Source organism: Paracoccus sp. MC1854, from assembly GCF_014164635.1.
Taxonomy (GTDB): domain Bacteria; phylum Pseudomonadota; class Alphaproteobacteria; order Rhodobacterales; family Rhodobacteraceae; genus Paracoccus.
This window is the reverse complement of the sequence record NZ_JACJFU010000004.1, coordinates 1-112,620: the sequence shown is the minus strand read 5'-3', so window position 1 is coordinate 112,620 and position 112,620 is coordinate 1. Positions and strand designations below refer to the sequence as shown.

Genomic DNA, 112,620 nt, shown 5'->3' with positions numbered 1-112,620 from the left:
CAGAACCGCCCCGGCATGGACCTGCGGCGTCGTGGGATTCTGGCAGATCAGGCGGTGCGTTGCCAGTTCCTCGACCTTCTGCGGCAGGCCCATGCGTTCGGCATATTCGGGCGAGGCGTAAAGCCGCATGCGGATGTTCAGCAGCCGCCGCCGGATCAGGTCGGCCTGGCTGGGTTCCTTCATCCGAATCGCCACGTCAGCCTCGCGCATCGGCAGGTCCAGCACCCGTTCTTCCAGCAGCAGGTCGATCTTGAGATCGGGATAGCGCTCGTAGAGCTTGGCCAGTCGCGGCACCAGCCATAGCGTGCCGAAGCCGGTGGTGGTCGTCACCTTCAGCTCGCCGAAGACATGTTCCTCGCTGTCGCGGATGCGGGCGGCGGTGGTGTCGAGCTTGCGGTTCATGGCCTTGGTGGCGTCGAACAGCATCTCGCCCTGTTCGGTCAGGATCAGCCCGCGGGCATGGCGGTGGAACAGGGTTGTGCCAAGCCCCTCCTCAAGCGCGCGGATCTGCCGACTGACCGCCGACTGGGACAGGTGCAGAACGTCGCCCGCATGGGTCAGGCTGCCCGCTTCTGCAACGGCATGGAAGATGCGCAGCTTGTCCCAGTCCAACGGGTTCATACCTTGGTGCATCCCTGCCATGCGTTCTGCGCAACTGATAGACGCAAGGCGGGGAAGAACAAAGGTCTTTATCGGTCAACGTAACTGACCTATATTGGCGTCCAGCCGTCCAGCTTTGAGAGGAAGCACGATGAGCATCCAGGACATCACCCTTGCCGACCGCTTCGACCTGACCAAGCGCCATGTGCTGCTGAACGGCACGCAGGCACTGGTGCGGCTGATGCTGATGCAGGCGGCGCGCGACAAGGCTGCCGGACTGAACACGGCGGGTCTGGTGACGGGCTATCGCGGCTCTCCGCTGGGCGGGGTGGACCTGCAGATGATGCGGTCGAGGAAGCTGCTGGAGCCTGCGGACATCCTGTTCCAGCCCGGGCTGAACGAGGATCTGGCCGCGACCGCGATCTGGGGCAGTCAGCAGGCGGAACTGCGTGGCGAGGGCAAATACGACGGCGTCTTCGCGCTGTGGTATGGCAAGGGTCCGGGCGTGGACCGTTCCGGCGACGTGATGCGGCATGGCAACATGGCGGGCTCGTCGAAACATGGCGGCGTCGTCATGGCGATGGGGGACGACCACACCGGCGAATCATCGACCGTGCTGCACCAGTCCGACTGGGCGATGGTGGACGCCTATATCCCCGTCCTGTCGCCCGCGGGCGTGCAGGAGATCCTGGACTTCGGCCTTTACGGCTGGGCGCTGAGCCGCTTCGCGGGCGTCTGGACCGGCCTCAAGACCATGAAGGACACGGTCGAGGCGACAAGCGTCGTGGATGGCGACCCCTTCCGCATGAGCTTCGTGACCCCCGACGACTTCGCCATGCCCGAAGGTGGGCTGAACATCCGCTTGGGCGACACGCCGGTGGCGCAGGAAGCGCGGATGATCGACTACAAGCGTTTCGCAGCCGAGGCCTTCGCCCGCGCGAACCGCATCGACCGCCGCGTCTGGGGCAAGCCCGGCGCGAAGATCGGCATCTGCGCCGCCGGAAAGAACTGGCTCGACGTGGTCCATGCCCTGTCGCTGCTGGGGCTGGATCAGGCCGAGGCGGAACGGCTGGGCATCACCACCTACAAGATCGGGCAGACCTGGCCCTTGGACATGACCAGCTTCCACGAATGGGCCGAGGGGCTGGACCTCATCATCGTGGTCGAGGAAAAGCGCAAGCTGATCGAGGTGCAGGTCAAGGAGGCGATCTTCGACGACCGCCGCGGCCGCCGCGTCTATGGCTGGCACAAGGGCGACACCTGGGAACACGGGCGCAGGCTGGAGCTGTTCCCGACCCGCTATGCCCTGGACCCGGTGCTGATCGCGCAGCGGCTGGGCGACATCCTGATCGAGGAAGGCCGTCGCACCGACCGGCTGGAAGCCATGCTGTCGAAGCTGGCCGAGACGCGCCGCAACGACAACGCCCCCGAGGTCGCCACGCGGACGCCGTGGTTCTGCTCGGGTTGCCCGCACAACAGTTCGACCAAGGTGCCCGAGGGCAGCCGCGCCTATGCGGGGATCGGCTGCCACTACATGGTGCAATGGATGGACCGGGAAACCACCGGCTTCACCCAGATGGGCGGCGAGGGCGCGCACTGGATTGGCGAGGCGCCGTTTTCCCAGCGCCCCCATGTGTTCCAGAACCTCGGCGACGGAACCTACAACCATTCCGGCAGCCTTGCGATCCGCGCCGCGAAGGCGGCGGGCACCAACATCACCTACAAGATCCTGTTCAACGACGCCGTCGCCATGACCGGCGGCCAGCCGAACGAGGGCGAACTGACCGCCCCCCAGATCGTGCGCGAGTTGCAGGCGATCGACGTGCCCGTGGTGCTGGTCTACGACGAGAAAGAGGAAATCGACCGCGACCTGTTCCCCAAGGGACTGCGTTTCGAGGAACGCGCGAACCTGATGGAGGTGCAGCGGGAACTGTCGCAGCAGCCCGGCGTCACGGCCATGGTCTATGTCCAGACCTGCGCCGCCGAAAAGCGCCGCCGCCGCAAGAAGGGCAAGTTCGCCGATCCCGACCGCCGCGTCTGGATCAACCCCGAGGTCTGCGAGGCCTGCGGCGACTGCTCGGTGCAGTCGAACTGCGTCTCGGTCGTGCCCTTCGACACCAAGCTGGGCCGCAAGCGCGCCATCGACCAGTCGTCCTGCAACAAGGATTACAGCTGCGTCAAAGGCTTCTGCCCCAGCTTCGTCAGCGTTTCGGGCGGCAAGCTGAGGAAGCCCGCAGCCGAGGCGCTGCATCTGCCGGACCTGCCCGCGCCTGCGCTGCCGGCGATCAATGGCACCCACAACCTTGTCATCACCGGCGTGGGCGGCACCGGCGTCGTGACCATCGGCGCGGTGCTGGCGCAGGCCGCGCAGCTTGACGGCAAGGGCGCGGGGATGATGGAGATGGCGGGCCTCGCCCAGAAGGGCGGCGCGGTCCACATCCACCTGCGGCTGGCGAACGATCCCGCCGACATCAGCGCCATCCGCGTCGCGGTGGGCGAGGCCGACGCCATCATCGGCGGCGACCTTGTGGTCACGGCGGGGGCCAAGACCATCGGCCTGATGACCGGCACCCGCACCGGCGCCGTGGTCAACGAGCACGAGATCATCACCGGCGAGTTCACCCGCGTCCGCGACTTCCGCGTGCCCGCCGACCGGCTGAAGATGTCGCTGCAGGCGCGTCTGGGTGAGAAGGTATTCTTCCTCGACGCCTCGAAGCTGGCCGAGCGGTACCTGGGCGATTCGATCTATTCGAACATGCTCATCACCGGGGCGGCCTGGCAGCAGGGGCTGATCCCGCTGTCCGAGGAAGCGATCCTGCGCGCCATCGACCTGAACGGCGCCAAGGCCGAGGAAAACAAGCGCGCCTTCCACATCGGCCGCTGGGCGATCCTTCACCCGGAACAGGCCGCGCCTGCGCCCGTCAACGTGGAACGCTTCGATCCCGTCGCCTATCGGGCGAACCGGCTGGTCGGCTATCAGGGACCGAAGCTCAAGCGCCGCTTCCTCAAGCTGGTGGACATGGCACCTCCCGAACTGCGCGAAACGGTGGCTGAAAGCTTCTATCGCCTGCTGGCGGTCAAGGACGAATACGAGGTCGCCCGCCTGCACCTGACCACCACCGAGGGCGTGGCCCGGACCTTCGAGGGCGACACCAAGCTGACCTTCCACATGGCGCCGCCGTTCATGGGCGGCAAGGACCCGGAAGGGCGGCCAAAGAAGCGCGAGTTCGGGGCGTGGATTCTGCTGGTGTTCCGCACGCTGTCCTCGCTGCGCGGCTTGCGCGGCACGCCGCTGGACGTCTTCGGCTGGCAGGCTGAACGCCGCCATGAACGCGCGCTCGCCCGTCAGTATGAGCAGGACATGGCCGAGGTGCTGCCCAAGGTGACGCCCGCGACGATCGAGATCGCCCGTGAACTCGCCGCCCTGCCACAGCAGATCCGCGGCTATGGCTTCATCAAGGACGCGGCGGCCGAAAAGGCGCAGGTGCGGCGGGACGAGTTGCTGGCGGCCTTCCGCGCCGGGGGCTGGCCGTCGCTGCCCGAGATGCGGATCGCGGCCGAGTGAAGTGAAGGCCGGGCCTTGCGGCTCGGCCTGCCTCCGGCGGGGATATTTGACCGAAGAAGAAAACCGGGGGCTTCGCGGCCTCCGGTTTCCTGATTTCAGACGGCGGCCTGCCTTCCGCGCGAGAGGGCGGCGACGCCGGTGCGGGCCACCTCGGCCAGTCCCAGCGGGCGCATCAGTTCGGCAAAGGCATCGAGCTTCTCAGACGTGCCGGTAATCTCGAAAACGAAGCTTTCCAATGTCGAATCAACCACTTTCGCGCGGAAGATGTCGCTTATTCTCAGCGCCTCGACCCGCTTCTCGCCGCCGCCGATCACCTTGAACAGGCCCAGCTCGCGCTCGACCGAAGGCCCCTCGACGGTCAGGTCGTGGACCTCATGCACGGGCACGATGCGGCCAAGCTGCGCCTTGATCTGCTCGATCACCTCTGGCGTGCCCCGCGTGACCAGCGTGATGCGGGACCGGTGGCCGGTATGATCCACCTCGGCCACGGTCAGGCTGTCGATGTTGTAGCCGCGCCCCGAGAACAGACCGATCACGCGGGCAAGCGCCCCCGCCTCGTTGTCCACGATGATTGCGAGCGTGTGCCGTTCCTCGCCTGCCGCATGGTAGTCGCGCAGGTCATAGGCGGAATGGCTGGATGCGCCGCGTTCAAGTTTCAGTGCCGACATGATCGCCCCCTTACACCAGAACCGCGCCGTCGGACTGGATGGCGGTGCCGATGTCTTCGGCCGCCTCCTGGTCGCCCAGCAGCATCTCGTTATGCGGCTTGCCCGAGGGGATCATCGGGAAGCAGTTCTCGTGCTTTTCCACCAGCACGTCCAGGATGAAAGGCCCGTCATAGTCGATCATCTCGCGGATCGCGTCGTCCAGATCCGCCGGATCGCTGACCTGCCGGCCCTTGCAGCCGAAGGCCTCGGCCAGCTTCACGAAATCGGGCAGGCTCTCGCTCCAGGACTGGCTGTAGCGCTCGCCATGCAGAAGCTGCTGCCACTGGCGCACCATGCCAAGGCGCTCGTTGTTCAGGATGAACTGCTTGACGGGCGCGCGGAACTGGATGGCCGTCCCCATTTCCTGCATGTTCATCAGCCAGCTTGCATCGCCCGCGACGTTGATGACCAGCGCATCGGGATGCGCCACCTGCACGCCGATGGACGCGGGCAGGCCATAGCCCATGGTCCCCAGCCCTCCGCTTGTCATCCAGCGGTTCGGCCCCTCGAAGTTCAGGTATTGCGCCGCCCACATCTGGTGCTGGCCGACCTCGGTGGTGATGTAGCGGTCGTGGTCCCTGGTCAGCGCATCAAGCCGCTGCATCGCGTATTGCGGCTTGATGAGGCTGTCGGAGTTGCGATAGCTCAGGCAGTCCTTGGCCCGCCATTGCTCGATCTGCGCCCACCACTGCTGCACGGCGGGGTTGGTCTTGCGGCCGCGCGACTTCCAGATCTTCAGCAGGTCTTCCAGCACATGGCCCACGTCGCCGATGATGGGCAGGTCCACGCGGATGACCTTGTTGATGCTGCTGGGGTCGATATCGACATGAACCTTGACCGAGCCGGGCGAGAAATCCGCGATCCGCCCGGTGATCCGGTCGTCGAAGCGGGCGCCGAGGTTGATCATCAGGTCACAGCCGTGCATGGCCATGTTGGCCTCGTAAAGGCCGTGCATCCCCAGCATTCCCAGCCAGCTTTTCCCGCTGGCCGGATAGGCCCCCAGGCCCATCAGCGTCGAGGTGACGGGGAAACCCGTCGCATCCACCAGTTCCGTCAGCAACTGGCTCGCTGCAGGACCCGAGTTGATGACGCCGCCGCCGGTGTAGAAGATCGGCCGCTCGGCGCGCTCGATCAGTTCGGCCAGCCGGGTGATCGCCCCGATGTCGCCCTTGCGGGGCGGCTGATAGCGCGCGGGCTCGATCTGCTTCGGGCCGACATAGGTGCCGGTCGCGAACTGCACGTCCTTGGGGATGTCGATCAGCACCGGCCCCGGCCGACCCGAGGTCGCCACGTGGAAGGCGCGGTGCAGCGTCCCGGCTAGGCTGTCGGTGTCCTTCACCAGCCAGTTGTGCTTGGTGCAGGGACGGGTGATGCCGACCGTATCGGCCTCCTGGAACCCATCGGTGCCGATCATGAAGGTCGGAACCTGCCCCGACAGCACCACAAGCGGGATCGAATCCATCAGCGCGTCGGTCAGCCCCGTCACCGCGTTGGTCGCGCCGGGACCCGAGGTCACCAGCACCACGCCGGGCTTGCCGGTGGAGCGCGCATAGCCCTCGGCCATGTGGACGGCGCCCTGTTCATGGCGGACGAGGATGTGCTTGATGTCGTTCTGCTGGAAAATCTCGTCATAGATCGGAAGGACCGCGCCGCCGGGATAGCCGAATACGGTATCGACGCCCTGATCCCTCAGCGCCTCGACCACCATTCTTGCACCCGTCATGCTTCGGGACATTTCCGACCCCCTTGTTCGCGGAAAACCTGCGGCAGGGCAGACTGCTCTGCTGCGCCGCCGCAAGCTAGATGGCACCGCAGCAAGCGTCAATGGCCGCAAAGAAAAATGTCTGCCGATCATGGGAAAACGAAATAATCTTTCGTTGCCTTTGGATGTCATTCCTGCGGCAGGTGAATCCGGGCGACCTGTTCCACGATGGGGTCGATCGACAGCGGATGCGTCTCGCCCTCGTGATCCTCGGGGCGGCCGATGTCCTGCCAGACGCCGCCCTTGTGGATCTCCAGCGCGCTGAACCCGGCCTTGTAAGCCATCTTGCGGCTGCCCGGCACCCAGTAGCCCAGGTAGACGTAGGGTAGCCCGGCCTCGCGCGCCATCGCGACATGATCGAGGATCATGAACGAGCCGAGACTGTCGGCCACGCGCATCGGGTCGTAGAAGCTGTAGACGAGGCTGAGGCCGTCATCGAGGATGTCGGTCAGGCAGACCGCCGACAAGGGGGCCTCGGCCGGACTGCTTCCGGCGTCGCGATATTCGAAGACGCGGGTGCGGACCGGCGTTTCCTCGATCATCGCGGCGAACTCGAAAATGTCCATGTCGGCCATGCCGCCGTCCGCATGGCGGTGGTCGAGATAGCGGCGGAACAGCTCGAACTGTTCTTCGGTCGCCCAGGCGCTTGTGCCGAGGCGCGCAAGCCCCTTGTTGCGCTTCAGCACCCGGCCTTGGCTGCGGCTGGGCTGGAAGTCGCGGACCCGGATGCGCGCCGACATGCAGGCCACGCAGCTTTCGCAACTGGGCCGGTAGACGACATTCTGCGATCGCCGGAAGCCTTGGCGCGACAGGGCGTTGTTCAACTCGCGCGCGCGGTCGCCTGTGAGCGCCGTGAACAGCTTCCGCTCGGCCCGACCGTGCAGGTAGGGGCAGGGCTGCGGGGCCGTGACATAGAACTGCGGCGCACTGGAAGGGGTGTGCCGCATCACCCGCCCCGCCGGTTCTGGGCCGGGTCATTCGCAAGGCCGGGATGGCGGACGGGGAAGGAAAGCATGCGCGGCAGCCGGATCTTCGCGAAGGACCTGGAATGGAAGGACGGTAGCAACAGAAACCGGGCGCGCCAAGCGCAACCCGTCACGATCATACGCCACGACATATGGGTTTGCGCGCGGATTTCCAGTCGCCTTCGCAGGATGAGGGCAAGCGCGGCTGCACGGCGGTCGGATCGCCGGTCCTGCACAACTGCCAGCGCCGCTTGCCGCATTGACGATGGCCCCCGCCGCTCTAGGGTCGGGGCATGAGTTTCGCCCGGCGCATCACCCGCCTTCCGCTTCCGACCGACCACGCGCGCGGCAAGGCTACCGCCGCGCATCTGTCCACGAACGACCCCAAGCTCACCGGCCTTCTCTGCGGTGCGGCCGGATCCAGCCCCTATCTGGCGGGGCTGATCGAGCGTGAGGCGCCTTGGCTTTCCGAGGCACTGGCCCGCGACCCGGCCCCTGACGCGCTGGTGGTGGCCGAAACCGCGGGCTTCGATGCGCTGCCTCCGGCCCAGCTTGACCCGGCGCTGCGGCAGGCCAAGCGGCGGGTCGCGCTTTATGCGGCACTGGCCGATCTGGGCGGGGTATGGACGCTGGACGAGGTGACCGGCGCGCTGACCGATCTTGCCGACGCCGCGACCGACCTTGCCCTGCGCGCCCATGTCGCCGACGAGACGCGACGGGGCAAGCTGCCCCCCCCGCTGGCCGATGCCGCGCCCGAGGTGGCGGGGATCTTCGCGCTGGCGATGGGCAAGATGGGCGCGCGCGAGCTGAACTATTCCTCGGACATCGACCTGATCGTCCTTTACGACGATGCCGCCTATGCGGCCAATGACCAGCACGAGGTCCGCGCGGCGCTGATCCGCGCCACCCGCAAGGCCGCCGCCACCCTGTCCGACCTGACCGCGCATGGTTATGTCTTCCGCACCGACCTGCGGCTGCGGCCCGACGCATCGGTGACGCCGGTCTGCATCTCGGCCACCGCCGCCCTGACCTATTACGAGGCTGAGGGCCGCAGTTGGGAACGCGCCGCCTTTATCAAGGCCCGGCCCTGCGCGGGCGATCTGGCCGCCGGGCAGCGGTTCCTGGATGCGCTGCGTCCCTTTGTCTGGCGGCGGCATCTCGATTTCGCCACCGTCGAGGACACGCACGAGATGCGCCGCCGCATCCGCGACCACAAGGGCCTGCACGGTGGCATTCGCGCCGCCGGGCACGATCTCAAACTTGGCCGCGGCGGCATCCGCGAGATCGAGTTCTTCGCCCAGACCCGCCAACTGATCGCGGGCGGGCGCGACCCCGACCTGCGCGCGCGCCGCACGGTCGATGCTTTGGTGGCGCTGGCTGAAAAGGAATGGATTCCGCCCGAGGTCGCCGCCGAGCTTGCCGCGCATTACCGCGAGCACCGCGAGATCGAGCATCGCATCCAGATGGTCAATGACGCCCAGACCCATGCGGTGCCCGCGATGCCTGAAGGGGTCGCGCCGGTCGTTCACCTGTGCGGCGCATCCAACACGGATGCCTGGTGCGCTCGGCTGGAACAGCGCCTGCAGCGCGTCGAGGAACTTGCGGGCGACTTCTTCCAGCCGGGCGGGACCGGCGACGCCCGGCCCGACCTCGGCTACGATCAGGCGGCGCTGGTCGATGGCTGGCAAAGCTATCCCGCCCTGCGATCCGCCCGCGCCCGGCAGGTCTTCGCCCGGATCGAGCCGCGCGTGCTGACGAGCCTTTTCCGCGCCGGGCGGCCCGACGAGGCGCTGGGCCGCTTTGACAGCTTCTTGCGGGGGCTTCCCGCCGGGGTGCAGCTTTTCTCGATGTTCGAATCGAATCCCTCGCTGATCGATCTTCTGGGCGACATCTGCGCGACCTCGCCGGGGCTCGCGGCTCATCTCGCCCGCCACCCCGAGGTGCTGGACGCGGTGATCGCGGGCAGCTTCTTCGCGCCGTGGCCCGGCGCGGGGTCGCTGCGGTCGATGCTGTCCGAGACGCTCGACCGCACGATGGCCGCGCCCGAGGGCGGATACGAGCGCGCCCTGGATGCGGCGCGGCGCTGGGCGCATGAATGGCAGTTCCGCATCGGCGTCCATCATCTGCGCGGGCTGATCGAGGCCGAGGAGGCAGGCCAGCATTACGCCGACATCGCCGATGCCGCGCTGGCGGCGCTGTCGCCGCTGGTCGCGGCCGAGTTCGCGCGCAGGCACGGGCCGCCCCCGGGCCACGGGGCGGCGGTGCTGGGTATGGGCTCGCTGGGGGCGCGGCAGCTCAATGCCGCCTCGGACCTCGACCTGATCGTGATCTACGACGCGGCGGACGCCGAAGGTTCCAAGGGGCCGAAGCCCTTGGCGACACGGCCCTATTATGCCCGGCTGACCCAAGCGCTTCTGACGGCCGTGACCGCGCCCACCGCAGCCGGGCGGCTTTATGAGGTGGACATGCGCCTGCGTCCCTCGGGGCGGCAGGGACCGGTCGCGACAGGGCTTGATTCGTTCCGCGGCTATCAGATGCACGAGGCCTGGACATGGGAGCATCTGGCCCTGACGCGGGCGAGGGTGGTTGCCGTGACCTCCGGCGCCCTTGCGGGGCAGGGGGCGGACGAGCCGGGCGCCTCGGACACGCGCCCGCTCGCAGTCCGGCTGGAGGCCCTGCGGCTTGAGATCCTTGCGGCGCGGGGCAGCGATCCGCGGGTGCTGCCGGATCTTCTTGCCATGCGGCAGCGCATCTTCGCCGCCAAGGCCCCGGATGGGCGGTGGGAAGCCAAGATCGGCCGCGGCCGGCTGCAGGACATCGAACTGTTCGCGCAGTCCCTGGCTCTGCGTGCCGCCTCGGCCTCCCGCGGCGCGGCCATGCAGTTGCGGGCGGGCCGCAAGGCGGGGCTGATCGGCGCCGAGGATGCCGACGCGCTGGCGCAGGCGCACCGCTTCCTGTGGCGGCTGCATTGCGCGGGCCGCCTGCTGACCGAGCGCCCGCTGGACATGGAGGCCCTTGGCCGGGGCGGGCAGGATTTCCTGCTGCGCGAAACGGGTTGCCGGACGCTTGACGAGCTTTCCACGCGGCTGGACGCTCATGTGGATGCGGCGGGACGGATCATCGACGCCCTGTCCGGCGCCGAGGGCGAGGGCTGACGGCCGGAAACCGGCCCTTGGCCGATCCTGTCCGTCCGGCCTCACCCGATCACGCCGGTGATGCGGATCGAGGCGGCAGCAGAAGATGCCGGGCCGGGCTGGTCCGTGACCGCGCCAAGGATCGGCACCAGTGACCCGTCCGGCGCCACCTCCGCCGTGCCATCCAAGTCATCGGCCGCATGGTCGAAGACCCCGTGCGTGGTCTTGTCCCAGTAGAACGGCTTGGCGACGATCTCATAGGCCGCCTTCCATGCCGCGAGGCAAGCCAGCGGAAAATAGAAATACAACGTCGGTGCCCAGGGCATCAGCCCCGGATGGGTCCGGCGCACGGCCCAGATCGCCACGACCGCGTTCAGCGCCTCGGACAGAAGAAAACTTGCGATCACGACAGTGCCCAACCAACCCTCGACCAAGGGTCCAAGCGGGTGGCCATAGCCAAGCGTCAGCAGCCAGAAGCTCCACAGCACGGGCGCCAGAAGGAACTGCTGGACGGTGGCGAACATCTGCAGGTGAAAGCCGATGGCGGGCCAGAACCCGATCTCGCGCACCAGCCGCCCCGGGGATCGCATATGCACGCCCCAGGTCATCGCAAAGCCCTTGAGCCAGCGCGAGCGCTGCTTGACCCAAGGGACAGGCCGGCAGTTCGCCTCTTCATGCGTGGTCGTGGCGACCATCTCTGTCCGATAGCCGAGCCGCGCCAGGCGGACGCCGAGATCCGCGTCCTCGGTGACGTTCCAGCCGTCCCAGCCGCCCGCATGATCCAGCGCCGCGCGGCGGATAAAGAAGGTCGTTCCGCCCAGCGGCACCACCAGCCCCATCTGCGCGATCCCCGGCAGCACGCCCCGGAACCAGGCCGAATATTCCAGCGTGAAGCAGCGCGCGAGCCAGTTGGTGCGCGGGTTGTAGAAATCCAGCGCCCCCTGCACGCAGGCGACGGCGGGCGGGGCGAAATGCAGCTGGCGGGCGACCTTCTGCAACTGGTCCGGCTCGGGCCGGTCCTCGGCATCCCAGACGCCGATGATCTCGCCCCGGCAGAAGTTCAGGGCATAGTTCAGCGCCCGCGGCTTGGTGCGGATCGGCCCGTCGGGAACGGTCACGACGCGCATCCAGAACGGCAGTTTCACCCCCGACAGCGCGTTGCGGGTGACGGAGTCGGTTTCCTCGACCACCAGCAGGATGTCGGTCAGTTCGCGCGGGTAGGTCAGCCGGGCGAGGCGGCCGATGAGGCGGTCAGCGATGTTCTCCTCGCGGAACATCGGCACCATGACCGAGATCACCGGCCACTTCCACTCGATCCCGGCCCCATCCACCGGATCGGCCTCGCGCAGACCGCGCAGGGTCGCGCGGAAGGCCAGCGCCTTCAGCGCCGTCGTCGCCACAAGGGTGGCAATGGCGACCAGGCTGACCAGCGCCAGCACCATCACCGGCGCAAGCCACAGCCCCAGCGTCAGCGCGCCCATCAGCACCAGCAGGATGCGCCCCAGCCGGGCCTCGTTGCGGGTGCGGCAGCTCAGTTCCGGCGGAACGCAGGTCTCGGCCTGCCGGATCAGCGCGGTGCGGCGGGCGGCCAGCAGCGCCTCGGTGCAGTCCTGCCCGGTTCCCAGCAGCATCCGCACCGGGCCGAGCCGCGATTCCAGCCGCCCGCGGATGCTTTCGAACCTCTCGGGCCATGCGGCGGCGACGAAGGTGACGCCGCCTGTCCGCCGCCATGGCACCACGCCCTGCGCCAGGCACCAGTCGGCACCCGCCCGGTCAATCAGGCGCGCGTCGGGCGGCAGGGCGGCAAGGTCGATGGCCGAGGTCCGCCACTGCTTCGACAAGGCAAGCGTCAGCGCCTGCGGCGTGACCCAGCCGCGTGCCAGAAGAATCTCGCTGAGCCGCGCGGCTTCCGGGCGCTGCAGCATCACGGCCTGCAGCAGATTGCCCGGATCGACGGCGCCATCGTCCAGCAGGATCTGCCCCAGCGTCCGATCGGCAGGCTTGCCGGTCCCAGCGCTCGGCCGGTCGTCGGGGCGGGCGGCGCGTGGCCAGAGCGGCCCCTGCGCGCGCTCCGCCGGATCGGCGGGTCCGGGCTGCTGGCGGCGAATCGGCGTAACGGACACAGGCACCTCGGGGCGGCAGGATCGCCTCCCTGATCACCCGGAATGCTTAAGTTGCCGTTAACAAGGCCTCAGCCCTGCCGCCGCTCGCGCATGGCTTCGGCGAAACGTTCAAACAGATGGGCGCTGTCCTGCGGTCCGGGGCTCGCCTCGGGATGATACTGGACCGAGAAGACCGGGCGGCCGTCCAGCTTCAGCCCGCAGTTGGACCCGTCGAACAGGCTGACATGCGTCTCGATCACGCCCTCGGGCAGGGTCTGGGCGTCCACCGCGAAGCCGTGGTTCATCGAGGTGATCTCGACCTTGCCGCTTTCCTTGTCGCGCACGGGATGGTTCGCGCCATGGTGGCCGTGGCTCATCTTGACGGTCTTCGCCCCCAGCGCCAGCGCCAGCATCTGGTGGCCGAGGCAGATGCCGAAGATCGGCAGGTCGCGTTCCAGCAGCTTCTGGATCATCGGCACCGCATATTCCCCGGTCGCCGCCGGGTCGCCGGGGCCGTTCGACAGGAACACGCCCTCGGGGTCATGGGCCAGCACCTCCTCGGCGGTGGCGGTGGCGGGCAGGACGGTCACGTCTGCCCCGGATTCGGCCAGCGAGCGCAGGAGGTTCCGCTTGGCGCCGTAATCCAGCGCCACGACGCGCAGCGGCTTTCCGGGGCGCCCGGTCCCGAAGCTGCCGGGCCAGCGCCACATCCCCTCGTCCCAGCGATAGCTCTGGGCGGTGCTGACCTCGCGCGCGAGGTCCATGCCGACGAGGCCCGACCATCCGCGGGCGCGGGCGACCATCGCCTCAATGTCGAAGCGCCCCTCGGGGTCATGGGCCAGCACCACATGCGGCGCTCCCTGCTGACGGATCGCGCGGGTCAGGCGGCGGGTGTCCACCCCGCCGATCCCGATGCGGCCGCGCCGTTCCATCCATTGGGCCAGATCCGAGGCCGCGCGCCAGTTCGAGGGCTCGGTCGGGTCCCATTTGACCACGATGCCGGCGGCGACCGGATCGGCGGATTCGTCATCTTCCGGCGTCACGCCGGTGTTGCCGATATGGGGGAAGGTGAAGGTCACGACCTGAGCTGCATAGCTGGGGTCGGTCATGATCTCCTGATAGCCGGTCATGGCGGTGTTGAAGACCAGCTCGGCCACCACCTCGCCCGTCGCACCGAAGCCTCGGCCATAGAAGATCGTCCCGTCTGCCAAGGCCAGGCACGCGGTCGGTTTCTGTTCCATCTCGAACCCCCGGAAAATCGGGCGAGAGCTAGGGGAAGCGGCCGCTGGGGTCAAGGCTGCTTGACCGGCGGGTGGCACGGGGGCAAGCGTGACGGGAATCAAGGAGAGGCATGACATGGACCTGCGCGAGCGTATTCAGACCGCGACGAAAGAGGCGATGAAGGCCCGCGACCAGTTGCGGCTGTCCACCCTGCGGCTGATCGGGGCGGCGATCAAGGACCGCGAGATCGCCCAGCGGGGCGAGGACGGCAAGGGCGCACTGACCGAGGATGACGTGGTCGCGCTGCTGTCGCGGATGGTCAAGCAGCGGCAGGAATCGGCCCGGGCCTACGAGGAGGGCGGCCGGCTGGAACTGGCCGAGCGCGAACAGGCCGAGATCGGCATCATCCAGGAATTCCTGCCGCGCCAGTTGTCGGCCGATGAGGTCGAGGCGGGGATCGCCTCGGTCATCGCGGACCTGGGCGCGACCGGCGTGCGGGACATGGGCCGCGTCATGGGTGCCCTGCGGGAACGCCATGCCGGGCAGATGGACTTTGGCGCGGCCGGCGCGTTGGTCAAGGCGCGGCTGATGGGGTGATGAGGCCGGCGGCGCTGCCCCCATCGTCGTATACGACAATCCCGGGGATATTTGAGCGAAGAAAAACTAGGGGGAAGCAGGTATCCAACCTCCGCCGGACGGCAGGGTGCGTGCCCAGCAGGCAACCTGCAGGCTGTCGGACCAGTGAGACGGTGCCTTGGCGCGCAGGCTACGTTGCCGGTTGAACTGACAGGCGCTCCTCGACCAGTGCAACGGCCCGCGCGACGGCTTGGTCAATGCTCAGTTCGGTCGTGTCCAGCATAACCGCGTCCGGTGCAGCGCGCAGGGGGGCGGTGTCGCGGGCCGCGTCGCGGGCGTCGCGTTCGCGCAGTTGCATCAGCATCTCGGCCGGATCGACGCCAAGCTCTGCCGCGCGGCGCGCGGCGCGGGTCTCGTCCGCGGCCACGACATACAGCTTCACCTGAGCGCCGGGGCAGATCACCGTGCCGATGTCGCGCCCGTCCAGCACCGCGCCGGGCTCCTGCGCGGCAAAGCGGCGCTGGAAATCGACAAGGGCGGCGCGGACCTCGGGGATCGCGGCGACGCGAGAGGCGGCCTGTCCCGCCTCGGCGCTGCGCAACCCGGGGCGAAGCAGGTCCTCGGGGGTCAGGCCCTTGGCGGCGTGGACGGGTTCGCCCCCCAGCGCACCCACGGCGCGATAAAGCAGGCCGGTGTCCAGATGCAGGAAGCCGAATCGTTCCGCCAGCGCCCGCGCGATGGTGCCCTTGCCGGAAGCGGCCGGCCCGTCGATGGCGATAGTGAATGGCATGGCGTCTCTCCTTCGGGGTCGGGGCCTCTTGCCACAGGCGGGCGCGTCAGGAAAGCGGGGGCCGGCAGCTCGGGCCGTGCCTTTCCGTCGCTGGAAGCGGCGCGTTCCCTTGGGACAGGCCCGCAAGGAAAAAGCTTTGGGGGCAGGGCAGGGGATGCGGCGGGCGCGATCAGACGATCGCCGCCTCGGCAAAGGGCTGGCCGTCCAGCACCCGCTGCACACCCAGGGGCGAGAGGTCCAGCGTCACCCAATCGCCATGTACGATCTGCTCGGCAATGCCCCGGCCCACGGCGGGGGCCTGCTGCAGCCCGTGGCCCGAGAAGCCGTTTGCGTGGTAGAGATTGGGCACCTGCGGGTTGCGGCCGATAATCGCGTTCTGGTCCAGCGTGTTGAAGGCATAATGCCCGGCCCATTCACGGATCACCCGGGCGGCGCCGAAGCCCTCGGCGCGGGCGTAAAGGGCGGGCCAGACGTGATCCTCCCACAGTTCCGACTGGGGCACGAAGTCGTCCTCGTCGCAGGGGCCGTCGGTCGCGGGAACCGTGGCCGCCAGCCACTGGCCATGCTCGGGGCGCATCCAGATGCCCGAGGGGTCGATGACCAGCGGCGCATCCGGGTGTCGGGCGGCGGGCGCATCGACCACGAAGATCGTGCGCTTGCGCGGCTCGACCGGCAGGTCGAGGCCCATCGACCGCATCAGTCCCGCAGCCCGCGGCCCCGCGCAGTTCACGAAGACATCGGCCTGCCGCCGCCCGCCCTTTTCCAGTTCCGCCGCAAGGATGCGGTCGCCATTACGCTGGAACCGCAGCACGCGGTCGGTCAGCCAGGCCGCGCCAGCCGCCCGCGCGGCGTTCTTCATTCCCGACAGCAGGCCCATGTTGTCGAAGAAGCCCTCGTCCCGCGGCCCGAAAGCGCCCGCCACGATGTCGTCAAGCTGCATCCATGGAAAGCGTGCCGCCAGCCCCATCCGGTCCAGCACCTCGGTCGAGGCCCCAAGCCCGCGCTGCATGGCGGCAAGATTTTCAAGCTGGACCGCGCCCGTCTCGGTGCCGGTCAGGAACAGGTAGCCGTTCTCGCGCAGCCCGAGGTCGGGGATCTCGCCCGCAGGCCCGGTCCAGCGCGCGAAGTCGCGGATGAACTCGATCCCGAAGCGGCTGATCGCGACATTCACCTCGTTGGTGAACTGCGAACGGATGCCTGCCGCCGACAGCGCAGTGGAACTGGTGGCGTAGCTGGGGTCGGGTTCCACCACGGTCACGCGGATGCCGGGGTCCAGCCGGGTCAGCCAGAAAGCGACCGAGGCGCCCATCACCGCGCCGCCCGCAATCAGAACTTCGGTCACGATCCTGCCCCTGCCTTGCAACTCCGCCGCAGGTTTTGCCCAAGGCCACGCCCCGCGCAAGGTGCTTCACGATGGCGCAAGGCGCTGGACCTCGGGCCGGGGATGCGCGATACGGAAACCCGGATTGCGCCCAAGCGGAGTTGCCCCATGTGGATCGTCGATCGCCTGCTGACCTGGTGGAACGGCCAGACGCTGGGCACCCAGGTCTGGACCTCGCGTTTCGGCACGAAGGTGGGCGAGGACGAGCAGGGCAATATCTATTACCAGACGCCCGGCGGCAAGCGGCGCTGGGTCATCTACAACGGCGAGGCCGAGGCGAGCCGGGTTCCGCCCGAGTGGCGCGGCTGGCTGACCTTTACCTATGACGACCCGCCGAACCGCGTCCCGCTGCCCCGGAAGCCCTGGGAAAAGCCCCATGTGCCGAACCGCACCGGCACCGACGCCGCCTATCACCCGGATGGCTCGCTTTACCGGGCCGAGCCTGTGCCCCGGCGCGACTACGACGCCTGGCAGCCCGAGTAGCCGGTGACGGGTTCCGCCGAAAAGGCCGAGCTGCTGGTCGGCGCGGCCGTCCTTGCGGTCGCGGCGGGATTCCTTGCCTGGTCCATGGGCGGCTGGGATCAGCGCGGGCAGGGCACCTATCCGCTGGTCGCGGCCTTCCCGAACGTGGACGGCGTCGAGCGCGGGACCGAGATCCGCCTGGCTGGCGTCCGCGTGGGCCGCGTGGCCGACGTGCGGCTGAATCCCCAGACCTATTACGCCGAGGCCGAGCTGCGGGTGCCCCAAAGCATCGAACTGCCCGTGGACAGCGCCGCGCTGATCCAGTCGGACGGGCTGCTGGGCGGTGCCTATATCGAACTGCGGCCCGGGGGGGCGGTCGAGACGCTTGCCCCCGGCGACGAGATCGAGGACGTGCAGGGCGCGGTCAGCCTGCTGGGGCTGATGATGAAATTCGTGGACGCGCAGGCGAGCGATGCAGGGTCCGGCCCCGTGTCAGAGGCTCTGCCGTGATTCGCGCCGCACTGGCGCTGGCGCTGCTTGCCGCCGCTCCGGCCTTCGCCCAGAGCCGCAGCAATACCGACATCGCCCCCGGAACCCGCGCCGAAACCGTGGCCCCGCTGATCGAGGGCCAGATCGACCGCGGCGAAGGGGCGCTGCTGCGGGCGCTCGACAAGGTGTCGGGGCAAAGCACCGACCTGCCGCTGGCCGTGGGCGATTCCGTCACCTTCGGGCGGCTGGAGGTGCGGCTGGGTGAATGCCGCTATCCCGCGGCCGATCCCGAATCGGATGCCTTTGCGCAACTGACCATCACCGATCGGCGCAGCCGCAGGGCGCTGTTCACCGGCTGGATGATCGCCTCGTCCCCCGCCATGTCGGCGCTGGATGACGCGCGGTATGATGTCTGGGTTGTGTCCTGCAACGACGGCACCGGGCTGACGCGGCCCGACCTCACCTATGAGCCCGACACCGCCGGGCCAGAGGGCGGCGAGGGCATGGGTCCCGATGGCGACTTCGCCCCGGTCGAGGAGGAAGGCGAGGCCGGCGGTTGACGCAGGCTCGCCACCAGCGATTCGACCGGCCGCAGCGGGCGGGCACGGAAATCGGCGGGCTTTTCCAGCGCTGTGGCAAGCCTTGCCTGATACTGCAGGCGGCTGATCTCGACACCCCCCATGCTGGCGAGATGCGGCGTCAGATACTGGGTATCGAACAGGGTGAAGCCGCAGCGCCTCAGATGATCGGAGATCCAGACCAGCGCCATCTTCGACCCGTCCCTTCGGGTCGAGAACATGCTTTCCCCGAAGAACGCGCCCGCCAGCGTCACCCCGAAGATGCCGCCGGCAAGCTGGCCGTCCTGCATCACCGCTAGCGCATGGGCATGGCCGATCGCATGCAGGTCGCGGTATAGCCGGCGCAGGGGATCGTTGATCCAGGTTTCCGGCCTGTCGGCGCAGGCCGCCACGATGGCGTCGAAATCGGGGCGGGCGTCGGCGGTCCAGCCCCCGCGGGCAAGGCTGCGGATCAGCGAGCGCGAGGCATGGACCCGTCCCACCGGCAGGATGCCGCGGCGCGGGGGGTCGAACCAGTAAAGCTGCGGGTCGGTCGCCGAGCAGGCCATCGGGAAGACGCCGTTGGCATATCCCTTCAGCAGCATCCGGGCGGTCAGCATCGGGCCGGACTGCCCTTGATGCAGCGTCCGGCGCCTGCCGGCCCGGTCATGCGGCCCGCGTCCCGTCCGCTTGCAGGACCCTCCCGGACAGTCCTGCGGCAGCCTGTCAATCCTGCGTGCTGATCCACCAGACCGTCCCGTTCCCGTCGGCGATGCCGCCGCGCAGGTCGCCGTCGCCGGATCGTCCGGGTTCCGCCACCACTGTGCCGCCCGCATCCCGTGCGCGCTGGAAAGCCGCAATCGCGTCGGGCACATAGACATGGACATTCGAATCGGGCGCATCGGCGACCTCGCCCATCATCACCACGCTGTCGTCGATCCGCGCCTCGGCGTGCATGATCCCGCCGCCCTCGCGCTGGATGACCCGCAGCCGTTCGGCCCCGAAGACGGCCTGCAGGAAGGCGAGCGCCTGTTCCGCGTCCCGCACATGCAGATAAGGGCTGACGCTGCTGTATCCGTCCGGCTTCCACGACATGGCGCGGTCCTTCTGCTGGAAGACCGGCAAAGGTTAGACCGGAACCTGCGGAGTGCACAATCAGGACCGCGCGCCCAGCCGTTCTGCGACAGTCAGCCGTAGGTCCGCGCCAGCCAGCGTTCCAGCCAGTGGATCGAATAGTCGCCGCGCTGGATGTCCGGTTCCTGCAGCAGCTCGTGGAACAGCGGAACGGTCGTGTCCACACCGTCCACGATCAGCTCGTTCAGCGCCCGGTTCAGCCGGGCCAGCGCCTCGGGCCGGTCGCGGCCATAGACGATCAGCTTGGCGATCAGGCTGTCGTAATAGGGCGGGATCGTGTAGCCGTCGTAGATCGCGGAATCCATCCGCACGCCCAAGCCGCCCGGCGCGTGATACTGGGTGATCCGGCCGGGGCAGGGGCTGAAGTTCGGCAGGCGCTCGGCGTTGATCCGGGCCTCGATGGCATGACCGCGGATCACCAGATCCTCCTGCCGGAAGCTCATCGGCTCGCCCGCGGCGACCCGGATCTGTTCGCGCACCAGATCGACGCCGAAGATCGCCTCGGTCACGGGATGTTCCACCTGCAGGCGGGTGTTCATCTCGATGAAATAGAACTCGTCGTCCTCGAACAGGAACTCGATGGTGCCCGCGCCCGCATATTGCAGCCGCGACATGGCGTCGGCGCAGATGGTGCCGATGCGGTCGCGCTGCTCGGCGGTGATGGCGGGGCCGGGCGCTTCCTCGAGGACCTTCTGGTGGCGGCGCTGCAGGGAACAGTCGCGCTCGCCCAGGTGGACGGCATTGCCGCGGCCGTCGCCGAAAACCTGGATCTCGATATGGCGGGGGCGCTGCAGGTATTTCTCGACATAGACCTCGTCATTGCCGAAGGCGGCCTTGGCCTCGGACCGCGCTGTGCGGAAGGCGACTTCCAGCGCGGTTTCGTCCAGCGCGACCTTCATGCCGCGCCCGCCGCCCCCGGCGGTGGCCTTGATGATGACCGGATAGCCCATCTCGGACGCCACCCGTTGCGCGGTCTCGAAATCGGGCACGCCGCCGTCGGACCCCGGCACGACCGGGATGCCCAGCGCCTTGGCGGTTTCCTTTGCGGTGATCTTGTCACCCATCAGGCGGATATGTTCCGCCCGAGGGCCGATGAAGGTGAGGCCGTGGTCCTCGACCATCTGCACGAACTGGGCGTTTTCCGACAGGAAGCCGTAGCCCGGATGGATCGCCTGCGCGCCGGTGATCTCGCAGGCGGACACGATGGCGGGCATCGACAGGTAGGACAGGGACGAGGGCGGCGGACCGATGCAGATCGATTCGTCGGCCATGCGGACATGCATGGCGTCGCTGTCGGCGGTGGAATGGACCGCGACCGAGGCGATGCCCATTTCCTGGCAGGCCCGGATGACCCGCAGCGCGATCTCGCCCCGGTTGGCGATCAGGATCTTGTCGAACATCGCCTTACTCGACGATCATCAGGGGGGTGCCGAACTCGACGGGGGTGCCGTCCTCGACCAGCACCCGGCGCACCGTCCCGGCGCGGGGGGCGGGAATGTGGTTCATCGTCTTCATCGCCTCGACGATCATCAGCGTGTCGCCCTCGGCCACCGTCTGACCGATGGATACGAAGGGCGCGGCGTCCGGCTCGGCCGACAGATAGGCGGTGCCGACCATGGGCGAGGTCACGGCGCCCGGATGGCTGGCCGGATCGCCCGCACCCGCAGGCGCGGCGGCGGCGGGCTGGGCGGGGGGGGCGACGGGCGCGGGTAGCGCTTGCATCGGCGCAGCCGCGGCCTGGACGAGGACCTGCTTGCCATGCTTGGACAGCGACACGGTCAGGCGGTCGTTCTCGCCATATTCGCGCTTGACCGAGATCTCGGTCAGCTCGTTGCGGTTCAGAAGCTCAGCCAGCGCCTGGATAAAGGCGGTGTCGCCCGCGTGATGCCGGGTCTGGTCGTTCTCGCTCATCTAAATCTCTGCCTTTGGGCCGTTCTGGGGTCGCGGCGTTTTCGCCGCGCGTTATAAACCTTCGCGCGGCGCAAGGGAAACCGTTTCGGCCGAAGGCGCCGAGGGACCACCCGCCAGGGGCGTGTCGTCATCGCTGTCGGGCCGTCCGGACAGGTCCTTCCAGCGCCTGTGAATCCAGAGCCACTGGTCCATATGCGCGCGCACCCGCCGTTCCAGGTCGTCGTTCAGCACCTGCATCATGGTTTCCGGGTCAGTGGGCGGCACCGGCTCGCCCACCTCGACGCGGAAGCTCAGCCCGTCGGGCTGGCGGATGGCTGCGACGGGGACCAGCAGCGCCCCATAGCGCAGCGCGAGTTCCGCCGGGGTCAGGACAGTCTGGCTGGGCAGGCCGAAGAACCGCAGCGTCGCGCCGTGGCGGTCATACTGGTCAAAGCCGAGGCACAGCATCCCGCCCCCCCGCAGGAACCGCAGCATCCCCACCAGCCCGGTGCGTCCCCGGGGGAACAGCGGCTGAGAGATCGCCTCGATCGCAGGGACGTAGTGACGGTTGAAGGCCCGGTTGTTCATCGGGCGATAAAGCGCGCCGATGCTCCAGCCGCGCGCCGCCAGCGCCACCCGCATGGCGTCGTAGTTGCCGAAATGCGCGCAGGCGAGGACAGCGGGCCGCCCTGCCGCCGCCGCCTGTTCCAGCGCGGGCAGGCCGGGGCCGGCCAGGCGGTCCTTTGCGCCGACGCGGGCGGTGAACTCGGTGCCCGAGTAGGTTTCGATCAGGGCGCGGCCGGCATTATCTGGGACGGCGCGGGTCAGGCGGCGCACCTCGGCCGGGGTCAGGTCGGGACGGGCGAGCGCGAGGTTGTCGCGGATGCGCCGGCGCCAGCCCGCGAGCGGGGCGACCAGATAGGCGAAGGCCCAGCCCATTGCCGGCACCCGGCGGCGATAGGGCATCAGCCGGAAGACGCCGACGAGCAGCCGGAAGGCGCCGCTTGTCAGCCGGTCCGACAGGGGAATGGGCGGTTCCTCAGGCGTCTGTGTCATGGCTTTGATCCGTGGGTGGCCTGCGCCTCTCGCGCCCAGACGTAAAGTCCCGCCGCCACGATGATGCAGGCCCCGGTGACGGTCCAGCCATCCGGCACCGCGCCGAAGAACAGCCAGCCCCAGAGCGCGGCCCAGATCAGCCCGGTATAGCCGAACGGGGCGATGGCGCCGGCCTCGGCCATGGCGAAGGCCCGGATCAGCAGCGCCTGGGCCAGCGTGCCGAACAGGCCCAGCGCCACAAAAGCCCAGATGTCGCCAGGGGCGATGGGCTGCCAGACGAAGGGGGCGACCAGCGAGGCGCCGATCGTTGCCACCCCGGTGGACCACAGGATCGAGGTCGCGATGCCGTCGCCGCGCACCATCCGCGTCATGATCGCGCCCGCCGCGTAGCTGACCGCCCCCAGCAGCGGCAGCAGGGCGGCGGGCTGAAAGACGCCCGCGCCGGGGCGGATCACGATCATCGCGCCCGCCAGCGCGACGGTGATGCCGGCGATGCGGCGCGGGCCGATGCTTTCCCCGAGGAACAGCGCCGCGCCCAGCGTGATGAGGACCGGATTGATGTCCATGATCGCCGTCGCCTCGGCCAGCCCGATGAACTGCAGCGCGGTGAAGAACAGCCCGATAGAGGCAAGCTGCGTCAGCCCCCGTCCTACCTGCAGCAGGGGCGAGGCCGAGCGGACGACCCGCCGCAGCCGGGGCGCCAGCACCAGCAGGATGATGCCGAGGTTCAGCGCCATGCGGCACCAGACGATCTGGCCGGGGTGGTAGCCGGCTTGCGTCAGGTGCTTGCCGGTCGCGTCCATAAGCGTGAACAGGAAGACCGAGCCGAGCAGTGCGAGGATGCCCAGCGATTGCTGCGACGCTTTCGGTCGCGCCGCCGGAAGCGGTTCGGGCTGCAGGGTTGCCATCAGGGGGAATCCCTGCGCCCGGTTGATCTGCCGGACGCTCCGCGGGGGATATTTGGGGCCGAAAGACAACCCGGAGCGCAGGGGGCCGCGCGGCCGGGCTGCGATGCATGTCTCACAGCAGCGCCTTGACCTTTGCCACCGCGGCCTCGGGGGTGATGCCGAACTCCTTGTAGAGCCTATCGGCGGGAGCGGAGGCGCCGAAGCCGGTCATGCCGATGAAGTCCTGACGCTTCCAGTCGCCGCGCTCGCCCATGAGCAGCCAGTCCCAAGGCTGGCGGACGGCGGCCTCGATGGCGACGCGGACGGGGCCTTCGGGCAAGACTTCCGCGCGGTAGCCCTCGGGCTGGTCGCGGAACAGCTCCATGCAGGGGACCGAGACGACGCGGGTGGGGGTGCCATCGGCTTCCAGCGCCTCGGCGGCCTTGAGGGCGATTTCCACCTCGGAGCCGGAGGCCATCAGGACCGCCTTGGGCTGGGTGGAGGCTTCGCGAAGGATGTAGGCGCCCTTGGCGGTCAGGTTCTCGGGCGTATGTTCCATGCGAACGGTCGGCAGGTTCTGCCGCGACAAGGCGAGGACCGAAGGCGTCAAGTCGGTGGTCAGCGCCAGTTCCCAGGCCTCGGCGGTTTCCACCAGATCGGCAGGGCGGAAGGTCCAGGTGTTGGGCGTGGCGCGCAGCATGGCCAGGTGCTCGACCGGCTGGTGGGTCGGGCCATCCTCGCCAAGGCCGATGGAATCATGGGTCATTACATAGACGACCGGCACGCCCATCAGCGCCGACAGCCGCATCGCGCCGCGCATGTAGTCGGTGAACACGAGGAAGGTGCCGCCATAGGGGCGGAAGCCGCCGTGCAGGGCGAGGCCGTTCATCGCGGCGGCCATGCCGTGTTCGCGGATGCCCCAGTGGACATAACGGCCTGCGCGGTTCTGGGCGTCGAAGATGCCGAGGTCGCGGGTCTTGGTGTTGTTGGACCCCGTCAGGTCCGCCGAGCCGCCGATGGTTTCGGGCAGGATCGGATTGACGACCTCCAGCACCATCTCTGACGCCTTGCGGGTCGCGACCTTGGGTTGCTCGGCGCTGGCTTTCTCCTTCAGGGCGGTGATGGCGGGAGCGAGCGCCTCGTTCGGCTCTCCGGCCACGCGCGAGGCGAAGGCGTTGCGCTGGGCGTCGGGCAGGGCGTCCACCCGGGCGTTCCAAGCCTTGCGGTCGGCGGCACCGCGCGCGCCGATCTCGCGCCAGCGGGCGACCAACTCGTCGGGCAGCTCGAAGGGCTCGTGTTCCCAAGCGTAAGCCAGGCGGGTGGCCGCGATCTCCTCGGCCCCCAGCGGCGAGCCGTGGACGCCCGAGGTGCCGCCCTTCTTGGCCGAGCCATAGCCGATGGTGGTGTTGCAGGCGACCAGCACCGGGCGGCCGTCGTCCTCTTTCGCGGCGGTCAGCACGCGGTCGATGTCGGCCGGGTCATGGCCGTCGCAGGACAGCGTCCGCCAGCCCGCCGCCTCGAAGCGCTTGAGCTGGTCGGTCGAATCCGACAGCGACACCGCGCCGTCGATGGTGATCTTGTTGTCGTCCCACAGGACGATCAGGCGACCGAGGCGCAGGTGCCCGGCAAGGGTGATCGCCTCCTGGCTGATGCCTTCCATCAGGCAGCCGTCGCCGGCGATGACCCAGGTGCGGTGGTCGCACAGTTCCTCGCCGAACTCGGCGCGCATCTTGGCCTCGGCCATCGCGAAGCCGACCGAGGTCGCAAGGCCCTGGCCCAAGGGGCCAGTGGTGGTCTCCACGCCCTCGGCATGGCCATACTCCGGGTGGCCCGCCGTCGCCGCGCCCCATTGGCGGAAGTTGCGGATCTGGTCGAGCGTCATCTGCTCGAACCCCGTCAGGTGCAGCAGCGAATAGATCAGCATGGAGCCGTGGCCCGCCGACAGGATGAAGCGGTCGCGGTCGAACCAGTGAGGCGCCGAGGCGTCGAACTTGAGGTGCTTGCCCCACAGCACGGTCGCCACGTCGGCCATGCCCATGGGCATTCCCGGATGGCCCGAGTTCGCGGCCTCGACCGCGTCCATCGACAGCACGCGGATCGCGCTGGCGAGGTTCCAGTGGTCGGGATCGGCAAGGCGGCGCGCGGTAAGAGGCATGGGGCGGCTCCGGGGTTCAGGGGTTGGCAGGGTGATAGGCATCGACCGGACGGGTTGCAAGCTGCGGGCGGCGGCTGACGTGGCGGTCCCGGACGGGGGCAATGCCCGGCAGGTCCCGGCATGGCTATCCGAATGCACCTTATCGATCCCTTCCAACGGCGGGATGATCAGGAGAGCGGTTTTCAAACGGGCTTGCCGCTGCCCATTCGGAAGCGCCGAGCAATTTCATGGCGAAAGACTGAAGGACGTGGTGGTTGCCGCAAGTTCAGGCGGCCGATGCAGTTGTTCTTCCCGCCCGCAGCCAATCTGATGCGGCGCAAGCGAGGACTGCGGCGCAAGCGGAGACGCCCCTTGGCATCATTCACCTATGAAAATGATGAATGGCGGCGGGCGAGCGGATGGTGGTTCAGCACCAGTTCGCGCATCCGCTCGTCGAGGACATGGGTGTAGATTTCCGTCGTGCCGAGGTCGGCGTGGCCCAGCAGGGTCTGGATCGCCCGCAGGTCGGCCCCGCCTTCCAGCAGATGCGTGGCGAAAGCGTGGCGCAGGACATGGGGCGTGACCTTGCCCGGCGGCAGGCCAGCCGCCGCCGCCAGATTCGCAAGCATCCCGTGGAAGGCCTGCCGGGTCATGTGGCCGGCGGCTCCGGCGGCGGGGAAAAGCCAGCGTGCGCCCTTGCCCGCGACCAGCCTTCCCAAGGCGCTGCCGGCGGGGGCTGCGTCGCGCAGGACCAGCCAGCGGGCAACGGCCGCGCGGGCGGGGCCGGTCAGTGGGACCATGCGCTCGCGCCCGCCCTTGCCGCGGATCAGCAGCAGTTCCGGGTCGCCCCGCAGGGCGGCCACGGGCAGCGAGACCAGTTCGCTGACCCGCATCCCGGTCGCATAGATCAGCTCCATCGCGGCGGTGTTGCGGGCGCGGTCCTCGGGCGAGGCCCCATGCGTCGGGACGATGTCGAGCAGCCTGCCGACCTCGGCCTGGCTCAGCACCTTGGGCAGCCGCTGGCCGCGGCCGGGGCCGGAGAGGCGGATGGCGGGGTCATCCTCGCGCCAGTTCTCGTCCAGGGCGAAGCGGGTGAACTGGCGGATCGCAGAGAGCCTGCGGGCACGGGTTGCGCGGGACAGGCCCTCGGCGTCGCAAGCCGACAGATAAGCCTCGATGTCCTCGCGCGTCATGGTGGTCAGGCTTATCCCCTGCCGCGCGGCCCATGCGGCGAGGTCGGCAAGGTCGCGCCCATAAGCCAGCAGCGTATTGTGCGCCGCCCCCGCCTCGGCCGCCTGCGCGTCGAGAAAGGCGCCGATGCGCCGCAGGTCCTCGACCGCGCCCTTGTCCTGCCGCGCGGGCGGACGGCCGGGGCGGCGCGGGCCGCTCATCGGCGGGGGCCGCCCATGTGCTCGGTCAGCAGCAGCTCGACGGCGGCAAGGCGGGCGTCGGCGGGCTGGCCCAGTTCGACCATTCGGCGCAGGCCGGTTGCGGCGCGGGCAACGTCGCCGTCCAGGCCCGCTTCGACATCCGCCATCGCGGCCAGCAGCGCGAGGCCACGGCCCTCGGGCGGGGCTTCGGGCAGGGGCCTGGCTGCCAGCGCCTCGGCATAGGCGGCACCGGTGCTGCCGGTCGGAAAGGCGACGGCCGCGCCGGGGTCGCCCTCGGCCAGCGCCAGCAGCGGCCGATCGTGGGCGGGCACATCGCCCGGCTGCGTGCCCGGCACGCCGGTCAGCAGCCGCAGATGCGCCGCAGTCTCGGTCGCCCCGGAATCCAGCGTCAGCCCGGAAAGCGCGGGGCCGACCAGCCGCGCGAAGGGGACGATCAGCCCTGCCTGCAGGAACAGCGCGGCCGCCTCCGGCAGTTCTGCCGAAACCTTTGCCGCATCGCCCGCCTCCAGCGCCGCGTCGATTCGCTGGAACGCGGCGGCGCGGTCCCAGACCCCGCCCGAGGCCGCCGGCCGCTGGTCCAGATAGGCCGCCGCCAGCGGCGCGGGGTCGATGGCGCCGGCGCGGGCCAGCCGCTCGGCCGCGTCCAGACGCGCCTTCCAGCCGCCATTGCCGTTCAGGTCTGCCCAGGCAAAGGCCAGCGGCAGGTCGGCCGTGGCGAGCGGCTGGCCGATCGCCTCGAACAGCCGGAACTCCAGCGGCGTGACCTGCGCGGGATCGGGCAGCGGCTCGGACAGATCGGCCGAGCCGTCGTCAAGGAAACGTTCCAGCAGCGCCACGGTCTGCGACGGCATCATTCCGCCCGCCCTCGCGCCGTGCAGCGTCAAGGCGGCGGCGTTCCAGTCGCCTGTCCGGGCAAGGCAGTAGATGCGCGCGCTCAGGTCCGGGGCAAGGCCGGGACGCAGATCCATCGTTGCGCAGACCTCGTCCGCCGTGTCGCGCAGCAGCGCGATGTCGAAGCGGCGGGCAAAGCGCGGGCCGTCCGACCAGCCGGCCGATTGCAACAGCGCATCGGCGTCGTCCAGCCGCCCGGCCGCGATCAGCCGGTCCACGCGGGCAAGAAACAGCCGCCCTTCATCCCCTGCGGCGGCGCCCGAGGGGGGCTGAAGCTGCGCGGTCAGCATCCGCTGGAACAATGCGCGGCTGGCGGCAAGGCGCGGCTGGGCGGCGGCGATCGCCTGCGCCACGTCCCCTGCGGGCGCGGCGCCCCACAGGTCGCGGGGCAGGCGCGCGGCCTCGGCGGGGATGGCGCCCTTGGTGTCGGGGTTGCCGTCCGAAAGCCGCATCACCCCCACCGGGGGTGGCGCGGCCGAGGTCGCAAGCTCTCGCGGCGGCTTCAGGGTCGCCGGGCGCCCGGGCGGCGGGTCCGAGCGGCGGCGCTGCGCCTCGAATGGGGCAGGCTCGCCCGGACGCCAGCCGGTCGCGGGCGGGCGAGGGGGGGCGGTGCCGCCCAGCCAGTCGCTGGCCGCCGCGGGGACGCCGGTTCCCTGCGCGAATGCCGGGCCGGCGGCGGCCAGCGCGCCGAGCAGGACGAGATCAGTCCAGCGCATCGGGATCGCCTTGCTCCTGGGGTGCGGCGGCGGGCGCCGCAGCCGGCGCCGCTGCCGGAGCGGTGGCGGGGGGAAGGTTCAGGTCAAGCTCGACCGGGACGCGGATCGGCCTGGGGTCGGCGGTCATGTCGCCGAAATAGGCATAGCCCACCAGTGCGATCACGCCTGCCACGGCAAGGAAGATGATGACGCGCAGCAGCCGCATGGACAGGTCCTTTCCTTCACGGCCCGCCCACTTGCGACTGGCACGCCTTCGCGCCATCCGATAACCCGTTGCCGCGCCGGTTGAAAGCCGCGACCCTTGCACGGGACCGAGAGCGGATAGCTAAAATCCCGTGGTCTTTCACCCCGCGCCTTGTATTTGAGCGAGTCGACCATGCCGGAGCCGAAAGGAACGAAAGCGGTGAAACGCAGCATCGTGCTGATCGGCATGATGGGGGCCGGCAAGTCGGCGGTCGGGGCCGAGCTTGGCCGCCGCCTCGGCGTGCCCGTCCTTGACACCGACACCGAGATCGAGCGCGCCGCCGCCGCCGCCATCCCCGAGATCTTCGCCCGCGACGGCGAGGCCTTTTTCCGCGCCCGCGAATCCGAGGTGCTGGCCCGCGTGCTGCGCGGCCCGCCCGGCATCGTCTCGACGGGCGGCGGGGCTTTTCTGCGCCCCGAGAACCGCGAGATCATCTCGGCGGCAGGGGTATCGGTCTGGCTGGACCCAAAACTTTCGACGCTGTGGCGCAGGGTCAGGCAGAAGCCGACCCGTCCGCTGCTGCAGACCGAAGACCCGCGCGGCACGCTGGAACGCCTGCTGGCCGAGCGCGCACCGGTCTATGCGCTGGCCGACATCACCGTGGCGGTGCAGGACCGCGACACGGTCGAGGCCACCGCGACGCGGGTGCTCGGTGCCATCCGCGCCGCCTGTCCCGACATCCTGGAGCCCGCATGATCCGCACCGTCCCCGTCGCCCTGGGCGAGCGTTCCTATGACGTCCGCATCGGTCCCGGCCTGATCGCCCGCGCAGGCGAGGAAATCGCCCCGCTGCTGTCGCGCCCCCGCGTCGCCATCCTGACGGATGAGCGGGTGGCCGCCCTGCACCTGCCCGCGCTGTCTGCCGCCCTGGACCGTGCGGGGATCAGATCCTCGGCCCTGGCGCTGCCTGCGGGCGAGGCCACGAAAAGCTGGGATCACCTCGGCCGCGCGGTCGAATGGCTGCTGGCCGAGCGGATCGAGCGGCGCGACATCGTGATCGCGCTGGGCGGGGGCGTGATCGGCGATCTCGCGGGCTTCGCCGCGGCGATCCTGCGCCGGGGCGTGCGCTTCGTGCAGCTTCCGACGACGCTGCTGGCGCAGGTGGACAGTTCCGTGGGCGGCAAGACGGGGATCAACTCGCCCCAGGGCAAGAACCTGATCGGGGCGTTTCACCAGCCGAGCCTCGTGCTGGCGGATACGGATGTGCTGGCGACCTTGCCCGCCCGCGACTTCCGCGCGGGCTATGGCGAGGTGGTGAAATACGGGCTGCTGGGGGATGCGGATTTCTTCGGCTGGCTGGAGGAGCACGGGCCGCGTCTGCGCCGGGACCAGGAGGCGCTGATCCATGCGGTGGCCCATTCCGTCGCCATGAAGGCCGCCATCGTGGCGCGGGATGAAACCGAGCAGGGCGACCGCGCGCTGCTGAACCTGGGCCACACCTTCGGCCATGCGCTGGAATCCGCGACCGGCTATTCCAACCGGCTGCTGCATGGCGAGGGCGTGGCGATCGGCTGCGCGCTGGCCTTTGACCTGTCGGCGCGGCTGGGCCTCTGCCCGCAGGAGGACCCGTCACGGGTCGGCGCGCATCTGGCGGCGATGGGAATGCCGGCGCAGCTGTCGGACATTCCGGGCGATCTGCCGGATGACGCGGGGTTGATCGCGCTGATGGGGCAGGACAAGAAGGTTGTGGACGGACGGCTGCGGCTGATCCTCGCGCGTGGGATCGGGCGGGCCTTTGTTGCCTCGGACATTGATCCGGCGGCGATCGCCGCAACCCTCGGCCAAGCCAGATGATCGGCTTTACCCCCCGTTAAACCTCGGGATAGTAAGAGCGGATTCGACACCCCTGAAGGAGCCGCACATGGCAGGCAGCGTCAACAAGGTCATCCTGATCGGCAACCTGGGTCAGGACCCGGAAATCCGCACCTTCCAGAACGGCGGCAAGATCGCCAACCTGCGGATCGCCACCTCGGAAAACTGGAAGGACCGCACCTCGGGCGAGCGGCGCGAGCGCACCGAATGGCACACGGTCGTGATCCACTCGGAACCGCTGGTCCGCGTGGCCGAGCAATATCTGAAGAAGGGGATGAAGATTTACATCGAGGGCCAACTGGAAACCCGCAAGTGGCAGGACCAGTCCGGCACCGACCGTTATTCGACCGAGGTGGCGTTGCGCCCCTTCCGCAGCGAGCTGACGATGCTGGACAGCCGTGGCGGTGGCGGTGGCGGTGGCGGTGGCGGTGGCGGCGGACAGGGCGGCGGCGGCTTCGGAGGAGGCTCGCGCGGCGGCTATGACGAGGGCTATGCCGACTCTGACCGGGGTCCCTCTGGAGGCGGTTCGGGCAGTGGCCAGGGCCGGGGCACGCCGGACTTCGACGACGAGATCCCTTTCTGACCAAGTTGTTAAAAGGTAATCTCCGAGAGATCGGCGGGTTTTTGCCGATCTTTCGCAAGGTCTCCCGCCATGCTGCACGCGGCGACTGGCACGAAAGCCGGTTTCGGGTATCGTGCCGGTAAAACGATAAGCGGCGAGGGAGCTTCCTGATGAACGCAGTGATCGCGAACGTGACGCGGTGGGCCAAGGTCACCGCGCTGGCCTTTGCCGGCCTTGCGGTGGCCGCCCCGGCGCAGGCGGATGGCCTGCGGCTGGGCGGTGCGTCCTCCAAGTCGAGGGCGGTGCAGTTCCAGAAGCAGACGCAACTGATGGATTCGCGTCTGGCGGCGCAGTACCAGCGGTCCCAGCGGCTGCGGCCCGACGCCGGCAAGGAACGGACGGTGACGGTCATCAGCCTCGACGGCAGCGCCGGGTCGATCCCGCGCTATACCGGCAACCAGCGCAGCCAGTACCTGCCCCATGCCCGCGCCGCCGCCCGCAAGCACGGCATCCCCGAGGACCTGTTCCTGCGGCTTGTCCAGCAGGAATCGGGCTGGAACGCAGGCGCGCGCTCGCACAAGGGTGCGACGGGCCTCGCGCAACTGATGCCGGCGACGGCGGCCAAGCTGGGGGTGAACCCGAACGACCCGGTGCAGAACCTGGACGGCGGGGCGCGCTACCTGCGGATGATGTACAACACCTTCGGCGACTGGCGGCTGGCACTGGCGGCCTATAACGCCGGTCCGGGCGCGGTCACCAAGCACAAGGGCATCCCGCCGTATCGCGAGACCCGCAACTACGTCCGCATCATCGCCGGCGGCTGAGCCGCCGACGCCATTGCGATTGCAGGGCCGCCCGAGGGCGGCCTTTCCCTTTTCAGCGTCCCGTCCGGATCGTGTCGATCCCGGCCTTCAGCCGGACGATGCTGGCCTGCCAGCCCCAGTTCGCCAGCGCATGAGGGCGGGGGTCATAGTCGACGTGACGCTCGATCAGGCGGGCCATCGCGGCGGCGAATTCCGCCCCCGGTGCGGCGGCAAGGCCGGTTTCGGGCGTGATGTATTGCAGCCCGCAGACAAGGTCCGCATTCGCCAGCACCGGCAACCCGGCAAGCTGGTATTCGGTCAGGATCGCGGGGGCGCCGTCGTGCTGGCCACAGACCACGCCGATGCGGGCGCGGTTGATCTGGCGGTTCACTTCGTCATGGGGCAAGGGACCCACAATTTCCACGTCCAGCCCCCGGCGGGCGGCATCCGCGCGCAGTTCCTCGGTCATGTGGCCGTAGCCCACCACCAGCAGGGCCGAGGTGCCGGGGCGGCGTTCCAGCGCGTCGAACAGGATGTCGTGCCGCTTGTAGGGCTGGGTGCAGGCCACATAGACCACGTCGCGGTCCTTGGGCGCACCGGTCGGGTGGAAGGTGTCGCCCGAAGCGAACTCGGGGCCGATGGGCAGCATCAGGCAGCGCGCGCCGGGGATGCGGGCGCGGATCTCGTCCGACTGCCACTCGGCCCCGGTCAGGAACAGGTCGAAGCGGCGGGCGATGTCGTCGGGCAACCGCAGGGCGGGCGCGTCGATGGAGTTGTAGATCGTGACCGCGCCCGCGCAGGCCTCCATCAGCGCCGCATCGACGCCGAGGCCCCAGACGCACAGGATATCGGGCGCACCATGCGCCGCGACATGGGCCAGCGCCTCGGCCGAACCGTAAGGGGAAGGGCCGTCCGCCCGGAACACCCGGCGGGTCAGGCCGGGCCGCGCGGGATCGGGAGTGCCGCAGGGGCGGTTGCAGTCGGCATCGGATTCGCCGTTGCGGCCCGCAAAGCTCCATATCTCGGCTGCGTCAACGAGGCCCGAGGCCACGGCGGCCAGCGGCAGGCGTTCGAGATAGCCGCCGGTCACCCGGACCTCGGCGCGGTCGGCAAGGGGCGGCAGCGCGCCCGATGCCGGCTCGCGTGCGGCCCGAGGCTCGGGCGGCACCCGTGAACAGAAGTCAGAGATGGCGACGATCCGGGACGTGCGGACCGCTACACCTTTCGCCTGTGTCGGATGAAGCGGAGAGCGGACTTGCGTTTCGGAGATATCAAGGGCGGCGGGATCAGGCACGATGGGGTCCGGGAAAGCGGGGATGCGTCATCCCGCCCCGCTAGCATGCCGAAAAATGTTATGACAGATACAGGAAGCCGGCTCTTTGACGACGCTCAGCCTTGCGCTAGGGCCTCGGCCACCTGTGGTGCGTAATAGGTCAGGATGCCGTCGCATCCGGCGCGACGGAAGCACAGCAGGCTTTCCATCACCACCTCGCGTTTCAGCCAGCCGGCGCGGATCGCGCCCTCCATCATCGCGTATTCGCCGCTGACCTGATAGGCGAAGGTCGGCGCGCCGAACTGGTCCTTCACCTCGCGGCAGATGTCGAGATAGGGCATCCCCGGCTTGACCATGACCATGTCCGCGCCTTCGGCCAGATCGCGGGCGACGCAGCGCAGGGCCTCGTCCCGGTTCGCGGGGTTGATTTGGTAGGTCTTCTTGTCGCCCACCAGCCGCCCCGAGGCGCCGACCGCGTCCCGGAACGGCCCGTAGAAACCCGAGGCAAATTTGGCCGCATAGGACAGGATCGCCACGTCCTTGTGGCCCGCGCTTTCCAGCGCCCGCCGCAGCGCCCCGATCCGCCCGTCCATCATGTCGGACGGCCCGAGGATGTCCGCCCCGGCCTCGGCCTGCGCCAGCGCCATGCGGACCAGCGCCTCGATCGTCTCGTCGTTCAGGATGACTCCGTTCCGCACAAAGCCGTCGTGCCCGTTGATGTTATAGGGGTCCAGCGCGATGTCGGTCATCACCGCAAGGTCCGGCGCGACCTGTTTGATCGCGCGGATGGCGCGGTTGCCGATGTTCTCGGGGTCCCACGCCCTTTCGCAGCCTTCCGTTTTCAGGTCGGGGTCGGAATGGGGGAAGATGCAGATCGCGGGGATGCCGAGTTCCATCGCCTTTTCCGCCGCCCGCTTGGCTCCGTCCAGCGTCAGCCGGTCCACGCCGGGCATCGAGGGGACCTCGCCCTCGCCGCCCGCAACCTCGGTCACGAAGATCGGCCAGATCAGGTTCTGGGCCGAGACCTGCCGTTCCGCCGTCAGCGCCCGCAGGGCGGGGGTGCGGCGCAGCCGACGCAGGCGCGTGGCGGGGAAGGGCGCGATGATGGGGGTGGCGGGCATGGGGCGGCTCCTTGCAGGACAGTGGCCTGCTTGCCACGACCCCGCGGCCCCTTGCAACCGGCCCCGCTTGCCCCCGGGCGGCCGGCGTGGCTAGGGTGATCGCCGGTTCGCAGGTGGAGACAGCGATGGGAGGGACGGCAGGGCTGATCGAGGCGCTGGATACGCGGTCCTTTTCGTCGCTGTGGTATTGGCTGATGCTGACCGTCACCTGGACCTGGGTCAGCCGCGGCGCCCTGGGCATCCCGCCCGAACTGGTCCGCAGCCTGCAGAAGCGCGGAGGCGCGAGTGATGAAGCCGCTGCGCTGCGGCTGCTGGACTGGGTGTCGCTGGTCACGCCGCGCTGGCAGTTGATGCAGGATGATGGCGCGGTGCTGCTGGGCGTGACCTCCTTTGTGCTGTCGATGCTGGCGGGGCTGGGGTTTGTTTACGGGCTGGAACTGGCGCAGGCGCTGCTGCTGCTGATCGGCCCCCTGATGCTGCTGGGCTGGATGCGGCTGCGGCTCGCCGCCCGTCTGCGGGCGACCCTGGCCGAGGCCGAAGGCGGACGGCTGCCGGTCGGGGAAGCGGCCAGCCAGATCGCCGCGCGGATCGCCGGGCATCTGCGGGCGACGCTGGCAATGTCGGCGCTAGCGGTGGCGGTCGCGGCGGTCTGGGGGACGATCTGGCTGGCCGCGCATCCGAACGGGCTGTAAGCGCCGCTTGACTTCGGCCCCTCGCGGTTTACCTCAGCCTTCATGCCCGAAACCCTGATCCTTTCCGGCGCGCCCGAAGGCTTCGACGCCGCGCTGATCGCGCGCGAGGCCGAGCGCGGCGCGCCCGTCATCCACATCGCCCGCGACGACCGCCGCATGGCAGCGATGCGCGCCTCGCTGGCCTTCTTCGCGCCGCACCTTGCGGTGCTGGAGATGCCTGCCTGGGACACGACGCCCTATGACCGCGTGTCGCCCTCGGGCGAGATCATGGCGCAGCGGCTGCAGGTGCTGGCGATGCTGGCGAGCGGGGCGATCAAGCCGCCCTTCGTGCTGCTGACGACGGTCAACGCCGCCGTCCAGCGCCTGCCCGCGGCGGATACCGTCCGCGCGGCCTCCTTCATGGCCAAGGTGGGCGAGCGGCTGGACGAGGCGCAGTTGCGCGGCTTCCTGTCCCGCATGGGTTTCTCGCAGTCGCCCACCGTGACCGAGCCGGGCGACTATGCGGTCCGGGGCGGAATCATCGACATCTATACTCCCGGTCCCGGAGGCCCGGTGCGGCTGGACCTGTTCGGCGACGTGCTGGACGGCATCCGCCGCTTCGACCCCGACACGCAGCGCAGCCTCGGCGCGCTGGACCGGGTCGAGATCGCGCCCATGTCCGAAGTGATCCTGGACGACGACGCCATCGCCCGCTTCCGCCAGAACTATCGCGCGGCCTATGGCGGCGGCGCCAACGACCCGCTGTATGAGGCGGTCAGCGCGGGCCAGAAGGTCGCCGGGATGGAACACTGGCTGCCGTGGTTCCATGATCGGCTCGACAGCCTTTTCGACTATCTGCCCGGCGCGTCGGTGGTTCTGGACGACCATATCGAACAGCACCGCGCCGCCCGCTGGGAAACCATCACCGAGCAGTTCGACGCCCGGCGCGAGGCGATGGGCAAGCGCGGCGCTGACAGCGTCTATCGCCCGGTCGAGCCTGCCGCGATGTTCGCGGACGAAGCGGAATGGCAGCGTTGGCTGTCCCGCCACCGCACCATCTCGCTGTCCGTTCTGGCGCGTCCTCCGGGGCCGGGCGTGCTGGACGCGGGCGGCCGCGTGGGCCGCAACTTCGCGCCTGAGCGGCAGGCCGAGAAGACCGACCTGTTCGCCGCATTGGCCGCCCATGTCCGCGAGTTGCAGAAGACCCGTCGCGTCGTCGTCGCCAGCTTTTCTGAGGGCGCGCGGGAACGCCTGACCGGGTTGCTGTCCGACGAGGGACTGACCGGCCTTCCCATCGACGACATCCGCGCCCTGCCGGATACCAAGGGCGCGCTGGGCCTTGCCGTCTGGCCGCTGGAGGAAGGCTTCGTCACCGAGGGCCAAGCGACCGGACCGCTGGCGGTTATTTCCGAACAGGACGTGCTGGGTGACCGCCTGATCCGGGGCGCCAAGAAGAAACGGCGGGCGCAGAACTTCCTCAAGGACACGACCTCGCTTTCACCAGGCGATCTGGTGGTCCATGTCGAACACGGCATCGGCCGCTACCGGGGGCTGGAAACGATCACCGCGCTGGGCGTGCCGCATGACTGCGTGGCGCTGGAATACGCAGGCGGCGACCGTCTTTTCTTGCCCGTCGAGAACATCGAGCTGCTGACCCGCTATGGGCATGAGGAGGGCCTGCTCGACAAGCTGGGCGGCGGGGCATGGCAGGCCCGCAAGGCGCGGCTGAAGGAACGCATCCGTCAGATCGCCGACCGCCTGATGCGCGTGGCGGCGGAACGGCTGCTGCGCAACGCCCCCGTGCTGGAACCCGAGCACCACGAGTGGGAAGCCTTCGCCGCCCGCTTCCCTTATACCGAAACCGATGACCAGGCCGCCGCCATCGTGGACGTGGCCGAGGACCTGTCGGCCGGCCGCCCGATGGACCGGCTTGTCGTGGGCGACGTGGGCTTCGGCAAGACCGAGGTCGCCATGCGCGCGGCCTTCATCGCCGCAAGCCAGGGGATGCAGGTCGCGGTCGTGGCTCCCACAACGCTGCTCGCCCGCCAGCACTACCGCAGCTTTGCCGAGCGGTTCCGGGGCACCGCCATCAACGTGCGGCCCCTGTCGCGCTTCGTCAGCGCCAAGGACGCGGCGGCGACCCGCGCGGGGCTGACCGACGGCTCGGTCGATATCGTCGTCGGCACCCATGCGGTGCTGGCGAAACAGGTGAAGTTCAAGAACCTCGGCCTGCTGATCATCGACGAGGAGCAGCATTTCGGTGTGGCCCACAAGGAACGGCTCAAGGAGTTGCGCTCGGACATCCACGTCCTGACCCTGACCGCGACGCCGATCCCGCGCACGCTGCAACTGTCGCTGACCGGAGTGCGCGACCTCTCGATCATCGGCACCCCTCCGGTGGACCGGCTCGCCATCCGCACCTATGTCAGCGAGTTCGACAGCGTCACCATCCGCGAGGCCCTGCTGCGCGAGAAATACCGCGGCGGGCAAAGCTTCTTCGTCGTCCCGCGCCTGTCGGACCTGCCCGAGGTCGAGGACTGGCTGAAGGAACACGTCCCCGAGGTCAGCACCATCGTCGCCCACGGCCAGCTTGCGGCGGGCGATTTGGACCAGCGGATGAACGCCTTCTACGACGGCAGCCACGACGTTCTGCTGGCGACCTCGATCGTGGAATCGGGCCTCGACATCCCGACCGCCAACACGATGATCGTCTGGCGCGCGGACATGTTCGGCCTCGCGCAGCTTTACCAGATCCGGGGCCGCGTGGGCCGGTCCAAGACGCGGGCCTATTGCTACCTGACCACCAAGCCGCGCGTGCCGCTGACCCCGCAGGCGATCCGGCGGCTCAAGTTCCTCGGTTCCATCGACTCGCTGGGGGCGGGGTTCAACCTCGCTAGCCAGGACCTGGACCTGCGCGGCGCGGGGAACCTGCTGGGAGAGGAGCAGTCCGGCCACATCAAGGAGGTCGGCTTCGAGCTTTACCAGCAGATGTTGGAGGAAACGATCGCCAAGCTGAAATCCGGCGAGCTTGAGGGCACCCCTGACGACGAATGGGCGCCGCAGCTGAACCTGGGCGTGCCGGTGACGATCCCGGAAAGCTTCATCCCCGACCTTGACGTGCGGCTGGACCTGTATCGTCGCCTCGCGCAGCTGACCACCAAGGTGGAGTTGGAGGGCTTCGCCGCCGAGCTGATCGACCGCTTCGGACCCTTGCCGCGCGAGGTGAACACGCTGCTGCTGGTCATCCGCATCAAGGCAATGGCGAAGCGTGCGAACATCTCCTCGCTAGTGGCGGGGCCAAAAGGCGCGACGATCCAGTTCCATCAGGACAAGTTTCCAAACCCCGCCGGGTTGGTCGAGTTCCTGAACGAACAGAAGGGCGCGGCGCGGATCAGCGACAACAAGCTGGTCGTCAGCCGCTTCTGGCCCGCCGAGGCCGACCGCATCAAGGGCGCCTTCGCCGTCGCCAAGGAGCTTGCGGCCAAGATCAAGGCGGGCGGGAAGGGGGACACGGCACCTGCACGTCAGGCCGAGAAACCGACGGCAAAGGCCGCGTCTTCTCTGCCCGGGGCGAAGGCCGAAACTCGTCCAGCGTCCACGACCGCCACGCAGAGCCGCAGCGTCGCATCGGACAAGCCCGGATCAAAGCCGGGCGAGGCGGGCCGCACCCGCTGGTCGCAGGTCTCGCGTTCCGTGAAGCCGAAGAAGCCGGAGGGACGCTGGAGCTAGGCCGGAACGGAGCCTCATATGCCACACGGAGTGGCCTAGACCACCGACTGGACGCAGACTAACAGCACAAACCTGACAATTACACGTGTATAGGGGGAGTTCAGCCGCCACGTCCTTTGAAAGCACAGGAAGCCGGTGCAGATCCGATCCTCACCAACCGTATCATGCAGCGAGTATGGCGGATCTCACTGCCGTTAAACGGAATAAAACGCGGTGCCCCGAACTGGCCTGTCAGCGGAATAACCGGCCCGCGCAGGCTTCGGTCATGCCGAAGGCCATGCCCGCGCCGGTATCCGCCACCGTTCCGCACCACTGCCCTTGGGGCGAGAACAGCGAGCGCGTGTGCCCTCCGCCCGGCCGATAAGCCACCCGCCGACCGCGGGAATCGAACAGGTTCAGCGTCCCGCCGTTGGTGGTGTAATAGCCCACCGGCTCATCCCCAACCCAGATCGCCCGCCCGCCTTCCGGTCCGTTCGCCGGGTTGTCCGGCGCATTCGCCCGGATGCCCGACCCGTTCCCTGGCGCGCCGCCGCTGTTGCCCGGAGCAGTCGGCAAGTTCTGCCTGCGCGAGGACTGGTTGGCAGGCGCCCCCGGCCCAAGATCAAAGGGCATCTGCGACGGCTGCACGATGAACAGCGGTGCATCTGCAAGGGCGGAAGAAGCCGCGAGCAGCAGGGCGGCAATGAGGCCCGATCTTGACGGATTATTCATGGGGCCAGTCTAGAGGTGGTTCCGTGCCGCTCAAGCCCAGACAGGGGGATGACCTTGATGATATGATTTCAGACGCAGGCCGCCTGCCGGCCAAGACCCGAGGCGTCTGGTGCAAGGGCGTCTTTCTGCTGGGAACAAGTGAGATCCCCTGAATGGCTGCCTTGCTCTCTCCTGCTCGGGCGGATCAGGCAAATGGCAGCGATGTCCGGGACGGATGGCTCACACCATCCGTTCCTGCTCCTTCGCGGCGCGCACGAAGTCCGCAAACAGGGGCGCCGGAGCGAAGGGTTTGGATTTCAGCTCGGGATGCGCCTGAACGCCAACGAACCAGGGGTGGCCCTCGATCTCGACCACCTCGGGCAGGCGGCCGTCCGGGGACATGCCCGAGAAGACCATCCCACAGGATTCAAGCTGGTCGCGATAGGCCACGTCGACCTCATAGCGGTGGCGGTGGCGGTCTTCGATCTCGGTCGCGCCGTCATAAACCTCGGAGACGCGGCTGCCGGGCTTCAGCACCGCCGTATAGGCGCCCAACCGCATGGTGCCGCCCTTGTCGTCGCTAGGCTTGCGCTGGACCTTGTAATTGCCCTGCACCCATTCCTTGAGGTGATAGACGACCGGGGTGAAACGGTTCTGGCCCGCCTCGTGGTCGAACTCCTCGGACCCTGCATCCTCGATCCCCGCAAGATTGCGGGCAGCCTCGACCACCGCCATCTGCATCCCCAGGCAGATGCCCAAGTAGGGGACGTGCTTTTCCCGCGCGTATTTCGCGGCCGCGATCATGCCTTCCGTGCCCCGCTCGCCGAAGCCGCCGGGGACGATGATGCCGTGGAAGCCGTCCAGCAGGTGGATGCCGTCCTCTGCCTCGAGATCCTCGGCGGCGATCCATTCGGGGCGAACGCGGACGCGATTGGCCATGCCGCCATGGGTCAGCGCCTCGGAGATGGATTTGTACGCATCCTCAAGCTGCGTGTATTTGCCGACGATGGCGATGCGGACCTCTCCTTCCGCATTGGTCAGGCGGTCCATCACGTCCTCCCACTTGCGCAGGTCGGGCTTGGGGGCGGGGCTGATCTGGAAGGCGTCCAGCACGGCCCGGTCCAGACCCGCGCGGTGATAGGCCATCGGCGCCTCGTAGATCGACTTGAGGTCATAGGCGGGGATCACCGCGTCGGGCCGCACGTTGCAGAACAGCGCGATCTTGGCGCGCTCACGGTCGGGGATCAGTTGCTCGGACCGGCAGACCAGCACGTCGGGGGCAAGGCCGATCGCGCGCAGTTCGCGGACGCTGTGCTGGGTGGGCTTGGTCTTCAGCTCGCCGCTGGCGGCCAGATAAGGCAGCAGCGTCAGGTGCATCAGGATGCACTGCCCGCGCGGGCGGTCCTGCGAAAACTGGCGGATCGCCTCGAAGAAGGGCAGGCCCTCGATGTCGCCGACGGTGCCGCCGATCTCGCACAGCATGAAATCGACCTCGTCCTCGCCCACGGCGAGGAAGTCCTTGATCTCGTTGGTGACGTGCGGGATCACTTGTATGGTCTTGCCGAGGTATTCGCCCCGGCGTTCCTTTTCCAGCACGTTGGAATAGATGCGCCCCGCGCTGACGGTATCGGTGCGGCGGGCCGAGACGCCGGTGAAGCGTTCGTAATGGCCAAGGTCGAGGTCGGTTTCCGCGCCGTCGTCGGTGACGAAGACCTCGCCATGTTCAAAGGGCGACATCGTGCCCGGATCGACGTTCAGATAGGGGTCCAGCTTCCGCAGCCGCACCGTATAGCCCCGCGCCTGCAGCAGCGCGCCCAGCGCCGCCGAGGCCAGCCCCTTGCCCAGCGAGGACACGACGCCGCCGGTGATGAAGATGTAACGCGCCATGAGAAAGCCCCCGTGAATTCGGCAATGCGGCAACGATCCGCCACCGCCATCACGGGAGCCGGGCTATAACCGATTCTCCGCGATGCCGCAACGGACCGCGATGTCTGAAAGGGGCGCAAATTCCGCACGCCCCGGGTTCCGGTTGATCAGTTGGCGGGCGCAGGAGCGATCGGCACGGTCTGCGTGGTGACGTTGCCGGCAGACCCGGCCGGAGCGGCGGCTTCCGCTGCCGCAGGCGCATCTGCCGGGACCGAAGCCGCGGGTTCTGGCGGTGTCACCGGACCCTCGGCCGGCGCCGTCACGGGCGCAGACGCGGCACCCGGCGGCAGCACCGGCTGTCCCGCTGCCGGGGGCGGCGTATAGGCCGGAAGGTTCGGCAGCCCGGTCGCCGGCGCAGGGGTCCCCATCGGCGCGATGCGGTCCACGACCGAGGCGCCGACCGAGTTCCGCGCTGCGATCACCGTCAGCGCGATCGAGGTGACAAGAAAGGCCGCCGCGATGATCCAGGTCGCCTTGGTCAGCGCATTCGCCGCCTGTCGGCCGGTCATGACTCCGCCGCCACCGCCGCCCATGCCAAGGCCGCCGCCTTCGGACCGCTGCAGCAGCACCACGCCGATCAGCAGCAGGGCGAGGACGAGATGCACGGTCAGGACGACGTTTTCCACGGGGCGGCAGCCTTATGTTTCGGAACGCGCCTATCTAGGCACGGGGTCTCGGGAAGGCAAGCGGCGCCTCTGCCTGCGGGTGCATTCCAGCCGACCGTTCACGTCACGGAACGCAAGGGGCTTCTTTCTGGCCCAAATACCCATACGGCCCTTCGACTCCGTGCTGCCGCCCCCATTCAGCGCAGCGCCGCCAAAGCTTCGCCCAGATCCAGCGCCCCGTCGTAAAGCGCCCGCCCCGAGATTGCCCCGGCGATCACGCCGGTATCCCGCAGCTCGATCAGGTCCGACAGCCGCGACACTCCGCCCGAAGCGATCACCGGAATCGACACCGCGCGGGCCAACGCCGCCGTCGCCGCGACATTCGGCCCTTCCATCGCGCCATCGCGGTCGATGTCGGTATAGATGATCGCGGCCACGCCCGCGTCCTCGAAGCGGCGGGCGAGATCGGTTGCCATGACCTCGGTGTCCTCGGCCCAGCCGCGTGTCGCAACCCGGCCCTTGCGAGCGTCGATGCCCACGGCGACCCGTTCGGGGAAAAGCCGCGCGGCTTCGGTCACAAGAACGGGGTTCTCGACAGCCACGGTGCCCAGGATCACCCGGCGCACGCCGCGGTCCAGCCAGCCCTCGATCGTTGCCATGTCGCGGATGCCGCCGCCCAACTGGACGGGGACGTTCACAGCCGCAAGGATCGCCTCGACCGCCGTGCCATTCACCGGCTGGCCCGCGAAGGCGCCGTTCAGGTCCACCAGATGCAGCCATTCAGCGCCTGCGTCCTGGAAGGCGCGGGCCTGTGCCGCCGGGTCGGTGCCGAAGACGGTCGCGGCCTCCATGTCGCCGCGCAGAAGCCGCACGCAGGCGCCGTCCTTCAGGTCGATGGCAGGGTAAAGGATCATGGCTCGTGCTCCGTCTGGCAACCGGCCCCCCCATGCCACACGGGGGGCAAACGTGAAAGTGCGCCCTGACTTCACGTCACGCTTGCCGGAAGCGCCGCGCACCAGGCCAATCGCAGCCAGGGAGACAAGGGAGGAACCCATGAGAACCATCACGCTCGCCGCCGCCTTCACCATGGCCGCCACGGCCGCGCTGGCGGCCGATCCGATCGAGGGAGTCTGGCAGACGCAACCCGACGAAGGCTCGGTCGCGCTGGTCCAGATCGTGCCTTGCGGCGGGGCCTATTGCGGGACCATCGTCAAGACCTACAAGGGGCAGCAGGAATACCAGTCCCCGAACATCGGCAAGCAGATCGTGATCGGCATGGCGCCTTCGGGCCGGGACGCCTATGCGGGGAAGGTGCTGCGGCCCGCAGACAACAAGACCTACAACGGCAAGGCGCAGGTCAGCGGCGGCTCGATGAAGCTGTCGGGCTGCGTCGCGGGCGGGCTGATCTGCAGGTCGCAGACCTGGACCAGGTTGAAATAGTCAGGCCGCCGCGCCCTTTGCCGGACGCGGCCGACCTTCAGCGCCGTGCCAGCCCCGAGCGGAACAGCGCCGCCGCGAGTCCCGGATCGACGCTGCGCCGGCCGCCAGCCGGATCGTGGCCCAGAAGACCGTTCGGGCAGAGCCGGTCGTCGTCCCAGCCGAAATGGTTGGCGACGGGGTAAAGGCAGATGCCCTCGACCGGAACTCCCCGCGCCCGCGCCCGCAGGGTTTCCGCCGCGACATAGTCGAACCACGGGCCGCGCCGGTCTCCTTCGGTCCCTGTTTCCGCGATCAGCATCGGGCGGCCGTAGCGGGCCGCGACCTCGAACAGCAGGTCGGACAGGGGCCGGTAGATGACGTCGTCCACGTCCACGGTCTTGCCGCCGTGAATCCACTGGTTGTTCCAGTAGTAGTTCACCCCGACGATATCGAGGAAGGAGGGATCGCCCCCGATCTGCGGCCACATCCAGCCGCCCAGCAACTCGAAGGCCTGGAACTGCGCGTCGTGATAGCCCTGCGCTTCCCAGCGGGGCTGTCCACTCCAATCGACATGGTGGATGGCGATCATCGGCTCGGCATGGACGAATCGGGCGCGGGGGTCCACGTCGCGCAGCTCGATCATGGCGGCGATGGCGGCCCGGGCGAGCTGGCATTTCAGCTCGTAGCCGCGCCCGGCGCCATAGGGGTTCAGGTAGCGTACGTCCCCCCCAGCCCAGGCGTGGAAGCTGATCTCGTTTACCGGGCACCAGAAGGGCACGTCGTCGGTCAGGCCGCGGAGGTGTTCCGCCACCGCGCGGGCATAGCGGGCGAAGCGGTCGACGAACTCGGGGCGCCAGATGTCGATATCCTCGGGCCAGCCGTAATGCAGCAGGTCCCAGACGATCTGGGTGCCGGTATCCCGCGCCGCCTCGACCATGGGCGTGAAGCTGGAGAAATCATACTGTCCGCCCCGGTCGATCAGGTGCCAGCGGGCGCCGTCGCGGCAGGCGCGAATGCCAAGCGCCGCAAGCTGCAGATAATCCTGCGCCGCATGGCTGTCGTGGCCGACCTGTGCCAGCAGGTCGCGGTGCGGGCCCCAGCCGTGACGATGAGTCGAGCTTTCCCAGCCCCCCAGCACGAAGCTGCTGAACAACGAGGGCGGGGGCGGCGGTCGCTGTTCGGCCAGAACCTCGTCGATCAGCGCCTGCCAGCGGGGCACCACGACCTCGACCGCATGGTTCGCCTCGACATGGGTGCGCAGGCTGTCGCCCAGCCTGCGGCGCAGGCCGGGATCATGCGCCAGCCGCAGGATGGCATCCGCGACGGCGCCGGGGTCTTCATGCGGAACGAACAGACCCGAAACGCCGTCCCTGACCTGTTCCAGCGCGCCGTTGTCGGGGGTTGCGATCACCGGCAGCCGCGCCGCGCCCGCCTCGGAAATGACATGGGGCATCCCCTCGCCGCGCGACAGCCAGCAGAAGACGTCCATCGCCGCCAGCAGGTCCGGCACGTCGCCGCGGTCGCCGGTGAAGATCAGGCGGCGTTCCAGCCCCAGCGACCGGGCGCGGTGGCGCAACTCGTCGGCATATTCGGGCATGAAGGCGTCGGGTCCGCCCACCACGATGAAGCGGGCTTGCGGCTCGCTGCGGGCGACGATGGCGGCGGCCTCGATGAAGTCCTCGACCCGCTTCTTGCGGTCGAGCCGGCCAACCCAGCCGACCAGCAGTTCGTCGGGTCCAACGCCAAGGGCGGCGCGGACGGGTTCGCGAGCCTCGGGGCGGAACTCGGACAGCTCCACCATCGAGGGGATCTCGACGGCATGATGCGGACGGTCGGGCATCCGGGACGCGGCAGCCTCGCGGATGCTGTCGCAGACGCCGATATAGCGGGCGGTGAAGTGCTTGGGGCCTGACAGCGCCTCGCGGACAAGCCCGCCATGCTCGATCAGGGGTGGGCGCAGCTTCAGCCGTTCCAGCGCCGGATAGATGTCGGCTACGTCCTGGCAGGACACCACGATGTCGAAGTCCGACAACTTGCGGCGCAGGTAATCGACCGTCTCGTCGAAGCCCATGTCATAGGCGGTGGTATCGACGTGGATGCCCAGGCCGCGCAGCTGGTCGTGGCTGTGGTCCGGCATCCCCGGCTTGCGGAAGCAGGGAATGACGTCGATGCGGTAGCGGTCGCGCGGCAGGTGCCGGGCGAGCAGGCGGACTTCGGTTTCCTCGCCGCCGATGACCAGCCAGGCGAAGACGAAGAGGATGCGGATCTTGCCCGCATCCGGGTGGGGATGCGGGAAATGGTCGGGCGGGATCTCGCCCCAGGCCTGATCGAAGCCCGCGTCGAAGGCGGCTTGCGCGAAATCGTCCATCATGTCGCGTCGAACACGATCTGCAGGAACTCGGGCCGGTCGTTGACCAGATGGCGCAGGAAGCCGGGCGCGTCGTCATACGGGACCACATGGGTGATCATGTGCCGCCGGATGGCCTCGCCCTCGCGCTGCAGCAGGCGGATGGTTTCCGCCGCCAGCCGCCGCTGGTCCCAGGCCTGGGCCACGGGACGCGGCATCCGGTTGATCTGGGCGCAGCGGATGGACAGGCCGTTGTGGTGGAACTCTTCGCCCAGCCGCAGGCTGTCCATGCCGCCCTGGTAGAAGGCGAGGTCGATCACCGTTCCCTGCGGGCGCAGCGCCTGCAGGCAGCGGTTGAGGCTGTCGGGACGGGCGCGGGTCTGGAAGACATATTCCGCCCCGCGCCCCCCGATCTTGTGGTGCCACAGGGTCTTGGCGTGGCGGACGGCGTCATCCTCGCCCATCGCCTCGAAGCCCATGGCCCGTGCGATGTCCTGCCGGAAGGGCGAGGGGTCCACGACCACGATGTCCGACGCCCCGCCCATCCGGGCGAACATCGCGCAGAACAGGCCCACGGTGCCGCCGCCCCAGACCAGCACCGGGCGGCCTTCCACCCCCGCGCCGAGGAAGGGAACGGCGGCGCCGAACTGTTCGGCGTCGGCGTGCAGGATGCCGTTGGCGGCGATCGGACCCATCTGGGCCACGAAGATGCCCAGCATGGGGTCCAGCCCATGCGGCAGCTTCAGCAGCAGGTCATGCGCCGCATCGGCCGTGTGGCCCGACTTGTGGCCGAAGGTCGTGCCGACCACGTCGCCCGCCCGGAAGCCCGGCACGCGGGCGTCCGACACCCGCGCCGCTTCCATGTAGCCCAGGAAGTTGACCGGGAAGCGGGCCGAGGGCTCGCCGGGGATGAACAGCCCCTGCCAGTCGTCCCAGCGGCTGTGCAGATAGGGGTTCGTCCCCTTCATGAAGGTCAGTTCGGTCCCGGCGGACAAGCCGGTATAAAGCAGGTCCAGCCGGATGCGGCCGTCCGGGGCGGGGCCTTCGTCGTAGTGGAAGAAGAACGGCTCGCCCGGCCGCTCGATCCCGAGGCTGCGGACGGTGCGGTGTTCATGCGGCATCGTTGGGGCCTTACGCAAGCGATGGACGAAAGATGGGCTGCGGGTCGGCCCGCAGCACCTCCATCTTAACAAGGGCATTGGCCTGGGCCGAACGGGTGATCGCAAGGGCCACGCGGTGCGTCTCCAATGCCTCGGCATAGGGGCAGCGGATGCGGTTCTCGCGGCCCATGACGGCCTCGACGAAATCGCGGTCCTCGCGCCAGACGGGGTCGCCCTGGGCGTGGCGCACGGGGCGGCCCTGGCCCACGTCCACCATCAGGTCATGGTCGGTGATTTCCAGCGCCATGGCGTCGGAAAAGACGTGCAGCCCGACGCGGTGGTTCCAGCGCAGAAGGCAGGTCGAGCCGAGGTTCGCCACCGCGCCCGAGGCAAAGCGCAGCGTCGCCGCCGTCGCGGTCGGCACGGTCAGGCCGGGGAAATCGCCGCGCTCGCGGTGGGTGGAAAGGCCGAAGACCTCGGTCACGTCACCGGCCAGGAAGCGGGCGGCGTCGATGATGTGGGTCGCCTGCTCGACCACCTGCCCGCCGGATCGGTCCTCGCGCCACCACCATTCGGGGGGCGGGGTCTGGTCGATCCAGAAGCCCTGCATCAGATGGGCGGGGTTATGGGCCAGATGCGCCCGCGCCTCGTCCATCGTGTCGAGATAGCGCCAGTGATAGCCCACGGCGGTGATGAGGCCCGCGGCAGCGACCTCCTCGGCGATCTCCTCGGCCAGCTCGATGTCCAGCGAGATCGGCTTTTCCACGAAGAAGGGCAGGCCGCGGGCGATGCAGGCGCGTTCGGCGGGGCCATGGGCGAAGGGGGGGATGCAGATATAGACGGCGTCCAAGTCGGCGTCGGCCAGCATGGAATCGAAATCGGGATAGGCGGTCGCGCCCATGCGCCGGGCGGCATCCTCGGCCCGACCTTGGTCGGGATCGGTCACGGCCACCACGGCCACGTCGGGCATGGTTTCCAGCACGCCGAAATGGCGGTGGGCGATGCCGCCCGCGCCGATGAAGCCCAGTCTCACTCTGTCCATTCTGTCCCCGGTCCGATGCCGCAATGCGGCGCGATATATTCTTGCAGTGTCCGCGGCCATCCGCGCCGCCGTGAACCGCTGCGCAAAGCGCGCGGCCTGTCGGCTTGCAGTTATGGCGCGCCTTTCGAGATTGTCGAGTGCATCTTCAAGAGCTTGCGCGAGGTCCCGCGACCGCCCGAAGGGGACCAGCCACGGGTGGTCCGGCCCCAGCGCCTCGACGCTGCCGCCGATACGGGTGGCAACCGCCGGAAGCCCAAGCGCCATCGCCTCGAGCAGGACCAGCGGCAGCCCCTCGAAGGCGGACGGCAGGGCCAAGACGTCGGCGCGAGACATCAGTTCGGGCACGTCGTCGCGGCGGCCGAGGAAATCCACCGAAGCGGTCAGGTCGAGCCGCCTGACCAGCAGTTCCAGCCTTTCCTGCAGCGGCCCGCCGCCGACCAGTTGCAGGCGCGCGGGCGTGCCGCGGCAGTGCAGGCGGGCCAGCGCCACGATCAGCGTCCGGTGCAGCTTCTGCGGGGTGAAGCGGCCGACGCAGAGGATGGTCGGCGCGGCATTTCCATCCGCGCGGGGCAGGGCGGCGGGCTTGATCCCGTTGGCGATGGCGGCCACGGGCAGGCGCGGACCGGGCATCCGCCTTGCCGCACGCCGCCAGCCCTCGCCCGCCTCGCGCGAGACGGCGATGACCGCATCGACATGGGCCGAGGCTGCGGCGTATTCGCGGATCTGCCCCGGTTCGGTGAGCAGCCATGGCAGATGCTCGGTGCGGATCACGGCTGCACCCGTATCGCGTGCGATACGGGTCAGTTCGTGGCCTTCCCAGCCGATGCCGGCGTGGACATGGACGAGGTCGGCACATGCCTGCGCGATGGCGCGGTGCCAGTCGCCCATGACAATCCGTGCGGGCAGGCCGCTTGCCTGCGCCCGGTCCACTAGCCGGCGGCCGGCGTCATGGTCGGGAAAGGCCAGCACGGCCTGAACGCCCTCGGCCGCCAGGGCGGCGGCCAAGATCAACATGTGTTCGCCCACCCCCGAGGGTTCGGGGCTGTCGGTAACGAGCAGGGCTCGCATGATGTTATTCTGCCCCCAGCGCCGCCGCCGCTGCAGGCAGAAGCTCGGCGGCAAGCCGGCGATGCGTCGCCAAAGCCTGCCCGACCACCTGGTCCATGTTGTAATAGCGGTAGCTGCCCAGCCGCCCGGCGAAGATCACGCCGCGCTCGGCACGGGCAAGGTCGTCGTAGCGGCGGAACAGTTCCTGATTTTCAGGACGCGGGATCGGATAGTAAGGCTCGCCCTCGGCCGAAGGGTATTCATAGGTGATCGAGGTCATCGGATGCACCTGGCCGGTCAGGTGCTTGTATTCGGTGATCCGCGTCCAGGGCACGTCCTCGGCCGGATAGTTCACCACCGCCACCGGCTGCAGCTTGCGCTGGGGCAGGGTCTCGTGCCGGAAGGCCAGGCTGCGATAGGGCAGGTGCCCGAAGCGATGCCCGAAATAGGCGTCGATCGGGCCGGTATAGACCGTCAGCGCCCCCCGGTCCGCGGGTTTAAGGTCGTGGAAGTCCGTCCCCAGCGCGATGTCGATCAGGGGATGGTCCAGCATCCGCTCGAACATCCGGGTGAAGCCCTCGCGCGGCATCGCCAGGAACTTGTCGGTGAAGTAGCGGTCGTCGGTGTTCGTCCGCGTCGGCACCCGCGAGGTCACGGACTTGTCCAGCTGGCTTGGGTCCAGCCCCCATTGCTTGCGGGTGTAGCCTTGGAAGAACGTCTCGTAAAGCTCGCGCCCGACCGCGTTCACCACCACGTCGCGCGAGGTCCTGATGTCGGCCACCGGCTCGGCCCGCGAGGCGAGGAAGGCGGCTGCCTCCTCGTCCGAGGACAGCGACAGCCCGTAAAGCTGGTTCAGCGTAGTGCGGTTGATCGGCATCGGCACCTGCCTGTCGCCCACCTGCGCCAGCACCCGATGCTCATAGGGCCGCCAGTCGGTGAAGCGGGACAGGAAACCCACCACCTCGTCGCTGTTGGTGTGGAAGATATGCGGGCCGTAGCGGTGGACGAGGATGCCCGCCGCGTCGCGGTGGTCATAGGCGTTGCCCGCGATATGCTCGCGCTTGTCCACGACCAGCACGCGCTGGCCGGAATCCTCGGCCAGCTTCCGCGCCAGCACCGAACCGGCAAAGCCGCCGCCGCAGATGGTCACGTCATAGCCGCGGGCGCCGCGGCGGATGCCGGGGGCGGGAAAGCGGTCCAGCGGCGCCGGCTCAACCCGGCGCCGTGCGGCGGCGGCCACCTGGGCGGCCATGGCTGCAAAGGTGGCGTCCCAGCTCATCGAGGACAGCATCCGGTCGGCCTCGTCCCGCCAGGCGCCGGGCTGGCGGGCCTGCTGCAGCGCGGCCTCGCAGGCGGCGATGAACTGGTCATGCGTATGGGCGACATGGACGGCGGCGATGTCGCCATACTGCCGCTGCACGTCGCGCACCGCGGTCGAAACAACCGGCCGCCCGCCCGCCAGATACTCGGGCGTCTTGGTGGGCGAGATGAAGCGCGTGGCCTCGTTGATCGCGAAGGGCATCAGCGCCACGTCCCAGCCGGCCAGATAGTCCGGCAGATGGGCATAGTCCTTCTGTCCCAGCCAGTGGATGTTCGGGGCGCGGGGCAGGTCATGCTCGCCCAGCTTGGCGAGCGGGCCGACCATGACGATCTGCCAGTCGGGGCGGGCCTGGGCGACGGCGGCGATCAGGTCCAGGTCCAGCCGTTCGTCGATCACGCCGTAATAGCCCAAGCGCGGATGCGGGATGCCGGCCATGTCATGCGGCTCTGGCCCAGCCGGGCGGCGGGCGGTGGCGAAATGGGCGGTATCCACCGAGGACGGGAAGGCGTGGATGTTGTCGTGGCGGTGGCGTTTGGCCTCCCAGATCGACCAGCCGCCGGTGAAGACGGCATCGGCGGCCCCCATCAGCTCGTCCTCGCGCTGGCGCAGTTCGGGCGGGGCGAAGCGGAAGGCGGACAACTCGTCCATGCAGTCATAGACGACGGCCGCGGCATCGACGTGCCGGGCGATCGGCCACATCATCGGAGTGTAGAACCACAACACCGGCCGCCTGATGCCTGTCAGCGCCAGCATCTGGTCGAGCAGCCGGGGCAGGGCGGCTTCCTGCTCCTCGCGGCTCCAGTGGTCGGGGACGCGGGGGCGGATCGCCTGCACGGTGGTGCCGGGGAAGGCGTGGAATTCCAGATAGGGCAGGTGATGGGTGGTCGGAATCGCCTCCTCCCAGAACAGCACGCGCTGCTTTCTGGCGAACCGGCCCATCAGGTGCTGCGGCCGTTGCAGGACGAAATCCCAACGCAGGTGCGAAAAGCAGATCAGCGGTGCGGAACTGCCATGCTCGTCACAGAAAGCCGCAGACAACAGGGGCGAAACGTCGTGCATTTTTTCTTATCCTTTCCTGCGCGGCGAACATGCCCCGCGCGGCGGCCGTGCGTCCGGAATTGCCGGCCCGCCCGACGGTGACATGGCAGAGTTTTTCACGGGATGATCCGAGATCCGGCCGCCGACCTGCGTCCGGAACAGCTTGGAAGGCCGCGTTTCAAGGCCTCTCACCGGCAAAACATGCCTCAGCATCGCAACTCGGCAAACGCCTTTCCCGGCACATGCGTCATCGTTGCGGCAAGAGCCATGTGGCGTCCGATCCACTTGCAGATACTCATTGCGTTGAAGTAGGCCATAAAAGGATCACGAAGGCATCATCCAAACGTGATAACATTGGTTGACGCCAGTGGTTCCCGCCTCGCGACGATGGCCTGCAACCTGCCGATCAACATCCACAAGCGAGAAGACCCCATGCTGTTGAACCGCTCTTATCCGGACCTGTTCTCCACCGAGGAAGCGCGGCTCATGGAAAGCCTTGCATCAGACCCTGTCACTGTCCGGGGCCGGACGCGGCTGATCAAGGCCGGCATCCCGCTGAGGCGCAGCCTTTATCTCACGCGCGGCATGGTCGGCCGCTACTGCACGGACCGGCAGGGCGGCCGGCAGTTCCTCGGCATCCACATCCCCGGCGATTTCTTCGACATCGATGCCTATGTGCTGCCTTGGCTGCACCATGACGTGGTGACGCTGAACGAGGTCGAGGTCACCGCGACGGGGCATGACAGGCTCGACGCCCTGCGCGAGACCGAGCCGGATCTTTACCACAAGTTGTGGCGGGTGTCCCTGATCGACTCATCGATCCACCGCTACTGGATCTTCCGCTTGGGCCGGCTGGCCGGCAAGGCGCGGGTGGCGAATTTCCTGATCGAGATGTTCGTGCGGCTCTATGCACGCGGGTTGTGCGGCATCGACCGCTACGATCTTCCCTTGTCCCAGAACGAGCTGGCCGAGATTGCCGGCATGACCTCGGTCCATGTCAACCGGCTGCTGGGTGAGCTGAGGCTGGACGGGCTATGCACGGTATCCGACGGGATCGTGAGCCTCGGCAACCTGCCGGCACTGGCCCGCGCGGGGCATTATTCGCCCGATTACCTTTATCTTGCCCCATCTGTCGCCGCAGAGATCCAGCAGTTGCTCGGCCTGCGCGTGGCAATGGACAAGGCCGCCTTGGGCTGAGCGCACGCGTTTTCCGGCAAGGGCACGACGGATGCGGTGCTTGCCCGCAGCCCTGCACGTCCTAGCCGGAATGTGCGCGGGCAAGATCGATCGGCCTTTGCCCGTGTTCCATGCCTCGATAGACCGCAGACCAAGACCTGCAATGCTTCATGGCTGCCTGCTGGTGATGCCCGATCTGCGGTCAGGGTGAGAAAGGCGCGCATCAGGCTGGCTTGGGGACCGAGGCAATGTCGCGCAGCAGATACGCTCGCCACCCGGCTTTCCAACGACCTCGGCTTCATGTCGGGAAACAAGGCGTTCTGTTTGGGTGCATAGCCTTGCCGAGCCGTGCGGGTTCGCTGAGACGAAACGCGGTTGCATCGGGGAATGACGCAAGGCAACCGTCAGCAGGTCAGCAGATGGATGGTGGGCTTTCCGCAAGACAGTGGGTGAACACCGCTGCACGGGAAGGGGACCCTGTTATAGACGCCCTGCTTTCAGGCCCACGCTTACGGCAAGCCTGAGGCCCCGTCGGTCCAGCAGCCGGCTCAGTAAATGGACGGAGGGGCGTGCGGCAACACACGCGGCAGCAGCCCTTTGCCACTGAACGACCAGCCTGCTGCACGGCAAGGGCCAACTGTTACAGAGGTCGCGCCTATCGACGGACGCTCACGGCAAGCATGAAGCCCTGCTCAATCAACTCGGCCAACCTTACGGGAAGGCTGGCCGGGCAGTATTGCAGAACAGCCGTTCCGTCAGCCCACCGCAGCGGGCTTTTCCTTCGAGTCCGCATGAATATGCAGCGGGCGGGCCGCGGGGTTGTCCACCGCCTCCTCGTTCACGACTACCTCGGTCACGCTGTCGAGACCCGGCAGTTCGAACATGCTGTCGAGCAGGATGTCCTCCATGATGGACCGCAAACCCCGGGCGCCGGTCTTGCGCTTGATCGCGCGGCGGGCAATCGCCTTCAGCGCGTCCTCGGTGAAGGTCAGCTTCACGTCCTCAAGATCGAACAGCCGCTGATACTGCTTGACCAGCGCGTTCTTGGGCTGGGTCAGGATGGTGATCAGCGCCTCTTCGTCCAGGTCGGTCAGGGTGGCGATCACCGGCAGGCGGCCGACGAACTCGGGGATCAGGCCGAACTTCAGCAGATCCTCGGGTTCAAGCGACTTGAACACCTCGCCCACGCCGCGGTCGTCGTTGTCCTTGACGGATGCGCCAAAGCCCATCGCCGTGCCCTTGTTGCGCTGGGCGATGATCCGTTCCAGCCCCGCAAAGGCGCCGCCGCAGATGAACAGGATGTTGGTCGTGTCCACCTGCAGAAACTCCTGCTGCGGATGCTTGCGGCCCCCCTGCGGCGGGACGCTGGCCACGGTGCCTTCCATGATCTTCAGCAGCGCCTGCTGGACGCCCTCGCCCGACACGTCGCGGGTGATCGAGGGGTTGTCGGACTTGCGGGTGATCTTGTCGACCTCGTCGATGTAGACGATGCCGCGCTGGGCGCGTTCCACGTTGTATTCCGACGCCTGCAGCAGCTTGAGGATGATGTTCTCGACATCCTCGCCCACGTAACCGGCCTCGGTCAGCGTGGTCGCATCCGCCATCGTGAACGGCACATCCAGAATCCGCGCCAGCGTCTGCGCCAGCAGCGTCTTGCCGCAGCCGGTCGGGCCAATCAGCAGGATGTTCGATTTCGCCAGCTCGATATCAGACTTGGAACTGTGGTTCAGCCGCTTGTAGTGGTTGTGAACCGCGACCGACAGCACCCGCTTGGCGTGTTCCTGGCCGATCACATAGTCGTCCAGGACCGCCATGATCTCGCGCGGGGGCGGCACACCGTCGCCGGTCTTCAGCCCCGAGCTTTTCGTTTCCTCGCGGATGATGTCCATGCACAACTCGACGCATTCGTCGCAGATGAACACGGTCGGACCCGCAATAAGCTTGCGAACCTCATGCTGGCTCTTGCCGCAGAAGCTGCAGTAGAGCGTGTTCTTGCTGTCGCCGCCGGGCTGGTTTGCCATGGTCGTCATCCTTGCCTGTCAGGGACCGCGCGGGCGGATCAGGCCATCCGCGCGGTTCGGCGTGCGCCCAAGGGCGCCTTATGGTTGTCCGCCCAATCTATGCAGGGCAGTCGTCCGTCACAATCCCGCTTTTCCCTGGCGGGCGCGCGGACGCTCAAGTTTCGGGAACGGCCTTGCCTCGCGCATCCAGGATGTCGTCGATCAGACCCCAGTCCTTCGCCTCGTCGGGGGACATGAAGCGGTCGCGTTCCAGCGCCTGCTCGACCTCCTCCAGCGTGCGGCCGGTGTGCTTGACATAGATCTCGTTCAGGCGCCGCTTGAGCTTCTCGGTTTCCTGCGCGTGGATCAGGATGTCCGAGGCCGTGCCCTGGAACCCGCCCGAGGGCTGGTGGACCATGATCCGGCTGTTGGGCAACGAATAGCGCGACCCCTTTTCCCCCGCCGCCAGCAGCAGCGAGCCCATGGACGCTGCTTGCCCGATCACCAGCGTCGAGATCCGCGGGCGGATATACTGCATCGTGTCGTAGATCGACAGCCCCGAGGTCACGATGCCGCCGGGGCTGTTGATGTACATGCTGATGTCCTTGGACGGGTTCTCCGCCTCAAGAAACAGAAGCTGCGCGCAGACCAGCGTGGACATCCCGTCATGCACCGGCCCGGACAGAAAGATGATCCGTTCCTTGAGCAGCCGCGAGAAGATATCATAGGCCCGTTCGCCACGGCTGGTCTGTTCGACGACCATGGGGACGAGCGTGTTCATGTAGTATTCTGCCGGATCCTGCATCTCGCCCCGTCGCTTGCTGATTTCGATTCGCCGCCGACCGTCCTGTTCCGGTCTTTCATAGGGGCGAAAACTTGACAGAGTCTTAGTTACAGGCGAGGTCCACCGCAAGGGATGGGTCGAATGCGCGGGAAATGCCGATGCTGTTGATGGTGGGACTGGGCAACCCCGGCGCGAAATATGCCGGCAACCGGCACAACATCGGCTTCATGGCGGTGGATCGGATCGCCGTCGACCACGGCTTCTCGCCGTGGAAATCGCGCTTCCAGGGCCTCGTGGCGGAAGGCCGGCTGGGCGAGCAGCGCGTTACTGCGCTGAAGCCGCAGAGCTTCATGAACCTGTCGGGCCAGTCGGTGGGCGAGGCGATGCGCTATCTGAAACTCACCCCCGCCGAGGTGCTGGTGCTGCACGACGAACTCGACCTCGCGCCCGGCACCTGCCGGCTGAAGACCGGGGGCGGGCACGCCGGCCACAACGGGCTGCGTTCGATCCACCAGCATATCGGAGAGGACTACCGCCGCCTCAGGGTCGGCATCGGCCACCCCGGCCACAAGGACAAGGTCAGCGGATACGTCCTTTCCGACTTCGCCAAGGCCGAGGAGGCGATGCTGGACGACCTCCTGCGCGGTATCTCGGACGGGGCCGAGGCCCTTGCGCGAGGCGACGGCGCGGCTTTCGGCACGGCGCTGGCCGCTCGGGTCGCACTCGCCCCCCAGAAGCCGTCTCGCTCTGTCGAAAAGCCCGCCGAGGCAGGAACGAAGCCGGACCTTCAGCCCCTCGGCATGGCTGACCGCCTGCGCGCGCTCGGCAACCGTTTTCACTAGCTCATTCTTCTTTGTATTAATATCTTGAAATCGTCGTATAGGACGAGGGGGCGAAGCCCTGGTCCGGCGCCGAAGAAGGAAGCCCCGATGGAACCCTCGGTCAACGTCCTGGGCCAGAAGCTCCAGCCCTGTTCGGCGCGGCCGCTGACCGGGTTCTACCGCAACGGCTGCTGCGACACCGGCCCCGAGGATCGCGGCAGCCACACGGTCTGCGTGGTTGCGACGGCCGAATTCCTGGCCTTCTCGAAATACCTCGGCAACGACCTGTCCACGCCTCGCCCCGAATACGGCTTCGCGGGCCTGAAGGCAGGCGACCGCTGGTGCGTCTGCGCGGGCCGCTTCCTGCAGGCGGCGCAGGAGTTCGCGGCCCCCAAGGTCGTGCTGTCGGCCACCCATGTCCGGGCCACCGACATCGTGCCGCTGGAACTGCTGCGGGCCCATGCGGTTGACGCGGCGAAGTAAGGAAGGTCGAACATGGCAAGGCTTCTTGCGCTGGCGCTGACCGTCCCGCTTGCCGTTCCCGTTGCCGCACAGGAAATCCGGCCCGACGATCAGGCGCGGATGGACCAGCTTGATACGGCCACCGGTCGGGCGCTGCGGCAGGTGCTTGCCATCGGCAGCGACGAGGATGTTGTCCTTGCCACCAACGCCCTGCGCGGCCCGGCGATGCCCGCCGATCCTGCCTTGGCCGAAACGCTGACCGGCGACTGGCGCTGCAGCATGACCAAGATGGGCGGCAACATGGCCGTGGTGGCCTACCCCCCGTTCCGCTGCCGGATCGAGGCGCGGGACGGTGTGCTGCATTTCGACAAGTTGACCGGCTCGCAGCGGACCAGCGGGACGATCCGGCCGATCGACGGCCGCTGGATCTATCTCGGTTCCACCTTCGTGCAGGGCGAGCAACCCCGCCGCTATGACGATTTCCCGGCCGAGATCGACACTCAGTCCAGCGAGACGCTGCCTGACGTGGGCGTGCTGGAAGTCACGGGCGAGGGGCAGGCGCGGCTGATCCTGCCGCTGCCCTACCGCGAATCGATCCTGAACGTGCTGGTGATGACGCGCTGAGGCTTACGCCTCGACCTGCACGCCCAGGTGGCGGGCGACGGTGAAGATGTCCTTGTCGCCCCTGCCACTGAGGTTCAGCACGATCAGGTGATCCTGCGGCAGATCGGGCGCGATCTTGGCGATATGGGCCAGCGCATGGCAGGGTTCCAGCGCCGGGATGATGCCTTCGGTTTCGCAACAAAGGGTGAAGGCGGCCAGCGCCTCGCTGTCCGTCACGCTGACATATTCGGCGCGGCCCACGTCGCGCAGCCAGGCGTGTTCCGGCCCGATGCCGGGATAATCCAGCCCTGCGCTGATGGAATGGCCTTCGAGGATCTGTCCTTCCTCGTCCTGCAAAAGATAGGTCCGGTTGCCGTGCAGCACGCCCGGCCGCCCGCCGGTCAGGGACGCGCAATGCTGCATCGTCTCGTCCACGCCCTTGCCCCCGGCCTCGACCCCGATGATCCGCACGGAACGGTCGTCGAGGAAGGGATGGAACAGCCCCATCGCATTGGACCCGCCACCGATCGCGGCAATCACCGTGTCGGGCAGCCGGCCCTCGCGTTCGAGGATCTGGGCCTTGGTTTCCTCGCCGATGATGCGCTGGAAGTCGCGCACCATGGCCGGGTAGGGATGCGGCCCCGCCACGGTGCCGATGCAGTAGAAGGTGTCGCGGACGTTCGTGACCCAGTCGCGCAGGGCGTCGTTCATTGCGTCCTTCAGCGTGCCGCGGCCGGACTGGACGGCCACCACCTCGGCCCCCAGCAGCTTCATGCGGAACACGTTGGGCTGCTGGCGGCGCACGTCCTCAGCGCCCATGTAGACCACGCATTTCAGCCCGAAGCGGGCGCAGACGGTGGCCGTCGCCACCCCATGCTGGCCCGCGCCGGTTTCGGCGATGATCCGCGTCTTGCCCATGCGGCGCGCCAGCAGAATCTGCCCCAGCACGTTGTTGATCTTGTGGCTGCCGGTGTGGTTCAGTTCCTCGCGCTTCATGTAGATCGTCGCGCCGCCCAGACGTTCCGTCAGCCGCTCGGCTTTATAAAGCGGCGAGGGCCTGCCGACGTAATGCGTCCACAACTCGTCCATCTCGGCCTTGAAGGCGGGGTCGGTCTTGGCCCGTTCGTATTCCGCCTGAAGGTCCAGGATCAGCGGCATCAGCGTCTCGCTGACAAAACGGCCGCCGAAGATGCCGAAGCGGCCCTGTTCGTCCGGGCCGGTCATGAAGCTGTTGATGAGGTCTTCGGGCATGATGCGTCCCCTTCGGTCAGGGGAATGTTCTAGGCTCGTTCGGCTCGGGCGTAAAGCCAGACGAACCCTCGGCCGCATTCACGAAGGCGCGGATGCGGGCGCGATCCTTGATCCCCGGCGCCGATTCGACCCCTGAGGACACGTCCACCATCGGCGCGCCGGTCAGCCGCACAGCCTCGGACACGTTCGCGGGCGTCAGCCCCCCGGCCAGCATCCAGGGCTTGAGCATGCGCCGCCCCGCCAGCAGTCGCCAGTCAAAGGCCAGCCCGTTGCCCCCGGGCAGCGCCGCATCCGGCGAGGCCTTGGCATCCACCAGCAGCAGGTCGGCGGCCAGCCCATAATCCCACAGCGCGTCCAGATCGGCCGCCGCCGCGATGCCCACGGCCTTCATCACCGGAAGTCCGCTGCGCGCCTTGACCTCGGCAACCCGTGCAGGAGTTTCGCTGCCATGCAACTGGATGATGTCCAGTGGCACGCGGTCCAGCACGGCCTCCAGCGCGGCATCGTCGGGGTTCACGAACAGGCCGACACGGGCGACGCCCGGCGGCGCGGCAAGCGCGAGCGTCCTTGCCGTCTCGATCGACACATGGCGGGAAGACTTCGGAAAGAACACAAGTCCTGCATAGCGCGCGCCGGCCTCTGCCACGGCGGAAAGGTCCGCCGGGCGGGTGATTCCGCATATCTTGACGACCGCCATCAGCGGCGGGCGGGCAGGGCGGGCGCGTAGGTGGTGCGCGTGGTGACGACAGCCGGGACGGGGCCTGCCTTGGATTTTGATGCGTCGAGGATCGCCAGCACCTCGTCACGCGGGGCGTGATGGGTCTTGCGGACCTGGCCGACCTCGCGTTCCAGCACCTGAAGCTCATGCGCGCGCTGGGCCGATTCCCGACGCAGGACCGATTCGCGCATCCATTCCCAGATCAGCCCCAGGATCATGCCGATCAGAAGCGACATGATGATCACCAGGAACAGCGGCATCTGCGCCGACCAGTCGCCGGCAATGAAGCCGTCCACCCGATCGGGAAACAGGCTGACCGTCACCAGTTGCCGGTTGGCCAGCGCCACGCCGATCAGGATCACAGCCAGCAGCACGACAAACAGCATCCGCAGATAGCGCATGGGAAAGACCTTCACCTTCCGGCCCGAATGGCCGGGCATCGCGGCGCAGTTTCGTTCAACCCGGCGGCGGGTGCAACAGCCACGCGCGCCTCGTCCTCACTCGTCCTGCTGATCCAGCCCGTTCAGCCGGTCGCGCAGCAGCTTGCCGGTCTTGAAGAAGGGCACATGCTTTTCCACCACCTGCACGGTTTCGCCCGTGCGCGGGTTGCGGCCCTGACGCGCCTGCCGCTGCTTGACCGAAAAGGCCCCGAAGCCGCGAAGCTCGACCCGCTCTCCGCGGGCCATGGCGTCGATGATCTCGTCGAAGACGGTGCTGACGATCCGTTCGACATCGCGCTGGAAAAGATGGGGATTTTCCTCGGCGATCTTCTGAATCAATTCGGAACGGATCATGGGCGCCCTGTTCTCGTTATAGGTCGGCCGCGCGGGACACGAATAAGGTTTCAAACGCGACCGGACTGAAAAGGTTGCAAGTTTTCTGCCCCGCCGCAATCCCCACAATGAAAAAGGCCGCCCCCGCGGGGGGACGGCCGATCTTGTCCTGAAGCGTGCCTCAGCCGCGGTTCTTCAGCGCCGCGCCAAGGATGTCGCCCAGCGACGCGCCCGAATCGGACGAGCCATACTGGTCGATCGCTTCCTTTTCCTCGGCGATCTCGCGAGCCTTGATCGACAGGCCCAGACGGCGGGTCTTGGTGTCGATGTTGGTCACGCGCACATCGACCTTGTCGCCGACCGAGAAACGCTCGGGGCGCTGGTCCTGACGGTCGCGGGCAAGGTCCGAGCGGCGGATGAACGACTTGACGCCGTTATACTCCACCTCGATCCCGCCATCCTCGATCGCGGTGACTTCGGCGGTGACGACATCGCCCCGCTTCACGCCATCAACGGCCTCGGACATGGTGTCGTTTTCCATGGCCTTGATCGACAGGCTTATGCGTTCCTTGTCGATATCGACTTCCTGAACGACCGCCTGGACGGTGTCGCCCTTGCGATAGTTCTGGATCGCATCCTCTCCGCGCTGGTCCCAGCTGATGTCGGACAGGTGGACCATGCCGTCGATGTCGCCTTCCAGGCCGACGAACAGACCGAACTCGGTGATGTTCTTGACCTCGCCCTCGATGGGCGTGCCGGCCGGGTGGGTTTCGGCAAAGACTTCCCACGGGTTGCGCATGGTCTGCTTGAGGCCAAGCGAGACGCGGCGCTTCTGCTCGTCGATCTCCAGCACCATGACGTCAACCTCTTGCGAGGTGGAGACGATCTTGCCGGGATGGACGTTCTTCTTGGTCCAGCTCATTTCCGAAACGTGGACCAGACCCTCGACACCGGCTTCCAGTTCCACGAAGGCGCCGTAGTCGGTGATGTTGGTCACGCGGCCCTTGTGGACGGACCCGAGCGGGAACTTGTCGCTCACCGTGTCCCACGGATCGGACTGGAGCTGCTTCATCCCGAGGCTGATGCGGTGGGTTTCCTTGTTGATCTTGACGACCTGGACCTTGACGGTCTCTCCGATCGACAGGATTTCCGAGGGGTGGTTCACGCGGCGCCAAGCCATGTCGGTGACGTGCAGCAGGCCGTCCACGCCGCCCAGATCGACGAAGGCGCCGTATTCGGTGATGTTCTTGACGACGCCATCGACAACCTGACCTTCGTGCAGGTTGGAAATGACCTCGGCACGCTGTTCGGCCCGGCTTTCTTCCAGGATGGCGCGGCGCGACACGACGATATTGCCGCGGCGACGATCCATCTTGAGGATCTGGAAGGGCTGCTTCAGACCCATCAGCGGACCTGCGTCACGCACGGGGCGGACATCGACCTGCGAACCGGGCAGGAAGGCCACGGCGCCGCCCAGATCGACGGTGAAGCCGCCCTTGACGCGGCCGAAGATGGCGCCTTCGACGCGCTCTTCCTTGGCGTAGGCCTGTTCCAGACGGTCCCAGGCTTCCTCGCGGCGAGCCTTCTCGCGCGAGATCGAGGCTTCGCCGCGGGCGTTTTCCACGCGGTCCAGGTAAACCTCGACCTCGTCGCCGACCTTCAGGTTCGGCTCTTCGCCGGGATTGGCGAATTCCTTCAGATCGACGCGGCCTTCCATCTTGTAGCCGACGTCGATGATGGCCTGCCCCGCCTCGATGGCGAGGACGCGACCCTTGACGACCGAACCTTCGTCCGGGGTGTCGATCTCGAAGCTTTCGTTGAGGAGGGCTTCGAATTCCTCCATGGATGTTTGTTTCGCCATGCGGCAGGTGTGTCCTTGTAAGTCGGGTTGCTGGCCATGCGGTTGGCTCCGCCGGTCTGTCTGCCCTGCGTAACGCGAAAGGGTCGCGGCAAAAGCCCGACCCGTTCCAAAGCGGCCTGTTCTGGCCATGTCGTTCACAAGACTTGGATCAGCCCCATAGCCGAAAGCCGCGTCGCTGGCAAGGTGTCAGCCCGCCAGGCGGGCCGAGATGCGGTCCCGCGCAGCCTTGCTTTCAGGGGTGTCGAAGATCGGATAGACATGCAGCCCGCCGGGACAGAGCGTCAGGTCCACCCGCACCCCCGCCGCGCGCAGCTTGTCCGCCAGCGCCTCGACCTGCGGGCGCAGCATGTCACGGGTGCCCTGGTAGATGTCGGTCGGCGGCAGGCCGGTCAGGTCGCCGTTCATCGGGCTGAGCCGGGGATCGTCCGGGTCCGCACCATTCGCCCAGACCTTGGCGGCCAGTTCTGCGCCTGCCCGCGCCAGCATCGGGTCGTCCTGCCTGCGCTCATCCACCTGCGGGTCGGTTGAGGCGATGTCCACCCAGGGGGAAAGCAGCACGAGGCTTTCGGGCAGGCTCCGGCCGCTGTCCCGCAGGTGCAACGCAAAACCCAGCGCAAGCCCTCCGCCGGCCGAGTCGCCCATGATCGTCACCGGCCGACCGGGATGGCGCTGCGCGATCCCGGCCCAGAGTTCGTCGAGCAGCGCATAGGCTTCGCGGAAATCATGCTTCGGGCCGAGGCCGTAAAGCGGCACCTCGATCACCGCGCTCCTTTGTGCAAGGCTGGTCAGGAAATGCCAATGCACCGTGGTGATCCCGCAGACATAGGCCCCGCCATGCAGGTAAAGGATCAGCGGCGCGTCCCTGGCCGCGTCCTTCGGCGCCAGTGTCCAGACCTTGCGGCCCTGCACCCGGCGCAGTTCCGTGGAAAGCTCGCGCCGGGTGCGGCGGGGCAGCGGGAAGTCGCGGGCCAGCAGCCCCGAGCGCATCAGCGGCCGGATCAGCCAGGGACGCCTGGCGAAGGGCTGGATCATGGCCCGGGCCAGCTTGCCCAGACGCCGCATCTCGCGCGAGCCCGCCCTGTCAGTCATGGCGTGCAGCCCTGCGGGCCATGACGAAGACCGCCAGCGCCAGCAGCATCATCGCGGCGGCGGCAAGGAAGGGCATCCCCGGCGCATGGAACGCCGCGTTTTCCCGCGTGGAGAAGGCGAAGATACCGGTCATGATCAGCGGCGACAGCCCCATCGCGACCGCCGCGACCGAGGACAGCACGCCCTGCAGTTCCCCCTGCTGGTCGTCGCGGGCAAGGTTGGACATGATCTGCTGCAAGGCCGGTCCTCCCAATCCCGCGATGGCGGCCAGCGGGGTCAGCGCAAGCGCCAGAACCGGGCTGGTGACGAAACCGTAGAAGACGAGCGCCGCGATTTCCAGCGCAAAGCCCACGACCACCGTGCGGCCCGCGCCGAAGCGGCGGATGGCGGGTCCGACCATCACGCCCTGCACGAAGGCGATGGCGATGCCGAAGGCCGCCAGCGACAGGCCGATATGCAGCGGGTCCCAGCCGAAGCGGGCCTTGCCGAAGAAGCTCCAGACTGCCGGGTAGACATAGCTGGCAAGGTTGAACAGCGCATAGACGGCCAGCAGGGGGGCGATTCCCGGCAGCTTGCCGATTGCCGAAAAGGACGCCAGCGGATTGGCGCGCTGCCAGTTGAAGGGCCGGCGGATGGACCGCGTGACCGTTTCCGGCAGGACGAACCAGCCGAAGATCATGTTGGCGAAGGCCAGCCCGCCCGCGATCCAGAAGGGCGCCCGCAGGTCGATGGTCGAGGCGAGGCTGCCCAGCACCGGCCCCAGCACGAAGCCCACCCCGAAGGCCGCCCCGATCAGGCCGAAGTTGCGGCCCTTTTCCTCGGGTGTCGAGATGTCGGCCATGTAGGCCGCCGCCGTCGCATGGGTCGCGGCCATGATGCCGCCGACGATGCGGCCGATCAGGATCAGCGTGACGGTATGGGCCAGGGCCAGCAGCACATAGTCCAGCGTCATCACGAACAGCGCGGTCAGCATCACCGGGCGGCGGCCATAGGCGTCCGACAGGTTGCCGACCACCGGCCCGAACAGGAACTGCATCGCCGCGTAAGCCGTGCCGAGGATGCCGCCCCAGACGGCGGCGCCCGACAGGTTCTGCCCGGTCAATTCCTCCAGCAGGTCGGGCATGACCGGAAAGATCAGCCCCATGCCGGTCGCGTCGATCAGCACCGTCAGCAGCACGAAGATCCGCGCCGCCCGTCCCGCCTTGCGGCGAAAGGCCGCGCGGCGTCGGTCGGCGCGGGAGCGGAGAGGGATCTCGGACATGGAGGAAAAAACCCGGGGCGATGCTGCCCGCTCTCTGCCATGCGGCGGGCGCAAGAGAAAGCGCGGACGCCGCGCAACTCAGGGCCGCAGGCGGGAATTTCCGATCTGCGCCAGCGCGGCCGACAGGTCGGCCTGCAGCGCGCGCCGTTCTTCGGGGCTGAGAAAGGCACCAAGTTCGATCTCGCGCTGCCCGTCCGAGAGGGTGAGGTAGTCATCGACCGGCCCATCCCGCCGCAGCCGGAGCCGGACCCAGTAGGGATTGCCCTGCCAGTGGCGATCCGCCCGGCCGGGGTCGCGGCGGATGACGGACATCACGGCGGGGGTCAGGGCGACTTCCTCGACCGGGCCGCCGCCTTTCCAGTCACGCTGAACCGCGAACCATAATCCCGCCAGCGCCGCCAGCGCGAAGGGCAGAAGCCCCCACATCACTGCCGAGCCGACCACGGCCAGAAGCGGCAGGGTCAGGGCCCCGGCCGTCAGACCGATCACCCAGACGAACCCTTCCGGCGTCAGCGAGCGGTGGCGCCAGATCAGCAGCCGGCGGGTTCCGTCAGGCTCGTCTGGCTGCCAGGCATAGGGCATGGGGGTCTGCCGGTCCTCGGGGATGGAAAACGGCCCCGGATCGCTCCAGGGCCGATGGGGTCATCTCTCTGGCATCAGTGCTTGCGGGCGTGATCCCAGTCCTCGCGCTTGGGAAGCTGCTCGAAGGTATGTTCGGGCGGGGGCGAGGGCAGGGTCCATTCCAGCGTGTCGGCGTATTCGTTCCAGTAGTTGTTCTGGGTCACGCGCTGGCCTGCAAACAGGGTGTAGAACACGACGCCGATGAACCACAGGAACGAGGCGAAGGCGATATAGGCGCCGATCGACGAGACGTTGTTCCAGTAGGCGAAGGCTTCGGGATAGTCGATGTAGCGGCGCGGCATCCCCTGCTGGCCCAGGAAGTGCTGGGGGAAGAAGATCAGGTTCGAGCCGATGAACATGGCGAAGAAGTGGATCTTGCCAGCCCATTCGGGATACTGCCGCCCGCTCATCTTGCCGATCCAGTAGTAGACGCCGGCAAAGATGGCGAAGACGGCGCCCAAGCTCATCACATAATGGAAATGCGCCACGACGTAGTAGGTGTCGTGATACACCCGGTCCAGCGGCGCTTGGCTCAGCACGACGCCGGTCACGCCGCCCACGGTGAACAGGAACAGGAAGCCGAAGGCCCAGAGCATCGGCGTCTTGAACTCGATCGAGCCGCCCCACATCGTCGCGATCCACGAGAAGACCTTGATGCCGGTCGGCACTGCGATCGTCATGGTGGCCAGCATGAAATAGGCCTGCTGGGTCAGCGACAGCCCGACGGTGTACATGTGGTGGGCCCAGACGACGAAGCCCAGGATGGCGATGGCGGCCATGGCCAGCACCATCGGCAGGTAGCCGAAGATGGGCTTGCGCGAGAAGGTCGCGATGACGTGGCTGATGATGCCGAAGCCCGGAACGATGATGATGTAGACCTCGGGGTGGCCGAAGAACCACAGGATGTGCTGGTACAGCACCGGGTCGCCGCCGCCCGCCGGGTTGAAGAAGTTGGTGCCGAAGTTGCGGTCCATCAGCAGCATGGTGATCGCACCGGCCAGCACCGGCAGCGCCAGCAGGATCATCCAGGCGGTGATGAAGACCGACCAGGCGAACAGCGGCACCTTGAACAGCGTCATGCCGGGCGCGCGCATGTTGAGGAAGGTGGTGATGATGTTGATCGCGCCCAGAATCGAGGATGCGCCCGAAAGGTGGACGGCGAAGATCGCCAGGTCCATGGACAGCCCGCCCTCGGTCGTGGACAGCGGCGGATACAGCACCCAGCCCACGCCCGAGCCGAGCTGGTCGTTGCCGCCCGGCGACAGAAGCGAGGCGACGCCCATCGAGACACCGGCCACGAACAGCCAGTAGGACAGGTTGTTCAGCCGGGGAAAGGCCATGTCCGGCGCGCCGATGTGCAGCGGCATGAAGTAGTTGCCGAAGCCCCCGAACAGCGCCGGGATGACGACGAAGAACATCATCAGGACGCCGTGATAGGTGATCATCACGTTCCACAGATGCCCGTTCGGCGTGCAGATGTCATCGACGCCGGCGGGGATCAGCCGAGCCCCTTCAAGGCACATGTACTGCACGCCGGGATGCTGCAGCTCCATCCGCATGTAGACGGTGAAGCAGACCGAGATCAGGCCGACGACGCCCGCGGTGAAAAGATAAAGGACACCGATGTCCTTGTGGTTGGTGGACATGAACCAGCGGGTGAAGAACCCGCGGGTGTCATGCTGGGCACCATGGCCGTGAACGGCGGCATCTGCCATGCGAATGCTCCTCAGAATCGTGCCGTCACGGCGGCTGGCCGGCGGACTGGCTGAGGCCGTTCTAGAACACGATTCCGGTTGCGGCAATGCGCCGCGCATCCCCCGCTGCGACAAAATGAAACCCCCGCCCGCTGGTGGCGGCCGGGGGTCGGTTCAGGCGCCGTCCCGCAAGGGGACAGCCAGGCGTCAGTTCGCGGCGGGTGCTGCGGCTGCATCCCCGCCTGCGGCGGCGGCATCCCCTCCTGCCGCACCGGCGGCGTTCGGCGAGTGCTGTGCCAGGAAGGCCACGATGTCGGCCTGGTTCTTGTTCAGCTTGAAGGTCATCTTCGACTTGGCAGCGGGGTCGCCGGTCTTTTCCTTCACATAGGCGGTCGGATCGGTGACGTATTCGATCAGGTGCTCTTCGTCCCAGACCTGGCCGGGGTTGGTCTCGGCCAGTTCCAGCAGGCCCTCACCGTACTTGTAGCCTTCCTCGGCCGCATAGGCACGGCCATAGACGCCGTAAAGATTGGGGCCGGTCCGGCCGCCCTTGACGATGTCGGTGCCCGCCTCGTCCTGGATCATGTGGCAGGCCTTGCACTTGCGGAACTCGGACTCACCCGCGGCGGGATCGCCGGACAGTTCCTGCGCAGCCACCGGCAGGGACAGGGCGAGGGTGGCAAGAGTGGCAATCAGGCTGGTCTTCATCATGTCGTCCTTCCTCAGCGGATCATTCTTGACGAGAGCAGTGCTCTCTGCGGCGCAGGGCACAGCATCTCGCAGGATTTCGCAAGAGAACAAAGGTCACAGCCCCCCATTCGGTTCACCCATGACCGCGCAAAAGCCGGTCATCAACGCGTGATCCAGGTCCGCCATCGTCACCGGCAGGCCCAGATCGACCAGACTGGTGACGCCATGGCCGCTGATCCCGCAGGGCACGATGCCGCCGTAATGGGACAGGTCCGGCTCGACATTGATCGAGATGCCGTGAAAGCTGACCCAGCGGCGCAGCTTGATCCCTATGGCGGCGATCTTGTCTTCGCGCATCGAGCCATCGGGCAGGGGGGGCTTGTCGGGCCGGGCGATCCAGACGCCGACGCGGCCCTCGCGAATCTCGCCCTTCAGGCCGAACTCGGACAAGGCCGCAATGACCCAGGCTTCCAGCGACTGGACGAATGCCCGCACGTCGCGCCCGCGCCGGTTCAGGTCCAGCATGACATAGGCGACCCGCTGGCCCGGCCCGTGATAGGTGTATTGCCCGCCGCGCCCGGTCGGAAACACGGGAAACCGGCCCGGATCGGTCAGGTCCTCAGGGCGGGCCGAGGTGCCGGCGGTGTAAAGCGGTGGATGCTCGACAAGCCAGATCGCCTCGGGCGCCTGCCCCGCGTGGATGGCTTCCACGCGCGCCTCCATCCACACCACGGCTGCGGGATGCGGGATCAGGCCGGGCGTCAGCAGCCATTCGGGGCCGGGTGCATGGGCGTTCAGGCGATGGGTGTCGGAGGTGGGAAGGTCGGTCATGGCGCGCCAGAGATGCCCGCCCTTGCCGATGGTCGCAAGTATGGTGCGCGGTTCCCACGCACCATGAGCTCAGAGCTTCTCGCCCAACGGCTCGCGGATCTGCGCCCGGCGGCGGCGGACCTCGCGAAGATGCGACATATGCGCGGCGTCGCGGCCCGGAGGCGGCAGGTCCAGCACCGCCCGGCGCAGCGCCTCGATGCCTTCCTCGGATTTCGCCGGCAAGGTTGCCGGGTCGATCGGACAACCGATGGTGATGCGATAGGTGTGGCCCGCCTTGTTCAGCACCTCGTTGAACAGCGTCACGTCGCGCAGGGTCGGGTGGATCGCGTCCAGCAGGTAGAACAGCGCCGAGTTCCGCGCCCGGATGTGCAGCGGGATGACCGGGGCGCCGAACTTGCGCGCGATCATCACCGCGCTGGCCATCCAGGGCCGCTCGTGCAGCGTCACGCCCCGCCGCTTGGCCAGCCGGCCCGAGGGGAAGATCAGCCCGATCCGCCCCTGACCCAGCGCGGCGCGGGTATAGTCCATCGTGTACTTGGTCTTTGCATGGCTGCGCTTTTCCGCCCGCCACTCGACAGGGGCGATCAGTTCCTCGGTCTGGGGCAGGACGCGGATCATGTCGTGGTTGGCGTAGATGAACAGGTCGTCCCGCACGGCCGAGACGACCGCGTGCAGCACGATCCCGTCGGCGATCCCGGTCGGGTGGTTCGCAACGATCAGCGCCGGCCCGGTCGCCGGGATGTTCTCCAGCCCGTCCACCCGCAGGTCGCGCACGATCAGGGCCGAGACGCGGCGCATGATCTCCTCGGTCGGCAGGTCGCGGAACTGGGCCGCCAGCTCGATCGAGCGCGGATAGCGCAGAAGCCGCATCATCACCTGCTTGGCCAGCGTGTGACGCGCCTTGCCGGAATAGAGCCACGGCGCCCGTTCGGCGATCAGCGGGTCCAGCCGCTGCTGCATCTCGACCAGCGCGGGCAGGCGGCCCGGCGGATGGGGCGAATCTTTGGGCGCGTTGCTCATGCGAAGCACCTATTATCCTGAGATATGACGCCCACAAGCGCCCTCAGGTTCCAGCGGCAAGAATGCGCCTGACCATTTCGGTGCTGTTGCCCGACAGCGACGGCAGGGCTGCGATCCGTTCCAACGCCGCGCGGGCGTGCTGCCGCCGCCCTGCGTCATAGCGGGGCCAGGTCTCGAACACCGTGGTCAGCCGGGCCGCCGTCTGCGGGTTCAGCGGGTCAAGCCGCATCAGCCAGCTGGCCACGAAATCATAGCCCGATCCGTCGCTTGCATGGAACGCTGTATGATTTGCTGCAAGTCCCCCTATCAGCGCGCGGAAGCGGTTGGGGTTCTTCCAGTCAAAGTCCGGCCTTTCGGCCAGCGCCTTTGCCACCTGTACCGCACGGGCGGGCGGGGCAGCCATCGGCTGGACCGAAAAGAACTTGTCCATCACCAGCCGGTTGCTTGAGAAGCGCCCCTCCATCTCGGCAAGCGCATCCCCTGCGCGGTCCAGCCGGACCAGGGTCGCCAGTGCCCCCATCCGTTCGGTCATGTTGGACGCGGCATCCCAGAGCGCCTGCGCCTTTTCGCCATCATCCAGCCGCGACAGAAGCCCCAGCGTGGCAAGCCGCAGCAACCGGCGCCCCGCCGAGGCAGCATCGGAAGAGTAGGGGCCGGGCACCTCCATCTCGTCGTAAATCTCGGCCAGAATCCCTTCATGCTCGGCGGCAAGTTGGGTCGCCAGATCCTCGCGGCCGCGATGGATCGCATCCGGGTCGGGCAGGCCGCCGCGCGAGGCGATCTCGGCTGCGATCTCATCCTCTCCGGGCAGTCGCAGCGCCAGGGCCACGAAGGCCGGATCGGCCTCCTTTTCGCCCAGAAGGCCGCCCAGCGCGTGACAGAAGACGCGGTCGGCCTGTCCTCCGCTGGCCATCGCCACCAGCGAGTCCAGCGCCAGTTCGTGCCCTGCCTGCCAGCGCGCGAAGGGATCGGTGTCATGGGCCAGCAGGATCGCGCGCTCGGCCGAGGTCATCTGCCGCTCGACCGTCACCGGGGCAGAGAAGCCGCGCAGCAGCGACACGACGGGGCGAGAGCCGAGGCCGGTGAAGTTGAAGGACTGCTCGGGCTCGGTCATCTCCAGCACACGGGTCGGCAGCAGTTCGTCGCCGTTCACCGAGATCAGGCCCACGGCGATGGGGATCACCCGCGCCGGCTTGTCAGGTTGGCCTGGCGTCGGCGCCGTGGACTGGGTGAACCGCAGGGTCAGGGTGCCGGCATCGCGGTCCCAGTCCTCTACCAGCGTCAGCCGCGGGGTGCCCGCGTCGGTGTACCAGCGCTTGAACTGGGCCAGGTCGCGCCCCGTAGCGTCCTCGAAGACCTTCAGCCAGTCCTCGATGGTGCAGGCCTGCCAGTCGTGGCGGTCAAAATAAAGGTCCAACGCCTTGCGATAGCTCTCGTCTCCCACAAGCCGCTTGAGCATCCCGATGACCTCGGCGCCCTTTTCATAAACGGTGGCGGTGTAGAAGTTGTTGATTTCCTCGTAGCGGTCGGGCCGGGGCGGATGCGCCAGCGGCCCCGCGTCCTCGCGGAACTGCCGCCCGCGCAGGGTCACCACGTCCTCGATCCGCTTCACCGCGGCCGAGCGCATGTCCGCCGTGAACTGCTGGTCGCGGAAAACCGTCAGCCCTTCCTTGAGGCAGAGCTGGAACCAGTCGCGGCAAGTGATCCTGTTTCCGGTCCAATTATGAAAATACTCATGCGCGATCACCGCCTCGATGCGTTCATAATCGGCATCGGTCGCGGTTTCGGGGGAAGCCAGAACCAGTTTCGAGTTGAAGATGTTCAATCCCTTGTTTTCCATGGCCCCCATGTTGAAGTCGTCCACGGCAACGATGTTGAACACGTCGAGGTCGTATTCGCGCCCGTAAGCCGTTTCGTCCCAGCGCATCGACTTTTTCAGGGCTTCCATCGCGAAGCCCGCGCGGTCGAGGTCGGCAGGCCGCACCCAGAAGTTCAGCGCGACCTTCCGTCCGGACATGGTGGTGAAGCTGTCCGACACGGCCTGCAACTCGCCCGCGACCAGCGCGAAGAGGTAGGCGGGCTTGGGCCAGGGATCGTGCCATTCGGCCCAACCCTCGCCTTGGGCGACGGGGTTCCCGTTCGACAGCAGCACCGGCAGGTCGGAGCGGACCGTCACCCGGAAGGGCGCCATCACGTCGGGGCGGTCGGGATACCAGGTTATGTGGCGAAAGCCTTCGGCCTCGCATTGGGTGCAGAAGATGCCGCCCGAAAGATACAGCCCCTCCAGCGCTGTGTTCGCCTCGGGGTCGATCTCGACGGTGGCGGCGAAGGTGAAGGGGCGGTCGGGCAGGGCGGGTTCGGCGATGGTCAGCGTCTCGACGGTGATCGCCAGATGCGCCGGATCGACCGGTTGCCCGTCGATCGTGACCGCGCCCGTCCGCAGCCCCGCGCCGCCGTCCAGCACCAGCGGCCCCGGCGCGTGGCGCTGAAGATCCAGTTCCGACCTGACGACCGTGCCCTTTGGCGCCAGCGTCACATCCAGCCGAGTCTCGGTGATGCGAAACGGCCACGGTTTGTAATCATTGAGAAAACGGGTTTCCCCCATCCTGTGCCCTGCCTGATAAAAATGGTTCTTCCGCGGAACTTGTGCTTGAGCGGAGTGTTAAGCGCAGGATTACCGGGTCGCAAGCCGACGCCGCAGTTCCGCTATGAGGCGAACGAGGGCGTGGCGGTCCCGACAGATCAGATACCTCAAGGAGACCATCATGGCCAACTACGACCCGAACGATCCGCGCCGCACCGATGCCACCGATCCGCATCGCCCCGTCGATCCGAGCGGCCGCAACACCGTCGTGACCGAAACCTATGTCGAACCGGTCGAGAAGAAGGCCTCGCCGCTTCCGCTGATCATCGGTATCCTTCTGGCACTGGCGCTAGCCTGGTGGCTGCTGTCCAGCTTCATGGGCAATGACGAGGTGGCCGATACGACCACCACGACGACCACCACCGCTCCGGCCACGACCACCGACCCGGCCGCCGTGACCACGACCACCGACACGGCGACCGACACCGCCACGGACACCACTGACGCTGCCGCGACGACCACTGTCGATACGCCGGCCGGCACCGCCGCCGGGACCGCGACCGCGACGACAGACGGCACGGGCGCCGATGCGGCTGCCGATGCTGCGGGCACCGCTGCCGATGCCGCCGCTGATGCCGCGACCGATGCCGCCGCCGCGACGGGCGCCGCGGCCGCTGATGCCGCGACTGATGCGGATGCCGCCACCACGACGACCACGGTTCCGGTCACCAACCCGTCGAACTGAGGCCGTTTCCTGTTGCCGGTTCGTGCCGGCCGCCATCTGGAACCGCCGCGTGCGTGCGCGGCGGTTCTTTCTTGTGTGTGACGCCGCGGCGGATTGCGGGCGGGGCACGGGCTTTCACCGTCTTGTGAAAGATTGTTGCGCAGTGATAATGCGGGCGCAACACACGGACGAGAGGGGATGGGCTCGGTGAGAATAGGCGCGCTGAAAGAGACTTTCGACGGTGAGGCGCGGGTTGCCGTCACACCGTCCTCGGCCGGGCATCTGCAGAAGCTCGGGCACGAGGTTCACGTCGAATCGGGGGCGGGGGCCCGCGCGGGTTTCTCGGATGCCGCTTATGAACGGGCAGGCGTGACGGTTCATCCGACCGCCGCCGCGCTGGTCGGCGCGGTCGATGTGGTCGCCAAGGTGCGCCCGCCGTCCGAGGAGGAACTGGGCATGATGCGCGAGGGGCAGACGCTCATCTCGTTCTTCTATCCCGGCCAGAATGCCGAGCTGCTGGAACGCGCCCGCGACCTTGGCGTGAACGCCATTGCCATGGACATGGTCCCCCGGATCAGCCGCGCGCAGAAGATGGACGCGCTGTCCTCGATGGCCAACATCGCGGGCTACCGCGCGGTGATCGAGGCCGCCAACAACTTCGGCCGCTTCTTCACCGGGCAGGTGACGGCCGCGGGCAAGGTGCCGCCCGCCAAGGTGCTGGTCGTGGGCGCGGGCGTCGCCGGGCTTGCCGCCATCGGCGCGGCCACCAGCCTCGGCGCGCAGGTCTATGCCTTCGACGTCCGCCCCGAGGTGGCCGAGCAGATCGAATCCATGGGGGCAGAGTTCGTTTATCTCGACTTCGCCGATCAGGTGCAGGACGGCGCAACCACCGGAGGCTATGCCGCGCCCTCAAGCCCCGAGTTCCTCGCCAAGCAGCTTGGAAAGTTCCGCGCGCTTGCGCCCGAGATGGACATCGTCATAACCACGGCGCTGATCCCGGGCCGCCCGGCGCCCAAGCTGTGGACCGAGGACATGGTCCGCATGATGAAGCCCGGCTCGGTCATCGTGGACCTTGCGGCCGAACGCGGCGGCAACTGCGACCTGACCGTGCCGGACGAGAAGATCGTGACCGAGAACGGCGTCACGATCATCGGCTACACCGACTTCCCCTCGCGCATGGGGGCGCAGGCCTCCGAGCTTTACGGCAACAACGTCCGCCACATGCTGACCGACCTGACGCCCGCCAAGGACGGCACGCTGGTCCACAACATGGAGGATGACGTGATCCGCGGCGCGACGGTGACGCGCGAACGCGACATCACCTGGCCGCCGCCGCCGCCCAAGGTGCAGGCCATCGCCGTGCAGAAGCCGCGCGAGAAGGCCAAGGAGCCGACGCCGGAAGAACGACGCGCCGCCGAGGCGCTGGCCTTCCGCCGCCAGACCCGCAGCCAGATCGGGATGCTGGTCACGGGCGGCGCGGTCATGCTGCTGGTCGGGCTGTTCGCCCCGGCCTCGTTCCTGCAGCATTTCATCGTCTTCGTGCTGTCTGTCTTCATCGGCTTCCAGGTCATCTGGAACGTCGCCCATTCGCTGCACACGCCGCTGATGGCGATCACCAACGCGATCTCGTCGATCGTGATCCTCGGCGCGCTGCTGCAGATCGGCTCGGGGTCCGGGCTGATCGTCATCCTCGCGGCGCTGGCCGTGCTGATGACGGCCGTCAACATCTTCGGCGGCTTCCTGGTCACGCGCCGGATGCTCGCCATGTTCCAGAAGTCGTAAGGGGGCGTCGATGGAGACCACCGTGATCACCACTTCGCCCGCAACCGGCATGGACCCGGTCGTGGCGCCCGCCTCGATGGTCGAGGCATTGCCGGCCTACGGCTTCACCAGCGCGGCCTATGTCGTGGCCGCCGTCCTGTTCATTCTCGCGCTGGGCGGGCTTTCCGGCCAGGAAAGCGCCAAGCGCGCCATCTGGTACGGCATCGTCGGCATGGGGCTGGCCGTGCTGGCCACGCTGTTCGGCCCCGGCTGGGACAACTGGTGGCTGTCGATCCTGATGATCGCCCTCGGCGGCGTCGGCGGCTACGTGCTGGCCACCCGCGTCCAGATGACCGAGATGCCGCAGTTGATCGCCGCGATGCACAGCCTCGTCGGCCTTGCCGCCGTCCTGATCGGGGTGAACGCGCAGCTTGAACTGGGCCGTGTCGTTGCCGCCCGGCTGAACGGCCTGACCGACGTGTTCCAGGGCTTCGCCGCCGTGCTGGCCCACAAGTCCCCGGCCGAGATCGCCATGCTCAAGGTCGAGGTTGCGCTGGGCATCTTCATCGGCGCCGTGACCTTCACCGGCTCGATCGTGGCCTATGGCAAGCTCGCCGGGAAGATCGACGGCAAGCCGAAGAAGCTGCCGGGCGGCCACATGCTGAACCTGAGCGCCGCGATCCTGTCGCTGCTGCTGCTGATCTTCTACGTCGCGGGCTGGGGCCCGGCGATGCTGTGGCTGATCCTGCTGGCAATCATCGCGGGCTTCATCGGCTGGCACCTCATCATGGGGATTGGCGGGGCCGACATGCCGGTCGTGGTCTCGATGCTGAACAGCTATTCGGGCTGGGCCGCGGCGATGATCGGCTTCACGCTGTCCAATGACCTGCTGATCGTGGTGGGCGCGCTGGTCGGCTCCTCGGGTGCGATCCTGTCCTACATCATGTGCAAGGCGATGAACCGCAGCTTCATCTCGGTCATCCTCGGCGGCTTCGGCGGCGAGGCGGGTCCCGCAATGGAGATCGAGGGCGAGCAGATCGCCATCGACGCCGAAAGCGTGGCGGCGGCCCTGAACGAGGCCGACAGCGTCATCATCGTCCCCGGCTACGGCATGGCGGTGGCGCAGGCGCAGCAGTCAGTGTCGGAACTGACCCGCAAGCTGCGCGCGGCGGGGAAAGAGGTGCGCTTCGCCATCCACCCCGTCGCCGGCCGCCTGCCGGGCCACATGAACGTGCTGCTGGCCGAGGCGAGGGTGCCCTATGACATCGTTCTGGAAATGGACGAGATCAACGAGGACTTCCCCTCGACCGACGTGGTGATCGTCATCGGCTCGAACGACATCGTGAACCCGGCCGCGCAGGAAGACCCCAACAGCCCCATTGCCGGGATGCCGGTGCTGGAGGTCTGGAAGGCCAAGCAGGTGTTCGTGTCCAAGCGCGGTCAGGGCACGGGCTATTCGGGCATCGAGAACCCGCTGTTCTACAAGGAGAACACGCGCATGTTCTACGGCGACGCCAAGAAGTCGCTGGACGCGCTGCTGCCGATGATCGACTGATCGCAGAGCCTGAAACGAAAGAACCCCCCGCCATCGTGCGGGGGTTTTCCATTTTCGCTGAAGGGGCTGTGCAGGGCAGAGCCGTTGCTTGGCGAGTGACCGCGCCGACGTCTTTTCGATAGACCCGCCCTACGGATTGATCAGGATCGGCGTTCCGTCGCGGACCATGGCATAGATGTCCTCCATCTCGGCGTCGGTCACGGCGATGCAGCCTGCCGTCCAGTCCCGCTTCACTGGTGCGAGCGCCTTTCCCTCGGGACCCTGCCCGTGGATGAAGATGTCGCCGCCGGGATGCTTGCCCTGCATCAGCGCAAAGCCGCTGTCCTGGGGGTTGGGATAGGAAACCCCGATGGACAGGTGATAGCGGCTGTCCGGGTTCCGCCGGTCGATATGGTAAAGCCCTTCGGGCGTCTTGCCGTCGCCCGAGAACTGCTTGTGACCGATGGGCTCGTTCCCAAGGCCGATGTTGTAACCCCCGATCAGGTTCGACCCGCTCAGGAACAGCATCTGCCGGGCCGACTTGTTCACCACGATCTGCGTGACCGGAGGCCCGTTGTAGGTCTTGAACTTGCTGGGCGCACAAGAGGCGGCCAGCGCCACAAGCAGCGCGGCCACCGACAATCGAAGGGTGCGTTTCATCGTCTGTCCCGTCGTTTTGCGTTCACCCTGCCGGAAGCACCGGGTCCGCGCAACGGCGGGGCCGATCACGAACGCCTCATCGCCGCGCAAGGGACGGCTTGCGCCCGGCGCTTCTTTGCGGCTTTCGTCACCCCATGACCGAACCCGCCGCCATGCCCCGGACCACCCCGCAGCAGCTGGACCACCCGCTGCGCTACGAGATGGTGAACGAACTGCACGCCCGCCCCTCGCCGCGGCTGGTGGTGCCCTGCACGGCGGTCTATCTGGCCTTCAAGGAGCCTCGGGACGCCGCCAACCGCGACCGCAGCGTCGACATCGCGCATCTGGCCGAACTGGTCATGCGGCATGGCGCCCCGGCGCCCCAAGACGACGCCGGCCACTATGCCGCCCAACTCGGCCGGCACGAGTTGCGATGGGAAAGCCATACCGAGTTCGTCAGCTACGCCGGCTTCACCCCCGGCCAGCCGCATCGCCCCTTCGACCCTGCGCTGGCCGAGATGTTCCCCGCCGACTGGCAGGCCCGCGCGCCGGGCCGCCGGGTGGCGGCGGCGATGGTCCATGTCGCGACGATGCCGGACGATCCAGACGCGATCACGCCGCTTCTGTCGTCCTGGTTCGCGACCGACGGGCTGGTCGCGGTGCAGGTGCTGGACGGCACGGCAGTGGTCGCCACCGACTTCCGCATCGACCCGGCGGGCTGGATGCGCTTTGCCGTCTTCGCCGCGCCGGACCTGGGGGCAGGGCGGCTGGGGCGCGTGGTGCAGCGGCTGCTGGAACTGGAAACCTACCGCGCGATGTCGATGCTGGCGCTGCCGCGGGTGCGGGCGCTGAATGCCACCATGAACACGCTGGAAACCCGCCTGACGGCGCTGGTCGAAAGGCTCGGCGACGACACCCGGCCGGCCGAAACGGTGCTGCACGAGTTGCTGACCCTGTCGCTCAAGCTCGAATCGGCGGCGACGCAGCACGGCTTCCGCTTCGGCGCGACGCGGGCCTACGAGGCGATCGTCCATGACCGCATCGCGTCCTTGCGCGAGAAGCGCTTTCAGGGGCGGCAGACGCTGAACGAATTCATGGTGCGCCGCTTCCTGCCCGCGATGCGGACGGTCCAGTCGGCCGAGTTGCGGCTGGACGCGATGGTGGACCGCGCCGCGCGGGCGGGCGAGCTGCTGCGGACCCGCGTCGATGTCCAGCGCAGCGGCCAGAACCAGGCGCTGCTGGAACGCATGGACCGCCGCGCCGACCTGCAACTGCGCCTGCAGCACACGGTCGAGGGGCTGTCGGTCGTCGCGATCAGCTATTACGCCGTGGGCCTTCTGGGCTATGCGGTCTATCCTCTGGCCGAATCCGCGGGGATCGAGCGCAGCATCCTCATCGCGGCGCTGACGCCGCTGGTGGTCCTGACCGTCTGGCTGGGGATGCGGCGAGTAAGGGCGAAGCTGCACGATGCCGCCGGCGACCGTGCCGGCCACGGCGACCTTTGACACGGAGAAGATGATGAAGACCCTGCTTGCCCTATCCGCGCTGCTGGCGCTGGCTGCCTGCGGTGTGCCGCTGGTTCCGTTCATCTGATGGCGGACGGGAACCGACGGCTCGCCATGCTCGGGCTTTCGCATTGCTCGACCTGCCAGAAGGCACAGGCAGCGCTGGAGGAAGCCGGCTGGAGCGTGGACTTCCGCGATGTCAGGGACGCGCCGCTGTCGCAGGACGAACGCGCGCGTCTTGTTTCCGATTTCGGCGACAAGCTCATCAACCGGGCCAGCCTGACTTGGCGCGGGATGTCCGAGGAGGAACGCGCCGAGGACCCAGTCGCGATGCTTCAGGCGCGTCCCTCGGTGATGAAGCGGCCCGCCATCGTCGCCGGGGACCAGCGGTTCCTGGGCTGGACAGCAAGCGTCAAGCGGGCGCTCGGGGTGCCTGCGTGAATCAGACGATATAGCGGTCGCGGCGGTGGTTGATCGCAATGACGAGGTTCAGAACCGCCGCGCCCGACGCTGACCAAAGCACCCGTTCCAGCGGCAGGACCATGAGCGCGACGGCGAACAGCACCGCGTCGAAGCCCATCTGCACCCAGCCCGCCTTGACCCCCAGGCGGTCCTGGAGATCCAGCGCCACGGCCCCGATCCCGCCGAGGCTGGTGCGATGCCGGAACAGCGCCAGCAGCCCCGCGCCCGAGACGAAGCCCGCCAGCAGAGCTGCCGCGCCCGGATGCAGGCTGTCGAAGCTGATGAGCTTCGGCAGCAGCATTGAGGCCGCCACCATCAGCAGCACCGCCGCGATGGTGCGGCGCAGGAATCCAAGTCCCATCCGCCGGTAGCCGAAGCCGTAGAAAGGCAGGCTCAGCACCAGATAGACCGGCCCAAAGCCCCAGCCGGTCGCCTGCGCGATCAGCAGCGCGAGTCCCGCAAGCTGCCCGGTGATCAGCCCCGCGCTGCCCAGCAGCAATGCCCCGAAGGCGGCCATGACCGCGCCGAAGATGATTCCCTGTGCATCCTCGAGCCGGCTGTGCGGATGAGGCTCGGGCAGTGCAGGGCTGTCCGGGGCAATCGGCGTAGCGCTGTTCATGGCGCGGGGATGCCGAAGGCAGATCGCCCTGTCCAGAGGTGCCGTGCGGTTCCTGATGATGCGACTTGTCCGCAGTTCAAGTGTGAGTCCGGCCTTCGGTATCACAGCGGATGGAACTGCTGCCGCGAGGTCTCGACTCGGTTCCCTGCGGTGCAGGCGGGGAGGGACGTCAGCTTTGTGCGAGGGTTTCAGGTGATCTGCATTTCCAGGGTCCCATGCAGCCCCAACCAGAAGTTGGCAACTGTCAGAGGAACGTCGGTGACGGCTGCTGCCCGCTTGACGGCAGTGGAAAGACGATGACTGCTCGACTGCATCAATCGGATCAGAATGCCCTTTGGATCAGGGGAACGCCTGCATTTTCTGCTGTGCAGAGCCCGCAGACAGTGCCGCGCCGACGATGTGGCGGACAGCCTGGCATGGCTCGCCCAGTTGACCACAGGGAACAAGGCTGGTGACGAGCAAGGGGCTATCCGAAAAGTCAAACGAACTTGTCTATCGGATTTATGATGTCGGCAACGAAGGGTGAAGGCCCTGAATGGACCTGTCCTCAAAGGGTTATATCAACCCCGACGGTCCATGCAGCAGGCGTTTGCAGCGCCAGATCTGCCCTTTTGCCGATAAAGGCGGCCCGTCGTGCCCTATCGTGTGGCGCTGGTGTGTTCTGCATCCAGCCGGCTGATCCGGTGGGTCATCAGGTCAAACAGCCTGTCACGGTCCAGATCGCGAATGAAGAGCGCGTTCAGCGCGCGGTCCGTCGCGCCCCACCAGTCGGCGACGGTCATGCCGCGGGTCCAGTGGCCCCCGGTCTCGATCTCGACATTGACGCGACGCCCCGTGAAAAGGCTCGGGTCAATAACCCAGGCGACGGCGCAGGGATCGTGCAGCGGCGCCCCCTCGGCGCTGTATTTCTCGCGGTCGAAGCGTTCGTAGGAGGAGGTCCAGCCGGCGACCGCAGCACCGATCGGGCCGGTTGCGCGCATCGTCTCGATCCAGTCGCGGCTGGTCAGCGCCCTGTGCGTCGCATCCAGCGGCAGGACCACCAGATCGGCGCCCGAGGCAAAGACCTCGGCGGCGGCAAGGGGATCGACGTGGATGTTGAACTCGGCGGCGGGCGTCACGTTGCCGAAGGTGCCGCCGCCCATCAGGACGATGCGCCCGACCCGGCCGGCAATGTCGGGGGCGCGGCGGAGGGCCTCGGCGATGTTCGTCAGCGGCCCGATGGGCACAAGGGTCACGCTGCCCGCAGGCTCTCGCCGGATCGTCTCGACGATGAAATCGGCGGCATGGCCGGGGGCTACCGGCATCGTGGGCTCGGGCAGATCCACACCGGCAAGGCCAGTTTCGCCATGGATATGCTCGGCCGTGATCAGCCGACCCTCCAGCGGCGCCTCGCAGCCGGCATGAACGGGGAGGTCGCGACGGCCGGCAAGCTCGCAGATCTGCAGGGCGTTCCGCAGCGTCAGGGAAAGCGGAACGTTTCCGGCAACGACCGTGAGGCCCAGCACCTCGAGTTCGGGGGCGCCCAGCGCGAGCAGGATCGCCACGGCGTCGTCCTGGCCCGGATCGGTGTCGATGATGATCTTCTGCGTCATGGTCTGCCCCTCACATCACATCCCCGATTGCCCCATCTCGTCGGGGCAGGGAAGGGGCATGATCGCATAAGCGACCGGGGCGCAGGGCGAGCGGACCACCGGAACCACGCGGCTTGATGCCGTGGCCAAGGGGGCAGCAAGCCCTGTTCCCTGAAAACCCTGAGGCGCCATGGAAGGCGGACGGCTCAGGCTCCGACGGCCATCCGCTCGGCCCGCACCGATTCCTGCGGGTCGCGCAGGACATAGCCGCGGCCCCAGACCGTCTCGATGTGGTTCTCGCCGCCCAGCGCTTCGCTGAGCTTCTTGCGCAGCTTGCAGATGAAGACGTCGATGATCTTGAGTTCCGGCTCGTCCATGCCGCCGTAAAGATGGTTCAGGAACATTTCCTTCGTCAGCGTCGTGCCCTTGCGCAGGCTGAGAAGCTCGAGCATCTGGTATTCCTTGCCCGTCAGGTTCACCGCGCGCCCGTCCACCTCGACCGAGCGGGCGTCGATGTTGACGACCATGCGTCCGGTGCGGATGACAGCCTGGCTGTGGCCCTTGGAGCGGCGGATGATGGCCTGGATGCGGGCGACCAGCTCTTCCCGGTGGAAGGGCTTGGTCATGTAGTCGTCGGCGCCGAAGCCGAAGCCGCGCAGCTTGATCTCGGTGTCGTCGGAACCGGTCAGGATCAGGATCGGCGTGTCCACCCGCGACAGGCGGATCTGGCGCAGGACCTCCATCCCGTTCATGTCGGGCAGGTCCAGGTCCAGCAGGATCAGATCGTAGTCATACAGCTTGGCAAGATCCACGCCCTCTTCGCCCATGTCGGTCAGGTAGACGTTGAAATTGGCGTGGCTGAGCATCAGTTCGATGCTGCGCGCGGTGGTCGGATCATCCTCGACCAGCAGAATCCGCATGACTTGGTCTCCCTCGTGTTTCGTGATGTCTCACACTAGGGATCTAATAGTTAAGATCCGGTTAGCGCGCCATCACGAATCAGCCTCAGGTTGAGCGCAGGCGATTTTTGCGGATCGCCTTCACCTTCAGCGCCGCCGGTCCCAAGCACGAGGAGGTGGCGATCCAGCCGTCCAGTTCCTCCTCGCTGAGCCCGTAGCGGGCGATCGCCTCGTCGCGGGTCAGAAGCCCATGGTCAATGGCCTGCACAACCGTCGCCTTGCGCCGGGCAACCCAGCGTTCCGTTCCCGTGGGCAGGTCTGCAAGCGTCAGCACGGTGCCATCCCCCAGGGTCGCTGTCCTGGGACGCGAAGATTTTCGGACGAACATGGCTTGCTTTCCCCGTGGTTGCCGTTTGTCCCTGTGTGTCATCAAGCCGTTAAGTCCTGGTGAATGCGAGCCGGTTGAATCAATCCGCATTCGTCGTATATTCCGGCATTCTGCCAGTTCCCGTCTGAACGGACATTCCCGTGACAGTGCAAGATCCGCGCGGCACCGCGCCCGCCCTGAACAGCCTCGGCTTTGCCCGTCCCCCCGCCGAAACGCGGGTCGTCGTCGCCATGTCGGGCGGCGTCGACAGTTCGGTGGTGGCCGCGCTGCTCAAGTCGGAAGGCTATGACGTGATCGGCGTCACCCTGCAGTTGTATGACCACGGCGCCGCGCTGAAGAAGAAAGGCGCCTGCTGCGCCGGTCAGGACATCCACGACGCCCGTCGCGTGGCGGAACGCATCGGCATCCCGCATTACGTGCTGGATTACGAGAACCGTTTCCGCGAGTCGGTGATCGAGGAATTCGCCGACGCCTATCTGGCGGGGGCGACCCCGGTCCCCTGCATCCGCTGCAACGAGCGGGTGAAGTTCCGCGACCTGCTGGAAACCGCGCGCGAGCTGGACGCCGACTGCATGGCGACCGGCCATTACATCCGCCGCCTGGAAGGCGCGGACGGGGCCGAACTGCACATGGCCGCGGACGGCAACCGCGACCAGAGCTATTTCCTGTTCTCGACCACCCGCGAGCAATTGGAATTCCTGCGCTTTCCGCTGGGCGGCCTTGCAAGCAAGGCAGAGACGCGGGCGTTGGCCGCGCGCTACGGGCTGGTTGTCGCCGACAAGCCGGACAGCCAGGACATCTGCTTCGTGCCCGAAGGCAACTATGCCGCGGTGATCGAGAAGCTGCGCCCCGGCGCCGCCGATCCCGGCGATATCGTGGACATGGAGGGCAACGTGCTGGGGCAGCATCGCGGCGTGATCCACTATACTATCGGCCAGCGCCGCGGCCTCGGCATCGGGGGCTTGGGCGATCCGCTTTATGTGGTGCGGCTGGATCCCGGGGCGCGCCATGTGGTCGTCGGACCGCGTTCGGCGCTGGCGACCCGGACCGTGCCGGTGGCCGAGGTCAACTGGCTGGGCGACGGCGCTTTCACCGATATGGCGGAACGCGAGATCGCCGTCCGCATCCGCTCGACCCGGCCGCCCGCGCCGGCGATGCTGCGCCCCACCGGCCCAACCACGGCCGAGGTCGTTCTTGCCGAGGCCGAGCAGGGCGTCAGCCCCGGACAGGCCTGCGTCTTCTACGAAGCCGGATCGACCCGCGTGCTGGGCGGTGGCTGGATCACCAAAAGGGAGTCACGTCGATGAGCGAGCCGGCCGAAATCGGGATCAGGATGAACAACGGCCAAGAGGCCCGGCTGGCTGACTGGGCCGGCCATGTGGTGCTGGTCGTCAATGTCGCCTCGAAATGCGGTCTGACCCCCCAGTATGAGGGGCTGGAGGCCCTGCATCGCGCGAAAAAGGATCAGGGGCTGGTCATCCTCGGCGTGCCCGCCAACGACTTCAAGCAGCAGGAACCGGGGACTGACGCCGAGATCCTCGATTTCTGCCAGACCCGCTTTGACATCAGCTTTCCGCTGGCCGCCAGGACCTCTGTCGTGGGCGCGGACAAGCACGCGCTTTATGCGCATCTGATCGCCGAGGCGCCGGCTGCGGAAGGCGACGGGCCGTGGCGCACCCGGCTGGAAGGCTTCGGGATTCCCGTGAATCCGGCGCCCGAGGTGCAGTGGAACTTTGAGAAATTCCTGATTGGTCGCGATGGCTCGGTTGTTGGCCGCTTTGCGCCCGACGTCGCGGCGGACGATCCGCGGCTGGTCGCGGCCATCGACCGCGCGCTGGCCAAGCCGGCCTGAGTTCAAGCCACCGCGGCAGCCGCGCTGTCACGGATGCGCTGGACCATGGCCCGCAGGCCGTTCGACCGCTGGGCCGACAGATGCGCGTCAAGGCCGAGCCGCCCAAGCTCGGCCGGGGCATCCACCTTTTCGACCTCATCCACGGGCAGGCCGGAATAAAGCGCGTGCAGCACCGCGATCAGGCCGCGCACAATCAGCGCGTCGCTCTCGCCCTGGAAGTCGAAGCGGCCATCCTGGACCCTCGGCATGATCCAGACCTGGCTCGCACAGCCATCGACCTTGGTGGCGGGGACCTGCAGCGCCGGGTCCATCGGCGGCATGGCACGGCCAAGCTCGATCACGTGGCGGTAGCGGTCTTCCCAACTGTCGAGGAAGTCGAAGGTGTCGGCGATGTCTTCAAAGGCGGGCGTGGCCATGATGGCTCCCTGCGTCTGCTGCGGGCGCGTGATATAGTGCCTTGGACGGTCAAGGTCAAAGCGCCCCCTTCCGGCACCGGCGCCGATGTCCTATCACGGGCGGGACGCAAGCCAAGGGGAAGCCTGTCGATGAACCGCGCATTCTGGCCGATGGCCGCCTGCCTGATGCTCGCCGGCTGCGGCGACAGCAGCCTGAACCCGATGCGCTGGTTCGGAGGAGAGCGCGCGCCCCGCGCCGCCCAGACGCTCGCCCCTGAGGGGGGCTACGATACCCGTAACGACGACCGCCTGCCGATGGGGCAGGTGCTTTCAGCCCGGTGGGAACAGACGCTGGAAGGCCGCCTGCTGGTCGTCACCGCGATGCCGCCGACCAAAGGCTGGTGGAACGTCGAGCTTGTGACGGAAACACCCCGACCGGCGGACAGGGTGCTGCCCGATCCCGACGGCGTGCTGCGGCTGCGACTGGTCGGCGCGCCGCCGCCTGCGGACAGCACGGCCGCTCGGATGCCGGCGCAGCCCGGTTCCGACACGCTGACCATCGCCCTGCCGCTCAGTTCGCCTGTCCTGTCTCGGATGCATTCGGTCGTCGTGGCGGGCGCGGCGAACGCGATCTCGCTGGGGGTCTGAGGCGTCCCCGCCTCAGCGCATCTGGCGCAGATAGGTCCAGGTCGGCACCAGCGCGTTGCGCGCAACCGACCAGCTTTCCGCATCGCCAAGATAGGCAAAGCCCGCATTGGTCAGCACCTTGGCCGAGCCGGGATTATCCTGGAACGCTTCGGCGAACAGGGTGCGCGAGCGATGCGGGTTCGCCGCCACCAGCGCCTGCACGGCTTCGGTCGCCACGCCAGTGTTCCAGAAACCCGAGCCTATCCAGAAGCCGAGCTCGGACCTGTCAGGCTCGATCCGGGTCAGAGAGACGACGCCCAGAAGCTCGCCTAGCCCCGAAGCGGCCGCGTCGATGGCCCAGACATCCTCGGTCCGGTTTGGGGCCGTGGCGCGGGCCACATATTGCTCGGCCGCTCCGGGCGGCAGGGGATGGGGGATTGCCCGCGTCCCCTCAGCCACGCGGCGATCCGCGGTGTAATGCTGGATCAGCCCCGAATCCGAGGTGCGAAGCGGGCGCAATATAAACCGGCCGGCCGGAATCGGGGCCTGGGCGTCCGACTGCGCAAGATCCGGCGTCGCCGTGCCATAGGTCCGGTTGCCGGTCAAAAGTTCGGGCTGATCCATTGCTGCTCCCCCAGTTGGTCGCCGGCTGGGCGGCGAGCCTGAAATGCGAACGGGGACCGGCCGTGCCGATCCCCGTTGCAATGTGCTTGCGCCGATCGGCTTACTCGGCCGCGATGGCCGCGGGTTCGATCGAGATGAAGGTTCGACCCTTCAGGCCCTTGCGGAAGGTGACGGTGCCTTCGGTCAGGGCGAACAGCGTGTGGTCGCGGCCCATGCCGACGTTCTGGCCCGGCCACCACTGGGTGCCGCGCTGACGCACGATGATGTTGCCGGCAAGGGCGGACTGGCCGCCGAACAGCTTGACGCCAAGACGGCGACCGGCAGAATCGCGGCCGTTCCGGGACGAGCCGCCTGCTTTCTTGTGTGCCATGGATCAGTTCTCCTCAGCGGTGGTGGCGGTTTCGGCCGATTTCTCGGCGGCTTCGCCGCTGGTGACGCGGCGGGCCATCTCGGCCTGCTCGGTCTTGTTCAGGGCATAGCGATCGTCACCGGCAACCCGGTTGCGGCCGGCGGCACGGGCGCCCACGGCGGCCTTGACGTCCGACGAGTCCGCGCCGGTTTCCAGCAGCTCGGTCACGCGCAGCAGGGTCAGTTGCTGGCGATGCCCACGGGTGCGCTGCGACGAATGCTTGCGGCGGCGCTTGTGGAAGGTGATGACCTTGTCGGCCTTGATGGTGTCGATGACCTCGGCCACGACGCCCGCGCCGCTGACCAGAGGCGCGCCGATGGTCGAGCCGATCATCAGGATTTCGTCGAACCGGACCTTCTCGCCGGCTTCGGCGGCCAGTTTCTCGACGCGCAGCACATCACCGGGCTGAACCCGGTACTGCTTGCCGCCCGTCTTCAGGACTGCGAACATCGTCTTGTCTTTCCCTTGCCGCGCCCTGTGGCCCCGGTTTCCCGGCGTTCGTCGGGCCTTGCAGGCCCCTGCCTTCGGACAGCGCACCCTTGCGGGGTGGTGTTAAAATGAACAGCCGGCCAAGGGCGCAAGCCCGGCCGGTCGCCGGTATATGGCAAATCGTGCAGGCCGAGTCAACGATTTCCACCTCTGCCGGCTTGTTCTTCTTTCTGGTGGAAATACCCCGGTCGCAGCGCTTCAGTCCTCGGCGCGCTCGGCCAGTTGAAGCCATTCCTCTTCGGCCGCCGCCAAGGCCATCTGCCGCTCGGCCAGCCCTTCCGAGGCCTTGGCGAACTTGGCGGGCGCGGTCTGGAACAGGTCCGGCTGGGCCAGGAACTCGGCCAGCTTCGCGATCTCGGCCTCGGTGCGTTCCATGATCGCGGGCAGCGCCTCAAGCCGGTGCTTCTCGGTGAAGCTGAGGCCGTTCCTGCGCGGCGCATCCGCCTTGGCCGCCTCGGCCTTGGCAGGCCGTTCCGGGGCCGTAACCGCCTCGGGCGCATCCTCGCCGCGCTGGGCGCGATAGTCGCTCCAGCCTCCGGCGTAGATCAAGGCGCGGCCGTCGCCTTCCATCGCCACGGTCGTATCCGCCACCCGGTCGATGAAGTCACGGTCGTGGCTGACCAGCAGCACGGTGCCGTCGTATTCGCCGAGGATGTCCTGCAGCAGGTCCAGCGTCTCGATGTCGAGATCGTTCGTCGGCTCGTCCAGCACCAGCAGATTCGAGGGCCGCGCCATGATCCGCGCAAGCAGCAGCCGCGCCTTTTCCCCGCCTGACAGGCTGCCGACCGGAGCGCGTGCCTGCGCGTCGTCGAACAGGAAATCCTTGAGATATCCCACGACGTGCTTCGGCTGGCCGCGCACCATGATCTGATCGGACCGGCCCGAGACCCGCATCGCGGGGTCGTTCGTCAGCGCCTCCCAAAGCGACACGTTGTCGTCGATGGAGGAACGGGCCTGATCGAAGACGGCGATCTCAAGATTGGTGCCATGAGTCACCGTCCCGGTGTCGGGTAGTATCTCCCCCGTCAGCATCTTGATCAGCGTTGTCTTCCCCGCCCCGTTCGGCCCGACAAAGGCGACCCGGTCGCCGCGCATCACCCGCAGATCGAAGGGCCGCAGGATCACCCGATCACCGAAAGCCTTGGAGATCCCCTTGGCCTCGATCACCCGCTTGCCCGACTGCTGGCCTGATTCCAGCGCCATCGCCGCCGTGCCCTGCCGCCGGATCTGTCCCGCGCGCTCTGCCCGCATCGCCTGCAGCGCCCGCACCCGGCCCATGTTGCGCTTGCGCCGGGCGCTGATGCCCTCCACGGCCCAGCGCGCCTCGGCCTTGATCTTGCGGTCCAGCTTGTGGCGCGCGTCGTCCTCGACGGCCCAGGTTTCCTCGCGCCATTCCTCGAAGTCCTCGAAGCCCTTTTCCTGCCGCCGCACCTCGCCCCGGTCGATCCACAGCGTCGCCCGCGTCAGCCGCCGCAAAAAGGCGCGGTCGTGCGAAATCAGGACGAAGGCCGCCCGCGTCTCGGAAAGCTGCTGTTCCAGCCAGCCGATCGCCTCGATGTCGAGGTGGTTCGTGGGTTCGTCCAGCAACATCAGTTCCGGCGCCTCGGCCAGCAGGCGCGCCAGAGCCGCCCGCCTGCGCTCGCCGCCGCTCGCGGTGGCGACGGGGCGGTCAGGGTCGAACTTCAGCCCTTCGGCCGCCATTTCGACGCGGTAGTCCTCGCCAGGGCCAAGGCCCGCCGCGGCGAACTCGCCCAAGGTCGCATAGGCCGACAGGTCCGGGTCCTGCTCCATATAGCCGACGGTGGTGCCGGTGGGGACAATGACCTCGCCCCCGTCGGGTTCGACCAGCCCGGCCATGACCTTCATCAGCGTGGACTTGCCCGAGCCGTTGCGCCCGACCAGAGCCACCCGGTCGCCGGGATGGACAGTCAGGGACAGCCCCTCGAACACGGGATTGCCGCCGAAGGTGAGCGATATGTCGGTCAGTTGCAGAAGGGGTGCGCGGGCCATAGTGGGCGACTATCCGCGCGCCGCCAGCCCGTCAACCAAGCGCCACTAGCAGCTGCGCTGCCAGCCCGTGCAGCTCATCCCGGTAGCCGGTGCGCCCCGAGGGCTGGTCGGGGTCCGAGGTCATCGCAATCGCCACCGCTGGCCACCCCCGCACGGCAGGCGCGACATAGATCATCTGCCCGCCGTAGCCCCAGCCATAGTTGACCGGCCGCCCCGCCATCCGCGCCAGGAACCAGCCATAGCCATAGCTCGAGCCTGTGAACATCGACTGCGTCCGGGGCCGCCAGCTTTCCGCGATCCAAGCCGCCGGGATCACGCCCGCGCCGCCCTCTGCATAAGCCGTGCCGAAGGCCAGCAGCGAGCGCGTGCTCATCGCCATCTGGTTGCCGCCAAGGTGGATGCCCTGCGGGTCACACTCCCAATCCGCGATCTGGAAGCCTGGCAGGTCCAGCCATTCGCGCGCAAGCGCCAGGGTTGAGCGGCCCGATGCGCGCGTCAGCATGGCGGATACGAGGTGGCTCGATGCCGTGGAATACAGCATCCGCCCGCCTGGCTCGGCGACAAAGGGCGCCGCCAGCGCCGCCCGGACCCAGTTCCGGCTGCCGACCCATGCGCCGTAGTTCGCGCCCGACTGGCGTTCCAGCCCCGCCTGCATCGACAGCAGGTTGCCCAGCGTGACGCGGAACAGCCTATTGTCAGGGTTCGCAGGGAAATCGTCGCGCAGCACATCCGCGACGGGCTGATCCGCGCCCTTCAGGACGCCGCGCCCGATGGCGATCCCCGCCAGCGCCGAAACGATCGACTTCGAGGCTGACTTGATGTTGGTCGGTCGGTCAGGCGTGAAGCCGTGATAGCCGCGCGCGGCGACCTCTCTGTTGCCCTGCCAGATGGCAATGGCACGCAACTGGCCATGCGCCTCGGCCGCACCGAGGGTCATGTCCAGCGTCGCCGCCTGGGCCATGCCGCCGGAAGGCAGCGCAAGGGCAGGGGCCGCGAGGCCGAGGGCAAGCAGGCTGCGTCGGGTCACTGTCATGCGCGCCATGTCGGGTGCCCGCGGCGCTTGCGCAACCTTGCTTCCCCTCACGTTACAAGGATGGCCAAAACGGCCGGGCCGCTGGACAAGCGCGCCCGTGTCTCGCTAAACCCGGCGAGCGTCCCCATGCGCTCGGGACCGGATCGGCAGGCGGGACGAGATGGCGGCAAGGCTGGGCAGCACGGCGGATCAGTTGCAGGACGCGGACCCCGCCGCCGAGGCCGAGGCCCTGCAGGCGCGCGTGGCCGAGGCCGACCTCGCCTATCACCGCGAGGACGCGCCGATCATTTCGGACGCCGAATACGACGCGCTGAAACGCCGCCTCGCGGCGCTGGAGGCCGCGCATCCCCAGCTTGCCGCGCCGGACAGCCCGACCCAGACCGTCGGCGCCGCGCCCTCGGAACGCTTCGCCAAGGTGCGCCATGCCCAGCGCATGATGTCGTTGGGAAACGCCTTCTCGCGCGCCGAGGTGGAGGAGTTCGTCGCGCGCCTCCGCAGCTTCCTGAACCTGCCCGCGGGCGCCCCCATGCCGATGACCGCCGAGCCCAAGATCGACGGGTTGTCGCTGTCCTTGCGCTATGAAGGCGGTCAACTGGTGCAGGCCGCCACCCGCGGCGACGGCACGACCGGCGAGAACGTCACCGCCAACGCCCGCACCATCGCGGACATCCCCCATACCCTGACAGGCGCCCCCGAGGTGCTGGAGGTGCGCGGCGAGGTCTACATGACCCATGCCGACTTCGCCCGCCTGAACGAAAGCGGCGTCGACCGCACCTTCGCCAACCCCCGCAACGCCGCCGCAGGTTCGCTGCGCCAGCTTGACCCCGCGATCACCGCCCGCCGCCCGCTGCGCTTCTTCGCCTATGGCTGGGGAGAGGTCAGCGCGCCTCTCGCCCCCACCCAGTCCGGCGCGATTGCCCGACTGGCCGAACTGGGCTTTCAGACCACGGACCCGCGCCTCTGCCACGGCGTCGATGAGCTGATGGCCGTTTGGTCCGATCTGGAACAGCGCCGCGCCACGCTGGGCTTCGACATCGACGGGGTGGTCTACAAGGTCGATGACATCGCGCTGCAGGAACGGCTCGGCTTCCGCGCCACCACGCCGCGCTGGGCGCTCGCCCACAAGTTCCCGGCCGAACTCGCCTGGACCCGCCTCGACCGCATCGAGATCCAGGTCGGCCGCACTGGTTCGCTTTCCCCCGTTGCCCGCCTGACGCCGGTCACAGTCGGCGGCGTCGTCGTCTCGAACGCCACCCTGCACAACGAGGACTACATCGCCGGCCACGATTCCCGCGGCCAGCCCATCCGCGAGGGCCGCGACATCCGCGAGGGGGACTGGGTGCAGGTCTATCGCGCGGGCGACGTGATCCCCAAGATCGCCGACGTGGACCTGTCGCGCCGCACTAGCCCTGCGCCCTACGCCTTCCCGACGACCTGCCCCGAATGCGGCAGCGAGGCGATCCGCGAGCCGGGCGATTCCGTCCGCCGCTGCTCGGGCGGCCTCGGCTGCCCCGCGCAGGCCATCGAACGCCTGCGCCACTTCGTCTCCCGCGCCGCCTTCGACATCGAGGGGTTGGGGACCAAGCAGGTCGAGGCCTTCTTCGCCGACCCGACCCTGCCGATCCGCGAGCCCGCCGACATCTTCACCCTCGCCGCCCGCGATGCGGCGGGCCTCGCACGTCTGAAGAACCGCGAGGGCTGGGGCGAGCGTTCCGCCGAAAACCTGTTCCGCGCCATCGAGGAGCGGCGGACGATCCCGCTGGCCCGCCTGATCTATGCCCTCGGCATCCGCCACGTGGGCGAGGTCGCCGCCGCCACGCTCGCCCGCCACTACGGCACGTGGGAGGCGCTGGTCTCGGCCCTCGACGCTGCCGCCCCCGCTGCCGCCCGCCACCGCGCCGCCGACGAGGCGGTCGCTGCCGAACGCGCCGCAGCCGCAGCCCAAGGCCGCCGCGCCTCGGTGTCCACCGCGCGCGCCGCTGTCTGGGCCGCCGACCCGCCGGTGCCGCCCGAATCCCGCGCCGCCTGGGACGACCTGACCGGCATCGAGGGCATCGGTGCGGTTCTGGCCGAGTCCCTGACCGCCAGCTTCGCCCAGCCCGCCGAGCGTGCCGTGATCGACCGGCTGGTGGCTTACCTGACGGTCGAGCCAGCCACCCCCGCCGCCAAGGCCTACAGCGCCATTGCGGGGCAGACGGTAGTCTTCACCGGCTCGCTGGAAAAGATGACCCGCGCCGAGGCCAAAGCGCGTGCCGAGGCGCTGGGCGCCAAGGTTGCAGGCTCGGTCTCCTCGCGCACCGATCTTCTGGTGGCCGGGCCGGGGGCTGGATCGAAGGCGGCGAAGGCCGCCGAACTGGGCATCCGCGTGATCGACGAAGACCAATGGCTGGCGATCGCTCGCGGGTGACGGGGGCCGGATCGCCCGGCGGCCCTGAACAGGCGGGCGGGCAGACGGACGATCCTTTCCTGCAGAACGACCAGCCCATTGCCGATGAGACGGGCCGGAACGACCAGGCACCTCGCGAGGCCGGAGGCAGGGCTTCCTACGAGTCCGACCAAGGGCAACGCTCGGTCAAACCCATCACGGGCGGACCTGTGAAAGATCACGGCCTAGCCCCGCGCGAGGCGGATACTCGGGCATCCGCCCAGCCCGAACAAGGGCAGCGCCCGGCAAGACCGATCAAGGACGGCTCTGCGGAGCGTTCAGGAGACAAGGAGTCTTCGCCGCACCTCGTTGCTGCGGAAAGACAAGGCGGCCTTTTCGCGCGCCCAGAGCAGGATCGACCCCCTCAGGACCGGGAAAATGAACCTGACATGGCAAGGTCAGGCGAACCTGCGCCCTCCGGACCCGCCACGGCTCCGCGTCCTTCCACACCGAAGGGCCGCCCGCCGGTCCTGTTCCCCCTTTTCGCGGGCGTCGAGACCCTGCCCGGCGTCGGTCCGAAGGCCGCCGAGGCCTTCGCCGCGCTGAACGTCACCCGCCCGCGCGACCTGCTGTTCCATCTGCCCAGCGCCGGCATCGCGCGCCGCATGGTCGCACGACTGGCCGACCTGCGCCCGCCCGAGATCGCCACCGTCACCGTTCGCGTGTTGCGCCACCACCAGCCCGCAAGCCGGGGCCGCCCGTGGCGGGTGATCTGCGCGGACGACTCGGGCGACCTCGCGCTGGTCTTCTTCCACGCCCGCGCGCCCTGGATCGAATCGCAGCTTCCCATCGGCGCCATCCGCGTCGTCTCGGGCAAGGTCGAGCTGTTCGACGGCGTGGCCCAGATGATCCACCCCGACCATATCCTGCCGCCTTCGGACCCGCTGCCGTCCAGCTTCGAGCCGGTCTATCCGCTTGCAGGCGCTTTGACGCAGCGGATGGTCGCCCGCGCTGTCACTGCCGCAATCGACCGCGCCCCGCCCCTGACTGAATGGATCGAGCCCTCGCTTCTTGCCCAGCGGGGCTGGCCAGACTGGCTTTCCGCCATCAAGACCGCGCATGATCCCAGGGGCATGGACGACCTGTCGCTGCTGTCCCCCGCGCGCGAGCGCCTTGCCTATGACGAGTTGCTGGCCCACCAGATGACCCTCGCTCTGGTCCGCCGCGACCGCCGCCGCACGGCGGGCCGGATCACCAAAGGAGAGGGGCGGCTGCGGGACCGCGTGGTGAGGGCGCTGCCTTGGCCCCCGACCGGCGCGCAGACCCGCGCCGTGGCCGAGATCGCCGCCGACATGGCCAGCCCCCAGCGGATGAACCGCCTGCTGCAGGGCGACGTGGGTTCGGGCAAGACGCTGGTCGCGGCGCTGGCGCTGCTGGCAGCGGTCGAGGCGGGCGGGCAGGGCGTGCTGATGGCGCCGACGGAAATCCTCGCCCGCCAGCATCTCGCCGCACTGACGCCGCTGGCCGATGTTGCCGGAGTCCGCATCGCCCTGCTGACGGGCCGCGACAAGGGCGAGACGCGGGAAACCCTGCTGACCGACCTTGCCGCGGGCCGCATCGGCGTGCTGGTCGGCACCCACGCCGTCTTCCAGCCGGGTGTTGAGTTCCACGATCTGCGACTGGCCGTGATCGACGAACAGCACCGCTTTGGCGTGGCCCAGCGGCTGGAGTTGGCCGCCAAGGGCCTGCGCCCCGACATGCTGGTGATGACCGCGACCCCCATTCCCCGCAGCCTGGCCCTTGCGCAATACGGCGACATGGACCTGTCGGTGCTGGATGAAAAGCCGCCGGGCCGCAAGCCGGTGGTCACGACCGTCCTGCCCGACTCGCGCATCGAAGAGGTCGCCGCCCGCCTTCAAACGGCGATGGACCGCGGCGCGCGGGCCTATTGGGTCTGCCCGCTGGTCGAGGAAAGCGAGTTGGTGGACCTGACCGCCGCCGAGGACCGCTTCCAGATGCTGCAGGCGCGTTTCAGCGACCGCGTCCGGCTGGTCCACGGCCAGATGCCGCCCGAGGCGCGCGACGCGGCGATGGCCGACTTCGCCGAAGGGCGCGCCCAGCTTCTGGTCGCGACGACGGTGATCGAGGTCGGCGTCAACGTCCCGGAAGCGACCATCATGGTGATCGAGCGCGCCGAAAGCTTCGGCCTCGCGCAACTGCACCAGCTTCGCGGACGGGTGGGGCGAGGCGAGGGCGCATCAAGCTGCCTGCTGCTCTATCACGAGCCGCTGTCCGAGGGCGCCCGCCGCCGCCTGCAGATCCTGCGCGAAACCGAGGACGGCTTCCGCATCGCCGAGGAGGATCTGGCGATGCGGGGGGCCGGGGACGTGATCGGAACCGCCCAGTCCGGGCTGCCGCGTTTCCGTGTGGCCGACCTCGAACGGCAAGCCGAACTGCTGGCGACGGCCCGACAGGACGCGCGCCTGCTGCTGGATCAGGACCCTGATCTTTCAGGCGGGCGGGGACGAGCGGTTCGGATGCTGCTTTGGCTGATGGAACAGGACCGTGCCATCGGACTGATGGCGGCCGGCTGAGGTGACATCTGTGCGGCGCGCAGCAACAGCCTGACATCATGCCTGTTTCTGGCCCCGCAAGGCTGCAGGAAGCTGCCTGAACGGAGGCTGCTACCATCTCGATGGCAAGCAGGCTGAGGCTTTGCACGCGCATCAGGGGCGCAAGGTCCAGCCATTGGACCGTCGATGATTTCGGCGTCTCTCCCCCTTTCGGGAAACCTCGGGGGCGAAGCTACGGAACCCGATCGCCGCTGCTGGCGGTCGGCAGCATGCAGGGTGCGAATCGACGGCAATGCGATGCGTCGCGCCGTCGGGCCGCAAGGATGACGGACGACCCGCCGTCCTCGCGTTGCAACGGTGAGCGTGCTGATCGCAGCAACCAAGCCAGGCAAGGAAAACATCTGGGAAATCAGGCGGAAGGGGAGCGCCAGACTAGGGGAAAGAAGCCACTGAACAAGCCGCCACGACCTCTGGCCCTCTGAATGTTCTCTGAAAGTTCTTTACAGATAGTCTCGCAGATGAGAACAAAGCGTTAACCCTGATGGAGAACTGACATGAAACCATCCGCCGAAATCGAAGTTCTGGGTGACATGCTTTGCGTTGCCTCAATCGCGATTGCCACGGTTGCGATGCTGTGGCTGCCAGCCCTCATCTGATGCACCGGACCGGAAGTGCAGCGCGGCACTCGCGTCCGACCTGACCTGTCTGAAGCGAGCAAACCCGTGAGTTCTGCATCAGCCCATGCATTCCTGAAGCTATATCAGCGCACAACTATGCAAAGAGAACCGCTGGCTACCTGCAGCGGTCACCGTGGCACGCAACCGCGGCGCATGGCGGACGCGCTCCTGTCCATCCGGCTGATCTCAGCGCAGTTTCGGTGCGCTGAGGACGCAAAAAGGATGTCCGCCAATGCTGACTGCAGCAGACTTAACCTCACAGGCGGGCGCAGCGACCCGACAGTGAACATCTACCGGCGCCTGCCGATCAGTTTCACCCTTGTCGGAACAGGTGACACCGAACCACCCCGCTGCGCTTCATCCCGGCGACAATGTCGCTCAGTAACTGCGGATCAGCCCGACAAGCCGGCCCTGGATGCGAACCTTGTCCTCGGGCAGCACGCGGGTCTCGTAAGCCGCGTTGGCCGCTTCCAGCGCGATCATTCCGCCGCGGCGGCGGTAACGCTTCAGCGTGGCTTCGGCGCCCTCGACAAGCGCCACGACGATGTCGCCATTGTCGGCCGTGTCCTGTTCGCGGATCACCACCACGTCGCCATCATTGATCCCTGCCTCGATCATCGAATCGCCACGCACTTCCAGCGCATAGTGATGTTCGCGGCCTGTCAGCATGGTCCCCGGCACCGCGATATGGTGCGACACCTCCGAGATCGCCTCGATCGGCACCCCCGCGGCGATGCGCCCCATGACCGGCAATTCCACTGCCGGGCTGTCCACGATCGGCATCGCCCCACGCGGACGCGGTGGCCGGTCGTTCGAGATGACGCGGGGCTTGAACCCGCCGACCTCGGCCTCGTTCCGCATCAGGGCCTCGGGAAGGCGGACGATTTCCAGCGCGCGGGCGCGATGGGGCAGGCGGCGGATGAAGCCGCGTTCCTCAAGGGCAGTCACGAGCCGGTGGATCCCCGATTTCGAGCGCAGGTCGAGCGCCAGCTTCATTTCATCGAACGAGGGGGGAACACCATCGCGAGCCATGCGGGACTGGATGAATTCCAGCAATTGGATCTGCTTCTTGGTCAGCACGGCGTGTTTGTCCCCCAGCCTGACAGGTGCGTTCGGCTTATGTTCTAGGATCGACCCCGTCTCGCGTCAATGAATAACCTGATTCGCCTGAACAAAAGGTTAACAAGTCAGGGGGATGTAGCGAATCCGTGCCCCAGCCGTCCGGGCCGGATCGTCCGCCGGCCGGATCAGCAGCGCCTGCGCCCCGGCCATCAGCGTCAGCCGCGCCGAGTCCTGATCCTCGAAGGGCGTGACCACGGTGCCATGCTCGTCCGCGGACAGCGTCGCGCGCAGATAATGCTGGCGATTGCCTTCCGGGGGCAGGTCGCGACCGAGGATGCCGTGGCGAATCCTCGGTCCCGCATCGGCCTCGCCCTGCATCCGGCGCAACAGGGGCTGCATGAACAGCAGCGCCGTCACGATGGCCGAGACCGGGTTGCCGGGCAGGCCGAGCATCGCGGTTTCCCCAAGCCTCCCGGCCATCAGCGGCTTGCCGGGGCGCATGGCGATGCGATGGAAGGCGCGCTTCATCCCGAGGCTTTCCGCCACCCGGCCGATCAGGTCGTGGTCGCCGACCGAGGCGCCGCCGATGGTCACGATCAGGCCTGCCCCCCGGGCTCGGGCGAACGATTGGCGCAGGCTTTCCTCGCTGTCGCGGGCGATGGGAAGGATCAGCGGCTCGGCTCCCGTCATGCGCGCAAGCGACGCCACCGCGATGTCGTTCGAGCTGATGATCTGGCCCGGGCCGGGGATCTCGCCCGGACGCACCAGCTCGTCGCCGCCCGCCAGCACGGCGACTTGCGGCTGGCGGGCGACGGTCACGCGCGGCACGTTCATCGCGGCCAGCAGCGCGAGGTCGGCAGGCGAAAGGCGGCGCCCAGCCGGCAGGCGGTCGCCCTGCGCAAAATCGTTGCCGCGGGCACGGATATGGGTGCGGGTGGACTGCCCGGACATCGTGATCCGGTCGCCGTCGCGGGTCATGTCCTCCTGCATCACCACGCGGTCGGCGCCCGAGGGCACCGGGGCGCCGGTGAAGATGCGGACGGCCTCACCCGCGGCCAGCGTTCCGGGCCAGGGGCGGCCGGCGGCGGCCTCGCCCACCACCCTCAGCGGCCCCGGCAGGTCGGCGTCGCGCATTGTATAGCCGTCCATCGCCGCTGAGTCGAAGGGCGGCTGGGTCATGGCGGAAACGGCATCGCGCAGCAGCACGCGGCCCAGAGCGTCCTGGATGTCCACGTCCTCGGGGCAGGGCGGATGCGCGAGGTCCAGCACCATCGCCAACGCCTGATCGACGGTCAGCAGCCCGCTCATGGCGTGGCCTCGAATGTGCCGGACTTGCCGCCGGTCTTGCGCAGCAGCCGGACGCCCTCGATCCGCATGTCCTTCTGCGCGGCCTTGAGCATGTCATAGACGGTCAGCGCGGCGACGGTGGCGGCGGTCAGCGCCTCCATCTCGACGCCGGTGCGGCCGGTGGTCCGGGCGGTCGCGGTGATGCGGATGCCGGGAAGCGCCGGGTCGGGGATCAGGTCCAGCGCGACCTTGTCCAAGGGCAGCGGATGGCAGAGCGGGATGAGGTCGGCCGTGCGCTTGGCCCCCATGATCCCGGCGAGCCGCGCCACGCCCAGCACGTCGCCCTTGGCCGCACCGCCCTGCGCGAGCGCGAGCGTTTCGGGCGACATGACGACGGCGGCCTCGGCCACCGCCTCGCGGGCGGTCGGCTCCTTGCCGGAGACGTCCACCATATGCGCCTGACCGCTCGCGTCGAAATGGGTCAGGGTCATGCGACCTCCAGGATTGCGCGGGTGGCGGCGGCGACGTCATCCTGCCGCATCAGGCTTTCGCCGATGAGGAAGCGGCGGACGCCGCCTTCCATCATCCGCGACAGGTCCTCGGCGGTGAAGAGGCCGCTTTCGCAGACAACGTCCCGCTCGCCCGCGATACGGGGGGCAAGCCGCAGCGTCGTCTCGATATCGACCTCGAAGGTCTTGAGATTGCGGTTGTTTATGCCGAGGAGCGGCGAGGACAGCCGCATTGCGCGGTCGAGTTCCCATTCGTCATGGACCTCGATCAGCGCGTCCATGCCCCAGTGGGTCGCGGCATCTTCCAGTTCGGCGGCAAGGGCGTCGTCCACCGAAGCCATGATGATGAGGATGCAGTCGGCGCCCCAGGCGCGGGCCTCGGCCACCTGATAGGGATCGTGCAGGAAATCCTTGCGCAGCACCGGCAACTCGCAGGCCTCACGGGCAGCGATCAGGAACTCGGGCGCACCCTGGAACGAGGGGCCGTCGGTCAGGACCGACAGGCAGGCCGCGCCGCCTTCCTGGTAGGCCTCGGCCAGACGGGGCGGGTCGAAGTCGGGGCGGATCAGGCCCTTGGAGGGGCTGGCCTTCTTGATCTCGGCGATCAGGGCCGGGCCGGTCGCCGCCTTGTCGGCCAGCGCGTGGGCGAAGCCGCGCACAGGGGGCGCGGCGCGGGCGTCGGCCTCGACCCGGGACAGCGACCGGGCGGCCTTGGCGGCGGCGATTTCCTGAAGCTTGTAGCTCTTGATGCGTTCGAGAATATCCATGCCCGCAGTTAGCCCCTAGCGGCGGCCGGAAGCAACTGCGGCTCAGGCCGTGGTCCAGTCGATGGGGCGCAGGTCATGTTCGGCCAGCCAGTCGTTCACTCGGCTGAAGGGGCGCGAGCCGAAGAAGCCGCGCTTTGCCGACAGCGGCGAGGGATGGGCGCTTTGCACCACAAGGTCCTGCGGGCGCGGTAGGCCCTGCGCCACCTTCTGCGCGTGGGCACCCCAGAGGATAAAGGCGAGGGGGCCGTGCTGCTGCGCCTCGACAATGGCTTCTTGGGCGAGCCGCTCCCAGCCCCAGCGGGCATGGGCGCCCGCCTGACCGGGTTCGACTGACAGCGCGGTGTTGAGCAGCAGCACGCCCTGTCGCGCCCAGGGGGTCAGGTCGCCCGAGGCCGGGCGGACGCCGAGGTCGGCCTCGAGTTCCTTGAAGATATTGGCAAGCGAGCGCGGCAGCGGCACGCCCTTGTTCACCGAAAAGGCGAGGCCGTTGGCATGGCCGGGCGTGGGGTAGGGGTCCTGTCCCAGCAGGACCACGCGCACGTCCTGCGGCGCGACGGCCTGAAGCGCCGCGAAGACGCGGTCGGGGCCGGGCAGCCAGTCTTGACCCTGCAGGCGGTCGCGGATGGCGGGCCAGGCTTCGGTGAAGAAGGGCAGGTGCGCCCAGGCTGGCGGCGACAGCGGCTGCGTCACGGCCGGAGCCTCCGGTGGGGATATTTGGGGCCGAAAGATGTCATCGGGTGCTTACGCTTCCGCAGTGCCGGTGATCGCGGCGAGTTGCGCGAGCTTCTGCTTCGCCTTTCCCGAGTCGAGGGAGTCGCGGGCGATCTCGGCCCCTTCCCGCAGGGTCGCGGCGCGGCCTGCGATCACCAGCGCGGCTGCCGCGTTCAGCAGGACCGCATCGCGATAGGCGCCCTTTGCGCCGTCCAGCAGCGCGCGCAAGGCAGCGGCATTCTCGGCCGGCTCTCCGCCGATGATGTCATCGAAGGGATGGACGGGGAGGCCGGCATCCTCGGGCGAGATCTCGAACTCTGTGATCTGGCCGTTCTTGAGTTGCGCCACCTGGCTGGGTTCGGCGATGGACAACTCGTCGGTGCCGTCGCCGCCGTGGACCAGCCAGGCCGAGGTCGAGCCGAGTTCGCGCAGGGTTTCCGCCATCGGCCGCAGCCATTCGGCCGAGAAGGCGCCGGTCAGTTGCGCCCTGACACTCGCCGGGTTCGTCATCGGGCCGAGCAGGTTGAAGATCGTCCGCGTTCCCAACTCGTGCCGGGCCGGCCCCACATGGCGCATGGCGGGGTGATACGTGGTCGCCATCATGAAGCAGATGCCGCATTCATCCAGCGACCGCTGCGCCTGCGCCGATCCGCCCATGACGTCCAGCCCCAGATGGGTCAGCGCATCGGCCGAGCCGGATTTCGACGACAGGTTGCGGTTGCCGTGCTTGGCGACCGGCACGCCCGCGCCCGCCACCACGAAGGCGGTCGCGGTCGAGATGTTCAGCGTGCCCTTGCCGTCGCCTCCGGTGCCGACGATATCGATGGCGCCGTCCGGCGCGGTGATGCGGTTCATGCGGGCGCGCATGGCGCGGACGGCGGCGGCGATCTCGTCCACCGTCTCGCCGCGCACCCGCATCGCCATCAGCAGCCCGCCGATCTGCGCGGGCGTGGCCTTGCCGTCGAAAAGGGCGCCAAAGGCGGCCTCGGCTTCCTCCCCGGTCAAGGGGCGGGTGGCGGAAATGCCGATCAGCGGCCGGATGTCGGTGGGCGTGGTCATGCGGCGGTCTCGACCGCGTTGGAACAGCGGCGCAGGAAGCTGGCGATCATCTCGTGCCCGTGTTCGGACCGGATGCTTTCAGGGTGGAACTGCACGCCCTCGATGGGGAGGCTGCGATGCACCAGTCCCATGATCGTGCCGTCGCCCGCAGTCGCCGTGACGCGCAGGGAATCCGGAAGGGTCTCAGTTTCCACCGTCAGCGAATGATAGCGCGTGGCCCGCAGGGGCGAGGGCAGGCCCGCGAAGACCCCGGTGCCGTCATGGGTGATGGCGTCGGTCTTGCCATGGACGATGCGGGGCGCGCGGATGACGCGGCCGCCGAAGGCCTCGCCGATCGCCTGGTGGCCGAGGCAGACGCCCAGCAGCGGCATCCGCGCTTCGGCCGCGGCCCGGATCAGCGGAACGATGATGCCAGCCTGTCCCGGCGCGCAGGGACCGGGCGAGACGAGGATGCCGTCGGCACCCCGCGCCAGCGCCTCATCCACCGTCAGGGCGTCGTTGCGGATGACCTCGACCTCGGCTCCGGCCTCGCCAAGATAGTGGACGAGGTTCCAGGTGAAGCTGTCGTAATTGTCGATCATCAGAATCGACGGCCTTCTTGCGCCCGCTGCAGGAGCGGGAGAGGAAGGCCGGACAATGGCCGTGGAAGTCATCGGCGCCTCGCAACAGGGTCGGGGTTCTGGAGCCGCCAAAGGGGGATGGCCCGGCGGCGGCGGTAGGCTATAGATGCTCCCAAGCCGCGCGGGGGGTCAACCCCGCCGGATGCTTTCGCGCCGCCGTCTGGCGGTCGAGGATATGTGACGGACAGGCAAGGGGCGATGGCATGGCGGGTTTCCGGACCGGGCTGGTTCACGGCACGCTGATCTGCGGCGCGACGCTGGCCGCGCTGTCGCTGGCCTTTCCCCGGAGTGCCGAGGTCGAAGCGGAGCGGGGGCTGAAGACGGTTTCGGCGGCAGCCCAGCCTGAACCGCAGCCATTGCCCGCCGGCCCACCCGCAAGCGCGAACCCGCCCTTCATGCCGGTTCAGCCCGATGCTCCGGCGGCTGCGCCAGCCCCTGTTCCCTTGCCGCCGCAAGAGGTCACGGCAGCGGGTCAGCCCGCCAAGCCCGCTGCATCTTCTGTGCAAGCGCCCGTCATGGCTGCGCCGGATGCAGCCGAGGTGCCGGAAATCGCCCCCGCGAATACGCTGGCCGTCCCCCGCGACCCTGCAGGCCCGGCAGAGCGGCTGCCCGATCCCATCGGCTCGGATTTCCGGCGTGGTTCGGACGATCCACCGCTGGTGCCTGCGGCTTCCCCCGCATCTGTCGAGCGCCACGTTCCTCGCAGCGTCGCGGCCAGCGAGGAAGGGGCGCCGCCACCCGCCCCGGCCTCGGTCGAGGCCCCGCCCCTTCCGACGGCACCCGCCCTGTCCGATCTGCCTGCTCCCCAAGCCTTCGTGCCGGAACCGCTCATCCTGCCTGTCGAGGAAGGCCCTGCACCTGTTACTGCTCCCGGCCGCGTTGCCCTGCCCCAACTGGACAGCGCGCCCGAGCCGCGCAGGCCGCTGGACGAGACGCTTGCGACGGCCATGCGGGAACCCACCGCTTCTGCAGCGCCAGTGGACCCGCCTGCGCCGGAACCTGCAGCCGGCCCGCAGCCTGCCGTGACGGAAACGGCCGGGGCCTCGCAGGACGGCCCTGCCCGTGCCCCACGCCCCGCGCCCGACCTGTCGATCCCGCAGGCCTTGTTCGCGCCCGCCGCCGGCCCCCGCAGTGCCCCCGCATTGCCCCAGCCTGCGGCGGCGACTCCGGTTCGCCCCGACCTGTCCGACATCAACCCCGGAGCCTCGCGCTGATGCTGCCCCTGAACCCCGATCTCGCCGCCACCTTCCGCCCCCCGGTGATGGAGGCGCGGCGCTGGCTGCAGGGGCTTGCCGCCGATCCAGAGCGTCCGCTGATCAACGTCAGCCAGGCCGCGCCCGTCGATCCGCCGCCCGAGGGGCTGCGGCAGGCCATCGCGGATGCCTCGCTGACCCGCGCGGAGGCGCATCTTTACGGTCCCGTCCTCGGCAACCCCGACCTGCGCGAGGCCGTCGCCGCAGAATGGAGCCGCGCCTATGGCGGCAGCCTGACCCCTGCCAATGTCGCGATCACGCAGGGCTGCAACCAGGCCTTCTGCGCGGCCATCGCCACGGTCGCGCGGGCAGGGGACGAGGTCATCATCCCGGTGCCGTGGTACTTCAATCACAAGATGTGGTTGGACATGCAGGGCATCCGCGCGGTGCCGCTGGCCTGCGGGCAGGGGATGGTGCCCGACCCGGATGCCGCCGCCGCTCTGGTGACGCCCAACACCAGGGCGCTTGTGCTGGTCAGCCCCAACAACCCCTCGGGCGCCGAATACCCGGCCGAGGTGCTGCGCGGCTTTTACGACCTCGCCAGCCAGCAGGGCCTAGCGCTGATCCTTGACGAAACCTACCGCGACTTCGATTCGCGCGACGGCGCGCCGCATGACCTGTTCACGGACCCCGACTGGGGCGACACGCTGATCCAGCTTTATTCCTTTTCCAAGGCTTACCGCCTGACCGGCCACCGCGTCGGCGCCCTGGTCGCCAGCGAGTCGCGGCAGGTCGAGGTGGAAAAGGTGCTGGACACCCTCGCCATCTGCGCCCCGCAGCTTGGCCAGATCGGCGCCTTGTGGGGGATGCAGCACCTGCGCGACTGGCTGGCGGGCGAGCGGCAGGAGATCCTGTGCCGCCGCGCCGCCATGACCCGCGCGATGGCGGGGCTGGAAGGCTGGCGGCTCAAGGGCTGCGGCGCCTATTTCGCCTGGGCGGAACATCCCTTCGCGGAAAGCTCGGCCCAGCTTGCGCCAAGGCTGGTGCATGAGGCGGGCGTGCTGCTGCTGCCCGGCACGATGTTCATGCCCGAAGGCGACCCCGAGGCCGCCCGCCATGTCCGCATCGCCTTTGCCAATGTGGACGAGGCCGGCATTGCCGCGCTGGCGGAACGGCTTGCCGCCGTCGCCGCCTGAGCCCGCCCCAAGCGGCGGCTTGCCCGGAACACCCCCGCGCCCTAAGAACGCGGGCGAATTGCACCAGACAAGGGAACCAGCCGATGAGCAGCCTGCGGACCAAGGGAAAATCGACGGTGGTCTGGCTGCTGATGGGGATGCTGCTGCTGGGCCTCGGCGGCTTCGGGATCACCAACTTCTCGGGCATCGGCTCGGCCGCGATCGGCGCGGTGGGGGATACCGAGATCGACGGCGACGACTACCTGCGCGCGGTGTCCTCGGAAATCCGCACGCTGGCCGCCCAGACCGGCCAGACCCTGACGCCCGAACAGGCCCGCGCCATCGGCATCACCCGTAACGTGCAGGCCCGCCTGTTCACCGCCGCGGCCCTTGAGGAAGAAGCCCGGCGCATCGGCCTGTCCGTGGGCGACGAGACGGTGCTGCGCGACCTGACCACCGCGCCGGGGTTCCAGACCACCGGCGGCCAGTTCGACCCGGCCCGCTATCAGGATGTTCTGCGGCAGGAGGGCCTGCGCCCCGCCGAGTTTGAGGAGGATGTCCGCATGGACGCCGCCCGCCTGATCCTGCAGGACGCGGTCGTGGGCGGCGTCATCGCCCCCCGGACGCTGCGCGACAACACCGCCGCATGGATTCTGGAACGCCGCGACTTTTCCTGGGACGAGCTGACCAGCGAAGATCTCGGCGCCCCGATTTCCGCCCCGGATGACGAGACGCTGGCCGCCTGGCACCAGGGCAACGCCGCCCGCTTCACTGCGCCCGAAGTGCGGCGGATCACCTTTGCCTGGCTGACCCCCGAGATGCTGGTGGACAGCGTCGAACTGGACGAGACCGCGCTGCGCGACCTTTATGAAAGCCGCATCGACGAGTTCCGGCAGCCCGAGCGCCGCATGGTCGAGCGGCTGGTCTATCCCTCGGAAGCCGATGCCGCCGCCGCCAAGGCCCGTCTGGATACCGGGGAAGCCACCTTCGAGCAGCTTGCCGCCGAACGCGGGCTGACGCTGTCCGACATCGACCTGGGCGAGCCGTCCGAAGCCGAGCTTGGCGCGGCGGGGCCTGCCGTCTTCGCGCTTGACCAGCCGGGCGTCGTGGGGCCTGTCCAGACCCCGCTCGGCCCGGCGCTGATGTCCATGAATGCGATCCTCGACCCGGTGGACATCCCCTTCGAGCAGGCGGTGGTGGATCTGCGCGCCGAGGCCGCCGCCGACCGCGCCCGCCGGGTGATCGAGGAACAGGCGCATGACCTGGAAGACCGGATCGCCGGCGGCGCCACGCTGGAGGAACTGGCCGAGGCCACCGACATGGAGCTTGGCACCATCGCGTTCTCGGCGGAAACGCCCTCGGAAGGGATCGCCGCCTATCCCGGCTTCCGCGAGCGCGCCCGCGTTCTTTCCGAATCCGATTTCCCCCAGCTTCACCAGTTCGACGAAGGCGGCATCTTCGCCATGCGGCTGGACGAGCTTGTTGCCCCCGCGCTGATCCCCTTCGATGAGGTGCGGGACGAGGTGCTGGCCGACTGGACCGCCGCCGAAACCCGGCGCGAGTTGAAGGCCCGCGCCGAGGAACGCGAGCTGGTGGTCGAATCCGAGGCCGAGGCGAATGCGCCGGCCAGCACCGACGAGACCGTGGGACCGGCCGCGCTTGCGCCCGCACAGGGCTTTCAGGTCGCCACGGATGTCGAGCGTGACACCGGCATCGAGGGCGTGCCGCAATCCGTCGTCGCCGACGGCTTCCGCCTGACCGAGCCGGGCGAGGTCGCCGCCGTCGAGGCCGAGGGCCGGGTGTTCATCATCCGCCTCGACGCGATCAGGCCCGCCGACCTGACGGCCGAGGAAGCCGCGCCGATCGTTGCAGGCGTCGAAAACCGGCTGACGAACTCGTTGCAGGCGGACCTGTTCAACGCCTATGCCCGTGCCCTGCAGATGAAGCATGGGATCACGATCAGCGACAGTGCGCTCGCCGCCGCCGACGCGCGGCTGCAGTGATGGAGCTGACGCCCGACTTTCCTGCTTTCGAACGCGCCTGGGCCGAGGGCCGCAACCAGCTTGTGACGATCCGGCTGGCCGCGGACCTCGACACCCCTGTCAGCCTGATGCTGAAGCTGGCCGAGGCCGCGCCCTTGTCCTTCATGCTGGAAAGCGTGACGGGGGGCGAGGTGAGGGGCCGCTATTCCATCGTCGGGATGAAGCCCGACCTGGTCTGGGAATGTCGCGGCCGCCAGGCCCGCATCAACCGTCAGGCGCGCTATTCGGACAGCTTCGAGGACGACCCCCGTCCGCCGCTGGAGAGTCTGCGGGCGCTGATCGCCGAAAGCCGGATCGAGATGCCCGAGGGCGTGCCCGCCAGCGGCGCGGGCCTTTTCGGCTATCTGGGCTACGACATGATCCGGCTGGTCGAGCATCTGCCGCACGTCAATCCCGACCCCATCGGCGTGCCCGACGCGATGCTGCTGCGCCCCTCGGTCGTGGCCGTGCTGGACGGGGTGAAGGGCGAGGTGCTGCTGTGTGCCCCGGCTTGGGCTGATCCTGCGGTCCCTGCCCGCGCGGCTTACGCACAGGCCGCGGAACGGGTGATGGAGGCGCTGCGCGCGCTCGACCGCCAGCCTACGGAACCCCGCGCCTTGGGCGAGACCGTCGCCATCGGCGAGGCGCGATCCAACTTCACCCGCGAAGGCTATGTCGCGGCGGTGGAAAGGGCCAAGGATTACATCCGCGCGGGCGACATCTTCCAGTGCGTCCCCTCGCAACGCTGGGCCATCGACTTCCCGCTGCCGCCCTTTGCGCTGTATCGCAGCCTGCGGCGGACTAACCCTTCGCCCTTCATGTTCTTCCTCAACATGGGCAGCTTCCAGATCGTCGGCGCCTCGCCCGAGATCCTCGTGCGGCTTCGGGACAACGAGGTGACGATCCGCCCCATTGCCGGCACCCGCCCGCGTGGCGCGACCCCCGACGAGGACCGCGCAAACGAGGCGAGCCTGCTGGCCGATGAAAAGGAACTGGCCGAGCACCTGATGCTGCTGGACCTCGGGCGCAACGACGTGGGCCGGGTGGCCAGGGTAGGCACCGTGCGCCCGACCGAGGAGTTCATCATCGAGCGCTATTCCCACGTCATGCACATCGTCTCGAACGTGGTCGGAGAGTTGCGCGAAGGCGAGGACGCGCTGTCCGCCCTGCTGGCCGGGCTGCCTGCCGGCACCGTCAGCGGCGCCCCCAAGGTCCGCGCGATGCAGATCATCGACGAACTGGAACCCGAGAAGCGCGGCATCTACGGCGGTGCCATCGGTTATTTCGCGGCGAATGGCGAGATGGACATGTGCATCGCCCTGCGGACCGGCGTGGTCAAGGACGGCACGCTTTATGTGCAATCGGGCGGGGGCGTCGTCTATGACAGCGATCCGCAGGCCGAGTTCACGGAATGTCTTCACAAGTCCCGCGCGATGATCCGGGCCGCGGAAGGCGCGGCGCGGTTCGTGCGCGGGAACGGCTGACGCGCCGCCCGAGGGCGCGGGACTTGCGTGCCTCGGGCGGCGGGATCACCTGAGTTCCGGCTGGTTCTGCCGCCCGGCGGCCGGGTGGCGCATCGGTTCCTGATCCCGGTTGCGGCGGCGGATGCGCTGGGCCTCCTCGACCCGCATCCGGGCCTTCATCAGGCCCGCTTCCTCATCGTCGGTGTCAAGCGCAAGCTCGTAGCGGCGGATTTCCTTGGTCATGCCATCCTCCCCAGGCAAAGCAATCATACGAACGTCTTAGACGCCCGCAAGTTCCGGGGAACCTGCACGGGGTCGCATCGGTTCCTTCCGCATGACAAAGGAGACGACGATGACGCCCGATCCCAAAGACCCGACCGAGCCGCGCCACGCGGTCAGCGACCTCAAGCGCGGCGAATCGACCGAAATTGCAGACGAAGCCGCGCTGCAGAACGAATACACCGGCGAGGTCGAGCGCGATGGCATCCCGGCCAACGGCACCCAGCCGACCGAGGCCCGCGGCCCCGACGATGTCGGCGCCTGACCCGAAAAGGAGAATGAAATGGGCAACCTGACCTCTGAAACCGTTCGCTATGAACGCACCGAGGACGTGCGGTCGGACAACGCCGAGCGCGCCAAGCGCCAGCAGTCCGAGCAGGAAGCCGCAATCCAGGATCCGAAGACGAAAGAGGGCAACGTGCCCCCGGCGAACCCCGGCAAGGCCACGGGGTAATGCAGAAGGCCGGGGAAATCCCCGGCCTTTCGCCTAGTCGCTGCCCCGGTAGGGCTCGACATATTGCAGCGCCAGGTCCCAGGGGAAGAAGATCCATGTGTCCTGGGTGACCTCGGTGATATAGGTCTGCACCATCGGCTGGCCCTTGGGCTTGGCGTAGACCGTGGCGAAATGCGCTTTGGGATACATCTTCCGCACCAGTTCCAGCGTTCGGCCGCTGTCCACGAGGTCATCGACGACCAGCACGCCCTCGCCGTCGCCCATCATCTCGGGGTCGGGGGCCTTGAGCACCTGCAACTCGCCCTGTTCGCCCTTGCGATAGGATTTCACGCTGATCGTATCGATGGTGCGGATGTCCAGTTCCCGCGCGACGATCATCGCCGGGACCATGCCGCCGCGCGTGATCGCCACCACCGCGCGCCAGTCGCCGCCGCCCAACGGGGCCTTGTCCTGCAGCCGCCAGGCCAAGGCGCGGGCATCGCGGTGCATCTGGTCCCAGCTGACATGGAAGCCACGTTCATGCGGCAGGCGATCCGGGCGACCCTCGGAAGGGGACATGGGCGAACTCCTTTTCAGTGGCGGAGGATCAGCGTCAGGCCGAGCGCCCCGATCAGCGTGCCGGCGACGCGGTCGATTGCCGTCTTGGCGGCACGATAGCCCCGCCGCATCGGGCCTGTCGCCATCAGAACCGTCACGGCCGCGTAAAAGCAGACCTCGACGGTCAGCGCCACCAGATAGATGATCGCCGCCCCCGCCGTGGACAGGACCGGGAAGATCGTCATGATGACACCGGCGTAAAACAGCGCGGGCTTGGGGTTCGACAGGTTCAGCGCAAGACCCTGCAGGAAGCCGGGGCCGGTGACGGATTCGCCTTCCATCGCCAGCGGGTCGGCGGCGTGGCGCCACATCTGCACGGCGATCCAGATCAGATAAGCGCCGCCCAAGAACCGCAGCACCGTATAGGACTGTGGCAGCACCCGGAACAGCACCGTCAGGCCGAAGAGCGCAAACAGGCACCAGAAGGACGCCCCGATCGCCAGCCCCATCGCATAGGGCATCGACGCCTGCCGCCCGCGGGCGGCGGCCGACCGGCTGGCCGCGATGATCGCGGGGCCGGGCGACAGGATCGCCAGCGCCAGAGTCGCGACGAACAGGCCCAGAGCGGGCAGGGTGATCGCGCCCATCAGCGGCAGGTCATTCCGCGGCCTTGCGCCCCGTCACCGCGTCGATGTCAGGCGCATCCACCGCCTTCATGCCGACGACATGATAGCCCGCATCGACGTGGTGAGTCTCGCCTGTGACGCCCGACCCGAGGTCCGACAGCAGATACAGCGCCGACTTGCCCACGTCCTCGGTCGTGACGTTGCGGCGCAGGGGCGAGTTCAATTCGTTCCATTTCAGGATGTAGCGGAAGTCCCCGATCCCCGAGGCCGCCAGCGTCTTGATCGGCCCCGCCGAGATCGCGTTGACCCGGATGCCGTCCTTGCCCAGATCCTCGGCCAGATAGCGCACCGATGCCTCAAGCGCCGCCTTCGCGACGCCCATGACGTTGTAATGCGGCATCACCCGTTCGGCCCCGTAATAGGTCATGGTCAGGACCGAGCCGCCTGCCGGCATCATCGCCACCGCGCGCTGCGTCACGGCGGTAAAGGAATAGACCGAAATATCCATCGTTGTCAAGAAGTTGTCGCGTGTGGTGTCCACATAGCGGCCTCGCAGCTCCTCCTTGTCGGAAAAGCCGATGGCATGGACGAGGAAATCCAACTGCCCCCAACGCTCGCCCAGCGACGCAAATAGCGCGTCCACCGAGTCCATGTCCGCCACGTCGCAGGGCAGGACGATATCGGACCCAAGCTGGGCGGCCAGCGGCTCGACCCGCTTTTTCAGCGCCTCGCCCTGATAGGAAAAGGCCAGTTCCGCCCCCTGGTCCGCCAGCGCGCGGGCAATGCCCCACGCGATCGACTTGTCATTCGCAAGGCCCATGACAAGGCCCCGCTTTCCCGTCATCAGACCTGCAACCGGGCGCTCGCTTGACATGGATCGTTCCTCACGATTTCAACCTTTGGTGAGGATTAGGGCAAAGCATAAGGGGCATCAAGATGAGCGACCGCAGCGGCATTTTCGCGGGCGACGATCCCTTTGCGATCGCCCGGCGCTGGCTGGACGAGGCCGCGCGGACCGAGCCGAACGACCCCAATGCCATCGCCCTGGCAACGGTCGATGCCGAGGGCCTGCCCGACGCCCGCATGGTGCTGCTGAAGGAGATCGAGACGGGGCCGGACGGCGCCTTTGTCTTCTACACCAATTACGGCAGCGCCAAGGGCCGCCAGATCGCCGAAACCGGCAAGGCGGCCTTCGTCATGCACTGGAAATCCCTGCGCCGTCAGGTCCGCGTTCGCGGCGCCGTCACCCGCGAGGAAGGACCGCAGGCCGACACCTATTACGCCAGCCGGTCACTTGAATCCCGCATCGGCGCCTGGTCCAGCCGGCAGAGCCAGCCGCTGGAGAGCCGAAGCGCCCTGATGGCCGAGGTCGCCCGCCAGGGCCTGCGCCACGGGCTGTCGCCGAAGCGCCCGCCCTTCTGGGGGGGCTTCCGCATTTCCCCTGTCCAGATCGAGTTCTGGGCCGACGGCGCCTTCCGCCTGCACGACCGCTTCCGGTGGACGCGCGGGCAGGGCGGCTGGGACGTGATGCGCCTGCACCCCTGAAGAAGTTGCAACTTCAGGGCGATTGAACCTTGCGGCTGGCTGCGAAGTCCTTGATCCTGCAAATGTGAGAATGGTTTCCCTTGTGGTGATTTTATATTAACCCTTCTGGCGTTCACTGTCGGATCTTCCTTAAGCCATATCTGATGATTCCATCAGCAAAGAGTTAATTTTAACGAGATTTATGATGCGGGATGACAAGACACTGCCTGCCCGGCCAATCAAGGGCCGCGTGAAGTGGTTTGACCCCGCCAAGGGATTCGGTTTCATCGCCGACGCCGAGGGGGGCCCTGACGTCCTTCTGCATGGCAATGTGCTTCGCAGCTTCGGGCAAAGCTCGATCATCGAGGGTTCAGAGGTCGAGGTGCTGGCGGTCCAGACCGCGCGCGGGCGCCAGGCGATCGAGGTGTGTGCCTTGGCGCCGCCGCCGTCGGACGCGCCGCCGCCGATCGTCGAACTCGCGGACATGGATGAGGCCGAGGTCAGGGCGCTGCCGCTGCTGCCGGCGCGCGTCAAGTGGTTCGACCGCAGCAAGGGCTTCGGCTTTGCCAATGTCTTCGGCCGCAAGGGTGACGTCTTCCTGCACATCGAGGTGTTGCGCCGCTTCGGCTTTGCCGATCTCGTTGGTGGCGAGGCGGTCTGCCTGCGGGTCTTCGCCGCCGAGCGCGGCATGGTCGCGGCCGAGGTCGCGGCATGGGAAAAGGCCGTGACCGAGGGCCAGCCCCTCGCCGAATTCCAGGCGGATGCCGAGATGCTGGAAAAGATGCGCAGGCTTTCGGCACCGCCCGCCGATCCGCCGGACCTGCCCAGAAAGGTTCTTCCATGAACCTTGCCCGGACCGCGGCGCTTGCCGTGATGGCGGCCCTCGCCGGCATCGTTGCCGCGCAGGCGGCCGACTGTTCCCCCGGAACCGCGGTCCTGACGACGCCGCAAGGGACCGAAATCCGTGTCGCCGTCGAGATCGCCGACGATCCGGCCGAGCGGGCGCAGGGCCTGATGTGGCGCAAGGATCTGCCCGCCGGACAAGGGATGCTCTTCGTCTACGAAGCCCCGCAGCCGGTCAGCTTCTGGATGAAGAACACGCTGATTCCGCTGGACATCCTGTTCTTCGACGCCCGCGGCGTGCTGCGGCATGTGCATCCGCAGGCCCGTCCCCTGGACCTCGGCTCGATCCCCGGCGCCATGCCGGGCGATCCCGCCCCCGACCGGCTGCTGGTGCTGGAGATCGGCGGGGCGGAAGCTGCGCGCCGGGGGCTGGTTCCCGGCACGGTGCTGAGCCACCCTGCGGTGCCGCAATCCGGCGCTTCCATCCCCTGCGACTGAGCTTTCCGCTTTCGTCCCCCGCGCACCCGGTCTAGAAGACCCTTGGTCCGGGGCGTGGCGCAGCCTGGTAGCGCGACGGTTTTGGGTACCGTAGGCCGGAGGTTCGAATCCTCTCGCCCCGACCAGCACCTGGCTTGTTCCGAAGTGGACCGTTTCGCAGTTTCGTTCCTCGAACGGCCTTTTTGGCGGGTCTTAGCGTCCTTCACCGGCGAGTCATCAGACATGTGCTGAACGCCCGACAGTAGCTTCAAGGATGTGAGAGCGGGAAAGCGCCATGCTTGATTCGCAGGTCATGGTGGTGCCGCAGCGGCAGGCGGCAATACCACGGCCTAGATCAATCTGCTGCAGAGATCCTTCATCTGACGCCGAAGGATCTCAGGATCAGGACGAAACTCGGGGTGCGCTGTCAGGCTAGCGCGAGACGTGCCAGTGTTGCAGGAAGCTCGAGACCGGGCGGATGGATCAGCACTTCGCCAGCAACGCGCTTTGTCTGATCGGAATAAGACCACCTGAGAAAGGCTTCTGATCTGGTTGAGGCAGATGAGGGCACAGCCGAGGAGGACGAAGGCCTCGTGGATGTCGGCGCGGCGTTCGTAACGGATGGTCAGACGCCGGAAGCGGTTGAGCCAGGCAGGCGTTTGTTCGGCGACTCATCGGTGGCGGCCCAGTTTTCGCTGCTGTCCACTGTCTGCCGAGCGATGCGCGGTGGGGTCGCGCAGGCCGGGAATTCGGATCGGCAGCGGCGATTGTCGCAAGCCATGTCGGCGTGAAGCTTGTCGGGGCGCCTTTGCGGTCGACCGCAAGGTGGCGTTTCGTGCCCGGTTTGGCCCGCGATCCCTCGGGCTTGTCCCGTTCCCGGCAGCCACCTTTTCGCCGGCACGGCGGGGCTGTCGAGGGAGGCCCGGCTCCCGTCCGGCTGTCCATCATCCGGCAGGCGCTCCGGCAGCATGCGATGGAGCCCGGCCCGGATGCCGACCGTCGGCCGGTCCTGCAGCCTGCGCCAGCAGGCCATGCCGGAGCAGCCGAACTCGCCGGCAGCATCTGTCCGGGAATGCCGGAGCGGAGCACGAAGATGATGCCCGACAAGGCCAGGCGCCCATCGCAACCGCGCCCGGCCGCCCCCGGGCTGGTCCCGCCGCTTCGGCAGCAGCGGCGCAATCGCCGATCCCAGATCATCGGATACAAGATGCCTGCTCATACCCCCGCAACGCACAAGAGACGGTCTCCAGGTGCTCTAAGAGCATCTAACAAAACCTTCTGATCTGGTTGAGGCAGATGAGGGCGCAGCCGAGGATTACGAAGGCCTCGTGAATGTCGGCGCGTCGCTCATAGCGGATAGTCAGACGGCGGAAGCGGTTGAGCCAGGCAAGCGTTCGTTCGACGACCCAGCGGTGGCAGCCCAACCTCTCGCTGCTGTCCACTGTCCGCCGAGCAATGC

At 67.9% G+C, this 112,620-nt stretch carries 101 protein-coding genes, 1 tRNA gene and 2 pseudogenes (1 of these 104 only partly in view); 37 read left to right on the top strand and 67 right to left on the bottom strand.

The annotated features are described in order from the left end of the window. Positions 1-612 carry the 5' portion of a LysR family transcriptional regulator gene (locus H5395_RS05035; protein WP_182791425.1) on the bottom strand. It extends 285 nt beyond the left edge of the window, so 612 of the gene's 897 nt are visible here — the first part of the coding sequence; its start codon is at positions 610-612; its stop codon lies off the left edge, out of view. Between the two features lie 139 nt (positions 613-751). Here H5395_RS05035 and H5395_RS05030 point away from each other — a divergent pair, with 139 nt between their 5' ends. Next, positions 752-4,165: an indolepyruvate ferredoxin oxidoreductase family protein gene (locus H5395_RS05030; protein WP_182791424.1), complete on the top strand. Its 3,414-nt coding sequence runs from the start codon at positions 752-754 to the stop codon at positions 4,163-4,165. Between the two features lie 95 nt (positions 4,166-4,260). Here H5395_RS05030 and ilvN read toward each other — a convergent pair whose 3' ends face one another. The 3 genes from ilvN to H5395_RS05015 all read right to left on the bottom strand — a co-directional run bounded on the left by ilvN (position 4,261) and on the right by H5395_RS05015 (position 7,581). Beyond that, entirely contained in the window at positions 4,261-4,833 is a 573-nt protein-coding gene (gene ilvN / locus H5395_RS05025) for an acetolactate synthase small subunit (protein WP_182791423.1), read from the bottom strand. 10 nt (positions 4,834-4,843) lie between these two features. After that, a complete protein-coding gene (locus tag H5395_RS05020; RefSeq protein ID WP_182791422.1) occupies positions 4,844-6,607 on the bottom strand; it encodes an acetolactate synthase 3 large subunit in 1,764 nt (587 codons plus the stop codon). Between the two features lie 155 nt (positions 6,608-6,762). Further along, complete coding sequence (locus H5395_RS05015) at positions 6,763-7,581, bottom strand: arginyltransferase (RefSeq protein ID WP_182791421.1); 819 nt, start codon at positions 7,579-7,581, stop codon at positions 6,763-6,765. A 311-nt stretch (positions 7,582-7,892) separates the two neighbouring features. On the opposite strand from H5395_RS05015, the gene H5395_RS05010 reads away from it, so the two are divergent. Beyond that, complete coding sequence (locus tag H5395_RS05010; protein ID WP_182791420.1) at positions 7,893-10,754, top strand: bifunctional [glutamine synthetase] adenylyltransferase/[glutamine synthetase]-adenylyl-L-tyrosine phosphorylase; 2,862 nt, start codon at positions 7,893-7,895, stop codon at positions 10,752-10,754. 41 nt (positions 10,755-10,795) lie between these two features. Here H5395_RS05010 and H5395_RS05005 read toward each other — a convergent pair whose 3' ends face one another. Both H5395_RS05005 and carA read right to left on the bottom strand, forming a co-directional pair. Then, positions 10,796-12,856: a glycosyltransferase gene (locus H5395_RS05005; RefSeq protein ID WP_234450824.1), complete on the bottom strand. Its 2,061-nt coding sequence runs from the start codon at positions 12,854-12,856 to the stop codon at positions 10,796-10,798. A gap of 68 nt (positions 12,857-12,924) precedes the next feature. Further along, on the bottom strand, positions 12,925-14,076 hold the full coding sequence (gene carA / locus H5395_RS05000) for a glutamine-hydrolyzing carbamoyl-phosphate synthase small subunit (RefSeq protein ID WP_182791419.1): 1,152 nt from the start codon (positions 14,074-14,076) through the stop codon (positions 12,925-12,927). Positions 14,077-14,191: 115 nt separating this feature from the next. On the opposite strand from carA, the gene H5395_RS04995 reads away from it, so the two are divergent. Further along, positions 14,192-14,653: a GatB/YqeY domain-containing protein gene (locus H5395_RS04995; RefSeq protein ID WP_182791418.1), complete on the top strand. Its 462-nt coding sequence runs from the start codon at positions 14,192-14,194 to the stop codon at positions 14,651-14,653. 169 nt (positions 14,654-14,822) lie between these two features. Here H5395_RS04995 and H5395_RS04990 read toward each other — a convergent pair whose 3' ends face one another. Continuing rightward, a complete protein-coding gene (locus H5395_RS04990; protein ID WP_182791417.1) occupies positions 14,823-15,422 on the bottom strand; it encodes a d(CMP) kinase in 600 nt (199 codons plus the stop codon). Between the two features lie 169 nt (positions 15,423-15,591). After that, a complete protein-coding gene (locus tag H5395_RS04985; RefSeq protein WP_370576385.1) occupies positions 15,592-16,764 on the bottom strand; it encodes an NAD(P)/FAD-dependent oxidoreductase in 1,173 nt (390 codons plus the stop codon). A 147-nt stretch (positions 16,765-16,911) separates the two neighbouring features. On the opposite strand from H5395_RS04985, the gene H5395_RS04980 reads away from it, so the two are divergent. From H5395_RS04980 to H5395_RS04970, 3 genes are read left to right on the top strand one after another with little or no spacing between them, the layout of a single operon-like run. After that, entirely contained in the window at positions 16,912-17,286 is a 375-nt protein-coding gene (locus H5395_RS04980) for an NADH:ubiquinone oxidoreductase subunit NDUFA12 (RefSeq protein WP_182791416.1), read from the top strand. A 3-nt stretch (positions 17,287-17,289) separates the two neighbouring features. After that, a complete protein-coding gene (locus H5395_RS04975) occupies positions 17,290-17,775 on the top strand; it encodes an outer membrane lipid asymmetry maintenance protein MlaD (RefSeq protein ID WP_234450826.1) in 486 nt (161 codons plus the stop codon). Then, a complete protein-coding gene (locus H5395_RS04970) occupies positions 17,772-18,314 on the top strand; it encodes a DUF2155 domain-containing protein (RefSeq protein WP_182791415.1) in 543 nt (180 codons plus the stop codon). The genes H5395_RS04975 and H5395_RS04970 overlap by 4 nt, the downstream gene beginning before the upstream one ends. Here H5395_RS04970 and aat read toward each other — a convergent pair. From aat to H5395_RS04920, 10 genes are all read right to left on the bottom strand, one after another. After that, positions 18,218-18,931 (bottom strand): leucyl/phenylalanyl-tRNA--protein transferase, encoded by a 714-nt coding sequence (gene aat / locus H5395_RS04965; RefSeq protein WP_182791414.1) that lies wholly within the window; start codon positions 18,929-18,931, stop codon positions 18,218-18,220. The two genes, H5395_RS04970 and aat, sit on opposite strands and share 97 nt — an antisense overlap. Positions 18,932-19,037: 106 nt before the next feature. Next, complete coding sequence (locus H5395_RS04960) at positions 19,038-19,406, bottom strand: glyoxalase/bleomycin resistance/extradiol dioxygenase family protein (RefSeq protein WP_182791413.1); 369 nt, start codon at positions 19,404-19,406, stop codon at positions 19,038-19,040. Positions 19,407-19,498: 92 nt separating this feature from the next. Next, positions 19,499-20,845 carry an acetyl-CoA carboxylase biotin carboxylase subunit gene (gene accC / locus H5395_RS04955; RefSeq protein ID WP_182791412.1) on the bottom strand — a complete coding sequence of 449 codons (1,347 nt, stop codon included), beginning with the start codon at positions 20,843-20,845 and terminating at the stop codon, positions 19,499-19,501. Between the two features lie 4 nt (positions 20,846-20,849). After that, a complete protein-coding gene (gene accB, locus H5395_RS04950; protein WP_182791411.1) occupies positions 20,850-21,356 on the bottom strand; it encodes an acetyl-CoA carboxylase biotin carboxyl carrier protein in 507 nt (168 codons plus the stop codon). A 51-nt stretch (positions 21,357-21,407) separates the two neighbouring features. After that, positions 21,408-22,391 carry a lysophospholipid acyltransferase family protein gene (locus H5395_RS04945; RefSeq protein ID WP_182791410.1) on the bottom strand — a complete coding sequence of 328 codons (984 nt, stop codon included), beginning with the start codon at positions 22,389-22,391 and terminating at the stop codon, positions 21,408-21,410. Further along, the gene (locus H5395_RS04940; protein WP_182791409.1) at positions 22,388-23,299 is read right to left on the bottom strand and encodes a DMT family transporter; all 912 of its coding nucleotides are present in this window, start codon (positions 23,297-23,299) and stop codon (positions 22,388-22,390) included. Before H5395_RS04940 ends, H5395_RS04945 begins: the two co-directional genes overlap by 4 nt. A 112-nt stretch (positions 23,300-23,411) precedes the next feature. After that, positions 23,412-25,433 (bottom strand): transketolase, encoded by a 2,022-nt coding sequence (tkt, locus tag H5395_RS04935; protein WP_182791408.1) that lies wholly within the window; start codon positions 25,431-25,433, stop codon positions 23,412-23,414. A 365-nt stretch (positions 25,434-25,798) separates the two neighbouring features. Beyond that, positions 25,799-26,803 (bottom strand): tyrosine recombinase, encoded by a 1,005-nt coding sequence (locus H5395_RS04930; RefSeq protein ID WP_182791407.1) that lies wholly within the window; start codon positions 26,801-26,803, stop codon positions 25,799-25,801. Continuing rightward, on the bottom strand, positions 26,800-28,410 hold the full coding sequence (locus H5395_RS04925; protein WP_182791406.1) for a hypothetical protein: 1,611 nt from the start codon (positions 28,408-28,410) through the stop codon (positions 26,800-26,802). The genes H5395_RS04930 and H5395_RS04925 overlap by 4 nt, the downstream gene beginning before the upstream one ends. Next, a complete protein-coding gene (locus H5395_RS04920) occupies positions 28,397-28,615 on the bottom strand; it encodes a hypothetical protein (protein WP_182791405.1) in 219 nt (72 codons plus the stop codon). The genes H5395_RS04925 and H5395_RS04920 overlap by 14 nt, the downstream gene beginning before the upstream one ends. Positions 28,616-28,813: 198 nt before the next feature. Here H5395_RS04920 and H5395_RS04915 point away from each other — a divergent pair, with 198 nt between their 5' ends. From H5395_RS04915 to H5395_RS04900, 4 genes are all read left to right on the top strand, one after another. Further along, complete coding sequence (locus tag H5395_RS04915; RefSeq protein ID WP_182791404.1) at positions 28,814-29,350, top strand: shikimate kinase; 537 nt, start codon at positions 28,814-28,816, stop codon at positions 29,348-29,350. Continuing rightward, complete coding sequence (aroB, locus tag H5395_RS04910) at positions 29,347-30,447, top strand: 3-dehydroquinate synthase (RefSeq protein WP_182791403.1); 1,101 nt, start codon at positions 29,347-29,349, stop codon at positions 30,445-30,447. The genes H5395_RS04915 and aroB overlap by 4 nt, the downstream gene beginning before the upstream one ends. Positions 30,448-30,514: 67 nt before the next feature. Further along, positions 30,515-31,048 (top strand): single-stranded DNA-binding protein, encoded by a 534-nt coding sequence (ssb, locus tag H5395_RS04905; RefSeq protein ID WP_182791402.1) that lies wholly within the window; start codon positions 30,515-30,517, stop codon positions 31,046-31,048. 149 nt (positions 31,049-31,197) lie between these two features. Then, complete coding sequence (locus H5395_RS04900) at positions 31,198-31,851, top strand: lytic transglycosylase domain-containing protein (protein WP_182791401.1); 654 nt, start codon at positions 31,198-31,200, stop codon at positions 31,849-31,851. 52 nt (positions 31,852-31,903) lie between these two features. On the opposite strand, the gene H5395_RS19410 is transcribed toward H5395_RS04900, so the two are convergent. Both H5395_RS19410 and hemB read right to left on the bottom strand, forming a co-directional pair. After that, the gene (locus H5395_RS19410) at positions 31,904-33,124 is read right to left on the bottom strand and encodes a glycosyltransferase (RefSeq protein WP_220494824.1); all 1,221 of its coding nucleotides are present in this window, start codon (positions 33,122-33,124) and stop codon (positions 31,904-31,906) included. 95 nt (positions 33,125-33,219) lie between these two features. Next, a complete protein-coding gene (gene hemB, locus H5395_RS04890; RefSeq protein ID WP_182791400.1) occupies positions 33,220-34,224 on the bottom strand; it encodes a porphobilinogen synthase in 1,005 nt (334 codons plus the stop codon). A 125-nt stretch (positions 34,225-34,349) separates the two neighbouring features. Here hemB and H5395_RS04885 point away from each other — a divergent pair, with 125 nt between their 5' ends. Further along, positions 34,350-34,916, top strand: coding sequence for a hypothetical protein (locus H5395_RS04885; RefSeq protein ID WP_182791399.1), 567 nt, complete (start codon positions 34,350-34,352; stop codon positions 34,914-34,916). A 42-nt stretch (positions 34,917-34,958) separates the two neighbouring features. Beyond that, positions 34,959-38,624: a transcription-repair coupling factor gene (gene mfd, locus H5395_RS04880; protein ID WP_234450828.1), complete on the top strand. Its 3,666-nt coding sequence runs from the start codon at positions 34,959-34,961 to the stop codon at positions 38,622-38,624. A gap of 231 nt (positions 38,625-38,855) precedes the next feature. Here the strand turns inward: mfd and H5395_RS04875 are convergent, their stop codons facing one another. The 4 genes from H5395_RS04875 to hisA all read right to left on the bottom strand — a co-directional run bounded on the left by H5395_RS04875 (position 38,856) and on the right by hisA (position 42,759). After that, the gene (locus H5395_RS04875; RefSeq protein ID WP_234450829.1) at positions 38,856-39,236 is read right to left on the bottom strand and encodes a hypothetical protein; all 381 of its coding nucleotides are present in this window, start codon (positions 39,234-39,236) and stop codon (positions 38,856-38,858) included. 318 nt (positions 39,237-39,554) lie between these two features. Then, the gene (locus tag H5395_RS04870; RefSeq protein ID WP_182791397.1) at positions 39,555-41,201 is read right to left on the bottom strand and encodes a CTP synthase; all 1,647 of its coding nucleotides are present in this window, start codon (positions 41,199-41,201) and stop codon (positions 39,555-39,557) included. Between the two features lie 146 nt (positions 41,202-41,347). Continuing rightward, the gene (gene secG, locus H5395_RS04865; RefSeq protein ID WP_182791396.1) at positions 41,348-41,866 is read right to left on the bottom strand and encodes a preprotein translocase subunit SecG; all 519 of its coding nucleotides are present in this window, start codon (positions 41,864-41,866) and stop codon (positions 41,348-41,350) included. A gap of 176 nt (positions 41,867-42,042) precedes the next feature. Continuing rightward, positions 42,043-42,759, bottom strand: coding sequence for a 1-(5-phosphoribosyl)-5-[(5-phosphoribosylamino)methylideneamino]imidazole-4-carboxamide isomerase (gene hisA / locus H5395_RS04860; RefSeq protein ID WP_182791395.1), 717 nt, complete (start codon positions 42,757-42,759; stop codon positions 42,043-42,045). A 139-nt stretch (positions 42,760-42,898) separates the two neighbouring features. Here hisA and H5395_RS04855 point away from each other — a divergent pair, with 139 nt between their 5' ends. Further along, complete coding sequence (locus tag H5395_RS04855; protein ID WP_182791394.1) at positions 42,899-43,285, top strand: DUF2147 domain-containing protein; 387 nt, start codon at positions 42,899-42,901, stop codon at positions 43,283-43,285. Positions 43,286-43,322: 37 nt separating this feature from the next. Here the strand turns inward: H5395_RS04855 and H5395_RS04850 are convergent, their stop codons facing one another. Genes H5395_RS04850 through glf form a run of 4 tightly spaced genes read right to left on the bottom strand, consistent with a single transcriptional unit; the run spans position 43,323 to position 51,180 of the window. Then, the gene (locus H5395_RS04850; protein ID WP_200559412.1) at positions 43,323-45,635 is read right to left on the bottom strand and encodes a glycosyltransferase family 4 protein; all 2,313 of its coding nucleotides are present in this window, start codon (positions 45,633-45,635) and stop codon (positions 43,323-43,325) included. Continuing rightward, positions 45,632-46,732 carry a zinc-binding alcohol dehydrogenase gene (locus tag H5395_RS18500; RefSeq protein ID WP_220494822.1) on the bottom strand — a complete coding sequence of 367 codons (1,101 nt, stop codon included), beginning with the start codon at positions 46,730-46,732 and terminating at the stop codon, positions 45,632-45,634. Before H5395_RS18500 ends, H5395_RS04850 begins: the two co-directional genes overlap by 4 nt. Positions 46,733-46,742: 10 nt before the next feature. Beyond that, positions 46,743-48,821 (bottom strand): glycosyltransferase, encoded by a 2,079-nt coding sequence (locus tag H5395_RS04845; protein WP_200559414.1) that lies wholly within the window; start codon positions 48,819-48,821, stop codon positions 46,743-46,745. 4 nt (positions 48,822-48,825) lie between these two features. Next, complete coding sequence (glf, locus tag H5395_RS04840) at positions 48,826-51,180, bottom strand: UDP-galactopyranose mutase (protein ID WP_220494820.1); 2,355 nt, start codon at positions 51,178-51,180, stop codon at positions 48,826-48,828. A gap of 417 nt (positions 51,181-51,597) precedes the next feature. On the opposite strand from glf, the gene H5395_RS04835 reads away from it, so the two are divergent. Further along, entirely contained in the window at positions 51,598-52,356 is a 759-nt protein-coding gene (locus tag H5395_RS04835) for a Crp/Fnr family transcriptional regulator (protein WP_182791393.1), read from the top strand. A 734-nt stretch (positions 52,357-53,090) separates the two neighbouring features. Here the strand turns inward: H5395_RS04835 and clpX are convergent. Next, on the bottom strand, positions 53,091-54,356 hold the full coding sequence (gene clpX / locus H5395_RS04830; RefSeq protein WP_182791392.1) for an ATP-dependent Clp protease ATP-binding subunit ClpX: 1,266 nt from the start codon (positions 54,354-54,356) through the stop codon (positions 53,091-53,093). 154 nt (positions 54,357-54,510) lie between these two features. Then, positions 54,511-55,140 (bottom strand): ATP-dependent Clp protease proteolytic subunit, encoded by a 630-nt coding sequence (locus H5395_RS04825; protein ID WP_182791391.1) that lies wholly within the window; start codon positions 55,138-55,140, stop codon positions 54,511-54,513. Between the two features lie 137 nt (positions 55,141-55,277). Between H5395_RS04825 and pth the strand changes: the two genes are divergently transcribed. From pth to H5395_RS04810, 3 genes are all read left to right on the top strand, one after another. Then, entirely contained in the window at positions 55,278-55,961 is a 684-nt protein-coding gene (gene pth, locus H5395_RS04820; RefSeq protein WP_182791530.1) for an aminoacyl-tRNA hydrolase, read from the top strand. An 87-nt stretch (positions 55,962-56,048) separates the two neighbouring features. Beyond that, positions 56,049-56,423 (top strand): DUF2237 family protein, encoded by a 375-nt coding sequence (locus H5395_RS04815; RefSeq protein ID WP_182791390.1) that lies wholly within the window; start codon positions 56,049-56,051, stop codon positions 56,421-56,423. A gap of 12 nt (positions 56,424-56,435) precedes the next feature. Next, complete coding sequence (locus H5395_RS04810) at positions 56,436-57,026, top strand: DUF4893 domain-containing protein (RefSeq protein WP_182791389.1); 591 nt, start codon at positions 56,436-56,438, stop codon at positions 57,024-57,026. A gap of 3 nt (positions 57,027-57,029) precedes the next feature. Here H5395_RS04810 and trpB read toward each other — a convergent pair whose 3' ends face one another. From trpB to pepN, 13 genes are all read right to left on the bottom strand, one after another. After that, positions 57,030-58,256, bottom strand: a complete 1,227-nt coding sequence (trpB, locus tag H5395_RS04805) for a tryptophan synthase subunit beta (RefSeq protein WP_182791388.1) — start codon at positions 58,254-58,256, stop codon at positions 57,030-57,032. Positions 58,257-58,272: 16 nt separating this feature from the next. Next, positions 58,273-58,953 (bottom strand): phosphoribosylanthranilate isomerase, encoded by a 681-nt coding sequence (locus H5395_RS04800; RefSeq protein ID WP_182791387.1) that lies wholly within the window; start codon positions 58,951-58,953, stop codon positions 58,273-58,275. After that, on the bottom strand, positions 58,953-59,375 hold the full coding sequence (locus tag H5395_RS04795) for a lipopolysaccharide assembly LapA domain-containing protein (RefSeq protein WP_182791386.1): 423 nt from the start codon (positions 59,373-59,375) through the stop codon (positions 58,953-58,955). The genes H5395_RS04800 and H5395_RS04795 overlap by 1 nt, the downstream gene beginning before the upstream one ends. Before the next feature lie 96 nt (positions 59,376-59,471). Further along, on the bottom strand, positions 59,472-59,768 hold the full coding sequence (gene ihfB, locus H5395_RS04790; protein WP_182791385.1) for an integration host factor subunit beta: 297 nt from the start codon (positions 59,766-59,768) through the stop codon (positions 59,472-59,474). Positions 59,769-59,928: 160 nt separating this feature from the next. Continuing rightward, positions 59,929-61,608: a 30S ribosomal protein S1 gene (gene rpsA / locus H5395_RS04785; protein ID WP_182791384.1), complete on the bottom strand. Its 1,680-nt coding sequence runs from the start codon at positions 61,606-61,608 to the stop codon at positions 59,929-59,931. Positions 61,609-61,794: 186 nt separating this feature from the next. Then, positions 61,795-62,697 (bottom strand): alpha/beta hydrolase, encoded by a 903-nt coding sequence (locus tag H5395_RS04780; RefSeq protein WP_182791383.1) that lies wholly within the window; start codon positions 62,695-62,697, stop codon positions 61,795-61,797. Further along, positions 62,690-63,958, bottom strand: a complete 1,269-nt coding sequence (locus H5395_RS04775) for a TCR/Tet family MFS transporter (protein ID WP_182791382.1) — start codon at positions 63,956-63,958, stop codon at positions 62,690-62,692. The genes H5395_RS04780 and H5395_RS04775 overlap by 8 nt, the downstream gene beginning before the upstream one ends. A 78-nt stretch (positions 63,959-64,036) precedes the next feature. Then, entirely contained in the window at positions 64,037-64,540 is a 504-nt protein-coding gene (locus H5395_RS04770; RefSeq protein ID WP_182791381.1) for a DUF2244 domain-containing protein, read from the bottom strand. Positions 64,541-64,614: 74 nt separating this feature from the next. Next, positions 64,615-66,294, bottom strand: a complete 1,680-nt coding sequence (locus H5395_RS04765) for a cytochrome c oxidase subunit 1 (protein WP_182791380.1) — start codon at positions 66,292-66,294, stop codon at positions 64,615-64,617. Positions 66,295-66,480: 186 nt separating this feature from the next. Next, entirely contained in the window at positions 66,481-66,984 is a 504-nt protein-coding gene (locus H5395_RS04760; protein ID WP_370576380.1) for a cytochrome c family protein, read from the bottom strand. 93 nt (positions 66,985-67,077) lie between these two features. Continuing rightward, positions 67,078-67,794, bottom strand: coding sequence for a lipoyl(octanoyl) transferase LipB (gene lipB, locus H5395_RS04755; protein WP_182791379.1), 717 nt, complete (start codon positions 67,792-67,794; stop codon positions 67,078-67,080). A gap of 69 nt (positions 67,795-67,863) precedes the next feature. Further along, complete coding sequence (locus H5395_RS04750) at positions 67,864-68,814, bottom strand: lysophospholipid acyltransferase family protein (RefSeq protein ID WP_234450830.1); 951 nt, start codon at positions 68,812-68,814, stop codon at positions 67,864-67,866. Positions 68,815-68,857: 43 nt separating this feature from the next. After that, positions 68,858-71,419, bottom strand: coding sequence for an aminopeptidase N (gene pepN, locus H5395_RS04745; protein WP_182791378.1), 2,562 nt, complete (start codon positions 71,417-71,419; stop codon positions 68,858-68,860). Positions 71,420-71,579: 160 nt separating this feature from the next. Between pepN and H5395_RS04740 the strand changes: the two genes are divergently transcribed. The 3 genes from H5395_RS04740 to H5395_RS04730 all read left to right on the top strand — a co-directional run bounded on the left by H5395_RS04740 (position 71,580) and on the right by H5395_RS04730 (position 75,438). Continuing rightward, positions 71,580-72,143, top strand: coding sequence for a hypothetical protein (locus H5395_RS04740; RefSeq protein WP_182791377.1), 564 nt, complete (start codon positions 71,580-71,582; stop codon positions 72,141-72,143). Between the two features lie 186 nt (positions 72,144-72,329). Beyond that, entirely contained in the window at positions 72,330-73,904 is a 1,575-nt protein-coding gene (locus H5395_RS04735; RefSeq protein ID WP_182791376.1) for a Re/Si-specific NAD(P)(+) transhydrogenase subunit alpha, read from the top strand. 76 nt (positions 73,905-73,980) lie between these two features. After that, a complete protein-coding gene (locus tag H5395_RS04730; RefSeq protein WP_182791527.1) occupies positions 73,981-75,438 on the top strand; it encodes an NAD(P)(+) transhydrogenase (Re/Si-specific) subunit beta in 1,458 nt (485 codons plus the stop codon). A gap of 129 nt (positions 75,439-75,567) precedes the next feature. Here the strand turns inward: H5395_RS04730 and H5395_RS04725 are convergent, their stop codons facing one another. Next, positions 75,568-76,077, bottom strand: a complete 510-nt coding sequence (locus tag H5395_RS04725; protein ID WP_182791375.1) for a murein L,D-transpeptidase family protein — start codon at positions 76,075-76,077, stop codon at positions 75,568-75,570. Positions 76,078-76,211: 134 nt separating this feature from the next. Between H5395_RS04725 and H5395_RS04720 the strand changes: the two genes are divergently transcribed. Beyond that, positions 76,212-77,561: a DUF3422 family protein gene (locus H5395_RS04720; protein WP_255440525.1), complete on the top strand. Its 1,350-nt coding sequence runs from the start codon at positions 76,212-76,214 to the stop codon at positions 77,559-77,561. Between the two features lie 114 nt (positions 77,562-77,675). Continuing rightward, positions 77,676-78,002: an arsenate reductase family protein gene (locus tag H5395_RS04715; RefSeq protein WP_182791374.1), complete on the top strand. Its 327-nt coding sequence runs from the start codon at positions 77,676-77,678 to the stop codon at positions 78,000-78,002. Position 78,003: 1 nt separating this feature from the next. On the opposite strand, the gene H5395_RS04710 is transcribed toward H5395_RS04715, so the two are convergent. The 4 genes from H5395_RS04710 to H5395_RS04695 form a co-directional block, all read right to left on the bottom strand. Beyond that, positions 78,004-78,642, bottom strand: a complete 639-nt coding sequence (locus H5395_RS04710; protein ID WP_234450832.1) for a YitT family protein — start codon at positions 78,640-78,642, stop codon at positions 78,004-78,006. A 638-nt stretch (positions 78,643-79,280) separates the two neighbouring features. Next, on the bottom strand, positions 79,281-80,234 hold the full coding sequence (locus H5395_RS04705; protein WP_182791373.1) for a nucleoside hydrolase: 954 nt from the start codon (positions 80,232-80,234) through the stop codon (positions 79,281-79,283). A gap of 185 nt (positions 80,235-80,419) precedes the next feature. Next, on the bottom strand, positions 80,420-81,133 hold the full coding sequence (gene ctrA, locus H5395_RS04700) for a response regulator transcription factor CtrA (protein ID WP_182791372.1): 714 nt from the start codon (positions 81,131-81,133) through the stop codon (positions 80,420-80,422). A gap of 85 nt (positions 81,134-81,218) precedes the next feature. Further along, positions 81,219-81,500 (bottom strand): DUF1153 domain-containing protein, encoded by a 282-nt coding sequence (locus H5395_RS04695; RefSeq protein WP_182791371.1) that lies wholly within the window; start codon positions 81,498-81,500, stop codon positions 81,219-81,221. Between the two features lie 140 nt (positions 81,501-81,640). Here H5395_RS04695 and mnmA point away from each other — a divergent pair, with 140 nt between their 5' ends. Both mnmA and H5395_RS04685 read left to right on the top strand, forming a co-directional pair. Beyond that, a complete protein-coding gene (gene mnmA / locus H5395_RS04690; protein WP_234450833.1) occupies positions 81,641-82,807 on the top strand; it encodes a tRNA 2-thiouridine(34) synthase MnmA in 1,167 nt (388 codons plus the stop codon). Then, positions 82,804-83,352, top strand: coding sequence for a glutathione peroxidase (locus H5395_RS04685; protein WP_182791370.1), 549 nt, complete (start codon positions 82,804-82,806; stop codon positions 83,350-83,352). Before mnmA ends, H5395_RS04685 begins: the two co-directional genes overlap by 4 nt. Before the next feature lie 2 nt (positions 83,353-83,354). Here H5395_RS04685 and H5395_RS04680 read toward each other — a convergent pair whose 3' ends face one another. Beyond that, positions 83,355-83,768, bottom strand: coding sequence for a SufE family protein (locus tag H5395_RS04680; protein ID WP_182791369.1), 414 nt, complete (start codon positions 83,766-83,768; stop codon positions 83,355-83,357). A gap of 129 nt (positions 83,769-83,897) precedes the next feature. Here H5395_RS04680 and H5395_RS04675 point away from each other — a divergent pair, with 129 nt between their 5' ends. Then, a complete protein-coding gene (locus tag H5395_RS04675) occupies positions 83,898-84,395 on the top strand; it encodes a hypothetical protein (RefSeq protein ID WP_234450834.1) in 498 nt (165 codons plus the stop codon). A gap of 12 nt (positions 84,396-84,407) precedes the next feature. Here H5395_RS04675 and H5395_RS04670 read toward each other — a convergent pair whose 3' ends face one another. From H5395_RS04670 to H5395_RS04650, 5 genes and pseudogenes are all read right to left on the bottom strand, one after another. Next, on the bottom strand, positions 84,408-84,998 hold the full coding sequence (locus H5395_RS04670; RefSeq protein ID WP_182791368.1) for a GNAT family N-acetyltransferase: 591 nt from the start codon (positions 84,996-84,998) through the stop codon (positions 84,408-84,410). 100 nt (positions 84,999-85,098) lie between these two features. Continuing rightward, positions 85,099-85,368: a 50S ribosomal protein L27 gene (rpmA, locus tag H5395_RS04665; RefSeq protein ID WP_182791367.1), complete on the bottom strand. Its 270-nt coding sequence runs from the start codon at positions 85,366-85,368 to the stop codon at positions 85,099-85,101. A gap of 143 nt (positions 85,369-85,511) precedes the next feature. Next, positions 85,512-85,857 (bottom strand): annotated as a pseudogene (rplU, locus tag H5395_RS04660) (50S ribosomal protein L21); the annotation flags it as partial. A gap of 237 nt (positions 85,858-86,094) precedes the next feature. After that, complete coding sequence (locus H5395_RS04655; RefSeq protein WP_182791365.1) at positions 86,095-87,906, bottom strand: ABC-F family ATP-binding cassette domain-containing protein; 1,812 nt, start codon at positions 87,904-87,906, stop codon at positions 86,095-86,097. Positions 87,907-87,937: 31 nt separating this feature from the next. After that, positions 87,938-88,948, bottom strand: coding sequence for a serine hydrolase (locus H5395_RS04650; protein ID WP_234450835.1), 1,011 nt, complete (start codon positions 88,946-88,948; stop codon positions 87,938-87,940). Between the two features lie 151 nt (positions 88,949-89,099). Between H5395_RS04650 and ligA the strand changes: the two genes are divergently transcribed. Both ligA and recG read left to right on the top strand, forming a co-directional pair. Continuing rightward, a complete protein-coding gene (ligA, locus tag H5395_RS04645) occupies positions 89,100-91,346 on the top strand; it encodes an NAD-dependent DNA ligase LigA (RefSeq protein WP_182791364.1) in 2,247 nt (748 codons plus the stop codon). A gap of 407 nt (positions 91,347-91,753) precedes the next feature. After that, on the top strand, positions 91,754-93,898 hold the full coding sequence (gene recG / locus H5395_RS04640) for an ATP-dependent DNA helicase RecG (protein ID WP_182791363.1): 2,145 nt from the start codon (positions 91,754-91,756) through the stop codon (positions 93,896-93,898). Positions 93,899-94,932: 1,034 nt separating this feature from the next. On the opposite strand, the gene lexA is transcribed toward recG, so the two are convergent. The 7 genes from lexA to H5395_RS04605 all read right to left on the bottom strand — a co-directional run bounded on the left by lexA (position 94,933) and on the right by H5395_RS04605 (position 100,530). Beyond that, positions 94,933-95,634: a transcriptional repressor LexA gene (gene lexA / locus H5395_RS04635; protein WP_182791362.1), complete on the bottom strand. Its 702-nt coding sequence runs from the start codon at positions 95,632-95,634 to the stop codon at positions 94,933-94,935. Between the two features lie 99 nt (positions 95,635-95,733). Beyond that, positions 95,734-96,915, bottom strand: coding sequence for a gephyrin-like molybdotransferase Glp (gene glp / locus H5395_RS04630; protein WP_182791521.1), 1,182 nt, complete (start codon positions 96,913-96,915; stop codon positions 95,734-95,736). 5 nt (positions 96,916-96,920) lie between these two features. Beyond that, entirely contained in the window at positions 96,921-97,394 is a 474-nt protein-coding gene (gene moaC, locus H5395_RS04625; protein WP_182791361.1) for a cyclic pyranopterin monophosphate synthase MoaC, read from the bottom strand. Continuing rightward, positions 97,391-98,179 (bottom strand): indole-3-glycerol phosphate synthase TrpC, encoded by a 789-nt coding sequence (trpC, locus tag H5395_RS04620; RefSeq protein WP_182791360.1) that lies wholly within the window; start codon positions 98,177-98,179, stop codon positions 97,391-97,393. Before trpC ends, moaC begins: the two co-directional genes overlap by 4 nt. A 42-nt stretch (positions 98,180-98,221) precedes the next feature. Further along, positions 98,222-98,869, bottom strand: a complete 648-nt coding sequence (locus H5395_RS04615) for a uracil-DNA glycosylase (protein WP_370576379.1) — start codon at positions 98,867-98,869, stop codon at positions 98,222-98,224. 51 nt (positions 98,870-98,920) lie between these two features. Then, positions 98,921-99,949 (bottom strand): anthranilate phosphoribosyltransferase, encoded by a 1,029-nt coding sequence (trpD, locus tag H5395_RS04610; protein ID WP_182791359.1) that lies wholly within the window; start codon positions 99,947-99,949, stop codon positions 98,921-98,923. Then, a complete protein-coding gene (locus H5395_RS04605; RefSeq protein WP_255440524.1) occupies positions 99,946-100,530 on the bottom strand; it encodes an aminodeoxychorismate/anthranilate synthase component II in 585 nt (194 codons plus the stop codon). The genes trpD and H5395_RS04605 overlap by 4 nt, the downstream gene beginning before the upstream one ends. A gap of 242 nt (positions 100,531-100,772) precedes the next feature. On the opposite strand from H5395_RS04605, the gene H5395_RS04600 reads away from it, so the two are divergent. From H5395_RS04600 to trpE, 4 genes are all read left to right on the top strand, one after another. Beyond that, positions 100,773-101,783: a hypothetical protein gene (locus tag H5395_RS04600; protein WP_182791357.1), complete on the top strand. Its 1,011-nt coding sequence runs from the start codon at positions 100,773-100,775 to the stop codon at positions 101,781-101,783. Further along, positions 101,780-102,958, top strand: coding sequence for an aminotransferase (locus H5395_RS04595; RefSeq protein ID WP_182791519.1), 1,179 nt, complete (start codon positions 101,780-101,782; stop codon positions 102,956-102,958). Before H5395_RS04600 ends, H5395_RS04595 begins: the two co-directional genes overlap by 4 nt. An 83-nt stretch (positions 102,959-103,041) precedes the next feature. Then, on the top strand, positions 103,042-104,940 hold the full coding sequence (locus tag H5395_RS04590) for a peptidylprolyl isomerase (protein WP_255440523.1): 1,899 nt from the start codon (positions 103,042-103,044) through the stop codon (positions 104,938-104,940). Continuing rightward, entirely contained in the window at positions 104,940-106,442 is a 1,503-nt protein-coding gene (gene trpE / locus H5395_RS04585) for an anthranilate synthase component I (protein WP_182791356.1), read from the top strand. Before H5395_RS04590 ends, trpE begins: the two co-directional genes overlap by 1 nt. Before the next feature lie 45 nt (positions 106,443-106,487). On the opposite strand, the gene H5395_RS04580 is transcribed toward trpE, so the two are convergent. Next, positions 106,488-106,664, bottom strand: a complete 177-nt coding sequence (locus H5395_RS04580) for a hypothetical protein (RefSeq protein WP_182791355.1) — start codon at positions 106,662-106,664, stop codon at positions 106,488-106,490. 109 nt (positions 106,665-106,773) lie between these two features. On the opposite strand from H5395_RS04580, the gene H5395_RS04575 reads away from it, so the two are divergent. After that, a complete protein-coding gene (locus tag H5395_RS04575) occupies positions 106,774-106,965 on the top strand; it encodes a hypothetical protein (RefSeq protein WP_182791354.1) in 192 nt (63 codons plus the stop codon). 18 nt (positions 106,966-106,983) lie between these two features. Further along, positions 106,984-107,154 carry a hypothetical protein gene (locus H5395_RS04570; protein WP_182791353.1) on the top strand — a complete coding sequence of 57 codons (171 nt, stop codon included), beginning with the start codon at positions 106,984-106,986 and terminating at the stop codon, positions 107,152-107,154. A 33-nt stretch (positions 107,155-107,187) separates the two neighbouring features. On the opposite strand, the gene gpt is transcribed toward H5395_RS04570, so the two are convergent. Genes gpt through fabI form a run of 3 tightly spaced genes read right to left on the bottom strand, consistent with a single transcriptional unit; the run spans position 107,188 to position 109,191 of the window. Beyond that, positions 107,188-107,712, bottom strand: coding sequence for a xanthine phosphoribosyltransferase (gene gpt / locus H5395_RS04565; protein ID WP_182791352.1), 525 nt, complete (start codon positions 107,710-107,712; stop codon positions 107,188-107,190). Positions 107,713-107,726: 14 nt separating this feature from the next. Next, positions 107,727-108,338, bottom strand: a complete 612-nt coding sequence (locus H5395_RS04560) for a LysE family translocator (RefSeq protein WP_182791351.1) — start codon at positions 108,336-108,338, stop codon at positions 107,727-107,729. A 10-nt stretch (positions 108,339-108,348) separates the two neighbouring features. Continuing rightward, positions 108,349-109,191, bottom strand: coding sequence for an enoyl-ACP reductase FabI (gene fabI, locus H5395_RS04555; RefSeq protein WP_182791350.1), 843 nt, complete (start codon positions 109,189-109,191; stop codon positions 108,349-108,351). Positions 109,192-109,253: 62 nt separating this feature from the next. On the opposite strand from fabI, the gene pdxH reads away from it, so the two are divergent. The 4 genes from pdxH (at position 109,254) to H5395_RS04535 (ending at position 111,307) form a co-directional block, all read left to right on the top strand. Then, complete coding sequence (pdxH, locus tag H5395_RS04550) at positions 109,254-109,862, top strand: pyridoxamine 5'-phosphate oxidase (protein ID WP_182791349.1); 609 nt, start codon at positions 109,254-109,256, stop codon at positions 109,860-109,862. A gap of 229 nt (positions 109,863-110,091) precedes the next feature. Then, positions 110,092-110,685, top strand: coding sequence for a cold-shock protein (locus H5395_RS04545; RefSeq protein WP_370576378.1), 594 nt, complete (start codon positions 110,092-110,094; stop codon positions 110,683-110,685). After that, entirely contained in the window at positions 110,682-111,182 is a 501-nt protein-coding gene (locus tag H5395_RS04540) for a DUF192 domain-containing protein (RefSeq protein ID WP_182791348.1), read from the top strand. Before H5395_RS04545 ends, H5395_RS04540 begins: the two co-directional genes overlap by 4 nt. A gap of 48 nt (positions 111,183-111,230) precedes the next feature. Beyond that, positions 111,231-111,307, top strand: a tRNA-Pro gene (locus H5395_RS04535). Positions 111,308-111,703: 396 nt separating this feature from the next. Here H5395_RS04535 and H5395_RS04530 read toward each other — a convergent pair. Further along, positions 111,704-112,380, bottom strand: a pseudogene (locus tag H5395_RS04530) (transposase); the annotation flags it as partial. A gap of 46 nt (positions 112,381-112,426) precedes the next feature. Then, the coding region (locus H5395_RS04525) for a transposase (protein WP_182791347.1) at positions 112,427-112,620 on the bottom strand (194 nt) is incomplete at its 5' end.

What these genes read in the sequence shown, in the direction of transcription:
- H5395_RS05030 (WP_182791424.1), top strand. Translation starts at nt 752, where the DNA reads ATGAGCATCCAGGACATCACCCTTGCCGACCGCTTCGACCTGACCAAG.
- ilvN (WP_182791423.1), bottom strand. Translation starts at nt 4,833, where the DNA reads ATGTCGGCACTGAAACTTGAACGCGGCGCATCCAGCCATTCCGCCTAT.
- H5395_RS05020 (WP_182791422.1), bottom strand. Translation starts at nt 6,607, where the DNA reads ATGTCCCGAAGCATGACGGGTGCAAGAATGGTGGTCGAGGCGCTGAGG.
- H5395_RS05015 (WP_182791421.1), bottom strand. Translation starts at nt 7,581, where the DNA reads ATGCGGCACACCCCTTCCAGTGCGCCGCAGTTCTATGTCACGGCCCCG.
- H5395_RS05010 (WP_182791420.1), top strand. Translation starts at nt 7,893, where the DNA reads ATGAGTTTCGCCCGGCGCATCACCCGCCTTCCGCTTCCGACCGACCAC.
- carA (WP_182791419.1), bottom strand. Translation starts at nt 14,076, where the DNA reads ATGGAACAGAAACCGACCGCGTGCCTGGCCTTGGCAGACGGGACGATC.
- H5395_RS04995 (WP_182791418.1), top strand. Translation starts at nt 14,192, where the DNA reads ATGGACCTGCGCGAGCGTATTCAGACCGCGACGAAAGAGGCGATGAAG.
- H5395_RS04990 (WP_182791417.1), bottom strand. Translation starts at nt 15,422, where the DNA reads ATGCCATTCACTATCGCCATCGACGGGCCGGCCGCTTCCGGCAAGGGC.
- H5395_RS04980 (WP_182791416.1), top strand. Translation starts at nt 16,912, where the DNA reads ATGTGGATCGTCGATCGCCTGCTGACCTGGTGGAACGGCCAGACGCTG.
- aat (WP_182791414.1), bottom strand. Translation starts at nt 18,931, where the DNA reads ATGCTGACCGCCCGGATGCTGCTGAAGGGATATGCCAACGGCGTCTTC.
- H5395_RS04960 (WP_182791413.1), bottom strand. Translation starts at nt 19,406, where the DNA reads ATGTCGTGGAAGCCGGACGGATACAGCAGCGTCAGCCCTTATCTGCAT.
- accC (WP_182791412.1), bottom strand. Translation starts at nt 20,845, where the DNA reads ATGTTCGACAAGATCCTGATCGCCAACCGGGGCGAGATCGCGCTGCGG.
- accB (WP_182791411.1), bottom strand. Translation starts at nt 21,356, where the DNA reads ATGAGCGAGAACGACCAGACCCGGCATCACGCGGGCGACACCGCCTTT.
- H5395_RS04945 (WP_182791410.1), bottom strand. Translation starts at nt 22,391, where the DNA reads ATGACACAGACGCCTGAGGAACCGCCCATTCCCCTGTCGGACCGGCTG.
- H5395_RS04940 (WP_182791409.1), bottom strand. Translation starts at nt 23,299, where the DNA reads ATGGCAACCCTGCAGCCCGAACCGCTTCCGGCGGCGCGACCGAAAGCG.
- tkt (WP_182791408.1), bottom strand. Translation starts at nt 25,433, where the DNA reads ATGCCTCTTACCGCGCGCCGCCTTGCCGATCCCGACCACTGGAACCTC.
- H5395_RS04930 (WP_182791407.1), bottom strand. Translation starts at nt 26,803, where the DNA reads ATGAGCGGCCCGCGCCGCCCCGGCCGTCCGCCCGCGCGGCAGGACAAG.
- H5395_RS04925 (WP_182791406.1), bottom strand. Translation starts at nt 28,410, where the DNA reads ATGCGCTGGACTGATCTCGTCCTGCTCGGCGCGCTGGCCGCCGCCGGC.
- H5395_RS04920 (WP_182791405.1), bottom strand. Translation starts at nt 28,615, where the DNA reads ATGCGGCTGCTGCGCGTCATCATCTTCCTTGCCGTGGCAGGCGTGATC.
- aroB (WP_182791403.1), top strand. Translation starts at nt 29,347, where the DNA reads ATGATCCGCACCGTCCCCGTCGCCCTGGGCGAGCGTTCCTATGACGTC.
- ssb (WP_182791402.1), top strand. Translation starts at nt 30,515, where the DNA reads ATGGCAGGCAGCGTCAACAAGGTCATCCTGATCGGCAACCTGGGTCAG.
- H5395_RS04900 (WP_182791401.1), top strand. Translation starts at nt 31,198, where the DNA reads ATGAACGCAGTGATCGCGAACGTGACGCGGTGGGCCAAGGTCACCGCG.
- hemB (WP_182791400.1), bottom strand. Translation starts at nt 34,224, where the DNA reads ATGCCCGCCACCCCCATCATCGCGCCCTTCCCCGCCACGCGCCTGCGT.
- H5395_RS04885 (WP_182791399.1), top strand. Translation starts at nt 34,350, where the DNA reads ATGGGAGGGACGGCAGGGCTGATCGAGGCGCTGGATACGCGGTCCTTT.
- mfd (WP_234450828.1), top strand. Translation starts at nt 34,959, where the DNA reads ATGCCCGAAACCCTGATCCTTTCCGGCGCGCCCGAAGGCTTCGACGCC.
- H5395_RS04875 (WP_234450829.1), bottom strand. Translation starts at nt 39,236, where the DNA reads ATGCCCTTTGATCTTGGGCCGGGGGCGCCTGCCAACCAGTCCTCGCGC.
- H5395_RS04870 (WP_182791397.1), bottom strand. Translation starts at nt 41,201, where the DNA reads ATGGCGCGTTACATCTTCATCACCGGCGGCGTCGTGTCCTCGCTGGGC.
- hisA (WP_182791395.1), bottom strand. Translation starts at nt 42,759, where the DNA reads ATGATCCTTTACCCTGCCATCGACCTGAAGGACGGCGCCTGCGTGCGG.
- H5395_RS04855 (WP_182791394.1), top strand. Translation starts at nt 42,899, where the DNA reads ATGAGAACCATCACGCTCGCCGCCGCCTTCACCATGGCCGCCACGGCC.
- H5395_RS04850 (WP_200559412.1), bottom strand. Translation starts at nt 45,635, where the DNA reads ATGATGGACGATTTCGCGCAAGCCGCCTTCGACGCGGGCTTCGATCAG.
- H5395_RS18500 (WP_220494822.1), bottom strand. Translation starts at nt 46,732, where the DNA reads ATGCCGCATGAACACCGCACCGTCCGCAGCCTCGGGATCGAGCGGCCG.
- H5395_RS04845 (WP_200559414.1), bottom strand. Translation starts at nt 48,821, where the DNA reads ATGCGAGCCCTGCTCGTTACCGACAGCCCCGAACCCTCGGGGGTGGGC.
- glf (WP_220494820.1), bottom strand. Translation starts at nt 51,180, where the DNA reads ATGCACGACGTTTCGCCCCTGTTGTCTGCGGCTTTCTGTGACGAGCAT.
- clpX (WP_182791392.1), bottom strand. Translation starts at nt 54,356, where the DNA reads ATGGCAAACCAGCCCGGCGGCGACAGCAAGAACACGCTCTACTGCAGC.
- H5395_RS04825 (WP_182791391.1), bottom strand. Translation starts at nt 55,140, where the DNA reads ATGCAGGATCCGGCAGAATACTACATGAACACGCTCGTCCCCATGGTC.
- pth (WP_182791530.1), top strand. Translation starts at nt 55,278, where the DNA reads ATGCTGTTGATGGTGGGACTGGGCAACCCCGGCGCGAAATATGCCGGC.
- H5395_RS04815 (WP_182791390.1), top strand. Translation starts at nt 56,049, where the DNA reads ATGGAACCCTCGGTCAACGTCCTGGGCCAGAAGCTCCAGCCCTGTTCG.
- H5395_RS04810 (WP_182791389.1), top strand. Translation starts at nt 56,436, where the DNA reads ATGGCAAGGCTTCTTGCGCTGGCGCTGACCGTCCCGCTTGCCGTTCCC.
- trpB (WP_182791388.1), bottom strand. Translation starts at nt 58,256, where the DNA reads ATGCCCGAAGACCTCATCAACAGCTTCATGACCGGCCCGGACGAACAG.
- H5395_RS04800 (WP_182791387.1), bottom strand. Translation starts at nt 58,953, where the DNA reads ATGGCGGTCGTCAAGATATGCGGAATCACCCGCCCGGCGGACCTTTCC.
- H5395_RS04795 (WP_182791386.1), bottom strand. Translation starts at nt 59,375, where the DNA reads ATGCGCTATCTGCGGATGCTGTTTGTCGTGCTGCTGGCTGTGATCCTG.
- ihfB (WP_182791385.1), bottom strand. Translation starts at nt 59,768, where the DNA reads ATGATCCGTTCCGAATTGATTCAGAAGATCGCCGAGGAAAATCCCCAT.
- rpsA (WP_182791384.1), bottom strand. Translation starts at nt 61,608, where the DNA reads ATGGCGAAACAAACATCCATGGAGGAATTCGAAGCCCTCCTCAACGAA.
- H5395_RS04780 (WP_182791383.1), bottom strand. Translation starts at nt 62,697, where the DNA reads ATGACTGACAGGGCGGGCTCGCGCGAGATGCGGCGTCTGGGCAAGCTG.
- H5395_RS04775 (WP_182791382.1), bottom strand. Translation starts at nt 63,958, where the DNA reads ATGTCCGAGATCCCTCTCCGCTCCCGCGCCGACCGACGCCGCGCGGCC.
- H5395_RS04770 (WP_182791381.1), bottom strand. Translation starts at nt 64,540, where the DNA reads ATGCCCTATGCCTGGCAGCCAGACGAGCCTGACGGAACCCGCCGGCTG.
- H5395_RS04765 (WP_182791380.1), bottom strand. Translation starts at nt 66,294, where the DNA reads ATGGCAGATGCCGCCGTTCACGGCCATGGTGCCCAGCATGACACCCGC.
- H5395_RS04760 (WP_370576380.1), bottom strand. Translation starts at nt 66,984, where the DNA reads ATGATGAAGACCAGCCTGATTGCCACTCTTGCCACCCTCGCCCTGTCC.
- lipB (WP_182791379.1), bottom strand. Translation starts at nt 67,794, where the DNA reads ATGACCGACCTTCCCACCTCCGACACCCATCGCCTGAACGCCCATGCA.
- H5395_RS04750 (WP_234450830.1), bottom strand. Translation starts at nt 68,814, where the DNA reads ATGAGCAACGCGCCCAAAGATTCGCCCCATCCGCCGGGCCGCCTGCCC.
- pepN (WP_182791378.1), bottom strand. Translation starts at nt 71,419, where the DNA reads ATGGGGGAAACCCGTTTTCTCAATGATTACAAACCGTGGCCGTTTCGC.
- H5395_RS04740 (WP_182791377.1), top strand. Translation starts at nt 71,580, where the DNA reads ATGGCCAACTACGACCCGAACGATCCGCGCCGCACCGATGCCACCGAT.
- H5395_RS04730 (WP_182791527.1), top strand. Translation starts at nt 73,981, where the DNA reads ATGGTCGAGGCATTGCCGGCCTACGGCTTCACCAGCGCGGCCTATGTC.
- H5395_RS04725 (WP_182791375.1), bottom strand. Translation starts at nt 76,077, where the DNA reads ATGAAACGCACCCTTCGATTGTCGGTGGCCGCGCTGCTTGTGGCGCTG.
- H5395_RS04720 (WP_255440525.1), top strand. Translation starts at nt 76,212, where the DNA reads ATGACCGAACCCGCCGCCATGCCCCGGACCACCCCGCAGCAGCTGGAC.
- H5395_RS04715 (WP_182791374.1), top strand. Translation starts at nt 77,676, where the DNA reads ATGCTCGGGCTTTCGCATTGCTCGACCTGCCAGAAGGCACAGGCAGCG.
- H5395_RS04710 (WP_234450832.1), bottom strand. Translation starts at nt 78,642, where the DNA reads ATGAACAGCGCTACGCCGATTGCCCCGGACAGCCCTGCACTGCCCGAG.
- H5395_RS04705 (WP_182791373.1), bottom strand. Translation starts at nt 80,234, where the DNA reads ATGACGCAGAAGATCATCATCGACACCGATCCGGGCCAGGACGACGCC.
- ctrA (WP_182791372.1), bottom strand. Translation starts at nt 81,133, where the DNA reads ATGCGGATTCTGCTGGTCGAGGATGATCCGACCACCGCGCGCAGCATC.
- H5395_RS04695 (WP_182791371.1), bottom strand. Translation starts at nt 81,500, where the DNA reads ATGTTCGTCCGAAAATCTTCGCGTCCCAGGACAGCGACCCTGGGGGAT.
- H5395_RS04685 (WP_182791370.1), top strand. Translation starts at nt 82,804, where the DNA reads ATGAGCGAGCCGGCCGAAATCGGGATCAGGATGAACAACGGCCAAGAG.
- H5395_RS04680 (WP_182791369.1), bottom strand. Translation starts at nt 83,768, where the DNA reads ATGGCCACGCCCGCCTTTGAAGACATCGCCGACACCTTCGACTTCCTC.
- H5395_RS04675 (WP_234450834.1), top strand. Translation starts at nt 83,898, where the DNA reads ATGAACCGCGCATTCTGGCCGATGGCCGCCTGCCTGATGCTCGCCGGC.
- H5395_RS04670 (WP_182791368.1), bottom strand. Translation starts at nt 84,998, where the DNA reads ATGGATCAGCCCGAACTTTTGACCGGCAACCGGACCTATGGCACGGCG.
- rpmA (WP_182791367.1), bottom strand. Translation starts at nt 85,368, where the DNA reads ATGGCACACAAGAAAGCAGGCGGCTCGTCCCGGAACGGCCGCGATTCT.
- H5395_RS04655 (WP_182791365.1), bottom strand. Translation starts at nt 87,906, where the DNA reads ATGGCCCGCGCACCCCTTCTGCAACTGACCGACATATCGCTCACCTTC.
- H5395_RS04650 (WP_234450835.1), bottom strand. Translation starts at nt 88,948, where the DNA reads ATGGCGCGCATGACAGTGACCCGACGCAGCCTGCTTGCCCTCGGCCTC.
- ligA (WP_182791364.1), top strand. Translation starts at nt 89,100, where the DNA reads ATGGCGGCAAGGCTGGGCAGCACGGCGGATCAGTTGCAGGACGCGGAC.
- recG (WP_182791363.1), top strand. Translation starts at nt 91,754, where the DNA reads ATGGCAAGGTCAGGCGAACCTGCGCCCTCCGGACCCGCCACGGCTCCG.
- moaC (WP_182791361.1), bottom strand. Translation starts at nt 97,394, where the DNA reads ATGACCCTGACCCATTTCGACGCGAGCGGTCAGGCGCATATGGTGGAC.
- trpC (WP_182791360.1), bottom strand. Translation starts at nt 98,179, where the DNA reads ATGGATATTCTCGAACGCATCAAGAGCTACAAGCTTCAGGAAATCGCC.
- trpD (WP_182791359.1), bottom strand. Translation starts at nt 99,949, where the DNA reads ATGACCACGCCCACCGACATCCGGCCGCTGATCGGCATTTCCGCCACC.
- H5395_RS04605 (WP_255440524.1), bottom strand. Translation starts at nt 100,530, where the DNA reads ATGATCGACAATTACGACAGCTTCACCTGGAACCTCGTCCACTATCTT.
- H5395_RS04600 (WP_182791357.1), top strand. Translation starts at nt 100,773, where the DNA reads ATGGCGGGTTTCCGGACCGGGCTGGTTCACGGCACGCTGATCTGCGGC.
- H5395_RS04590 (WP_255440523.1), top strand. Translation starts at nt 103,042, where the DNA reads ATGAGCAGCCTGCGGACCAAGGGAAAATCGACGGTGGTCTGGCTGCTG.
- trpE (WP_182791356.1), top strand. Translation starts at nt 104,940, where the DNA reads ATGGAGCTGACGCCCGACTTTCCTGCTTTCGAACGCGCCTGGGCCGAG.
- H5395_RS04580 (WP_182791355.1), bottom strand. Translation starts at nt 106,664, where the DNA reads ATGACCAAGGAAATCCGCCGCTACGAGCTTGCGCTTGACACCGACGAT.
- H5395_RS04575 (WP_182791354.1), top strand. Translation starts at nt 106,774, where the DNA reads ATGACGCCCGATCCCAAAGACCCGACCGAGCCGCGCCACGCGGTCAGC.
- H5395_RS04570 (WP_182791353.1), top strand. Translation starts at nt 106,984, where the DNA reads ATGGGCAACCTGACCTCTGAAACCGTTCGCTATGAACGCACCGAGGAC.
- gpt (WP_182791352.1), bottom strand. Translation starts at nt 107,712, where the DNA reads ATGTCCCCTTCCGAGGGTCGCCCGGATCGCCTGCCGCATGAACGTGGC.
- H5395_RS04560 (WP_182791351.1), bottom strand. Translation starts at nt 108,338, where the DNA reads ATGGGCGCGATCACCCTGCCCGCTCTGGGCCTGTTCGTCGCGACTCTG.
- fabI (WP_182791350.1), bottom strand. Translation starts at nt 109,191, where the DNA reads ATGTCAAGCGAGCGCCCGGTTGCAGGTCTGATGACGGGAAAGCGGGGC.
- pdxH (WP_182791349.1), top strand. Translation starts at nt 109,254, where the DNA reads ATGAGCGACCGCAGCGGCATTTTCGCGGGCGACGATCCCTTTGCGATC.
- H5395_RS04540 (WP_182791348.1), top strand. Translation starts at nt 110,682, where the DNA reads ATGAACCTTGCCCGGACCGCGGCGCTTGCCGTGATGGCGGCCCTCGCC.